Annotated in this window: 114 protein-coding genes and 1 other annotated feature (2 of these 115 cut by a window edge); of the genes, 65 read left to right on the top strand and 49 right to left on the bottom strand. The window is 61.6% G+C overall.

Features of this window, described 5'->3' with window-relative positions:
* On the top strand, positions 1-342 hold the final stretch of the coding sequence (locus tag AC1DJO_RS01125) for a hypothetical protein (RefSeq protein WP_477940235.1). Its footprint begins 516 nt before the window's first position; only the last 342 of its 858 coding nucleotides appear in the window; its start codon lies beyond the left edge, outside the window; its stop codon occupies positions 340-342.
* Positions 343-356: 14 nt separating this feature from the next.
* On the opposite strand, the gene AC1DJO_RS01120 is transcribed toward AC1DJO_RS01125, so the two are convergent.
* Positions 357-809, bottom strand: a complete 453-nt coding sequence (locus AC1DJO_RS01120; RefSeq protein WP_112537821.1) for a GatB/YqeY domain-containing protein — start codon at positions 807-809, stop codon at positions 357-359.
* Between the two features lie 273 nt (positions 810-1,082).
* On the opposite strand from AC1DJO_RS01120, the gene carA reads away from it, so the two are divergent.
* Both carA and AC1DJO_RS01110 read left to right on the top strand, forming a co-directional pair.
* Positions 1,083-2,288: a glutamine-hydrolyzing carbamoyl-phosphate synthase small subunit gene (gene carA, locus AC1DJO_RS01115; RefSeq protein ID WP_477969207.1), complete on the top strand. Its 1,206-nt coding sequence runs from the start codon at positions 1,083-1,085 to the stop codon at positions 2,286-2,288.
* An 87-nt stretch (positions 2,289-2,375) separates the two neighbouring features.
* Positions 2,376-3,407, top strand: coding sequence for an acyltransferase family protein (locus AC1DJO_RS01110; RefSeq protein ID WP_477968529.1), 1,032 nt, complete (start codon positions 2,376-2,378; stop codon positions 3,405-3,407).
* Between the two features lie 98 nt (positions 3,408-3,505).
* On the opposite strand, the gene AC1DJO_RS01105 is transcribed toward AC1DJO_RS01110, so the two are convergent.
* The 3 genes from AC1DJO_RS01105 to AC1DJO_RS01095 form a co-directional block, all read right to left on the bottom strand.
* A complete protein-coding gene (locus AC1DJO_RS01105) occupies positions 3,506-4,909 on the bottom strand; it encodes an MATE family efflux transporter (protein ID WP_477968527.1) in 1,404 nt (467 codons plus the stop codon).
* A 144-nt stretch (positions 4,910-5,053) separates the two neighbouring features.
* Positions 5,054-6,298: a TCR/Tet family MFS transporter gene (locus AC1DJO_RS01100; protein ID WP_477968525.1), complete on the bottom strand. Its 1,245-nt coding sequence runs from the start codon at positions 6,296-6,298 to the stop codon at positions 5,054-5,056.
* Between the two features lie 155 nt (positions 6,299-6,453).
* On the bottom strand, positions 6,454-7,359 hold the full coding sequence (locus AC1DJO_RS01095; RefSeq protein WP_477968523.1) for a LysR family transcriptional regulator: 906 nt from the start codon (positions 7,357-7,359) through the stop codon (positions 6,454-6,456).
* Positions 7,360-7,457: 98 nt separating this feature from the next.
* Between AC1DJO_RS01095 and AC1DJO_RS01090 the strand changes: the two genes are divergently transcribed.
* Positions 7,458-8,453: an aldo/keto reductase gene (locus tag AC1DJO_RS01090; RefSeq protein WP_477968521.1), complete on the top strand. Its 996-nt coding sequence runs from the start codon at positions 7,458-7,460 to the stop codon at positions 8,451-8,453.
* A 36-nt stretch (positions 8,454-8,489) separates the two neighbouring features.
* Here AC1DJO_RS01090 and ypfJ read toward each other — a convergent pair whose 3' ends face one another.
* Together ypfJ and AC1DJO_RS01080 are read right to left on the bottom strand one after the other, a co-directional pair.
* Positions 8,490-9,413: a KPN_02809 family neutral zinc metallopeptidase gene (gene ypfJ, locus AC1DJO_RS01085; protein WP_477968519.1), complete on the bottom strand. Its 924-nt coding sequence runs from the start codon at positions 9,411-9,413 to the stop codon at positions 8,490-8,492.
* 80 nt (positions 9,414-9,493) lie between these two features.
* A complete protein-coding gene (locus tag AC1DJO_RS01080) occupies positions 9,494-9,979 on the bottom strand; it encodes a DUF2306 domain-containing protein (protein ID WP_477940241.1) in 486 nt (161 codons plus the stop codon).
* Positions 9,980-10,136: 157 nt separating this feature from the next.
* On the opposite strand from AC1DJO_RS01080, the gene AC1DJO_RS01075 reads away from it, so the two are divergent.
* From AC1DJO_RS01075 to AC1DJO_RS01065, 3 genes are all read left to right on the top strand, one after another.
* Positions 10,137-11,162, top strand: coding sequence for a zinc-dependent alcohol dehydrogenase family protein (locus tag AC1DJO_RS01075; RefSeq protein WP_477968517.1), 1,026 nt, complete (start codon positions 10,137-10,139; stop codon positions 11,160-11,162).
* A 172-nt stretch (positions 11,163-11,334) separates the two neighbouring features.
* Positions 11,335-14,823 carry a carbamoyl-phosphate synthase large subunit gene (carB, locus tag AC1DJO_RS01070; RefSeq protein WP_477968515.1) on the top strand — a complete coding sequence of 1,163 codons (3,489 nt, stop codon included), beginning with the start codon at positions 11,335-11,337 and terminating at the stop codon, positions 14,821-14,823.
* 66 nt (positions 14,824-14,889) lie between these two features.
* Positions 14,890-15,918, top strand: a complete 1,029-nt coding sequence (locus AC1DJO_RS01065; RefSeq protein WP_477968513.1) for an alpha/beta fold hydrolase — start codon at positions 14,890-14,892, stop codon at positions 15,916-15,918.
* Positions 15,919-15,951: 33 nt separating this feature from the next.
* Here AC1DJO_RS01065 and AC1DJO_RS01060 read toward each other — a convergent pair whose 3' ends face one another.
* From AC1DJO_RS01060 to AC1DJO_RS01050, 3 genes are all read right to left on the bottom strand, one after another.
* Positions 15,952-16,389: a VOC family protein gene (locus tag AC1DJO_RS01060; RefSeq protein WP_477968511.1), complete on the bottom strand. Its 438-nt coding sequence runs from the start codon at positions 16,387-16,389 to the stop codon at positions 15,952-15,954.
* Between the two features lie 90 nt (positions 16,390-16,479).
* Positions 16,480-17,955: a UdgX family uracil-DNA binding protein gene (locus AC1DJO_RS01055; RefSeq protein ID WP_477968509.1), complete on the bottom strand. Its 1,476-nt coding sequence runs from the start codon at positions 17,953-17,955 to the stop codon at positions 16,480-16,482.
* Positions 17,955-19,187, bottom strand: a complete 1,233-nt coding sequence (locus AC1DJO_RS01050) for a putative DNA modification/repair radical SAM protein (RefSeq protein ID WP_477969205.1) — start codon at positions 19,185-19,187, stop codon at positions 17,955-17,957. Before AC1DJO_RS01050 ends, AC1DJO_RS01055 begins: the two co-directional genes overlap by 1 nt.
* Positions 19,188-19,428: 241 nt before the next feature.
* Here AC1DJO_RS01050 and greA point away from each other — a divergent pair, with 241 nt between their 5' ends.
* Both greA and AC1DJO_RS01040 read left to right on the top strand, forming a co-directional pair.
* On the top strand, positions 19,429-19,905 hold the full coding sequence (gene greA, locus AC1DJO_RS01045) for a transcription elongation factor GreA (protein WP_112515781.1): 477 nt from the start codon (positions 19,429-19,431) through the stop codon (positions 19,903-19,905).
* Positions 19,906-19,935: 30 nt separating this feature from the next.
* The gene (locus tag AC1DJO_RS01040; RefSeq protein WP_477969203.1) at positions 19,936-20,985 is read left to right on the top strand and encodes a glycosyltransferase family 4 protein; all 1,050 of its coding nucleotides are present in this window, start codon (positions 19,936-19,938) and stop codon (positions 20,983-20,985) included.
* A gap of 91 nt (positions 20,986-21,076) precedes the next feature.
* Here AC1DJO_RS01040 and AC1DJO_RS01035 read toward each other — a convergent pair whose 3' ends face one another.
* A complete protein-coding gene (locus AC1DJO_RS01035; RefSeq protein ID WP_477968507.1) occupies positions 21,077-22,051 on the bottom strand; it encodes a glycosyl transferase in 975 nt (324 codons plus the stop codon).
* A gap of 116 nt (positions 22,052-22,167) precedes the next feature.
* Here AC1DJO_RS01035 and AC1DJO_RS01030 point away from each other — a divergent pair, with 116 nt between their 5' ends.
* On the top strand, positions 22,168-23,217 hold the full coding sequence (locus AC1DJO_RS01030) for a polysaccharide pyruvyl transferase family protein (RefSeq protein WP_477968505.1): 1,050 nt from the start codon (positions 22,168-22,170) through the stop codon (positions 23,215-23,217).
* A gap of 29 nt (positions 23,218-23,246) precedes the next feature.
* On the opposite strand, the gene AC1DJO_RS01025 is transcribed toward AC1DJO_RS01030, so the two are convergent.
* The 3 genes from AC1DJO_RS01025 to AC1DJO_RS01015 are packed head-to-tail and all read right to left on the bottom strand — an operon-like array spanning position 23,247 to position 25,255.
* The gene (locus AC1DJO_RS01025; protein WP_477968503.1) at positions 23,247-23,906 is read right to left on the bottom strand and encodes a glycosyltransferase family 29 protein; all 660 of its coding nucleotides are present in this window, start codon (positions 23,904-23,906) and stop codon (positions 23,247-23,249) included.
* Between the two features lie 28 nt (positions 23,907-23,934).
* Positions 23,935-24,780, bottom strand: a complete 846-nt coding sequence (locus tag AC1DJO_RS01020) for a hypothetical protein (RefSeq protein ID WP_477968501.1) — start codon at positions 24,778-24,780, stop codon at positions 23,935-23,937.
* A gap of 10 nt (positions 24,781-24,790) precedes the next feature.
* Positions 24,791-25,255 carry an Lrp/AsnC family transcriptional regulator gene (locus tag AC1DJO_RS01015; protein ID WP_112386306.1) on the bottom strand — a complete coding sequence of 155 codons (465 nt, stop codon included), beginning with the start codon at positions 25,253-25,255 and terminating at the stop codon, positions 24,791-24,793.
* Positions 25,256-25,490: 235 nt separating this feature from the next.
* On the opposite strand from AC1DJO_RS01015, the gene trxB reads away from it, so the two are divergent.
* The 6 genes from trxB to AC1DJO_RS00985 all read left to right on the top strand — a co-directional run bounded on the left by trxB (position 25,491) and on the right by AC1DJO_RS00985 (position 31,555).
* Entirely contained in the window at positions 25,491-26,465 is a 975-nt protein-coding gene (gene trxB, locus AC1DJO_RS01010) for a thioredoxin-disulfide reductase (protein WP_477968499.1), read from the top strand.
* A gap of 23 nt (positions 26,466-26,488) precedes the next feature.
* Positions 26,489-27,385: a LysR family transcriptional regulator VtlR gene (locus AC1DJO_RS01005; RefSeq protein WP_112386304.1), complete on the top strand. Its 897-nt coding sequence runs from the start codon at positions 26,489-26,491 to the stop codon at positions 27,383-27,385.
* Between the two features lie 548 nt (positions 27,386-27,933).
* The gene (locus AC1DJO_RS01000) at positions 27,934-28,227 is read left to right on the top strand and encodes an ArsR/SmtB family transcription factor (protein ID WP_477940252.1); all 294 of its coding nucleotides are present in this window, start codon (positions 27,934-27,936) and stop codon (positions 28,225-28,227) included.
* 2 nt (positions 28,228-28,229) lie between these two features.
* Positions 28,230-29,396 carry an MFS transporter gene (locus AC1DJO_RS00995; RefSeq protein ID WP_112515775.1) on the top strand — a complete coding sequence of 389 codons (1,167 nt, stop codon included), beginning with the start codon at positions 28,230-28,232 and terminating at the stop codon, positions 29,394-29,396.
* A gap of 27 nt (positions 29,397-29,423) precedes the next feature.
* Positions 29,424-30,548: an alkene reductase gene (locus AC1DJO_RS00990; protein WP_477968497.1), complete on the top strand. Its 1,125-nt coding sequence runs from the start codon at positions 29,424-29,426 to the stop codon at positions 30,546-30,548.
* A gap of 209 nt (positions 30,549-30,757) precedes the next feature.
* Positions 30,758-31,555 carry an aminoglycoside phosphotransferase family protein gene (locus AC1DJO_RS00985; RefSeq protein WP_477968495.1) on the top strand — a complete coding sequence of 266 codons (798 nt, stop codon included), beginning with the start codon at positions 30,758-30,760 and terminating at the stop codon, positions 31,553-31,555.
* Here AC1DJO_RS00985 and AC1DJO_RS00980 read toward each other — a convergent pair.
* Positions 31,552-32,556 (bottom strand): NAD(P)H-binding protein, encoded by a 1,005-nt coding sequence (locus AC1DJO_RS00980; protein ID WP_477968493.1) that lies wholly within the window; start codon positions 32,554-32,556, stop codon positions 31,552-31,554. The two genes, AC1DJO_RS00985 and AC1DJO_RS00980, sit on opposite strands and share 4 nt — an antisense overlap.
* 87 nt (positions 32,557-32,643) lie before the next feature.
* Here AC1DJO_RS00980 and AC1DJO_RS00975 point away from each other — a divergent pair, with 87 nt between their 5' ends.
* Positions 32,644-33,552 carry a LysR family transcriptional regulator gene (locus AC1DJO_RS00975; RefSeq protein WP_477968491.1) on the top strand — a complete coding sequence of 303 codons (909 nt, stop codon included), beginning with the start codon at positions 32,644-32,646 and terminating at the stop codon, positions 33,550-33,552.
* 33 nt (positions 33,553-33,585) lie between these two features.
* Here AC1DJO_RS00975 and AC1DJO_RS00970 read toward each other — a convergent pair whose 3' ends face one another.
* On the bottom strand, positions 33,586-33,870 hold the full coding sequence (locus AC1DJO_RS00970) for a DUF2188 domain-containing protein (RefSeq protein WP_112515770.1): 285 nt from the start codon (positions 33,868-33,870) through the stop codon (positions 33,586-33,588).
* Positions 33,871-34,094: 224 nt separating this feature from the next.
* Here AC1DJO_RS00970 and AC1DJO_RS00965 point away from each other — a divergent pair, with 224 nt between their 5' ends.
* Positions 34,095-35,192 (top strand): calcium:cation antiporter, encoded by a 1,098-nt coding sequence (locus AC1DJO_RS00965; protein ID WP_112537844.1) that lies wholly within the window; start codon positions 34,095-34,097, stop codon positions 35,190-35,192.
* A 6-nt stretch (positions 35,193-35,198) separates the two neighbouring features.
* Here AC1DJO_RS00965 and AC1DJO_RS00960 read toward each other — a convergent pair whose 3' ends face one another.
* From AC1DJO_RS00960 to AC1DJO_RS00950, 3 genes are all read right to left on the bottom strand, one after another.
* On the bottom strand, positions 35,199-35,459 hold the full coding sequence (locus AC1DJO_RS00960) for a type II toxin-antitoxin system Phd/YefM family antitoxin (protein ID WP_442207815.1): 261 nt from the start codon (positions 35,457-35,459) through the stop codon (positions 35,199-35,201).
* A gap of 83 nt (positions 35,460-35,542) precedes the next feature.
* A complete protein-coding gene (locus AC1DJO_RS00955) occupies positions 35,543-35,839 on the bottom strand; it encodes a nucleotidyltransferase family protein (protein ID WP_112537846.1) in 297 nt (98 codons plus the stop codon).
* Between the two features lie 105 nt (positions 35,840-35,944).
* Positions 35,945-37,147, bottom strand: coding sequence for a pyridoxal phosphate-dependent aminotransferase (locus tag AC1DJO_RS00950; protein WP_477949190.1), 1,203 nt, complete (start codon positions 37,145-37,147; stop codon positions 35,945-35,947).
* A 364-nt stretch (positions 37,148-37,511) separates the two neighbouring features.
* Here AC1DJO_RS00950 and AC1DJO_RS00945 point away from each other — a divergent pair, with 364 nt between their 5' ends.
* The 3 genes from AC1DJO_RS00945 (at position 37,512) to AC1DJO_RS00935 (ending at position 41,829) form a co-directional block, all read left to right on the top strand.
* Positions 37,512-39,851 (top strand): marine proteobacterial sortase target protein, encoded by a 2,340-nt coding sequence (locus AC1DJO_RS00945; RefSeq protein WP_477968488.1) that lies wholly within the window; start codon positions 37,512-37,514, stop codon positions 39,849-39,851.
* Complete coding sequence (locus tag AC1DJO_RS00940) at positions 39,851-40,618, top strand: class GN sortase (RefSeq protein ID WP_477968486.1); 768 nt, start codon at positions 39,851-39,853, stop codon at positions 40,616-40,618. The genes AC1DJO_RS00945 and AC1DJO_RS00940 overlap by 1 nt, the downstream gene beginning before the upstream one ends.
* Before the next feature lie 68 nt (positions 40,619-40,686).
* Entirely contained in the window at positions 40,687-41,829 is a 1,143-nt protein-coding gene (locus tag AC1DJO_RS00935; RefSeq protein WP_477969201.1) for a PQQ-dependent sugar dehydrogenase, read from the top strand.
* Here the strand turns inward: AC1DJO_RS00935 and AC1DJO_RS00930 are convergent.
* Positions 41,826-42,245 carry a DUF3052 domain-containing protein gene (locus AC1DJO_RS00930; RefSeq protein WP_112537850.1) on the bottom strand — a complete coding sequence of 140 codons (420 nt, stop codon included), beginning with the start codon at positions 42,243-42,245 and terminating at the stop codon, positions 41,826-41,828. The genes AC1DJO_RS00935 and AC1DJO_RS00930 overlap by 4 nt on opposite strands.
* 155 nt (positions 42,246-42,400) lie before the next feature.
* Here AC1DJO_RS00930 and AC1DJO_RS00925 point away from each other — a divergent pair, with 155 nt between their 5' ends.
* The 3 genes from AC1DJO_RS00925 to AC1DJO_RS00915 all read left to right on the top strand — a co-directional run bounded on the left by AC1DJO_RS00925 (position 42,401) and on the right by AC1DJO_RS00915 (position 44,584).
* On the top strand, positions 42,401-43,291 hold the full coding sequence (locus AC1DJO_RS00925; protein ID WP_112386343.1) for a DMT family transporter: 891 nt from the start codon (positions 42,401-42,403) through the stop codon (positions 43,289-43,291).
* A 482-nt stretch (positions 43,292-43,773) separates the two neighbouring features.
* Complete coding sequence (locus tag AC1DJO_RS00920; RefSeq protein ID WP_003581120.1) at positions 43,774-43,989, top strand: cold-shock protein; 216 nt, start codon at positions 43,774-43,776, stop codon at positions 43,987-43,989.
* A gap of 178 nt (positions 43,990-44,167) precedes the next feature.
* Entirely contained in the window at positions 44,168-44,584 is a 417-nt protein-coding gene (locus tag AC1DJO_RS00915) for a BA14K family protein (protein ID WP_112386286.1), read from the top strand.
* A 57-nt stretch (positions 44,585-44,641) separates the two neighbouring features.
* Here the strand turns inward: AC1DJO_RS00915 and AC1DJO_RS00910 are convergent, their stop codons facing one another.
* A complete protein-coding gene (locus AC1DJO_RS00910) occupies positions 44,642-45,286 on the bottom strand; it encodes an MBL fold metallo-hydrolase (RefSeq protein WP_112515761.1) in 645 nt (214 codons plus the stop codon).
* 257 nt (positions 45,287-45,543) lie between these two features.
* Here AC1DJO_RS00910 and AC1DJO_RS00905 point away from each other — a divergent pair, with 257 nt between their 5' ends.
* The 5 genes from AC1DJO_RS00905 (at position 45,544) to AC1DJO_RS00885 (ending at position 49,734) form a co-directional block, all read left to right on the top strand.
* Positions 45,544-46,170 (top strand): DUF1236 domain-containing protein, encoded by a 627-nt coding sequence (locus AC1DJO_RS00905; RefSeq protein ID WP_477968483.1) that lies wholly within the window; start codon positions 45,544-45,546, stop codon positions 46,168-46,170.
* A 427-nt stretch (positions 46,171-46,597) separates the two neighbouring features.
* Positions 46,598-47,041, top strand: coding sequence for a MarR family winged helix-turn-helix transcriptional regulator (locus tag AC1DJO_RS00900; protein ID WP_112386341.1), 444 nt, complete (start codon positions 46,598-46,600; stop codon positions 47,039-47,041).
* Positions 47,042-47,740 (top strand): response regulator, encoded by a 699-nt coding sequence (locus AC1DJO_RS00895; protein WP_112386284.1) that lies wholly within the window; start codon positions 47,042-47,044, stop codon positions 47,738-47,740.
* Positions 47,741-47,768: 28 nt separating this feature from the next.
* Complete coding sequence (locus AC1DJO_RS00890) at positions 47,769-49,145, top strand: ATP-binding protein (protein WP_112386283.1); 1,377 nt, start codon at positions 47,769-47,771, stop codon at positions 49,143-49,145.
* A 10-nt stretch (positions 49,146-49,155) separates the two neighbouring features.
* Positions 49,156-49,734 carry a DUF1349 domain-containing protein gene (locus AC1DJO_RS00885; RefSeq protein WP_477968481.1) on the top strand — a complete coding sequence of 193 codons (579 nt, stop codon included), beginning with the start codon at positions 49,156-49,158 and terminating at the stop codon, positions 49,732-49,734.
* Positions 49,735-49,739: 5 nt separating this feature from the next.
* Here AC1DJO_RS00885 and AC1DJO_RS00880 read toward each other — a convergent pair whose 3' ends face one another.
* From AC1DJO_RS00880 to AC1DJO_RS00860, 5 genes are all read right to left on the bottom strand, one after another.
* Positions 49,740-50,195: a hypothetical protein gene (locus AC1DJO_RS00880; protein ID WP_477968480.1), complete on the bottom strand. Its 456-nt coding sequence runs from the start codon at positions 50,193-50,195 to the stop codon at positions 49,740-49,742.
* A 164-nt stretch (positions 50,196-50,359) separates the two neighbouring features.
* Positions 50,360-50,701: a tRNA-binding protein gene (locus tag AC1DJO_RS00875; RefSeq protein ID WP_112537855.1), complete on the bottom strand. Its 342-nt coding sequence runs from the start codon at positions 50,699-50,701 to the stop codon at positions 50,360-50,362.
* Between the two features lie 8 nt (positions 50,702-50,709).
* The gene (gene proC, locus AC1DJO_RS00870) at positions 50,710-51,528 is read right to left on the bottom strand and encodes a pyrroline-5-carboxylate reductase (protein WP_477968478.1); all 819 of its coding nucleotides are present in this window, start codon (positions 51,526-51,528) and stop codon (positions 50,710-50,712) included.
* A 6-nt stretch (positions 51,529-51,534) separates the two neighbouring features.
* Entirely contained in the window at positions 51,535-52,035 is a 501-nt protein-coding gene (locus AC1DJO_RS00865) for a type III secretion system chaperone family protein (protein WP_112515757.1), read from the bottom strand.
* 394 nt (positions 52,036-52,429) lie between these two features.
* Complete coding sequence (locus AC1DJO_RS00860) at positions 52,430-52,690, bottom strand: accessory factor UbiK family protein (RefSeq protein WP_112386278.1); 261 nt, start codon at positions 52,688-52,690, stop codon at positions 52,430-52,432.
* Positions 52,691-52,883: 193 nt separating this feature from the next.
* Between AC1DJO_RS00860 and lgt the strand changes: the two genes are divergently transcribed.
* The 7 genes from lgt to AC1DJO_RS00825 all read left to right on the top strand — a co-directional run bounded on the left by lgt (position 52,884) and on the right by AC1DJO_RS00825 (position 59,495).
* The gene (gene lgt / locus AC1DJO_RS00855) at positions 52,884-53,732 is read left to right on the top strand and encodes a prolipoprotein diacylglyceryl transferase (RefSeq protein WP_477968476.1); all 849 of its coding nucleotides are present in this window, start codon (positions 52,884-52,886) and stop codon (positions 53,730-53,732) included.
* A gap of 22 nt (positions 53,733-53,754) precedes the next feature.
* Positions 53,755-54,855, top strand: coding sequence for a class I SAM-dependent methyltransferase (locus tag AC1DJO_RS00850; protein ID WP_477969199.1), 1,101 nt, complete (start codon positions 53,755-53,757; stop codon positions 54,853-54,855).
* Between the two features lie 100 nt (positions 54,856-54,955).
* Positions 54,956-55,750, top strand: a complete 795-nt coding sequence (gene pgeF / locus AC1DJO_RS00845; RefSeq protein ID WP_477969197.1) for a peptidoglycan editing factor PgeF — start codon at positions 54,956-54,958, stop codon at positions 55,748-55,750.
* Between the two features lie 4 nt (positions 55,751-55,754).
* Positions 55,755-56,906 (top strand): M24 family metallopeptidase, encoded by a 1,152-nt coding sequence (locus tag AC1DJO_RS00840; RefSeq protein ID WP_477968474.1) that lies wholly within the window; start codon positions 55,755-55,757, stop codon positions 56,904-56,906.
* 98 nt (positions 56,907-57,004) lie between these two features.
* Entirely contained in the window at positions 57,005-57,832 is an 828-nt protein-coding gene (locus AC1DJO_RS00835; protein WP_477968472.1) for a hypothetical protein, read from the top strand.
* Between the two features lie 105 nt (positions 57,833-57,937).
* Positions 57,938-58,870 carry a ribose-phosphate pyrophosphokinase gene (locus AC1DJO_RS00830; RefSeq protein WP_112386272.1) on the top strand — a complete coding sequence of 311 codons (933 nt, stop codon included), beginning with the start codon at positions 57,938-57,940 and terminating at the stop codon, positions 58,868-58,870.
* Positions 58,871-58,988: 118 nt separating this feature from the next.
* Positions 58,989-59,495 (top strand): Kazal-type serine protease inhibitor family protein, encoded by a 507-nt coding sequence (locus AC1DJO_RS00825; RefSeq protein WP_477969195.1) that lies wholly within the window; start codon positions 58,989-58,991, stop codon positions 59,493-59,495.
* Positions 59,496-59,557: 62 nt separating this feature from the next.
* Here AC1DJO_RS00825 and AC1DJO_RS00820 read toward each other — a convergent pair whose 3' ends face one another.
* Both AC1DJO_RS00820 and AC1DJO_RS00815 read right to left on the bottom strand, forming a co-directional pair.
* Positions 59,558-61,165 (bottom strand): hypothetical protein, encoded by a 1,608-nt coding sequence (locus AC1DJO_RS00820; protein WP_477968470.1) that lies wholly within the window; start codon positions 61,163-61,165, stop codon positions 59,558-59,560.
* Positions 61,166-61,260: 95 nt separating this feature from the next.
* Entirely contained in the window at positions 61,261-63,348 is a 2,088-nt protein-coding gene (locus AC1DJO_RS00815; RefSeq protein WP_477968468.1) for a bifunctional diguanylate cyclase/phosphodiesterase, read from the bottom strand.
* Between the two features lie 320 nt (positions 63,349-63,668).
* On the opposite strand from AC1DJO_RS00815, the gene AC1DJO_RS00810 reads away from it, so the two are divergent.
* From AC1DJO_RS00810 to AC1DJO_RS00790, 5 genes are all read left to right on the top strand, one after another.
* A complete protein-coding gene (locus tag AC1DJO_RS00810; RefSeq protein WP_112386270.1) occupies positions 63,669-64,283 on the top strand; it encodes a 50S ribosomal protein L25/general stress protein Ctc in 615 nt (204 codons plus the stop codon).
* Between the two features lie 190 nt (positions 64,284-64,473).
* Positions 64,474-66,831: an EAL domain-containing protein gene (locus AC1DJO_RS00805; RefSeq protein WP_477968466.1), complete on the top strand. Its 2,358-nt coding sequence runs from the start codon at positions 64,474-64,476 to the stop codon at positions 66,829-66,831.
* A 24-nt stretch (positions 66,832-66,855) separates the two neighbouring features.
* Positions 66,856-67,569, top strand: coding sequence for a substrate-binding periplasmic protein (locus AC1DJO_RS00800; protein ID WP_112386268.1), 714 nt, complete (start codon positions 66,856-66,858; stop codon positions 67,567-67,569).
* 86 nt (positions 67,570-67,655) lie between these two features.
* On the top strand, positions 67,656-68,375 hold the full coding sequence (gene pth / locus AC1DJO_RS00795) for an aminoacyl-tRNA hydrolase (protein ID WP_477968464.1): 720 nt from the start codon (positions 67,656-67,658) through the stop codon (positions 68,373-68,375).
* A 4-nt stretch (positions 68,376-68,379) separates the two neighbouring features.
* Positions 68,380-68,838 (top strand): GNAT family N-acetyltransferase, encoded by a 459-nt coding sequence (locus AC1DJO_RS00790; protein WP_477968462.1) that lies wholly within the window; start codon positions 68,380-68,382, stop codon positions 68,836-68,838.
* A gap of 2 nt (positions 68,839-68,840) precedes the next feature.
* On the opposite strand, the gene AC1DJO_RS00785 is transcribed toward AC1DJO_RS00790, so the two are convergent.
* The 4 genes from AC1DJO_RS00785 to AC1DJO_RS00770 form a co-directional block, all read right to left on the bottom strand.
* On the bottom strand, positions 68,841-69,224 hold the full coding sequence (locus AC1DJO_RS00785) for a hypothetical protein (RefSeq protein WP_477968460.1): 384 nt from the start codon (positions 69,222-69,224) through the stop codon (positions 68,841-68,843).
* 80 nt (positions 69,225-69,304) lie between these two features.
* On the bottom strand, positions 69,305-69,616 hold the full coding sequence (gene clpS, locus AC1DJO_RS00780; RefSeq protein ID WP_112386265.1) for an ATP-dependent Clp protease adapter ClpS: 312 nt from the start codon (positions 69,614-69,616) through the stop codon (positions 69,305-69,307).
* A gap of 59 nt (positions 69,617-69,675) precedes the next feature.
* Positions 69,676-70,083 (bottom strand): type II toxin-antitoxin system VapC family toxin, encoded by a 408-nt coding sequence (locus AC1DJO_RS00775; RefSeq protein ID WP_477968458.1) that lies wholly within the window; start codon positions 70,081-70,083, stop codon positions 69,676-69,678.
* On the bottom strand, positions 70,080-70,400 hold the full coding sequence (locus tag AC1DJO_RS00770; protein ID WP_310294378.1) for an AbrB/MazE/SpoVT family DNA-binding domain-containing protein: 321 nt from the start codon (positions 70,398-70,400) through the stop codon (positions 70,080-70,082). Before AC1DJO_RS00770 ends, AC1DJO_RS00775 begins: the two co-directional genes overlap by 4 nt.
* Positions 70,401-70,473: 73 nt before the next feature.
* Between AC1DJO_RS00770 and ychF the strand changes: the two genes are divergently transcribed.
* Positions 70,474-71,577, top strand: coding sequence for a redox-regulated ATPase YchF (gene ychF / locus AC1DJO_RS00765; protein WP_477968456.1), 1,104 nt, complete (start codon positions 70,474-70,476; stop codon positions 71,575-71,577).
* Positions 71,578-71,598: 21 nt separating this feature from the next.
* Here the strand turns inward: ychF and AC1DJO_RS00760 are convergent, their stop codons facing one another.
* Positions 71,599-72,678 (bottom strand): hypothetical protein, encoded by a 1,080-nt coding sequence (locus tag AC1DJO_RS00760; RefSeq protein WP_477968454.1) that lies wholly within the window; start codon positions 72,676-72,678, stop codon positions 71,599-71,601.
* Positions 72,679-72,760: 82 nt separating this feature from the next.
* On the opposite strand from AC1DJO_RS00760, the gene AC1DJO_RS00755 reads away from it, so the two are divergent.
* The gene (locus tag AC1DJO_RS00755; RefSeq protein ID WP_477968452.1) at positions 72,761-73,231 is read left to right on the top strand and encodes a MaoC family dehydratase; all 471 of its coding nucleotides are present in this window, start codon (positions 72,761-72,763) and stop codon (positions 73,229-73,231) included.
* The gene (locus AC1DJO_RS00750; RefSeq protein WP_477968450.1) at positions 73,228-73,695 is read left to right on the top strand and encodes a MaoC family dehydratase; all 468 of its coding nucleotides are present in this window, start codon (positions 73,228-73,230) and stop codon (positions 73,693-73,695) included. The genes AC1DJO_RS00755 and AC1DJO_RS00750 overlap by 4 nt, the downstream gene beginning before the upstream one ends.
* 13 nt (positions 73,696-73,708) lie before the next feature.
* On the opposite strand, the gene AC1DJO_RS00745 is transcribed toward AC1DJO_RS00750, so the two are convergent.
* The 5 genes from AC1DJO_RS00745 to AC1DJO_RS00725 all read right to left on the bottom strand — a co-directional run bounded on the left by AC1DJO_RS00745 (position 73,709) and on the right by AC1DJO_RS00725 (position 79,276).
* Positions 73,709-74,251 (bottom strand): adenine phosphoribosyltransferase, encoded by a 543-nt coding sequence (locus AC1DJO_RS00745; protein WP_112515742.1) that lies wholly within the window; start codon positions 74,249-74,251, stop codon positions 73,709-73,711.
* A 117-nt stretch (positions 74,252-74,368) separates the two neighbouring features.
* Positions 74,369-75,250 carry a cytochrome c1 gene (locus AC1DJO_RS00740; RefSeq protein ID WP_112386257.1) on the bottom strand — a complete coding sequence of 294 codons (882 nt, stop codon included), beginning with the start codon at positions 75,248-75,250 and terminating at the stop codon, positions 74,369-74,371.
* A gap of 25 nt (positions 75,251-75,275) precedes the next feature.
* Positions 75,276-76,541, bottom strand: coding sequence for a cytochrome b (locus AC1DJO_RS00735; protein WP_112386256.1), 1,266 nt, complete (start codon positions 76,539-76,541; stop codon positions 75,276-75,278).
* A 14-nt stretch (positions 76,542-76,555) separates the two neighbouring features.
* Entirely contained in the window at positions 76,556-77,134 is a 579-nt protein-coding gene (gene petA, locus AC1DJO_RS00730; protein WP_112515740.1) for a ubiquinol-cytochrome c reductase iron-sulfur subunit, read from the bottom strand.
* Positions 77,135-77,374: 240 nt separating this feature from the next.
* Positions 77,375-79,276 (bottom strand): ABC transporter ATP-binding protein, encoded by a 1,902-nt coding sequence (locus tag AC1DJO_RS00725; RefSeq protein WP_477968448.1) that lies wholly within the window; start codon positions 79,274-79,276, stop codon positions 77,375-77,377.
* A gap of 164 nt (positions 79,277-79,440) precedes the next feature.
* Between AC1DJO_RS00725 and AC1DJO_RS00720 the strand changes: the two genes are divergently transcribed.
* On the top strand, positions 79,441-79,671 hold the full coding sequence (locus AC1DJO_RS00720) for a CopG family transcriptional regulator (protein WP_112515738.1): 231 nt from the start codon (positions 79,441-79,443) through the stop codon (positions 79,669-79,671).
* Here the strand turns inward: AC1DJO_RS00720 and AC1DJO_RS00715 are convergent.
* The 3 genes from AC1DJO_RS00715 to AC1DJO_RS00705 form a co-directional block, all read right to left on the bottom strand.
* Entirely contained in the window at positions 79,668-79,982 is a 315-nt protein-coding gene (locus AC1DJO_RS00715) for a type II toxin-antitoxin system RelE/ParE family toxin (RefSeq protein WP_477968446.1), read from the bottom strand. The genes AC1DJO_RS00720 and AC1DJO_RS00715 overlap by 4 nt on opposite strands.
* Complete coding sequence (locus AC1DJO_RS00710) at positions 79,979-80,248, bottom strand: ribbon-helix-helix domain-containing protein (RefSeq protein WP_477968444.1); 270 nt, start codon at positions 80,246-80,248, stop codon at positions 79,979-79,981. The genes AC1DJO_RS00715 and AC1DJO_RS00710 overlap by 4 nt, the downstream gene beginning before the upstream one ends.
* A 95-nt stretch (positions 80,249-80,343) precedes the next feature.
* Positions 80,344-82,200, bottom strand: a complete 1,857-nt coding sequence (locus AC1DJO_RS00705; RefSeq protein WP_477968442.1) for an ABC transporter ATP-binding protein — start codon at positions 82,198-82,200, stop codon at positions 80,344-80,346.
* A 373-nt stretch (positions 82,201-82,573) separates the two neighbouring features.
* Here AC1DJO_RS00705 and AC1DJO_RS00700 point away from each other — a divergent pair, with 373 nt between their 5' ends.
* From AC1DJO_RS00700 to AC1DJO_RS00680, 5 genes are all read left to right on the top strand, one after another.
* Complete coding sequence (locus AC1DJO_RS00700; protein ID WP_112537871.1) at positions 82,574-83,035, top strand: tRNA (cytidine(34)-2'-O)-methyltransferase; 462 nt, start codon at positions 82,574-82,576, stop codon at positions 83,033-83,035.
* Positions 83,036-83,215: 180 nt separating this feature from the next.
* On the top strand, positions 83,216-83,890 hold the full coding sequence (locus tag AC1DJO_RS00695; protein ID WP_112515734.1) for a L,D-transpeptidase: 675 nt from the start codon (positions 83,216-83,218) through the stop codon (positions 83,888-83,890).
* A gap of 12 nt (positions 83,891-83,902) precedes the next feature.
* The gene (locus tag AC1DJO_RS00690; RefSeq protein ID WP_310294355.1) at positions 83,903-84,439 is read left to right on the top strand and encodes an OmpA family protein; all 537 of its coding nucleotides are present in this window, start codon (positions 83,903-83,905) and stop codon (positions 84,437-84,439) included.
* Between the two features lie 61 nt (positions 84,440-84,500).
* Positions 84,501-86,444, top strand: a complete 1,944-nt coding sequence (locus AC1DJO_RS00685; protein ID WP_477968440.1) for an adenylate/guanylate cyclase domain-containing protein — start codon at positions 84,501-84,503, stop codon at positions 86,442-86,444.
* Positions 86,445-86,518: 74 nt separating this feature from the next.
* Positions 86,519-86,574, top strand: a sequence feature (sul1 is cis-regulatory element that is thought to sense ions involved in sulfur or methionine metabolism; They are found in Alphaproteobacteria).
* A gap of 70 nt (positions 86,575-86,644) precedes the next feature.
* Positions 86,645-88,111, top strand: coding sequence for a SulP family inorganic anion transporter (locus AC1DJO_RS00680; RefSeq protein WP_477968438.1), 1,467 nt, complete (start codon positions 86,645-86,647; stop codon positions 88,109-88,111).
* 66 nt (positions 88,112-88,177) lie between these two features.
* On the opposite strand, the gene AC1DJO_RS00675 is transcribed toward AC1DJO_RS00680, so the two are convergent.
* Positions 88,178-89,158, bottom strand: a complete 981-nt coding sequence (locus AC1DJO_RS00675; protein ID WP_477968436.1) for an SDR family oxidoreductase — start codon at positions 89,156-89,158, stop codon at positions 88,178-88,180.
* 183 nt (positions 89,159-89,341) lie between these two features.
* Between AC1DJO_RS00675 and AC1DJO_RS00670 the strand changes: the two genes are divergently transcribed.
* Complete coding sequence (locus AC1DJO_RS00670; protein WP_477968434.1) at positions 89,342-89,992, top strand: glutathione S-transferase family protein; 651 nt, start codon at positions 89,342-89,344, stop codon at positions 89,990-89,992.
* Positions 89,993-90,257: 265 nt separating this feature from the next.
* Positions 90,258-91,904 (top strand): Na/Pi cotransporter family protein, encoded by a 1,647-nt coding sequence (locus AC1DJO_RS00665; RefSeq protein ID WP_112386243.1) that lies wholly within the window; start codon positions 90,258-90,260, stop codon positions 91,902-91,904.
* A 6-nt stretch (positions 91,905-91,910) separates the two neighbouring features.
* Here AC1DJO_RS00665 and AC1DJO_RS00660 read toward each other — a convergent pair whose 3' ends face one another.
* Positions 91,911-92,174 (bottom strand): hypothetical protein, encoded by a 264-nt coding sequence (locus AC1DJO_RS00660; protein ID WP_112386242.1) that lies wholly within the window; start codon positions 92,172-92,174, stop codon positions 91,911-91,913.
* Between the two features lie 165 nt (positions 92,175-92,339).
* On the opposite strand from AC1DJO_RS00660, the gene hemF reads away from it, so the two are divergent.
* The 3 genes from hemF to AC1DJO_RS00645 all read left to right on the top strand — a co-directional run bounded on the left by hemF (position 92,340) and on the right by AC1DJO_RS00645 (position 93,937).
* Positions 92,340-93,251 (top strand): oxygen-dependent coproporphyrinogen oxidase, encoded by a 912-nt coding sequence (gene hemF / locus AC1DJO_RS00655; protein ID WP_477968432.1) that lies wholly within the window; start codon positions 92,340-92,342, stop codon positions 93,249-93,251.
* A gap of 119 nt (positions 93,252-93,370) precedes the next feature.
* A complete protein-coding gene (locus AC1DJO_RS00650; protein WP_112386240.1) occupies positions 93,371-93,637 on the top strand; it encodes a hypothetical protein in 267 nt (88 codons plus the stop codon).
* Positions 93,638-93,751: 114 nt separating this feature from the next.
* Positions 93,752-93,937 carry a DUF1059 domain-containing protein gene (locus tag AC1DJO_RS00645; protein ID WP_477949251.1) on the top strand — a complete coding sequence of 62 codons (186 nt, stop codon included), beginning with the start codon at positions 93,752-93,754 and terminating at the stop codon, positions 93,935-93,937.
* Here the strand turns inward: AC1DJO_RS00645 and AC1DJO_RS00640 are convergent, their stop codons facing one another.
* Genes AC1DJO_RS00640 through AC1DJO_RS00630 form a run of 3 tightly spaced genes read right to left on the bottom strand, consistent with a single transcriptional unit; the run spans position 93,938 to position 96,458 of the window.
* Positions 93,938-95,191, bottom strand: coding sequence for a CCA tRNA nucleotidyltransferase (locus tag AC1DJO_RS00640; protein WP_477968430.1), 1,254 nt, complete (start codon positions 95,189-95,191; stop codon positions 93,938-93,940).
* Positions 95,188-95,838 carry a CoA pyrophosphatase gene (locus AC1DJO_RS00635; RefSeq protein ID WP_310294341.1) on the bottom strand — a complete coding sequence of 217 codons (651 nt, stop codon included), beginning with the start codon at positions 95,836-95,838 and terminating at the stop codon, positions 95,188-95,190. The genes AC1DJO_RS00640 and AC1DJO_RS00635 overlap by 4 nt, the downstream gene beginning before the upstream one ends.
* Complete coding sequence (locus AC1DJO_RS00630; RefSeq protein ID WP_477968427.1) at positions 95,835-96,458, bottom strand: DUF1285 domain-containing protein; 624 nt, start codon at positions 96,456-96,458, stop codon at positions 95,835-95,837. The genes AC1DJO_RS00635 and AC1DJO_RS00630 overlap by 4 nt, the downstream gene beginning before the upstream one ends.
* A 157-nt stretch (positions 96,459-96,615) precedes the next feature.
* Here AC1DJO_RS00630 and AC1DJO_RS00625 point away from each other — a divergent pair, with 157 nt between their 5' ends.
* The 5 genes from AC1DJO_RS00625 (at position 96,616) to AC1DJO_RS00605 (ending at position 103,945) form a co-directional block, all read left to right on the top strand.
* The gene (locus tag AC1DJO_RS00625; protein ID WP_112386235.1) at positions 96,616-97,626 is read left to right on the top strand and encodes an AAA family ATPase; all 1,011 of its coding nucleotides are present in this window, start codon (positions 96,616-96,618) and stop codon (positions 97,624-97,626) included.
* 19 nt (positions 97,627-97,645) lie between these two features.
* A complete protein-coding gene (locus AC1DJO_RS00620) occupies positions 97,646-98,566 on the top strand; it encodes a DUF58 domain-containing protein (protein ID WP_112386234.1) in 921 nt (306 codons plus the stop codon).
* The gene (locus AC1DJO_RS00615; RefSeq protein ID WP_477968425.1) at positions 98,563-101,376 is read left to right on the top strand and encodes a DUF4159 domain-containing protein; all 2,814 of its coding nucleotides are present in this window, start codon (positions 98,563-98,565) and stop codon (positions 101,374-101,376) included. The genes AC1DJO_RS00620 and AC1DJO_RS00615 overlap by 4 nt, the downstream gene beginning before the upstream one ends.
* Position 101,377: 1 nt before the next feature.
* A complete protein-coding gene (locus AC1DJO_RS00610) occupies positions 101,378-103,447 on the top strand; it encodes a hypothetical protein (protein WP_477968423.1) in 2,070 nt (689 codons plus the stop codon).
* Positions 103,448-103,516: 69 nt separating this feature from the next.
* Complete coding sequence (locus tag AC1DJO_RS00605; RefSeq protein ID WP_477968421.1) at positions 103,517-103,945, top strand: GNAT family N-acetyltransferase; 429 nt, start codon at positions 103,517-103,519, stop codon at positions 103,943-103,945.
* Here AC1DJO_RS00605 and AC1DJO_RS00600 read toward each other — a convergent pair.
* Both AC1DJO_RS00600 and AC1DJO_RS00595 read right to left on the bottom strand, forming a co-directional pair.
* Positions 103,942-105,255, bottom strand: a complete 1,314-nt coding sequence (locus AC1DJO_RS00600; protein ID WP_477968419.1) for an MFS transporter — start codon at positions 105,253-105,255, stop codon at positions 103,942-103,944. The two genes, AC1DJO_RS00605 and AC1DJO_RS00600, sit on opposite strands and share 4 nt — an antisense overlap.
* Before the next feature lie 68 nt (positions 105,256-105,323).
* Positions 105,324-105,824, bottom strand: a complete 501-nt coding sequence (locus AC1DJO_RS00595) for a GNAT family N-acetyltransferase (RefSeq protein WP_477968417.1) — start codon at positions 105,822-105,824, stop codon at positions 105,324-105,326.
* Between the two features lie 281 nt (positions 105,825-106,105).
* Between AC1DJO_RS00595 and AC1DJO_RS00590 the strand changes: the two genes are divergently transcribed.
* Complete coding sequence (locus AC1DJO_RS00590) at positions 106,106-107,092, top strand: glutathione S-transferase family protein (RefSeq protein WP_477968415.1); 987 nt, start codon at positions 106,106-106,108, stop codon at positions 107,090-107,092.
* Positions 107,093-107,095: 3 nt separating this feature from the next.
* Here AC1DJO_RS00590 and AC1DJO_RS00585 read toward each other — a convergent pair whose 3' ends face one another.
* Complete coding sequence (locus AC1DJO_RS00585; protein ID WP_112537888.1) at positions 107,096-107,575, bottom strand: NUDIX domain-containing protein; 480 nt, start codon at positions 107,573-107,575, stop codon at positions 107,096-107,098.
* A gap of 71 nt (positions 107,576-107,646) precedes the next feature.
* On the opposite strand from AC1DJO_RS00585, the gene AC1DJO_RS00580 reads away from it, so the two are divergent.
* The 4 genes from AC1DJO_RS00580 to AC1DJO_RS00565 all read left to right on the top strand — a co-directional run bounded on the left by AC1DJO_RS00580 (position 107,647) and on the right by AC1DJO_RS00565 (position 110,773).
* The gene (locus AC1DJO_RS00580; RefSeq protein ID WP_112515717.1) at positions 107,647-108,555 is read left to right on the top strand and encodes a metallophosphoesterase family protein; all 909 of its coding nucleotides are present in this window, start codon (positions 107,647-107,649) and stop codon (positions 108,553-108,555) included.
* Positions 108,556-108,688: 133 nt separating this feature from the next.
* Positions 108,689-109,249 carry a tetratricopeptide repeat protein gene (locus AC1DJO_RS00575; protein WP_477968413.1) on the top strand — a complete coding sequence of 187 codons (561 nt, stop codon included), beginning with the start codon at positions 108,689-108,691 and terminating at the stop codon, positions 109,247-109,249.
* 165 nt (positions 109,250-109,414) lie between these two features.
* On the top strand, positions 109,415-109,924 hold the full coding sequence (locus AC1DJO_RS00570) for an RNA polymerase sigma factor (RefSeq protein ID WP_477968411.1): 510 nt from the start codon (positions 109,415-109,417) through the stop codon (positions 109,922-109,924).
* Between the two features lie 3 nt (positions 109,925-109,927).
* Complete coding sequence (locus AC1DJO_RS00565; protein ID WP_477949276.1) at positions 109,928-110,773, top strand: anti-sigma factor family protein; 846 nt, start codon at positions 109,928-109,930, stop codon at positions 110,771-110,773.
* A 69-nt stretch (positions 110,774-110,842) separates the two neighbouring features.
* Here the strand turns inward: AC1DJO_RS00565 and leuA are convergent, their stop codons facing one another.
* Positions 110,843-111,661: the 3' portion of a 2-isopropylmalate synthase gene (gene leuA, locus AC1DJO_RS00560; protein ID WP_477968409.1), read on the bottom strand. It continues 915 nt past the right edge of the window; 819 of the gene's 1,734 nt are visible here — the last part of the coding sequence; the start codon falls outside the window, past its right edge; its stop codon occupies positions 110,843-110,845.

Below are 111,661 nucleotides of genomic sequence, written 5' to 3'. Positions count from 1 at the left end.
CCCGGCGCCACCTACAATCTCTTCAACTGGGCAAATTCCGGCGGTCTTGTCATGGACTATCTGATGTCCCGCCTGCCGGCATTCGATGGCGCGGCCGAACGGATATCCATTGGCCCGGTATCGCTCAGCGATTTGCGAACCCAGTTCATGATTTCCAACACTCATCTGAAGCGCCTTCTCAGCCAGGCGGCGGAGATGGGAAGCGTCGGCTGGGACGAGCCGCCGCGCAAGGGCGACCTGTGGCTTTCGCGCGGCTTCATTCTTGAATACCGCGATTACCAGGCGGCCAAGTTCGCGGTCGTCGATGCGGCGGCCGAGACTGTGCTCGGCCGCGCCATCTGATTTACATCACTGATTTACTTTAAGAGTTCCTTGACGGCGCCTGAAGCCTTGGCGAAATCCATCTGCCCGGCATAGCGCTCCTTCAGAGCGGCCATCACCTTGCCCATGTCCTTCGGGCCCTCGGCGCCGGTTTCCGCAATGATCGCCGAGATATTGGCGCGCACTTCGGCATCCGAAAGCTGTTTCGGCAGGAAATCCTGAATCACGGTGATTTCGGCGCGTTCCTTTGCGGCCAGCTCCGGGCGCGAATTCTCTTCGTAGATCTTCGCTGATTCGTCGCGCTGCTTCACCATCTTGGCGAGGATCTGCAAAATCTCGTCGTCGCTGGCTTCTTCCTTGCCGGCGCCGCGATTGGCGATATCGCGATCCTTGGTGGCCGCCTGAATGAGACGGATCGTCGAAAGGCGCTCGGCATTCTTGGCTTTCATCGCCTCTTTGAGGGCGGTGGCGAGTTGATCGCGCAGCATTATTTCACTCCTGTTGAATGGCGCTACATAAACCACGCAAATGGGGAGGATCAAATAAATTGCGATATCAGCGCCAGAAACCGCAGGAAAAGCGTGTCCCGATACGTTAGAAAAGATTGACGGCAGGCGAGAGCGTGGCTATCTACCGCCACCTGCACCAAAATTCGTGATCAGGCCTGAGACGCGCGGCGGCGAGCTGCGCCCATACGCTTGCGAACACAAATGGCAGCCTGACGGCCCAAGACGTCGAGAGCAGCCGGAAACGGGATGATGATGACCGCGACAGCCCCCTGGACCATTGAAAAGCCGACCGCCCTGCTCGTTCTCGCAGATGGCACCGTCATCGAAGGAAAGGGCATTGGCGCGACCGGCAAGGTCCAGGCCGAAGTGGTCTTCAACACCGCACTGACCGGCTATGAGGAAATCCTCACCGACCCCTCCTATCTCGGCCAGATCGTCACCTTCACCTTCCCGCATATCGGCAATATCGGCACCAACGAAGAAGACATCGAAGACCTGACGCCGGCAGCACGCCACGGCGCGGTCGGCGTCATCTTCAAGGCTGACATCACCGAACCGTCCAACTACCGCGCCGCCAAACATCTCGACGCCTGGCTGAAAGCCCGCGGCATCATCGGCCTCTGCGGCATTGACACACGCGCCCTCACCGCCTGGATCCGCGAGAACGGCTCGCCGAACGCCGTCATCGCCCATGATCCGAACGGCGTCTTCGACGTCGATACGCTGAAGGCCGAAGCGAAGGCCTGGAGCGGCCTCGAAGGTCTCGACCTCGCCAAGATCGCCTCGTCGGGCCAGTCCTCGCAGTGGACGCAGACACCCTGGATCTGGAACGAAGGCTATGGCGAACTCGGCGCTGCCGATGCCAAGTACCACGTCGTCTGCCTCGACTACGGCGTGAAGCGCAACATCCTGCGCCTCTTCGCCGGTCTCGACTGCAAGGTCACCGTAATGCCGGCAACGGCGAGCGCCGAAGACGTGCTTGCCGTCAAGCCCGACGGTATCTTCCTGTCGAACGGCCCGGGTGACCCGGCTGCCACCGGCGAATACGCCGTTCCAGTTATCCAGACGCTGATCAAGACCGACATCCCGGTCTTCGGCATCTGCCTCGGCCACCAGATGCTGGGTCTCGCACTCGGCGCCAAGACCGAAAAGATGCACCAGGGCCATCACGGCGCCAACCATCCGGTCAAGGATCACACGACGGGCAAAGTCGAGATCGTCTCGATGAATCACGGCTTCGCTGTTGACACGAAGTCGCTGCCCGAAGGCGTTGAGGAGACTCACGTTTCGCTCTTCGACGGCACCAATTGCGGCCTGCGCGTCTCCGGCAAGCAGATCTTCTCGGTGCAGCACCACCCGGAAGCCTCTCCCGGCCCGCAGGACAGCCACTACCTCTTCCGCCGCTTCATCAACATGGTGCGCGCCAAGAAGGGCGAAGAGGCTCTTGCCGAACGGTAAGAACGTCGGCCATTCATTAACAGCGCCTTAAGTGCGCGGTGCTATTCATTGTCCAGTCAAGCGTCAGACGCCCCCACTGGATCAACGATGAGAGAGCGCCGCCACATTGCGAGCCTCGACGGATTGCGCGGCATCACTGCGCTGGCCGTCGTCATGGCCCATATCTACGTGATCTTTCCCGTGCTCGGGCCGCTGCCGCTGCCCGATATCGGCAGCGGCGCCGTGGCGATCTTCTTTGCCATCAGCGGCTTCCTGATGGCCTATCTCTATGGCGACAGGCCATTCTCCAGAAAGAATGCCGCCGATTTCCTCGTCAGCCGCTTTGCTCGCATCTATCCGGTCTATCTCGCCGCCGTGCTTCTGGTCGTGGTTCTCTCGGCCGTTCCCGGCCTCGGTTACATCGATCCGATAACGGGATCCTTACAGATCGTCCGTCATATCGTCATGCTCGGCTCGACCGGCGTTCTCTGGACGATCCCGCCCGAGATCCAGTTCTACCTGGTCTTCCCGTTCATCTGGATGTTCCTCGCCAATCCGGTCCGCTACCAGTGGATCGCGGTGCTGATCGGCTGCCTGCTGGCGATCGACGGTCTTCTCGGCTTTCCGGGAAGCGGCATCCTCTTGATATCGAAGCTGCCCTATTTCCTGCTCGGCGTGCTGGCCGGCTACCTGCACCCGCGCCTGCAAAGTGCGGCCCGCGGCATAACAGTCGGCGTCATGGCGATCCTCTTGCCGGCCTTTCTGCTCAGCCATCGCGCCCTGTCGATCGAGGTCTCCGACACTCTCTGGGGTATGTCGACGGCGCTTGCTGCGGCCCTTTCCGTCTTGCTCGTCGCCCGCGAGCATCCGATTTCTGCGGCGCTCTTCGCCTCCCGCCCCTTCCGTTTTCTGGGAACGATCAGCTTTTCGCTCTATCTCCTGCATGTGCCGTGCCTGTTCCTGACGGCCAAGCTGCTCGCAGGCATGCCGCTCTGGCTCGTCATCCCCATCGGATGTGCCGTCGCGCTCGCAGTCGCCACCGCGAGCTACCACGTCATCGAGGCGCCATGCCGCATCTTCCTCGTCAATCGCTGGAAGCGCCGCAATCCGAACAAGGCGGAGCTCTTGACCTCAAGTTGACTTGACGAATGACTGCCGTGCAGGCGCACGCCTCGGCATTCGCGCCGGCATTACCAGTCACGGACCGGTGGCAACCTGATGGTGACGAATGGCCGGGTTCAGGCGCCGGCCATTCTCCCCTCGCGGCGCACGAGAATATAGAAGCGGGCGCAGAGCATCGTCGCCGCTGCCGCAAGCCCGACCAGGAAGCCGAACCAGATGCCGACGCCGCCGAAGCCGAGCGGGAAGGCCAGCAGCCATGCCAGGAAGAAGCCGATCGGCCAATAGGCGATCAGGGCCAGGATCATCGGCACCCGCGCGTCCTTCAGCCCGCGCAGCAGGCCGCTGGCGATCGCCTGGATGCCATCCACCAGCTGGAACAGCCCCGCAACGACGATCAGCGGACCCGCATAGGCGAGCACCGCGGCAGCTTCCGGGTGGCTGGTATCGAGGAACCAGCGCGCGAAAAACTCCGGCATGACGGCAAACAGTATACCGCCGAGTGCCGAAACCACGCAGGCGATGATCATCACGGTGATCGAGGCACGCACGACGGCCAGATGATCGCCCTGCCCGTGGGCAACACCGATGCGAACCGTTGCCGCCTGGCTGAGGCCGAGTGGGATCATGAAGGCGATCGACGCCCATTGCAGTGCGATGCCGTGGGCGGCCAGCTCGATCGTGCCGATGCGGCCCATCAGCAGCGACGCTGCGGTAAACAGGCTGACTTCGGCCAGGATCGTGATGCTGATCGGCAGACCGAGACGCACAACGTCCCAGAGCGCATGCCAGTCCGGCCGCCAGAAGCGCACCAGGATCTCGTAGCGGCGCGTCTCCTCTTTCATCTGCACATAGGCGAGGATGAACAGGAAGCCCGCCGTCTGCACGGCAACGGAAACGATCGCCGCGCCTTCCAGACCCATCGCCGGAAAGCCGAAATGGCCGAGCACCAGAATGTAGGCAAAGATCGCGTTTAGTACCAGCATGGCTATGGTGACGTTCAGAACCACAGCCGCCTTGCCGATGGCGCTGACCAGCGCTCGCATGACATTGTAGAGCAGGCCTGGAAGCACTGCGAAATGGCCGATCAGGATATAGCCATGTGCGAGCTTGGCGACCTCCGGCTTCTGCCCGGCGGCCAGCAGGATTTCCTCGGCATAGAAGAAGGCTGGCTGCATGACCAGCCAATAGGCGGTAACGACCCAGAGACCCATGCGCATCGAGCGGCGCACCGTGACGATATCGCCACGCCCATAGGCCTGCGCCACCATCGGAATGACGGCGATCGCAAATCCCGAGCCGAAGATCAGGATGGTGAAGAGGAACTGCGCTGACAGCACCATGGCCGCCAGGTTTTCGGCGCCGAGCTGGCCGACGATCATCACATCGGTTGTGTTGATGCCGAGCTGGGCGAGCTGCGCGCCGATGAAGGGTATGCCGAGCGCCAGCGTCGCACGGAAATGCGATCCCCAATGGTTGTCGGTGTGCGGCGCGAGCTTGTTCACGTCAACAGGCGTGTCCATGGCAAAAGTCCAATTGTTTTGAATCGTTTTCGGCCGCGGAATGGCGGCAAGTTATTACCGGGCCTTAGATCAAAGCCCGGCAAAGAGCTACCCTAAAACAGGCAAATGCTGAAATATTCATCACAGCATCACTGAATCTGATGGCTATTCTGCCAGAGCTTCGATCGTCTTCGGCCGCGACGGTCGCACCTTGATGAAGAACACCACCGCCGCCACGAGAATGAAGAAAGCCGCCATCAGATAAGGGGCACCTGCAAAGGTAACCGGCGCATCCGGCTTGGTGAAATAGCCGAACAGCTGCGTGAAGATAACCGGGCCGATGATCGTGGTGATGCTGCTCAGACTGGTCAGCGCCCCCTGCAGCTCACCCTGCGCCGACGGCGGCACCTTGCCGGCCGCAATGCTGCGCAGCGGCGGATCAGCGACGTTCTCCATGACCGTCATGACGATGATCACATAGACCATCCAGCCCTCCCAGGCGAACGCATAGCCCGTCAAGCCGACGACCGAAAAGCAGAGACCGATGACCGCCGTCTTCCACTCGCCGAGAACAGGAACGACCTTCGGCAGCACCAGCCCCATGACGATCGCCGCGCCGATGCCATAGATGCCGAGCGACAGGCCGATCTGGCCCTCACTCCAGCCATAGCGGTAGGTGCCGACGAAGGACCAGACGGCTGGATAAACCGAATGCGCCAGCCAGAACAGGAACATCACGGCGGCAACCCAGCCGATGCCGGGATAGTGGCGCATCTGTTTCAAGGCGCCGAGCGGGTTGGCGCGCTTCCATTCGAAGGGGCGGCGATGCTTGGCATCCAAGGTCTCGGGCAGCAGGAAATAGGCGGCGGCGAAATTCAGGAACGACACCAGCGCCGCCCCGAAAAACGGCACGCGCGGACCAAATTCGCCGAGAAACCCGCCGATGACAGGGCCGATGGTAAAGCCGACGCCGAAGGCGATGCCGATCAGGCCGAAATTCTTCGCCCGGTTCTCTTCGGTGCTGATATCGGCGATATAGGCCGAGCAGGTGGCGAAACTGCCGCCACTGAAGCCCGCCAGCGCCCGGCCGACAAACAGCATCCAGAAGCTGGTGGCGACCGCGCAAATGAAATTGTCGATGGCGAAGGTGAGCACCGAAATCAGCAGGATCGGCCTGCGCCCGAAGCGATCACTGAGATTGCCGAGCAGCGGCGCGAACAGAAACTGCATGATCGCATAGACGACGAGCAGCCAGCCGCCATCCAGCGCCGCGTCGCTGACGCTGCCGCCCGTCAACTCTTCCAGATAGGCAGGCAGAACCGGCATGATGATCGCGATGCCGATGACATCGAGAAACAGGATCATGAAAACCAGGAGCAGGCCGCGGCGTACGAATTTGGGATCAAGCATGAGTCATCTCTCAACAGCTGCTGTTTTCTGGAAAGACGATCTCATCGCCGGGAATGTTACATAGCCGAAGCAGAAAAATGAAACAATACGTGAACATTTCAAAGTTTTTGATGGCGAAGACAATGAAATTGATCGCGCCCGCGAACAAAACGGGATTATGAGCCCCTCCGCCCCTCGGCCTTGACGAAATCGACGAATGCGCGAAGAGCGGGCGGCATGTGCTTGCGGCTGGCATAATAGAGGAACGGCCCGGAGAATTCCGTGACCCATTCCTCGAGGATTGGCACCAGTTCGCCCCGTTCAAATCCGGGAAGCAGCACTTCCTCGAATGTCCTGATGATGCCAAGGCCTGCAATCGCGGCTCCCACTTCCATCTCGATCGAGTTTGCAACCAGCGGCCCGGACACCGATAGCGTCAGCGTCTCCTCGCCGCGGTCGAACTCCCAGGCGAAATGCGCGCGGCTGCGAAAGCGATGGCGGATGCAGTCATGCTCCAGCAGGTCGCGCGGATGAGCAGGTGTACCGCGCCGTTGCAGATAGGCAGGCGATGCAGCCGTGACGTAACGCTGGCGGCGCGGGCCGATCGGCACGGCGATCATGTCGCGCTCCAGCCGCTCGTCATAACGGATACCGGCATCGAAGCCCGCCTCGACGACATCGACAAAGTCGTCCTCCGCAAGGATCTCCAGCTTGATCTCCGGGTAAAGCGCCAGGAACCGGCTGGCGATCTCAGGCAGTAAGAGCCGCGACACAATGGTCGGCACGTTCAGCCGCAAAGTGCCGGCCGGGCTGTCGCGGAAACTGTCGAGCTGCCCGAGCGCCGAGGCAACCTCCCCCAGCGCCGGCGCCAGCCGTTCCAGGAGACGTTCGCCTGCCTCGGTCGGCGTGACGCTACGGGTCGTGCGGTTGAGCAGCCGCACGCCGAGCCGCTCTTCCAGCCGCCGCAGGGAATCGCTGAGCGACGACGGCGAGACGCCGCGCTTGCGGGCCGCGGCACGAAAGCTTCGCTCCCTTGCAATCGCCGTGAAGGCATCCAGATCACTGAGCGGCAGATCATCCATTGTGCATTTTCCCGTACGGCTCATTCGCCACTATCCGGATTATCGCACATATTCGCAGACGATAGAAAGAGTGCCGAACGCATCACAAGGAGAAGACAATGCAAACCTATCGCCTGGGAAAGACCGGCCCCGAAGTCTCCGCCATCGGCCTCGGCTGCATGGGCATGTCAGGCATGTATGGACCCGCCGACCGGGCCGAAAGCATTGCAACGGTCCACGCCGCATTGGATGCCGGGACCAACCTGCTCGATACCGGCGATTTCTATGGCATGGGCCACAACGAAATGCTGATCGGCGAGGCGCTGAAGAACCGCAAGCGCGAGGACCTCATCATCAGCGTCAAGACTGGCGCTTTGCGCGATCCGCTCGGCGCCTGGAATGGCTATGATTCCCGCCCGGCAGCGCTGAAGAATTTCATCGCCTATTCGCTGCAGCGGCTCGGCACCGATTATATCGACATCTACCGCCCTGCCCGTCTCGATCCGAACGTGCCGATCGAGGAAACCGTCGGTGCCATCGCCGACATGATCAAGGCCGGCTACGTCCGCCATATCGGCCTGTCCGAAGTCGGCGCCGATACCATCCGCCGCGCTGCAGCCGTTCACCCGATCGCCGACCTGCAGATCGAATACTCGCTGATCTCCCGCGGCATCGAGGATCAGATCCTCCCCACCTGCCGCGAACTCGGCATCTCGATCACCGCCTATGGCGTGCTGTCGCGCGGCCTGATCAGCGGCCATTGGCAGAAGGGCCAGGATGGCGGCAGAGGCGATTTCCGCGCCGTCAGCCCGCGCTTCCAGGCCGCCAATATCGACCAGAACCTCGCCCTTGTCGAAGAACTGCGCAAGATCGCTGCGGAAAGGCAGGTCAGCGTCGCCCAGATCGCCATCGCCTGGGTCGCGGCACAAGGTAAGGATATCGTTCCGCTGATCGGCGCCCGCCGCCGCGACCGGCTCACCGAAGCGCTCGGTTCAAGCGCTGTTGAGCTCAGCGCTGACGACATCGCGGCAATCGAGCGCGCCGTGCCAAAGGACGCCGCTGCGGGCGCCCGTTATCCGGACGTGCAGCTGAAGCATATGGATAGTGAACGCTAATCGGATGGCTCCGCCGGAGAGGCGGAGCCTCCCGGCTCAGACCGGACCGCTAAAGGTGTCGCAAGCCGAAACCTTGCCGCTGTCGAATCCCTGCTTGAACCATTTGACGCGCTGCGCTGAGGTTCCGTGGTTGAAGCTGTCGGGGACGACATAGCCCTGGCTGCGCTTCTGCAGCGTATCGTCGCCGATCTGCTGGGCGGCGTTCAGCGCGTCCTGGATATCATCTGGATTGATATAGCCCTTGCGCTGCTCAAACTTGGCGAAGACGCCGGCGAAGCAATCGGCCTGCAGCTCGACGCGCACCGACATCTTGTTGGCGTCCACTTCGCTCATCCGCTGGCGGGCCTCGTTGAATTTCGGCAGCACGCCGAGAATGTTCTGAACATGATGGCCGACTTCGTGGGCGATCACGTAGGCCTCGGCAAATTCGCCCTTGGCGCCGAACTGCTGGCTGAGTTGGTGGAAGAAATCGGTGTCGAGATAGACCTTGCGGTCGACGGGGCAGTAGAACGGGCCAGATGCGGCTGATGCAGCGCCGCAACCGGAGCGCGTCGAGCCCGAGAACAGCACCAGAGCCGGCTTTTCGTAAGTCTGGCCGGATGCCTGAAAGATACCAGTCCAGGTATCTTCGGTATCGGCAAGCACGGTGCGCACGAAGGCCGTCATGTCGTCATTGGCAGGCGTTCCATTGCCCTGCGACTGGCTCTGTTCGTAGCCCGAACCGCCATTCATTGTGCCGTCCATGACCTGCATCAGGTCGATGCCCATCGCCTTGAAGATGAAATAGATGACGACGAGGAAGATGATCGTGCCGATCGACAACCCGCCCCCTCCGCGGCGCATGCCGCCCGAGGGAAAGCTGAACCCGCCGCCACGGCCGAAGGGACTCTGCCCGCCGCTGGAAGGGTCTCCGCGGCGATCCTCGATATTGTCCGATTGACGGCGGCCCTTCCATTCCATCTCAACTCTCCCCGGCAGTGCCAAATGCACCTCTGCAGCCAACAGTTATATATCCGCCGCGACTGTGAATTCCAGCGGCTTCATGCCGTCGGCCGCATTCGCGAAGAGAGCATGATGGCTGCGGCGGCAGAGGTCACCACAAGCCCCGCGGCAAGCGCGACCATGTCGTGCCCGGAAAACACCACTGAGTTCATGATCCGCCCCGGCAGCAAGGTAAACAGCCCGGCAATGACGATGCCGCCGAAATAGATCGAGCGGACGATATGGCGATGCCTGACGACATCGTGGCGCCGGGCTGCAGCAATCGCCTGCCAGGCACCGAACAGTGTTGCGATCGACAGCAGGTGAATGGGGCTAAAACCGTAAAACATGTTGAGCTCGTGAATGAAGAAGGTGGAGAGCGCGGTGATCACCATCAGCCCCATCCAGATCTTGCCGAGCAACCGGTGCCGCGGCGTGCCCTTGGGCCGCGACAGCAGATAGGCGCCGAGCAAGGCGGCCGGCACGACCGTCGCAACATGAATCTGGATTGCAGGCTGCGCATCGAGCAAGGGTTCTAGGGTCATCTACTATCTCCTCGGGAACGCCGTGATCTTTCCGCCGGATGCGGCGCCGCGCAAGAGGCGAGTGCCAACTCTTTCGGCTCTTCCCGGGGCCTTGCCGTCAAGCCTTGACGCATCAGCCCATTTTTGCGCCTGATGGCGTCGGAGCGAGGAGAAAATCATGAAGGCCCTGCGTCTGGAAGCAACCGGCAGACTTGCCGTGGTGGAAGCCGAAAAGCCGGTTCCCGGCCCGAACGATATCCTGGTCAAGGTGGATGCCTGCGGCATCTGCGGCACCGACCGCCATCTTTTCCACGGCGAATTTCCCTCGACGCCGCCCGTCATCCTCGGACACGAATTCACCGGCATCGTCGAGGCGGTCGGTTCCGGCGTGAAGAATTTCCGGGCCGGCATGCGTGTCACCGGCGATCCGAACATTTCCTGCGGCCTTTGCCCGGAATGCCAGCGCGGCCGGGTCAACCTCTGCCGCAACCTGCGCGCCATCGGCATCCATCGCGATGGCGGCTTCGCCGATTATGTCTGCATGCCGGAAACGCAGGCCTACGCCCTGCCCGCCGGTCTCGATCCTCTGCACGGCGCTTTCTGCGAGCCGCTGGCCTGCTGCATCCACGGCGTCGACATGGCCGGCATCACCACCGGCCAATCGGTCGTCGTGCTGGGCGGCGGCGTCATCGGGCTGCTGGTCGTCCAGCTCGCCCGCCTCGCCGGCGCAACACGCGTGGTGCTGGTGACCCGCAATGCCGAAAAACGCCGCCTCGCCGAAGACCTTGGCGCAACCGCGACAGTCGATCCGTCAGCCGGCGATGTCATTGAGTTGATATCGGGCAAGAACGGCATTCTCCCTGATGGTGCAGATGTAGTCATCGAATGCGCGGGGGTTCCGGAGACCATCGAGCAGGCGCCCCGCCTCGCCCGAAAAGGCGGCACCGCCGTCATCCTCGGCGTCATGCCGCAAGGCGCAACGGTTTCGATCGAACCCTTCGACCTGCTGTTCCGGGAAATCCGCCTGCTCGGATCCTTCGTCAACCCCTTCACCCACGCCCGCGCCGCCGATCTGATCGCCTCAGGTGCCATCAAGGTCGAGCCGCTGATTTCTCGCAGGATCGGCTTCGAGGGGGCCCTTAAGACCATCGCCAATCCGGCTCCATCAGGCGAGATCCGGGCTCTTGTCATACCCGGCCTTTGATACCCCTACCGACAACCTGCGGATTCCTGTCGATTCCTTGAATTATGGGGTTCCGTTTCGGTTTCGCTTTGCCTATAAGCCGCTTCTAGCCTGAAAAGACCCTCAATGCGCGACCCGACCCGGTGCCTCCCACCCTGGCCGGTTTTCTGCGCAGCTAGAAACGGATATTGCCATGCCGAAGCGCCAAGACATCAAATCGATCCTCATCATCGGCGCAGGACCGATCGTCATCGGCCAGGCTTGCGAATTCGACTACTCGGGAACCCAGGCCTGCAAGGCGCTGAAGGAGGAAGGCTACCGCGTCATCCTCGTCAACTCCAACCCGGCAACGATCATGACCGATCCGGGCCTGGCCGACGCCACTTACGTCGAGCCGATCACCCCCGAAGTCGTCGCCAAGATCATCGCCAAGGAACGCCCGGACGCCCTGCTGCCGACCATGGGCGGCCAGACGGCACTCAACACTGCGCTTTCCCTCAAGAGAATGGGCGTTCTCGACCGCTACAATGTCGAGATGATTGGCGCCAAGCCCGCTGCCATCGACATGGCCGAAGACCGCGCTCTCTTCCGCGAAGCCATGGACCGTATCGGCCTGGAAACCCCGCGTTCGATGCTGGCCAACGCCACCGACATCAAGGATCTCGACCGCAAGACGCATGAGGCCGAGCGCAACAAGCTCAAGGAAAGCCTGTCGGGCGCCGATCTCGACAAGGCGCTCGACGCGCTCGAAAACCAGTGGAACCTCGGCGAGACCGACCGCAAGCAGCGCTATATCAGCCATGCCATGGCAATCGCCGCACAGGCCATCGACGTCGTCGGCCTGCCCGCCATCATCCGCCCGTCCTTCACCATGGGCGGCACCGGCGGCGGTATTGCCTATAACCGCTCGGAATTCTTCGAAATCATCGGCGGCGGCCTCGATGCCTCGCCCACCACCGAAGTGCTGATCGAGGAATCGGTTCTCGGCTGGAAGGAATATGAAATGGAAGTGGTCCGCGACAAGGCGGACAACTGCATCATCATCTGCTCGATCGAGAACATCGACCCGATGGGCGTCCATACCGGCGATTCGATCACCGTTGCCCCTGCCCTGACGCTGACCGACAAAGAATACCAGATGATGCGCAACGCCTCGATCGCGGTTCTGCGCGAGATCGGCGTCGAGACCGGCGGCTCGAACGTCCAGTTCGCCGTCAACCCGAAGGACGGCCGCCTCGTCGTCATCGAAATGAACCCGCGCGTCTCGCGCTCTTCGGCGCTGGCTTCGAAGGCCACCGGCTTCCCGATCGCCAAGGTCGCCGCCAAGCTCGCCGTCGGCTACACGCTCGACGAACTAGACAACGACATCACCGGTGGCGCAACGCCCGCCTCCTTCGAGCCGTCGATCGACTATGTCGTCACCAAGATCCCGCGCTTTGCCTTCGAGAAGTTCCCGGGCGCCTCGCCGGTTCTGACCACCGCCATGAAATCGGTCGGCGAAGTCATGGCAATCGGCCGTACCTTTGCTGAATCGCTGCAGAAGGCGCTGCGTGGCCTCGAAACCGGCCTCACCGGCCTCGACGAGATCGAGATCCCGGGCGTCGAAGAGGGTGAATCCAGCCAGAACGCCATCCGCGCCGCCATCGGCACGCCGACGCCGGATCGTCTGCGCATGGTCGCCCAGGCGCTGCGCCAGGGCATGAGCCCGGAAGAAGTCCACGAAGGCTGCAAGATCGATCCGTGGTTCATCGCCCAGTTCAAGGCGATCGTCGACACCGAAGCCCGCATCCGCGAGCACGGCCTGCCTGAGGATGCCGCCAATCTCCGCAGCCTCAAGGCCATGGGCTTCTCCGACGCCCGCCTGGCGACGCTCTCCGGCAAGCGCCCGAAGGAAGTGGCGGAACTCCGCAACAGCCTGAACGTCCGCCCGGTCTTCAAGCGCATCGACACCTGCGCCGCCGAATTCGCCTCGCCGACCGCCTACATGTATTCGAGCTACGAAACGCCCTTCGTCGGCGCAGCACGCTCGGAAGCCGAAGTCTCCGACCGCAAAAAGGTCGTCATCCTCGGTGGTGGTCCGAACCGTATCGGCCAGGGCATCGAGTTCGATTATTGCTGCTGCCATGCCGCCTTCGCACTCCGCGATGCCGGCTACGAAGCGATCATGATCAACTGCAACCCGGAAACAGTCTCGACCGACTACGACACCTCCGACCGCCTCTATTTCGAGCCGCTGACGGCCGAAGACGTGATCGAGATCCTGCGCGCCGAGCAGGAAAAGGGCGAAGTCGTCGGCGTCATCGTCCAGTTTGGCGGCCAGACCCCGCTGAAGCTTGCCGAGGCGCTCGAGAAGAACGGCATCCCGATCCTCGGCACCGCGCCTGACATGATCGACCTTGCCGAAGACCGCGACCGCTTCCAGAAGCTGCTGGTCAAGCTCGACCTGACGCAGCCGAACAACGGCATCGCCTACTCGGTCGAGCAGGCACGCCTCGTCGCCACCGAAATCGGCTTCCCGCTGGTCGTGCGCCCGTCCTACGTTCTCGGCGGCCGCGCCATGCAGATCATTCATTCGGAATCGATGCTGCAGACCTACCTGCTGGATACCGTTCCGGAACTGGTACCTGAGGACATCAAGCAGCGCTACCCGAACGACAAGACCGGCCAGATCAACACCCTGCTCGGCAAGAACCCGCTGCTCTTCGACAGCTACCTCTCCAACGCCATCGAAGTCGACGTCGACTGCCTCTCGGATGGTACCGACGCCTATGTCGCCGGCATCATGGAGCATATCGAGGAAGCCGGCATTCACTCCGGCGACTCGGCCTGCTCGCTGCCGCCGCGCACGCTCTCGACGGAAATGCTCGACGAGCTGGAGCGTCAGGCAAAGGCCATGGCCAAGGCGCTCAACGTCGTCGGCCTGATGAACGTCCAGTTCGCGATCAAGGACGGCACGGTCTACGTGCTCGAAGTCAACCCGCGCGCCTCGCGCACGGTGCCCTTCGTCGCCAAGACCATCGGCGCGCCGATCGCCAAGATCGCCGCGCGCGCCATGGCCGGTGAGAAGCTCGATGCGACCTTTGCCGCTTACGGCGAAAAGCCCGATCCGCGCAACCTGAAACACATCGCCGTCAAGGAAGCCGTCTTCCCCTTCGCCCGCTTCCCGGGCGTCGACACGCTGCTCGGCCCGGAAATGCGCTCGACCGGCGAAGTCATCGGCCTCGACACCGATTTCGCGCTGGCCTTCGCCAAGTCGCAGCTCGGTGCCAGCGTCGAGCTGCCGCGTGACGGAACGGTGTTCGTCTCGGTGCGCGACGAAGACAAGCCGCGCGTTCTGCCGGCGATCCGCCTGCTGGTCGCCGAAGGCTTCAAGGTTCTGGCAACCGGCGGCACCGCCCGCTATCTCGCCGAACAGGGCATCACCGCCACCAAGATCAACAAGGTTCTGGAGGGACGCCCGCATATCGAGGACGCCATCCGCAACCGTCAGGTCCAGCTCGTCATCAACACGACCGACGGCAACAAGGCGATTTCAGACTCCAAGTCGCTGCGCCGCGCCACGCTGATGCAGAAGGTGCCCTACTACACGACGATGGCGGGCGCCGAGGCTGCAGCGCAGGCGATCAAGGCGCTGCGCGCCGGCAATCTCGAAGTCCGCCCGCTGCAGAGCTATTTCGCCTAATCGCGAAATTCTTAACCGGCTTTCTGCTATTCCTCGCCACAGGCAACGCTGCGGCGGGGAAGCAAGATGAGAAGCATAGCCATCCGGATCGCCAGGATTCTCGCCGGCATTGCCGGAGCTCTCATCGTCATCGCGCTTCTCGTATTCGCCGGCTTCTACGCCGCCTCAATCTGGCGTGAGAGCCTGCCGCCGGGCCGCAACGGCGAGCCCGGCCAATATCTCCAGGCCGACGGCCTCGACCTCCACTACCGTGAATGGGGACCGAAGACCGGCCAGGCGATCCTGCTGATCCCCGGCGCCATGGCCTGGTCGGAAACCTGGGAGCCGATCGCCGAACGGCTGGGAAACGACGGCTTCCGCGTCATCGCCCCCGACCTGCCGCCCTTCGGCTATTCCGAACGGCCCTCTTCCGGCGATTATTCACGCAACGCACAGGCCCGCCGCATCCTCGCCTTTGCCGACGCCGTGGGGCTCAGGCAATTCGTGTTGCTCGGCCATTCCTTCGGCGGCGGCGGCACCGTCGAGGCCGCGCTGACCCAGCCGGACCGCATCTCCGGCCTCGTCTTGCTCGACGTCGCACTCGGCCTCGGACGCCCGCCAGCCAAACCGCCGCTGGCACCGCTTTTCTCGGCACCCGGCCTGCGCGAAGCCATCATGGCCGCCACCTTCACCAACCCTCTCATGATCGGCAAAGGGCTGCGCGATTTCGTCGCCGACGACGATGCCGTCGCCACACCGGAACGGATCGAAGTCTACCGCCGCCCGCTTGACGTCAAGGGCACCAGCCACGCGATCGCCGACTGGTTCGTCACCGGCCTGTTCGGCAACGAGGAAAGCTCGCGCGCCTTCAAAGCGGAAAATTACCGCGGCTTCGAAAAGCCGGCGCTCCTCATCTGGGGCAAGGAAGACAGCGTCACGCCGCTGGTACAGGGCGAAGAGATCGCCAGCCTGCTGCCGAAGGCGCAGCTTTCCGTGCTCGACGGCGTCAATCACATCCCGCAGATCGAGGCGCCCGAGAAGACCGCCAGCCTGATCGCCGCGTTCATGACGTCGCTGCCGGTGACGGATACGAATGGCGCCGCTTCGAACCCATAACGGCGGCGCTCAGATTTCATCGTTAATCTCGCCTTAGCCGAGTTCCTCGGCGAGCCCGATCAGCAACCCTTCGGGCCCACGGATGTAGCAAAGCAGATAGGCATCCTCGTACCCGACGACGTCTCCCACCAGCTGCGCGCCACATGCACGAAGCCGCTCGAGCGTTTCGTTCAGATCATCGACCGTGAACATGGCGCGGAGATAGCCGAAGGCGTTGACAGGCGCATTCCTGTGATCCGCCATGACCTCAGGCCGGATGAAACGTGAGAGTTCCAACCGGCTGTGGCCATCCGGCGTACGCATCATGGCAATCTCGACATGCTGATCTCCCAGCCCCGTGACGCGCCCCGCCCACGCGCCTTCGATCGTGGCGCGCCCTTCGAGTTCCAGACCAAGTTCGCCAAAAAACGTGATCGCTCCCGTGAGATCGTCGACGACGATGCCGATATTGTCCATCCGCTTCAGTGCCATGACTGCAGTCTCCCTTATCGTTAGCTCAGGCAAAGGACGCTTGAAGCGGCCCGCAACCGACACCCCACAGGAACGTTTTGAATCAGATTATCAGGCAGCGGAATCAGTTTTCGAAAGCGCCGCCATAAGCCTCTGTATTTCCACCATATCCCGTTGGAACAGTGCCGTCTGCTCCGCCCTGTCGCGCTCATCGGGGAGCCGCAGCAGATAGGAAGGATGCACGGTGGTGAACAGCAGCCGCCCGTTCGCCATCCGCATGGCCTGCCCCCTGATATCGGTCAGCTTGTGCTTCGTTTCCGTCAGCGAAGCGAGCGCCGTCGCGCCCATTGCCACGACGATTTTCGGCTTGATCAGATCGAGCTCCAGCTTCAGCCACCAACGGCAATGCTGTACCTCGCCCATACTGGGGCGCTGGTGGATGCGCCGCTTGCCGCGCGGCTCGTATTTGAAATGCTTGACGGCATTGGTGACATAGAGCGCCGATCGATCGATTCCCGCCGCCTCGATCGCCTGATCGAACACCTTGCCGGCCGGCCCGATGAAGGGCCGCCCTGCCAGATCCTCCTGATCGCCCGGCTGCTCGCCGACGAAGACGACATCGGCATTCCCGGGGCCCTCGCCGAACACCGTCTGAGTCGCCTTGGCATGCAGCGGACAGCGTGTGCAGACGGCGGCCTGTTCCCGCAGCGCCTCGAGCGTCCCGGCAGGCGCCGGTTCCGGCTGCGGCTGGTTGCGAGCCGCTTCCTGCAGGCGATCGTGAAAGGGCTGCGGCGTGCTCGCCTGGCGTTTGGCCATCTCGATCACCCGGCTCTCCGCATTGGCAATCAGCCCGGGGATGAGATCGGCCTCCGGCAGGTTCTTCCAGTATTTCTTCGGCATTTCCGCCTGCATCGCCTTCACCTTCAGCCGCGCCGGGTTGAAGATATTGGCGTAGTAGGTGCGCCAGAGTTCGTCGGCATCGTCGGTGAGATCAGGCTTCTCGCAGGGCTCGTGGCTGGTCGTCAGCTTCACGCCGTCCCACCCGGCCGAACCCTTCGGCGTCAGGATGATCCAGTCCATATCGTTGAACCGCCGCTGGAAGAACGACGCCTTGCGCACCACGATATGATGATCCGGCTCGAACCAGGCGAGAAACTTCCGCCGCCCGTTCATCGAGATACCGCTGCCGACCTCCTTGAAGCGCACGAAGGCGGTCATCTTGTGCGCGTCGCGGCGCACGCTCTTTTCCAAAAGGCGGGCTCGCGACACATCCTCGTCGGAAACGATATCAAGCAACTTCCTGTCGGATTGAAGCCGCCAGAGCAGCCGGTAGAGCAGCGAGAAGCGCACCGGATCGCAATGGCAGATGACCGCGGATGCCAGATCGATGAAGGCCTGCGGCACCGTCATCGGATTGCCGCCCGCCGGCTGCGGCGGCAGAACGTCTTCCTCCCAAAACAGCTGCTTATCGCCACCCCTCTCCCGCCACTCGATATCCTCGGGCGGAATGCCGGCCAGCGCCAGCGACCGGGCGGCATCGCGCCACTCGAAAAAGTCACCCTTGCCCTGCAGCGCCACCTTCAGCATCAGAGCAACTGCAGTTGTTCGGGTTTCGGTTCGAACATGGCGCGTAGATCCGGCCGCTCGATCAGCCGCCTCGGCGTCCATCCCTCGGCCGTCACGAAGGCCTGTACCTTCTTGATCGACACGCCGAGCCGCGCCAGATCCTCGATGCGAAGCCTGCGGAAACGGCGCCCGGAGAGAATGCCCTTCACCGCCTTGGTGCCGAGCCCCGGCACGCGCAAAAGCATCTCCTTGGCGGCCCGGTTGATATCGACAGGAAACTGCTCGCGGTGGCCAAGCGCCCAGGCAAGCTTCGGATCGAGATCGAGATCCAGCATGCCGCCCTCCTGTGTCGCGGTGATCTCGTCGATGCCGAAACCGTAGAAGCGATAGAGCCAATCGGCCTGGTAGAGCCGGTGCTCGCGCATCAGCGGCGGCTTGATCAGCGGCAGGTTCTTCGATGAATCCGGGATCGGGCTGAAGGCGGAATAATAGACGCGGCGAAGTCCGTAACTGCCGTAGAGCCGGGCACTGGTGCCGAGAATGGTGGCATCGCTGGCGCCATCTGCTCCCACGATCATCTGCGTGCTCTGGCCGGCCGGCACGAAGCGCTTGCGCCGCTTCGTCTGCAGCGTCGGCTCGCCGGCTTCCTCGATCTTCAGCCGGAGATCACCCATCGAGCGGCGGATGCCTGACGGCTTCTTCTCCGGGGCCAGACGGGTGATACCGCTGTCGGTTGGAAGCTCGATATTGAGTGACAGGCGGTCGGCGTAAAGCCCCGCCTCCTCGATCAACTTTGCAGACGCCTCCGGAATGGATTTCAGATGGATGTAGCCTCGGAAATTATGGGTGACGCGCAGCTCCCGCACTACCCGCACCATTTCCTCCATCGTGTGATCGGATGAGCGGATGATCCCCGACGACAGAAACAGGCCCTCGATATAATTGCGCCGGTAGAATTCCAGCGTCAGCCAGACCACTTCCTCAGGCGTGAAGCGCGCCCGCTCGACATTGCTGGACGAGCGGTTGATGCAGAAAGCGCAGTCATAGATGCAGAAATTGGTGAGCAGGATCTTTAAGAGCGAGATGCAGCGTCCGTCAGGCGCATAGGCATGGCAGATACCGGACCCCTCCGTCGAACCCAGGCCACCGTTCGCCCCCGAATCGCGCTTCGTGGTGCCACTGGAAGCGCAGGAGGCATCGTATTTCGCGGCGTCCGAAAGGATCGCCAGTCTTTCTTTCAGCGTCTTCTTCATTGTTTTGTTCACTATATGTTCCATCGCTAAAAGTCAAGCGAACCACGGGCATTTGCCGGAAACGACTGCGAATACAGCGCTGGGTTGGAGATCCCGATACGAATTTTATGGCAATCGGCATTTGCGATCTGCTATAAGCAAAGCAACTAGGATGGTTTGCACGGTTCCGAAGTTCTCTTCGGGACCTGTTTTCTTTTGTGTCTGTGCCTACCGGAAGACACGAAGATCAAAGGACGGGAAAATGGTAGATAAGGTACCGATGACGCAGGGTGGTTTCGTCAAGCTGCAGGAAGAACTGCGCTGGCGCCAGCAGGAAGAGCGTCCCCGCATCATCGAAGCGATCGCCGAAGCACGTGCTCATGGCGACCTGTCGGAAAATGCCGAATATCACGCCGCCAAGGAAGCCCAGAGCCATAACGAAGGCCGTATCGGCGAGCTCGAAGACCTGACGGCGCGCGCCGAAGTCATCGACCTCTCCAAGATGTCCGGCGACAAGATCAAATTCGGCGCCAAGGTAAAGCTCGTCGACGAGGACACCGAGGAAGAAAAGACCTACCAGATCGTCGGCGATCAGGAAGCCGACGTGAAGGCCGGCCGCATCTCCATCTCCTCGCCGATCGCCCGCGCGCTGATTGGCAAGGAAGTCGGCGATTCCATTGAGGTCAACGCGCCAGGCGGCTCGAAGGCTTACGAAATCCTCCAGGTCTCCTGGGGCTGATCTTCCGTGGCCGCAGATCGCGATCCCGCCATCATCGATATCCGTGACGTCGAGATCATCGCGCCGAACTTCAAGCGGCGCCTCTCCGGCGTCACGTCGACGATCATCCAGTTGATTCCCGTGCAGCGGGCGCTCGGCCAGAAGATCGTCGCCCTCGGCCCCGGCCTGCCCGCAAGCCTGCCGCATGTCCGCTTCCGCGACCTCATTCACCTCTGGACGCCGCCGGCAGGCAGGAAACATCGCGTCTGGCACGCGCGGCGCAATGTCGAGATGCTGCCAGCGATCATTATGCGCGATCTCTTGCGCATGAAGCTGAAGATCGTCTTCACCTCCGCCTCTCAGCGCAAGCATACCGGCTGGACCAAATGGCTGATCTCGAAGATGGACGCGGTGATCGCCACCAGCGGCAAGACCTCGGCCTATCTTGAAGTCGCGAACACCGTCATCCTTCACGGCATCGACACTGCCCGCTTCTCTCCGCCTGCTGACAAGGCGGCGGCAAAGGCAGCCGTCGGCCTCGACCCCACGAAGAAGATTGCTGGCTGCTTCGGCCGCGTTCGCCATCAGAAGGGCACCGACCTCTTCATCGACACGATGATCCGCCTCCTCCCGGATCGCCCGGACTGGATCGCCATCATCGCCGGCCGCGCCACCGCCAAGCATATCGATTTCGAAAACAGCCTGAAAACCCGCGTCACCGCAGCAGGCCTTGCGGACCGCATCCATTTCGTCGGCGAGCACACCGATATCAACAACTGGTACCGCGCCCTCGACCTCTTCATCGCCCCCCAGCGCTGGGAAGGCTTTGGTCTGACGCCGCTGGAAGCAATGGCATCGGGCGTGCCTGTCATCGCCACGGATGTAGGGGCGTTTCCGGAGCTGCTGGTGAATAGCGGCGATGGCCCGGAGGCCATGATTGCACGCGACAGCCTCGAGGCGATGGCAAGCGCGGCAGCGCTCTACATGGACGATGTGCCGCTGCGCGAAATGCTGGCCCAAAAAGGGCTTTCCCACGTTCTTGAAGATTTCCAGATCGACATGGAAGCCAAGCGCATCGCCGCCGTCTACCGCTCCGTTTGACGCAAATTACTGGCCGCGCTTGAAAAACTTGAATCGGCGCGGCAGACCGCCTGAAGCACAGCTTAGCGTCTGAATTCGCGAACGATATGCATCATTCACTATGTTCCACGGCCAAATCATCCTTCTGCGCGGAAGCCCAAGCATAGCGTGAATCATACGGCAATCCGCATTCAGACAGTGCGGAAATTGGCGAGAAATTCAGTACTTCGGTCCCTTGAGCGATACAGACGCCGACCCCAAGCACGACGTGGGCGAGAATACGCCGTTTCGCATGCGCTATTCCTGACTTCGCGATGCTACCAATTCTCTCGTAGAAGCGCGGCCCGTTCGCATTGGAAATATCGACGCCAAAGAAACCGATGGCCGCCGGCTTGCAGTAAGCGGCAAACTGAAATGCGCTAATCGCCACCGAACCACCTTGAAAGACCCCTTTGGATGGATCGGATGAAAATCCGGCCTCGTCGGCATGGACCCGAACGAAGTCCAGGTCAGCCAACTGAGAATATTCCCGCCGCTTGCCGCGGTAAGGTTTGCGAATGTTGTCGATCAGGATCACGGTCTTGTCAGCAAGCCAATCGTCATTGATTTCGCATATGGCGCGGATAACCGCCGTCGAAAACAGGCAGGTACTCCCCCCCCCAATCTTTTCGGCCATAAGCTGGAAATGCCTCCAGACAAAGCGCTCATCCTCTATAGCGATAGCGAGGGGCGCATCGATCCCTTCCGTCAATAGGCTGATCGCCCCGTTCAGCAGGATAGCCGTGCGCGGACCAATAAGGGACAAATCGTTCGACCGCAGAGAAGGGCCCGAGCCGATGATGAAAATTTCCTGACTTGCAGAGTTCTTCAAGACAGCGGGGTGCAACAAGGGCGAAATGCTATTCCCGCGATAGACGATCGTTCCTGTCTCAAATGGCTGCTGTGGAATGGTCAAAGAGAGACCGGGCAGCCAGTCCTGAGTATGCGCTCCGCTTCGACCCCACAGAACGTACATAAGAATTCTAAAGATGGACCGGCGCCACGGCCGTTCGGATCCCAGCACAATAAGGCCTTCCTTGCCCACCATTTACTTCTGCCACTTGAACAGGAAATCGCAAACGTACCGGCGGACGTCAAGCATGCAAAAGTTGATAGGTATTCTGCGAGAGGGTAAACGCTTTAAAAGCATCGATAGTTCAATGGATGGCGACCTGGGAAGGCACCGAATTGTCAATAAATGCAGTCATTTTGAACGATACGCGCGGCGACAATCATTTTGGCTGTTTCCGTGTGATGCGAACCATCGAAGACAATCTCGTCAGTCGCAGAATCAACATTGCCGCGCGGAGCATTGTCCGCAACGACTGGGAACACGACAAGCCGCTTTTGCGTGCCATAGCTGAATGCGATCTCATCATCATCAACGGCGAGGGCACGCTGCATCATGGAGCTCGTGCCGGTGAACGCTTGCTGCGGATAGCCACCCATCCGGCGCGCGGCCAAAAGCCGGTCGCCCTGATCAATGCGCTCTACCAGGAAAACCCACCGGAATGGGCCCAATATCTTGAGCGCATAGATTTGATATCGACCCGTGATTCCTGGAGCGCCGAGGCCGCATCCGCTGCCGCTGGCCGAAAAATCGACTTCCTGCCGGACCTCTCGCTTTGCAGCGGCCCCATCAGCCCCAATGCCACAGTTGCGCGCGATATGCTTCTTGTTGGAGACTCAGTGTCTCGAGAGGTATCGAAAGCCCTGCTTGATCTGGCTGCATCCCGCCCTGACGCGCGTTTGCTGCCAATCCTCAAGACCATCAAGGCCAGCAAACCACATTTCCCAGCACCGCTGAAAATGTTACGCGAGGCCTACATTCGCCTCCATGCGGAAGCTTTCAGACTGCGGAGGCGCAATGTCTGGTTCAACAAGGACGAAGCCGGTTTCATCAATGCGCTTCAGCATGGCTACCTGCATGTGACAGGTCGCTTTCATGCCGTCTGCCTCTGCATTCTGTCAGGCACGCCCTTCCTGGCTCTGGAATCCAACTCCTGGAAGACAAAAGCCCTGCTCAAAGACCTTGGCCTAGATGACAGCCGCCTGACCGAAATCGGCCAGCTTCAGGAGCGTCTGAAAAAGCCGGAGGAGTTTGCCTACACATCGGAAGAAGAAAAAACGATCGCCGGTGCGCTCCACCGGGCCAGCATCGATGCTTCCAGACTTTTCGACCGCATTCGGGCTCTGGCTAACGATCCCCGCTGACGAAATTGCGCCGCCTGCGCCCTCAATCTTCAAGCATTGATATTCAGCGAGAATCGGTGATCGGAAGCCAAAAGCTTCCTGACGTAGCTTTCCTCTGTGCCGTAGTCGTGCGGTGTCTCGCGGCTGTTATGCTCGTTGGACAATGAAAGGCTCCGGTAGAAATCAAAGCCATAGAGCGACACCGCCAGGCATGGCGAACGTTCGAGCAGATCGATCAGCATCAGTCCTGTCGTCGGCCTATTGCCAACTTTAGCGCAGAGTGCCTTGTGGCTCGCAGGCGGGTAAAGGAAAAAATTCGGCCATTTCAATATCCAGCCCGGTAGCGCGTTGCGTGGCGGCGACATCCACAACAGGTGGCTGGCTCCCTTTTGCGCCATGATCTGGCGATCGAGTTCTATGCTCGTCGCAATCCAGTCTGTTCTTGCCCCGTGAGAACGCTTGTCAGGCATAGGCGCCTGATTGCAGCGAATGACGAGGTCGTGGCTATCGATCGACGCGCCGAAATCACTCTCAGACAGGCTACGCGCATTCCCCACCAAGGCGACGGACTTGAACCGGAGGGCTTCGAACATATCGGCCTCGCTCAACGGCGACACATAGGTCAGGCCAAACAGCCGGCGAAACTTTCCGACCACGCGGCCTCGCCTCTTCTCCAGTTTAGCGCTGAAGCGATTGGTCAGCCGCTGCAAGGTTCCTCTGCTCACAGACGCGCCCCGATCATCTAAGCGCTGATGCATCGGTCACCAGCGCATAGACGAGCCGGGCCAGATACATGTTCTTCGGTCGCAGAAACTTTCTAAAATAAGGGATGTCAGACAGATCCCGCTCATCCATCGCACGCTTTTGACGCTGCGAAAGCTCATGAAACTCGTAGGTCCCCCGGCAAAACGGCAGAAGCGAACGCTTCTTCTTGCCGCCGCGATATGAGACCGGAAACGGTACATGCATCATGATCGGGGTGAAGGGAAACAACCGGACGCATCCCAAACGGCTCAACATTTTCTTGTTGTCGGCTTCGCTGTCGCGAAATTCCCACTTGAGCGAATTCAGCACAGATAGCCGGATGATGCCTACGTCAGCATAGGAACGGCGCGGGTCGCCTGCAGGAAACGCGTAAGCGCGCTGCGGCTCCAATATTTCATATTCGTATCCCTTCCGCAGGAACCGGGGATCGACCTGCAGAACCATTTTATCGCTGTTGAACAGATCGTAATATTGCTGGCAAATAGCCTCATCCATCGGCCGCACGAACTGCATGTCGTCCTGGATCAGGAAGATATACTCGTAGCCCTGCGCGCCTGCCAGCTCGCACATTCTTTGAATGTTGTTGTATAAGTGACCGTGGCGGCGCCCTTCTTTGGCACCTTCCGATGTCAGGCAATACCGGAACGAACCGCGATGCCTGTCGATGACCGCCCTCGTCTCTTCGTCCTCGCTCTGATCATCGATGATCGCCAGATCGAAGCCCGGGCACATCTTGATCGTGGACAAGATACACCGCTCCAAGGTCTGCCCCATATTGTAGGAGAAGATGCAAAGCAGCGTATTTTCGGCAGTGAGCATAGCCTGCCCCTCAAACCTCAACCAGCCCCAACCGCTTCACCTGCCGGATCGTCAGCATCGTCCTGACCGTATCGACATGTTCATTCGCCGTCAGCACCTCGATGACGAAGTCCTGAAACCGCGTCAAATTCTCCGCGACGCAATGCAGCAGGAAGTCGCTGTCACCGGAGACCATCCAGGCCTGGCGGACCAGCGGCCAGTTGGAGGTGGCGGCGGCGAAGGCTTTCAGGTTGGCTTCGGACTGGTGCTTCAGGCCGACCATGCAGAAGGCGACGAGATCGAAGCCGAGTTTCGGGCTGTTCAGCATCGCGTGGTAGCCCTCGATGATGCCGGCTTCCTCGAGCTTGCGTACGCGGCGAAGGCAGGGCGGCGCCGAGATGCCGACCCGGTCGGCGAGCTCGACATTGGTCATGCGGCCGTCCGCCTGCAGCTCTCTCAGAATCTTTATGTCGATGACATCGAGTTCGGCACGCACAGAGCCTCAGCCTTTCTTTAATTCGGTCGCGCCAGCTTCTATATAAAGTGCCGTAATAGGCAAGAATGTTTCGCCGCCGCGGTGGATTCTTGCACAGCAGATCGCAATGCCTTGTTGGTAATGCAAGGCTGCCCTTGAATAAAAGCACTGGACGTTCATAAATGAGCGAGGAACGCGAAACGGCCTCATTCGCTCTCTAGCCGCAGCGTCCCCGCCAGTCGAAAGGAATTCAGACATGTCCGCCCGCCACACGAAGGTGCTCATCATCGGCTCCGGCCCTGCCGGCTATACGGCTGCCGTCTATGCGGCGCGCGCGATGCTGAAGCCGGTGCTGATCGCAGGCATGGAGCAAGGCGGCCAGCTGATGATCACGACCGACGTCGAGAATTATCCGGGCTTTGCCGATCCGATCCAGGGCCCGTGGCTGATGGAGCAGATGCTGCAGCAGGCCAAGCATGTCGGCGCCGAAATCGTCAACGACCTCGTGACCGAAGTCGAGATGAACCAGCGCCCCTTCGTCGCCCGCACCGACAGCGGCCAGGTCTGGACCGCCGATACGCTGATCATCGCCACCGGCGCCAAGGCCAAGTGGCTCGGCATCGAGAGCGAGCAGCATTTCCAGGGCTTTGGCGTGTCGGCCTGCGCCACCTGCGATGGTTTCTTCTACCGCAACAAGGACGTCATCGTCGTTGGCGGCGGCAACAGCGCCGTCGAGGAAGCGCTTTATCTCTCGAACATCGCCAAGTCGGTCACGGTCGTGCACCGCCGCGACAGCTTCCGCTCGGAAAAAATCCTGCAGGAGCGCCTGTTCGCCAAGGAAAACGTCAAGATTCTCTGGAATACCGAGATCGCCGAAATCACCGGCACCCCGGCCAAGCCGCCGATGCCGCCGTCGGTTTCGGGCGTCAGGCTGCGCGATACGCGCACCGGCGTAATCTCCGATACCGTCATCGACGGCGTCTTCGTGGCGATCGGCCACGCGCCGGCCACCGAACTCTTCAAGGGCAAGCTGAAGCTCAAGGACAACGGCTATCTCTGGACCGCTCCTGATTCCACCGCAACCAGCGTAGAAGGTGTCTATGCTGCCGGCGACGTGACGGATGATACCTTCCGGCAGGCGATCACCGCCGCCGGTCTCGGCTGCATGGCCGCGCTCGAGGCCGAGCGATATCTGACGGGCCACATGCCCGTCGCCGTGGCCGCGGAGTAAGCATGGCTATGAGGGGTGGGGGAATGCCATTGGATTGGGACAAGCTGCGGATTTTTCACGCAGCTGCCGAAGCGGGTTCGTTCACGCATGCGGCCGATAAACTGCATCTGTCTCAATCCGCCATCAGCCGCCAGGTCAGCGCGCTGGAGCAGGATGTCGGCACCAAGCTGTTTCACCGCCACGCGCGCGGCCTGATCCTGACGGAACAGGGCGAGCTTCTGTATCGCACCGCGCATGACGTGCTGCTGAAGCTCGAAACCGTGAAGATGCAGCTTACCGAAACGACGGAAACGCCGTCCGGCAAGCTGCGCGTCACGACGACTGTCGGGCTCGGCCAGGGCTGGCTGACGGACAAGATCCAGGAGTTCATGCAGCTCTATCCGGATGTTCAGATCCAGCTGATCCTCGACAATGAGGAAGTCGACGTGAACATGCGTCACGCCGATTGCGCCATTCGCCTGCGCCAGCCACAGCAGTCGGACCTCATCCAGCGCAAGCTGTTTACTGTGCATATGCACGTCTATGCGGCCCCCTCCTACATCAACCGCTACGGCGAGCCGCAGACGGTGGAGGATCTCGACAACCACCGCATCATCACCTTCGGCGAACCGGCACCGAATTATCTGCTCGACGTCAACTGGCTGGAGATCGCCGGCCGCTCGTCGGACAACAAGCGCATTCCGCATTTGCAGATCAACAGCCAGACTTCGATCAAGCGCGCCTGCCTGCTCGGCATGGGCGTTGCCTGCATGCCGGATTATATTGTCGGCCGCGACCCCGGCCTGATCCAGCTGGCGATCAATGCGGACGTACCGTCCTTCGACACCTATTTCTGCTATCCTGATGAAATCAAGAACGCCGCGAAGCTCAAGGCTTTTCGCGATTTCATCGTCACCAAGGCCAGAAACTGGAACTTCTAGGCGGCGTTTCCTGGAATAAATTGCCGACTATGCAACTCACGCATGACTGACATGCACAAAAGGGGGTTGCCGTTTGCCCATTTAAACACCATATCGCACATAGCTGATGCACATGGCGGCTTTTCCTCCCAGTTCCGCCGCATTAGCTGTTCCCCTCTGGAGGTTTTTGACCTTCACACCTTAAAAGGGCCCCGAGCTTTCGGTGGCCCTCTTTTTTTGCCCAAAATTCGCTGCATCGCAGCATATTTTGTGCAGCGCATAGCAGGCATGCACAAAAGTGCATTGCAACCTGCCCAATAAACCACCATATCGCAGATAGCTGATGCATTTCGTGGTTCTCTCCCAGTGCCACCGCATTAGCTGTTCCCCTCTGGAGGTTTATTGACCTTCACACCTTTAAAGGGCCCCGGCTTTCCGGTGGCCCTCTTTTTTTGCTTAAAATTTAATCAGAAAAATATCTCGCAATAGCTCACACCGTCGTGACTTGCATATCGTAGACCGTCGATCCATATATCGAGAAATTTCGATTTACGGATCGGCACGGAACGATGGACAAGGACGAAATCCTCAAGGCGCTTTCTCATCCGACACGGATGGAAATCCTCAACTGGCTGAAAAATCCCGAGGCGCATTTCACCTCTCAGGAGCATCCGCTGGAAATGGGCGTATGCGCCAGCCAGTTCGAACGCTGCGGCCTGTCGCAATCCACCGTCTCCTCGCATCTCGGCACCCTGCATCGTGCCGGCCTGGTGACCACCCGCAGGGTCGGCCAGTGGATCTTCTACAAGCGAAACGAAGAAACGATCGCCGACTTCCTTAAGCAACTCTCGCGGGATCTCTGATCATGCCCCTCGCCCTCCTCGTCCTTGCCCTGAGCTCTTTTGCGATCGGCACCACGGAATTCGTTATCATGGGCCTGTTGCCGGAGGTCGCAGCCGATCTCTCCGTCAACATTCCCCAGGCAGGCTGGCTCGTCACCGGCTATGCGCTGGCTGTTGCCGTCGGCGCGCCGCTGATGGCCGTCTCAACCGCCAAATTGAAGCGGCGCACGGCGCTGATCGCGCTGATGGCAATCTTCATCGCCGGCAATCTGCTCTGCGCCATCGCCCCGAACTATTGGGTTCTGATGTTCGCACGCGTCGTCACCGCGCTCTGCCACGGCGCCTTCTTCGGTATCGGCTCTGTCGTCGCCGCCGGCCTCGTCAGCGAAGACCGCAAGGCACGCGCCGTGGCGCTGATGTTCACCGGCCTGACGCTGGCAAACGTGCTTGGCGTGCCGATCGGTACCGCCATCGGCCAGGCCTATGGCTGGCGCTCCACCTTTGCCGTGGTCACCGTCGTCGGCATCGTCACCATCCTCGGCCTGATCGCCATCCTGCCGAAGGACAAGAACGAAACGCAGGGCAGCCTGCTTGCCGAAATCTCGGCGCTGCGCAACGGCCGCCTGTGGCTGGCGCTGTCGACCACCGTGTTCTTCTCGGCCTCGATGTTCGCGCTCTTCACCTATATCGCCCCGCTGCTGCGCGACGTCACCGGCCTGTCGCCGAAGGGCGTCACCTGGACGCTGTTCCTGATCGGTCTCGGTCTCACCGTCGGCAATCTGCTGGGCGGCAAGCTCGCCGACTGGAAGCTCGGCGTAACGCTTGCCGGTGTCTTCGCCGCAATCGCCGTCACCTCAATCGTCTTCAGCTATACCAGCCGCTTCTTCATCCCGGCCGAAATCACCCTGCTCGTCTGGGCGATCGCCACCTTTGCCGCCGTCCCTGCCCTGCAGGTCGGTGTCGTCAGCTTCGGCAAGGATGCCCCGAACCTCGTCTCGACCATCAATATCGGCGCCTTCAACACCGGCAATGCGCTCGGTGCCTGGGCCGGCGGCATGGTGATCGAGAGTGGCTTCGAGCTGACCCGCGTTCCCCTGGCCGCAGCGCTGATGGCCTTTATCGGCCTCGGCGCCACGGCACTCACCTATCTCTCCGCCAAGGGCAAGACAGCCCCCGCCCCGGCCGAGTGATCTCCCGCCAGAAAAGGAAATACCTTTATGACCAAGCTTTTTGAACCGACGCAGGTTGGCGATATCGCCGTCAAGAACCGCATCGTCATGGCGCCGCTGACGCGCAACCGCTCGCCGGGTGCCGTTCCGAACGACCTGAATGTCGAATATTACCGCCAGCGCGCCACCGCCGGCCTAATCATCACCGAAGCAACCCCGATCACCCATCAGGGCCAGGGATATGCCGACGTGCCCGGCCTCTACACCAAGGAAGCGCTCGACGGCTGGAAGCGTGTCACCGATGCCGTTCATGCTGAAGGCGGCAAGATCGTCGTGCAGATGTGGCATGTCGGCCGTATCTCGCACACCACGCTGCAGCCAAACGGCGGCAAGCCGGTTTCCTCCACAAACCGCGCCGCCAAGGGCAAGACCTATCTCGTCAATGCCGACGGCACTGGTTCCTTTGCCGAGACGTCCGAGCCGCGCGCGCTGGAAACCTCTGAAATCCCCGGCATCATCGAGGATTACCGCAAGGCCGCACGCGCAGCGATCGATGCCGGCTTCGACGGCGTCGAAATCCATGGCGCCAACGGCTACCTGCTCGACCAGTTCATGCGCGACGGCATCAACGACCGCACCGACCAGTATGGCGGCTCGATCGAGAACCGCACCAAACTGACCTTCGAAGTGGTCGACGCCGTGACCAGGGAAATCGGTGCAGGCCGCACCGCGATCCGCCTGTCGCCGGTCACGCCGTCCAACGACAGCTACGATTCCGACCCGCAGGCGCTGTTCACCCACGTGGTCGAAGGCCTGGCGAAATATGACCTTGCCTATATCCACATCGTCGAGGGCCAGACCGGCGGCGAGCGCGACTACAAGCAGGGCGACAACCCGTCCTTCGACTACAAGGCGCTGTGCCAGGCCTATGAAAAGGCCGGCGGCAAGGCCGACTGGATGGTCAACAACGGCTACGACCGCGCAACGGCGATCGACGCAGTCGACAGCGGCCGCGCCGACCTCGTCGCCTTCGGCAAGCCTTTCATCGCCAACCCCGATCTGGTGAAGCGCCTGGAAAAGAACCTGCCGCTGAACGCCCCGGATCAGGCCACCTTCTATGGCGGCGGCCAGAAGGGCTATATCGACTATCCGCTGGCCGACAAGGTCGCCTAAGCCTGCAGAAGACGGTTGGAGATCCCGCCCTCGTGGCGGGATTTCTTTTTGTAGCATCGGGGGGATGACGTCATCCTCGGCCTTGTGCCGAGGATCTAATGACTCCCTGCATCAGCCGTTGCAGATGCTCGGGACAAGCCCGAGCATGACGCCGTTGAAATACGCCGGAACTCTTCAAACGCAGGTCCCGGCCCACTACCTTCACCCTCATGTTCGAACCCTACCTTTCCCGCTGGGCGCTCACCCCGGACGGCCCGCCGATCACCACCCATTGCAGCAATCTCCTGCCGGTGCTCTGGCGCGGTAAACCGGCGATGCTGAAAATGTCCGACGACGAGGCCGAGCGTGCCGGCGGGGCGGTGCTCGATTGGTGGGATGGCGACGGCGCGGCCAAAGTCTATGCGCATGACGCACATGCCGTCCTCATGGAGCGCTCACTCAGCACCCGCTCGCTGCTGACCATGGCGCGACAGGGCAGCGACGACGAGGCGACCCGCATCATGTGCCGCACCGCCAACAGGCTGCATGCGCCGCGGGCAAAGCCCCTGCCCGCATTGATACCGCTCGAGCGATGGTTTCGCGAGCTTGCACCCGCCGCCACCCGCCATGGCGGAACGCTCGCCGATTGCGACCAGATCGCCCGCGAATTGCTGGCAGCGCCGCAGGGCGAAGCAGTCCTCCACGGCGATATCCATCACAGCAATATCCTCGATTTCGGCGATGACGGCTGGCTCGCCATCGACCCGAAAGGTCTTTACGGCGAACGCGGCTTCGATTTCGCCAACACCTTCGCCAACGAGGATCTGGAGATCATTGCCACACCCGGCCGGCTGCAGCGCCAGTTGCCCATCGTCGCCGAAGAGACCGGCATCGATCCACGCCGCCTGCTGCAATGGATCGCCGCCTATTCCGGTCTTTCCGCTGCCTGGTTCCTGGGCGACGGCTCGACGGAGAGTGCCGAGCTACAGCTCACCATTGCCCGCATTGCCATCGCCGAACTCGGCTAGCGCAGCACCGCCGCACGGCTATCGCTCAGCAATCCCACCGGCCTCGGCAGGCAGCCGAGCGCCATCAATGAGGCCCGCACGGCGTCGTCAACAGGCGTCTGCGGCTCACGCCCAAGCTCTGCGACAAGCTTCTCGTTCGACATCCGGATCGGCTCCTTCCAGAGATAGCGCATCTCCTTGACCTCCCGCATGACGGTGACGAAGGGTGCGGCAAGCGGCACGATCCACCACGGAAAGGCGCCGATCTTCGCCCGCCCGCCGGAGACGCGGCGGATCGCCTCGGCCATCTGCCTGCCGTCGCGGTCCCAGAAACCCTCCATGTGATAGACGGCGAAATCAGGCAGCGAGGATGCCCGTTCGATAAGCTCGGCCATCGTTTCGGCGACATCCGGAAGATAGGCCCATTGGTGGCCGATGCCTTTGGGCGACGGGTTCTTCAGGGTCTTCACCGGCTTTCCGGGCGCGACGATCTGCGAAAACCAGCTGTTGCCGGTCGCACCCGGACCGAAGAAATCGCCGGCGCGGACAATGATGACGCCGGTCCCCTCGCTTGCCGCACGCTTCAGCCGCCGCTCCATCTCGGCACGGATCGCGCCCTTGCGGGTGACGGGGTTTTGCGGGCTATCTTCCCGCAGGATGGGAAAGGCGTCCGGGCCGAAATTATAGACCGTTCCCGGCAGCACGATCCGCGCGCCAACGGCCCGCGCTGCGGCAATCGTATTGCCGAGCATCGGCAGCACCAGCCTTTCCCAATCGCGATAGCCGGGCGGATTGACGCCGTGGACGATGACGCTGGCGCCATCGGCTGCCGCGGCAACATCAGCCGCATTCATCGCATCGCCCTGTACCCACTCGAATACCGGCTGGCTTCTGGAAGCCTTCGCGACATCGCGATTAAGCGCACGAATATGCCATCCGCGTCCAGCGAGGTTCCGCGCCACCGAGCCACCGATGCCGCCTGTCGCACCAAGCACGAGCGCAATCTTCCGATCTTCAGTCATATCGATCTCCTTTGATGGAGATGATTGTCCCGCAGATCACAAATAAACGAAATTGACGAAATAAATGCATCATCTATACATAAATTTATGATTGAAGAGCCAAGCTGGGATTTCTACCGCACCTTTCTAACCGTGCTCCGCCACGGATCGCTCTCGGCTGCCGCCCGCGAACTCGGCCTGACACAGCCGACCGTCGGCCGCCATATCGACGCGCTGGAGCAGGCTGTCGGCACACAGCTGTTTACCCGGTCCCAGAGCGGATTGCTGCCGACCGAGGCCGCCCGCGCCTTGGCGCCCTTCGCCGAAACCATGGCGTCAAGCTCGTCGGCGCTATTGCGGGCTGCATCCGGTCATCGTGACCGGATCGAGGGAACGGTGCGCATCAGCGCCAGCGAGGTGATTGCCGTCGAGGTGCTCCCGCCGATCCTTGCATCCCTGCAGGACCGCCACCCGGCGCTCGAGATCGAGCTGTCCGCATCTGATGACGTCGAGGACCTGCTGAACCGCGAGGCCGACATCGCCGTGAGGATGATGGAGCCGCAGCAGGATGCCCTTGTCGTCAGGCGCATCGGCGACATCCCAATTGCCTGCTACGCGCACCGCGCCTATCTGGCGCGTCACGGAACACCCGAAACGCTTGACGATATCGGCAATCATCGGCTGATCGGCTTCGACCGGCAAACGGCCTATGTGCGGACGATGGTGCAGCGCTTTCCCGTGGCAGGCGGTATTGCTTTTGCGTTCCGCACCGATAGCTACCTCGCGCAACTCGCCGCTATCAGAAGTGGCTGCGGCATCGGCATGTGCCAGACCGGTCTCGGTGACGCCGACCCGAACCTCGTGCGCGTCCTTCCTGGCATCATGGACATGCATATCGGCACCTGGGTGGCGATGCACGAGAACCTGAAGACGTCGCCGCGCTGCCGCGCCGCATTTGATGCCCTTGTCGAAGGGTTGAAGATCTATCTGGACAATTGCGTAAGCACGCGCGCCTGACGGCGCACGATCGAACGACGGCTTTCCGGTGTCTCAGACGCCGGGAGAGGCTTCCGCCCCGCGGCGGCCGGCAAGCAGGCCATCCACCACTTCGGTTTCAGGACGGTCTCCGCCCTCGGCATATTCCTCGTGCCACTTGCCCTTGTCGTCCTGCCAGCTGATCTCGGCGGAATCGCCGCCGACCTGCTGTTCTGCAGCAACGATACGGGCCGCTTCGAGCGCCTCGGCATGCGACGGAAAGGCCTCGGAATAGACGCCACCGAGCCTGTAGGCCCAGCCTCCGTCATGCGGGACAACCTCATAAACCACCTTGACCATGCACCTCTCCTTTTTCTCGTGGGCGCGACGAAAAACTTCCGGGAGTGATCCGGCCGGTCGCGGTGGCAAAAGAAGACGAGGGCACGCCGCGATTGTGTCCGGCAAACCGATGAGGCAGTATTCCATTAAATTCGCATTAGCGCAAACTGCACCCTCGAAGCGCCATCTTGATTAAAGAAATCATCGGCTTAGATTGATCGCATGAATCAAATCCGGAGCCAGGCGTGACACTGATTTCACGATTGCGGGACGAGAAATTTCTGATTGTCGCGTTCCTTGCCGCCATCGCCGGCTACGGGCTCGAACATAGCGTCATGGCGATGGGCCGCGGTGCCGCGCTGATCGCCGCAGCAGCCCTTGTCGGCACCATAGTTCTCGCCTCGATCCGGGTGGCACACCATGCCGAAATCCTCGCCGTCAAGGTCGGCGACCCCTATGGCACGATGATCCTGACGCTGTCGGCGGTGATGGTCGAAGTCATCATCCTCGCCATCATGATGTCCGGCGAAAGCTCGCCGACGCTGGTGCGCGACACGATCTATTCGGCGCTGATGCTCGACATCAACGGCATCCTCGGCCTCGCTGCCCTGCTCGGCGGTCTGAAGCATGGCGAGCAGCCCTATAACGACAACTCCGGCAAGACCTATGGCGTGATGATCCTGACGGCCATCGGCATCTCGATGATCGTCCCGGAATTCGTGCCGGAAGCCAAATGGCACTATTACTCGGCCTTCACCATCGTCGCGATGATCGCCCTCTACGGCCTCTTCCTGCGCATGCAGGTCGGCCAGCACAGCTATTTCTTCAGCTACAGCTACCCTCGCGTCGAGCGGAAGGCAGGATCCGCAGACAAGGAACATGCTGACGAACCGGCATCCGCCTCGATCATCACCATTTTGGTCGGCGTCGTCATCATTGGCGGTCTTGCCGAATTCATGTCGGCCTTCATGACCGAAGGCCTGCGCGACACCGGCGCTCCGATCGCCCTGACCGCCATCGTCGTCGCCGCCATCTCCGCCGCCCCCGAAATCCTCACTGCCCTTCGTGCGGCGCTGAAAAACCGCATGCAGGCAACCGTCAACATCGCCATGGGCGCCTCGCTCTCGACGGTGATCCTGACCGTCCCGGTGATGGAAGCCATCGCGCTCTACACCGGCCAGCCCTTCGTCATGGCGATGACGCCCGTCCAGACCGTGATGGTCGCCATCACCCTGATCGCCGCCGCCATCAACCTCAACGACGGCGAAACCAACGCCATCGAGGGCATGACGCATTTCATCCTGTTCGCAACGTTCCTGATGCTGACGGCTCTGGGGCTTTAGATCAAGTCACGGCAGGGGCCGGAGCAGAAAGTCTTCAGGCAAGGGATTGTCGAAGTCATCGGCGATAAAGCCGACAGCGTTCTTTATGCCGCGCGATTCCAGATACGCTTGTCCTGCGGCAAGGTTGATACCGCCGCGAGACTTATGCGGCACAAGATCAAAAACCGGACGTCCGTAGCGAGTAACAACGACCGTTTCGCCCTGCTCCACCTCGCGGGCAAGTTCGGTTAGCCGTTTCTTGGCGTCGCTTATCGATACAGTTTTCATGAGCCTACTTTAGCTACAGCGGCTGCATCGTCAAATCAGATCGTTCAGCCTTGCAGTCGGGTCAATGCGAGCCCTCCGCGCCATCAAAAGACCCGGATGGCGTTCTGCTCGATATCAGCCTTCAGCATCGGATGCAGGCTGTCGCGGGTTGTGACATCGACTTCCACGTCGAGCTTGTCCTCAAGAAACTGCTTGATGGCGACCAGATCGAGAAGCGAGAAATGCAAGCCGGCTTCATGGTCGATGAAAATATCGAGATCGCTATCGGGAGTCGGCTCATCGCGGGCCACCGATCCGAAAAGATAAAGGCCCGTCGCGCCCATGCCGCGAACGGCATCGGAATGCTCCTTCAAGCTTTCGAGCGCTTTTCTTCTATCCATGAGCGAAAAACTAACACATGCGCCGGCCGATCTCCACAGCCGCCTGCCCAAACAAAAAGCCCGCCGTCTCCGGCGGGCTTCTGTCGTTCCGATTATTGACGTCGCTTACTTGCAAGCGCCGCAGAAGCGCTGGATGCGCCGGCAAGCTTCTTCCAGCAGGTCTTCCGAGGTCGCATAGGAGATACGGAAGTTCGGGCCGAGGCCGAAGGCCGAGCCGTGGACGACGGCTACGCCTTCGGATTCCAGCAGTTCGGTGACGAAGTCTTCGTCGTTCTGGATGACCTTGCCCGAGGGTGCGGTCTTGCCGATCAGTCCCTTGCAGGACGGATAGACATAGAACGCGCCTTCCGGAACCGGGCAGGAAATGCCCTTGGCCTGGTTCAGCATCGAGACGACCAGATCGCGGCGTCCTTCGAAAATCTTCTTGTTGGCCGGGATGAAGTCCTGCGGGCCGTTCAGTGCTTCGACGGCAGCCCACTGGGCGATCGAGGTCGTGCCGGAGGTCTGCTGGCCCTGGATCATGTCCATCGCCTTGATCAGCTGCAGCGGGCCGGCTGCGTAGCCGATGCGCCAGCCAGTCATGGCATAGGCCTTGGAGACGCCGTTCATCGTCAGCGTCCGGTCGTAGAGCTTCGGCTCGACTTCGACAGGCGTCGCGAACTTGAAGTCGCCATAGGTCAGGTGCTCGTACATGTCGTCGGTCAGAACCCAGACATGCGGATGCTTGACGAGAACGTCGGTCAGCGCCTTCAGTTCGTCATGGGTATAGGCGGCGCCCGACGGGTTGGACGGCGAGTTGAACATGAACCACTTGGTCTTCGGCGTGATCGCCTTTTCGAGATCGGCGGCCTGGAGCTTGAAGTTGTTCTCCTGGGTCGTCGCGACGAAGACAGGCGTGCCGCCGCAAAGTGCCACGATCTCAGGATAGGAAACCCAGTAAGGCGTCGGGATGACGACCTCGTCGCCGGCATTCAGCGTCGCCATGAAGGCGTTGAAGAGAATGTGCTTGCCGCCGGTGCCGACGATCGTCTGCTCCCAAGTGTAGTCGAGATTGTTCTCGCGCTTGAACTTCGCGGCAATCGCCTTGCGCAGCTCCGGGATACCGGAGATCGGCGTGTACTTCGTCTCGCCGCGCTTGATGGCGTCGATCGCCGCGTCCTTGATATTATCAGGCGTATCGAAATCCGGTTCACCGGCGCCAAGCCCGATCACGTCGCGTCCTTTGGCTTTCAGCTCGCGCGCTTTCTGAGCGACGGCGATGGTGGCTGAAGGCTTCACACGGGAAAGAGCATCGGCAAGAAAGGCCATGATATCGGTCCTATACGGTTGAAACGAGCAGAAGACCGGGACCGGAGTTCTGCGCTAAGGTCTATGTCCAATGTGCGCAGCCATTTCAAGCGCAAAGGCGCGATGACGCCGATGATTCTTATTGATCGATTGCCGCACCCTGAGCGATCGTTTGTGACGCCCGGTTGAATCTGTTCGCGAAGCTATTGAATCAATCTCTGAGGCCATCGGGATTTACCCCTTAAAAACAGAAACTTCCCCGTTTCGGGCCTTTGCCGCAAATAAGCCGCAACAAATGCCGCGGCATGCCGCAATTCCGTCGTGAGCCCGCCGGGATCGGAGCCTCAATCTTGCACATCCGAAGTTGGTTATTGAGGGTATGCCAATGTTTCTGGAAGACGAGTTTGCGACAGAGCGGCTCCGCGTCCGCCGTGTGGCCATTTCATTCCTGATTGCGTTCACCGCATTTTTTGCATCGATCATGATGACGGCAGGGCTTGTGTCCGTTGCCCGCGCCGAAGAAGCCGCTGCACCGAAGGCGGCGCAATTGGCCGGCCTCGTTCGCCCGAACGACGTCAACAGCGGCTCGCTGCTCTTTCCATCGAAGGATCCGGGCTTCTTCATCGAGGCGCCGCGGCTGAAGACCGATGTCGAGATGGACGTCTCCGGCCCGGTCGCCCGCGTCAAGGTCACCCAGCGCTTCCAGAATCCCAGCAAGGGATGGGTCGAGGGCACCTATGTCTTCCCGCTGCCGGAAAATTCCGCCGTCGATGAGTTGAAGATGCAGATCGGCGACCGCTTCATCGAGGGCCAGATCAAGCCGCGCCAGGAAGCCCGCGAGATCTACGAGCAGGCGAAAGCCGAGGGCAAGAAGGCAGCGCTTCTGGAGCAGCAGCGCCCGAACATCTTCACCAACCAGGTCGCCAATATCGGCCCCGGCGAAACCATCGTCGTTCAGATCGAGTATCAGCAGGCCGTCCACCAGTCCGGCGGCGAATTCTCGCTGCGCTTCCCGATGGTCGTCGCGCCCCGCTACAACCCGGCTCCCATCGTCCAGACCGTCGAGTTCAACAATGGCGCTGGCTTCGCCGTGCCGAATGACCCGGTTCCGAACCGCGACAAGATCGAGGCACCGGTGCTCGATCCGCGCGAGAATGCCAAGATCAACCCCGTCGCGCTGACCGTGAACCTGAAAGCCGGCTTCCCGCTCGGCGACGTCAAATCCGCCTTCCACGATGTCGATATCAAGCAGGACGGCGACCAGAACCGCGTCATCAGCCTGAAGGGCGAGTCCGTACCCGCCGACAAGGATTTCGAGCTCACCTGGAAGGCAGCACCGGGCAAGACGCCGAGCGCCGGCCTGTTCCGCGAAGTGCTGGATGGCAAGACCTATCTGCTTGCCTTCGTCACCCCGCCCGCAACGCCGGATGCATCGGCTGCACCTTTGAAGCGCGAAGTCATCTTCGTCATCGACAATTCCGGCTCGATGTCCGGCGAGTCGATCGCTCAAGCGAAGGAAAGCTTGGCGCTGGCGATCTCCAAGCTTGGCGCCGACGACCGTTTCAACGTCATCCGCTTCGACGACACGATGACCGATTATTTCGGCGGCCTCGTCGGCGCCACGCCCGACAACCGCGAAAAGGCGATCGCCTATGTCCGCGGCCTGACCGCCGACGGCGGCACCGAGATGCTGCCCGCGCTCGAAGACGCGTTGCGCAATCAAGGCTCGGTCACCAATGGCGCGCTCCGCCAAGTTGTCTTCCTGACGGATGGCGCGATCGGCAACGAGCAGCAGCTATTCATGGAGATCACCAACAACCGCAGCGATGCCCGCGTCTTCACCGTCGGCATCGGCTCGGCCCCGAACTCCTATTTCATGACCAAGGCCGCCGAGCTTGGCCGCGGCACTTTCACCCATATCGGCTCCACCGATCAGGTGGCGACGCGGATGGGCGAGCTCTTCGCCAAGCTGCAGAACCCTGCGATGACCGATATCGCCGCCACCTTCGAAGGCACGCAGGCAAGCGACATCACCCCGAACCCGATGCCCGATCTCTATGCCGGCGAGCCGGTCGTCCTCACTGCTGAACTCCCGAACGGCAAGCCTGCAGGCAAACTGCAGATCACCGGCAAGACCGGCGCCCAGCCCTGGCGCGTCGAGATGGACATCGCCAATGCGGCCGATGGCAAGGGCCTCTCCAAGCTCTGGGCCCGCCGCAAGATCGATGATCTCGAAGCCCGCGCCTATGAGCGCCAGGATCCGGCCGCGCTCGACAAGGATGTCGAGACGATCGCCATGGCGCATCATCTCGTCTCCCGCGTCACCAGCCTCGTTGCCATCGACGTCACGCCGTCACGCCCAGATGGCCAGCCGGCTACCTCGACCAAGCTGCCGCTGAACCTGCCTGATGGCTGGGATTTCGACAAGGTGATGGGCGAACCCGCGGCCCCTGCCCCATCAGGCAGCGGACCGGATCACGCCATGGCCAAGCCGCAGATGGAGTTCGCCGCCCTCGCCAACCAGATGGCCGCCGCTCCGACCCCGGCAGCCGCCAATCTGATCGCTCAGCGTTCCGCCTCGGTAAAGCTGCCGCAGACGGCAACGCTCGCCGACCAGCAGATCATGCAGGGCCTGACCATGCTGTTGGCGGCACTCGCCGCTGCCGGTGGCTTTGCCATCTGGCGCCGCCGCTTGCGCGGCCTCGTCATCTCGGGGGGCCACTGATGGCGAATATGCAGAGAGGCAGCTGGAACGAGGAAACGGGCGAATTCGCGCCCCTTCCGAGCTATCTGGAAATGATGATGGCGAATGCGGCCGCTACCGCATTTGACGTGGAGCAGCCGCGCAGGAGCTTTTTCTCCCGACTCTCGCCGATGGAAAAGATCGTCGCCGTCGGCATTCTCGGTCTTGGTCTCTATGGTGTCGCACTGGTGAGTAGCGGCTTTTATCTGAAGGGCAAGGCGGAGCTTTCGCAGGTTCTCCTGAAGCGCGCCTTCGCCGCGGAGCTGCGGGGCGAAGATGCCAAGCCGTGGCCCTGGGCCGATTTCACCACCGAAGCCGAAGTCAGCGCCCCGCGTCTCGGCAAGACGGCGATCGTGCTGTCGGGCGCATCCGGCGAAGCGCTGGCCTTCGGCCCGGCCTGGCTCAGCAACACGCCGCAGCCGGGCGACGAAGGCACATCGGTGATCGCCGCCCACAGGGACACCCACTTCCGCTGGCTGAAAGACGTCAAACCCGGCGACGACATCGAAATCAAGCGCCGTGACGGCACCGTGCTGACCTTCAAGACCACCGACGCCCGCGTCGCGCGGTGGGACGAAAGCGGCATCGATGCGGCGGCAAACGGCCGCCATCTGGTGCTGACCACCTGCTGGCCCTTCGGCGCCACCGAGCGCGGCCCGATGCGCTACATCGTCGAGGCCGAGCTGGTCGATACGATCCAGACCGGCACCGTTCAAACCGGCAACACAAAGCCGTTATCCGGCACCTAGCGAGGTTGAAGCGATCGCCCCCGCGCGCCACCTAACCGGCTGGATGGTAAAACGGGGAGATCATGAACATGCTCAAGGGATTGCGCATCGCTTTGACGGCAGGTGCCGCATTTGCAATGGCTGGCGCTGCATATGCAGCCGACAGGGTGCAGACCAAGGACGTCGCGGTCAGCGTCGATACGCTGGCAACCGGGCTTGATCATCCCTGGGCTGTCGAGGTCATGCCCGATGGCGCTTATCTCGTGACCGAACGTCCCGGCAATATCCGGATCATTCGCGATGGCAAGGTCTCCGAACCGCTTGCCGGCGTGCCCGAGGTCAGCGCCCGCGGCCAGGGCGGCCTGATGGATGTGGCGCTCTCCCCCGATTTCGCCCAAAGCCGCATTTTCTATTTCACTGCCGCGACTGCCAATGCCGGGGGATCCGGCACCGAAGCCTTTTCCGCAAAGCTCTCGGCCGACGAAAGCAGGCTCGAGGACGTGAAGCCGATCTTCACCATGGCGAAATTCACCGGCGGCAACATCCAGTATGGCTCGCGCATCGCCATCGCTGGTGATGGCAGTCTGTTCATCAGCGTCGGCGACCGCGGCAGCCGCGACCGTTCGCAGGACTTCAAGGATGACGCCGGCTCGATCGTCCATGTGAACGCCGATGGCACCATTCCTGCGGATAATCCGTTCCGCGACGGCGCCAAGGCACGGCCCGAAATCTGGTCGAAGGGTCACCGTAACCCGCAGGGCATCACCTTCGATGCCGCCGACGGCAAGCTCTACACCGTCGAGCACGGCGCCCGCGGCGGCGACGAGATTAATCTCATCGCGCCGGCCAAGAATTACGGTTGGCCCGTCATCACTTATGGCGTCGATTATTCGGGCGCCAAGATCGGTGAAGGAACGGAGAAGGCCGGACTGGAACAGCCCCTCCACTATTGGGATCCATCCATTGCCCCCGGCGCCATCGCCGTCTATCGCGGCAAGATGTTCCCGGAATGGAATGGCGACATGCTGGTCGCCGCGCTGAAATTCCAGCTGCTGTCGCGCATGCAGCGCGATGGCAGCGGCAAGTTCGTTGGCGAGGAGCGCATGTTCGAAGGCCAATACGGCCGCATCCGCGATATCACCGTCGCACCCGGTGGAGCATTGCTGATGGTGACGGACGAGAGCGACGGCGCCTTGCTGCGCGTCTCACGCGCCACAAACCAGGATGGCTAACTGCCCCTGAGCTCTCTGCGGACGACGAATTTCAGGCCCGACCATATCTCGTCGATCGCACAGACTTTCACATCGACGAGACCGGTCGGCAGCAGCACCTCACGCAGCACATCTTCAGCAATATCGGTCGGCAGCTTCGATGCCTTCTTCGGCCAGGATATCCAGATCATGCCGTCAGGCTGCACCAGCTGCCGCAACCGCGGCGCCAATGCTTCCAGCGCTGCACGCCGGGTCTCGAAGATATGGATGTAGTCGAAGCGTGCCTCCTCTTCAGGCGCCACTACTTCGACCCGGCTGAAATCCGTGAAACCGTTAAGCGCTGGGACGCTTTGGGGCACGCCGATCAGCAGCGCTGCCTGCCCTGCCTTCAGCCCCAGCTTCTTTTCGAGCGGCGTTCCCGAATAGCCGGCGCTCATCGGCTTAGCCGTGCCGGCTGATGGCAAAACGTCCTGCCGTTATGCTGCGTCATCCGATCACCCTTGAGACCATCCTCTCCGTTTATTCCGGCTTGCTGAAACAAAAGGCAACTGCTAACCACGATTTCATCACCCTCCCCGCATCGAGGAATGCCATGACTCGCGTCCAAGCGAACCTGTTGCTGTTGCTTGCGGCCGCCATCTGGGGCGGCGGGTTTGTCGCGCAATCGACGGCGATGGAAGCCATCGGCCCGTTCTGGTTCATCGGCCTGCGTTTCGCAGTTGCCACCGCCGCCGTCCTGCCCTTCGTCTTTCTGGAAAGCCGCAAGGCGAAAGTAAAAACCAGCAAGCGGCAGCTCGGCATCTATCTTGCAATCGGACTGGCGCTCTTCGGCGGCGCCTCGACCCAGCAGATCGGCTTGCAGACCACATCGGTCACCAATTCGAGCTTCATCACCGGCCTCTACGTCGTCTTCGTCCCGGTCATCGCGGTTCTCTTCCTGCGCCGCCCGCCGCACTGGATCATCTGGCCGGCAGCGGCCATGGCGATCGCCGGCATCTTTCTTCTATCGGGCGGCCATCTTTCGGCACTCACGGTCGGAGACGGATTGACGGTGATCTGCGCCGGCTTCTGGGCCATCCAGATCACCCTTGCCGGCATCACCGTCAAGGAGACCGGGCGGCCGCTGGCGCTCTCGGCATCGCAGTTCGCCGTCACCGCGGTCTGCGCCCTCATCGTCGCTGCCATCATCGAGCCGATCAGCCTCGACGCCATCCGCGGCGCAGCACCCGAGATCCTCTATGTTGGTATCTTCTCGTCGGGCGTCGCCTTCGTGCTGCAGGTCATCGGCCAGCGCTACACGACGCCGTCGCAGGCGGCGATCTTCCTGTCTTCGGAAGCTTTGTTCGGTTCGTCGCTGGCCGCCCTCATCCTCGGCGAAACCATTCCGCCTGTCGGCTATATCGGATGCGCGCTGATGTTTACCGCTATGCTTGTGGTCGAGATCGTCCCGGAATTGACCCGCCGCCGCACCCAGCCTGCCTGAAACCGCATCCACTACGCGCACCCTGCCCGATTCGAAATTTTTTTTCGAATGCTCCGATAACCCGCTAGCGTTGTGTTTTTGGGAAAATCTCCTCACAAAATATATTGCAGACGATACAAAACGTTAATCATGCGCGCGCGGGGAGCGATTTTTTGCGTTTTGGCGCAAATAGGATACCCGGCGGGACTGCGCCCCGGACAACACGTTAAAAAACTTTTGCTTGCCAATTCTCAATAATCGCAGCAATCTCGGGGCCTTCGGGCATTTTGCGAGCATGGGAAGTCCTTAAGAAAGTGCGCGCCGGAAACGCTAATATTCCGGTCAGCCAGTCTCAATAAGATGGGGAATAATCCCACCACGAGACAGGCCGAGGTAGAGGGGACCTTTTTCTCGAAATTCAAGAACTGCCTGCCAACGCTCCGGAAGGGGCTTAATTGATGCTGCCCGTGTGGATGGCGGGCAGAGAGAAAAGGACCTGACGCATGGCCGAGACTGGGACTGTGAAATTCTTCAATACTGACAAGGGCTTCGGCTTTATCAAGCCGGACAGGGGTGGCGCGGACATCTTCGTTCACATCTCTGCCGTTCAGGCTTCCGGCTTGGCCGGCCTGACGGAAAATCAGAAGGTAAGCTTCGACACGGAGCCGGACCGCCGCGGCAAGGGACCGAAGGCCGTCAATCTTCAGATTTCCGGCTAAATCCCGAAACAACGCGATCTATTCGAGTGGAAGCCCGGCAGAGATGCCGGGTTTTGTTATTCAGCATCCGTTCAGATAACCGCCACTATCGTCTCATCCTAACGGCGCAGGAACCCGCTGCCGCTTTGAAGAGTTTATAGACAGCACTTCTCGCTGTCTTGGAAAGTAGGACAAGGTCATGAACAAGATCGCAAAGACACTTATTCTGACGGCTGCAGCCGCCGCTCTCAGCCTTTCCGCTGTCAGCGAAGCCTCCGCCGACAGCTGGCGCCGTCACCACAACAACGACGCCCTCGTCGGCGGTGCTGTGGGCCTCGCAACCGGCCTGATTGTTGGCTCGGCAATCGCCAACTCAAACCAGCCGCGCTATTATTACGACGAGCCGCGCTATGCCGAACCGGTCTACGAGCCGGAATATGACGCGCCGGTCTATCGTGCGCCGCCGCCGCGCTATTACCAGCCGGTCCGCGCTGGCCTTGAGCCCTGGACGCCGCAGTGGCAGCGTTATTGCTCGTACCGTTACCGCAGCTTCGACCCGGGCACCGGCACGTTCATCGGCAACGATGGCCGCGAGCATTTCTGCACCGCCGGCTGAGTTCGCAAGCTGTAGCGAATAACGAAGCGCCGCTCATCGAGCGGCGCTTTTGTTTTGTCAGATGCCCTGCAGAAATGGATTGCTGCGCCGCTCGTCGCCGATCCGGCTCCCTGGCCCGTGACCGCAGATGAAGCCGACGTCATCACCCAGTGGCAGCACCTTCTCGCGAATGGACTGAAGCAGTTGCTCGTGATCGCCGCCCGGAAGATCGGTGCGGCCAATCGAGCCGTTGAACAGCACGTCGCCGAGATGGGCGAAGTTTTGCGCACGGTTGAAATAGATGACATGCCCGGGCGCATGGCCCGGCGTGTGATAGACCTCGAATTCGTGGCTGCCGAAGGACACCTTGCCGCCATCTTCGAGCCAGCGATCGGGCTCGACATTCTTCAGCCCCGTTATGCCGTATTTCTGCTGCTGCGTTTCGATCCGCTGCAGCAGCGGCAGGTCATCCTTGTGCGGACCAACGATATCGATACCGAGCGCCGCCTTCAGATCCTTCGCTCCGCCGGCATGGTCGAGATGGCCATGCGTTAGCCAGATTTCCTTGATCTTGAAGCCGTTCTCCTTGATCACCTCCAGGATCGCCGGAACGTCGCCGCCCGGATCGACGATCACACCCTCCTTGGTATCGGGGTCGAAAAGAACCGTACAGTTCTGCTGGAAGGGTGTCACCGGAATGATGCCGGCCTGGAGCATGCCCATGTGTGCCTCTCTTGTTTCAGGCCCTAGCTATAGCCGGAAAGCCGCCTGTTGAAAGCAGCTTTTGCCCAAGCCTCACGCGGCCGCGACAGGTCGTAACAACAATTTACAGCGCAAAAGCAGGCTAAAAATTCCGAGATAATTACATAACATCAATAACTTACGGAAACATCACCCGAAGGTGGAATTAATAGACTGGCCGGTTTTGGAACCGGAAAGTGAACAGTGCGTTTCCAGCCCAGCAAAAAGGAGAAATGGAAATGACCATGACGAGAAACCTTTTCCTGGCAGGCGCCGTGCTTGCCGCAAGCGCTCGCTTTGCCAATGCGGAAATGGCCGCCACGGCCATCAACGATCTCAACGTCCGCGCCGGCCCCGGCCCTCAATACCCATCTGTCGGCATCGCAACCCGCGGTTCTTCCGCCTATCTCGATGGCTGTATCGAGGGTAGCCGCTGGTGCCGCGTCGATGTGAACGGTGTTCGCGGCTGGGTCTATGCCGATTATCTGCAGGTCGAGCGCGAAGGCACGCCTGTCGTCGTACAGCAGAACCAGACAACGCTTGGCGTGCCCGTCGTTACCTACGAAAGCACATCGAGCGTGGTTGCCACAGATCCGCAGCCTGTCGATCCGCAGCCCGGTGACGAACTGATTGGTCCGGTCGGATCGGTTGAGGAAGTCACGCCGCCGGAGATGGTCCGCACCTATATCGACACCAATCCCGGTCAGACTGTCGAGCTTGGCGGTCAGGTGGTCGTCGGTGCCGAAGTGCCCGGTGACGTGACCTTTCAGGAGATTCCGGACTATCAGTACCGCTATACGCGGATCAACGACCGGCCCGTCCTGGTTGATCCCGGCACGCGCCGCATCGTCTACGTCTACCAGTAAGACCGGCCAGACGTTCCGCAATGAAACAGAAAAGGCGGCCGCCTGGCCGCCTTTTTGCATTTCTGTGGACAAGTTACTCCGTAAAGGTTGCCGCAGGTGTGAACAGGAGAGTGCAGCTGCAGTCTATCCTCCGGCGGCGCATGCCATCCCTTGTTGATTGTTGTCCCATTTGCGTTTTATCGACTGACGCCGCCGGGAAAATATGCCTTGTATTGGGAAGCGGAGATCGGCCGGCTTCGAAAGAGGCGGGTCGAGGCCGATACTCTGCAAAGTCCGGGGGAACTGTCGGCAGCATAGATTTGCATCGGATAATGCTGAGCCGTTGTCTGTGCGCATTTCCCGGAACGCATTGGATGAGAAAGGAAATGACGTGCCGGCAAGACAGACAGGCCAGAAAACAGGCAAGCCTGAACCGTTGGCCACGCCGATGGAAAATACCGGCATCATCGACTTCGAGATTATCGAGCTGTTCTTCTTCGCCTACCGCGATTTCGTCTCCGATCCGGACGCGATCCTCGAAACCAGCGGCTTCGGCCGGGCGCATCACCGGGTGGTACACTTTGTTAACCGTGAACCCGGCATGACCGTTGCCGATCTTCTGGATACATTGAAGATTACCAAGCAGAGCCTCGCTCGAGTGCTCAAACAGCTGATCGATTCTGGATACATCAGGCAAGTCGCAGGCCCGGAAGACCGGCGCCAGCGCAAACTCTATCCGACAAAGACCGGGCGCGAACTGGCGCTTGCTCTGGCGGAGCCGCAATCGCGCCGCATTGAGAGGGCATTCGACAATGCTTCTCTTGAGACGCGCGAGAGCGTGAAGGCATTTCTGAGGGGCATGCGGGACAGGCAAACATCGAAAGCGGACTGAATGACGGGAAAGACAATCATTTCAGATGATGCAGCGCATTTGCTTGTCGTCGACGACGACACACGCATCCGGGCGCTGTTGAACCGTTACCTGACCGAGAACGGCTTCAGGGTAACCGTGGCGGCAGATGGCGCCGAGGCGCAGCGCAAGCTTGCCGGCCTCGACTTCGACCTGATCATCATGGACGTGATGATGCCGGGAGAGTCGGGCATCGACGTCACTCGCGGATTGCGGGCGATCAAGAACGTTCCGATCATCATGCTGACAGCGCTGGCAGAGTCGGACAATCGCATCGCCGGGCTTGAGGCCGGCGCCGACGATTATCTGTCGAAGCCTTTCGATCCGCGCGAGCTGGTGCTGCGCGTCAACAACATCCTTCGCCGCAACGCCTCCGATGCGCCGAAGATCGAGCAGATCATGTTCGGGCCCTACACCTTCTCGCTGACTCGCAAGGAGCTGAAGAAGGCGGCGGAAGTCATCCGCCTGACCGATCGCGAGCAGGAAATCATGCTGCTCTTCGCCAAGCGCGCCGGCGACACCATTCCGCGCCACGAACTGATCGGCGACGATGTCGAGGTTGGAGAACGTACCATCGACGTCCAGATCAACCGTCTGCGCCGCAAGATCGAGGACGATCCGGCGAACCCTGTCTGGCTGCAGACGGTTCGTGGTATAGGATACAGGCTGAGTATCGATTGAAGCTCCGGACGTCAGGATCGCAACTGAGATGGTGACTTTCGAAAGCCTGCGGCGCGAAGAGCGCTTGCCCGCCACCGGCTGGAAGTGGTTCGCGCGCTTTCTGCGCCGCCGCCTCCCCACGGGCATCTACGTCCGCTCGTTGCTGATCATCATCATGCCGATGCTGCTGTTGCAGTCGGTGGTCGCCGCGGTGTTCATGGAACGCCACTGGCAGATGGTGACGCAGCGCCTTTCGATGGCCGTCACCCAGGATATTGCCGCGATCATCCAGATCATCGACACCTATCCGCAGGACGCCGACTATACCGCGATCACGCGGATCGCCCGCGAGCAGATGAAGCTGCAGATTTCGGTCGAGCCTGATGGCGACCTGCCCCCGCCGCGCGAAAAACCGTTCTTCTCGATCCTTGACGGCATCCTGTCCGATGAGCTCACCGACCAGATCAAGCGGCCCTTCTGGCTCGATACGCTCGGCGATTCCAATCTCGTCGAAATCCGCATCAAGCTGGACGGCAAAATCCTGCGGGTTCTGACCAAGCGCAATCAGACATACGCCTCGAACACTCACATCTTCATCGTCTGGATGGTCGGCGCCTCCCTGGTGCTGATCGGCGTCTCCATCCTCTTCCTGCGCGGCCAGATTCGGCCGATCCAGGCGTTGGCCGCCGCCGCGGAAAGCTTCGGCAAGGGCCAGAAGGCCGAGAACTTCTATCCGCGCGGCGCGGACGAGGTCCGCCGCGCCGGCCTTGCCTTCATCCTGATGCGCGAGCGCATAGAGCGGCAGATGGAGCAGCGCACCGCCATGCTGACGGGCGTCAGCCACGACCTGCGCACCATCCTCACCCGCTTCAAGCTGCAGCTGGCGCTCGCTGGCAACAATCCCGACCTGCAGGGCATGGCCGACGACGTCAACGACATGCAGTCGATGCTCGAGGCCTATATGGCTTTCGCCCGCACCGAGGTGGAGGAAGATGTCGGCGAGCTGAAGCTCAGCGAGATCATGGAACGGATCGAGGCCGACTTCTCGCTCCACGAAAAGGCCCTCACCTATTCCATCGAAGGCGACGACGAGATTTCCGTCCGCCCGAACGCCTTCACCCGGTTGGTCATGAACCTCGCCTCGAATGCACGCCGCTACGCCAGCTCCTTGAATATCGAGGCCAAGCACAGCGCCAAGTGGCTGACACTGACGTTCGACGACGACGGCCCCGGCATACCCGAGAAGAACCGCGAAGACGTCTTCAAGCCGTTCTTCCGCCTCGACGAAGCCCGCAACCTCGACGATTCGGGCACCGGCCTCGGCCTCGCCATCGCCCGCGACATCGCCCGCAGCCACGGCGGCAACGTGACGCTCGGCGACAGCCCGTTGGGTGGCCTGCGCGCCATCATCCGCGTTCCCGCGTGAGTGCCCCGCAATGACCGCTTTCAACCAGATGACCTGGCTCAACCCGCCTGTTTCAGCAGATGTCCGCGACGGCGCGCTGCAGGTGCGTTCCGGCGAGAAGACAGATTTCTGGCAAGGCACCTATTACGGGTTCCACCGCGACGACGGGCATTTCCTGCATCAGCAGCGTAAGGGCGATTTCACCGCCGAGGTGAGCTTCTCCGGCCGCTACGAGGCGCTTTATGACCAGGCGGGGCTGATGATCCGCGCCGACGAGAAGCGCTGGATGAAATGCGGGATCGAATATACCGACGGCGCGATGCATTTCAGCACCGTCGTCACCAACACTCATTCCGACTGGTCCGCCTTCCGCATCGACCACGTCTTCGACGTCATGTCCGTCCGCGTCACCCGCAACGGCGACGCGCTGTTCATTCAGTACCGCACGGATGTGATGACCGAATGGCGCATGGCGCGCCTCGCCTGGTTCGACCCATCGATAGAGGACTTGCAGGTCGGTCCCGCGTTCTGCTCACCGCAACGCGCCGGCTTCGAGGCGACGTTCCATTCCTTCGCGCTGACCGACCCGGTCTCGCGCGATATCCATTGAGCCGCTTAACTGCTCACATATTTATGGATCAGCGAATTGATCAGCGTCTGATACGGAATGCCTTCCTGCATCGCGCGGGATTTTAGCCGCACGAGATCCGCCCGCGAAACACGAAGCGAGATTTTCTCCCGCTCGTCGTTCATCGTCGCCCGCGCCATCGTCTCGATTTCCTTACGCCGCTCATCGGTCAGGCCGCTGACCAGCGCGGTATCCGATGCCTCAAAGAGTTCGATGAACTCTTCTTCCTCGTCGTCGAGAAAGGCTCCGACCTTAGGTTTTTTTGCCATCGTCATCACCACCCGTGTACCGCTTCTTGAGAAGACGGCTTGGAAATGCCGTCTTGAGAAACAGCGTGCCATCAGCCTGCTGAACGTATGGAACGCCATAGACATAACCGTTGCAGAAAACGACGAGGACACGTTGCCCAGGATAACGATCAGCTTTTGGGTGAGCCACGTCATCAAGTAGCCCACCCTGGTCGATGGCTGCCACGATATCTTCGAAGCAGATACCACGATCAGGATGCGCTTTGAGCTGATTGTTCTTCTCGACGCTCCACGCCAGCTTCATAGAGCAAGCATTGTATAGACAGAGTATGCCGTGTCAAATCGCCCGAAACCCGGCGCTACATCAGCTTCTTGCCGTTTGGCACCGGCTTGTCCGTTGCCGCGAGCACGATCGCGCCTGCTTCGTCTTCAAAGCCAAGCGTCAGCACTTCCGAGCGGAACGGGCCGATCTGGCGTGGCGGGAAGTTGACGACGCCGAGGACCTGGCGGCCGACGAGGTTGTCGAGATCGTAGTGGACGGTGATCTGCGCCGAGGATTTCTTGACGCCGATCTCGGGGCCGAAATCGATCAGCAGCTTGATCGCCGGCTTGCGCGCCTCCGGAAATGGCGAGGCTTCAATGACGGTGCCGACGCGGATATCGACGCGTTCGAAATCGGCATAGGTTATCTCGTCAGCCATGATCTGCCTCAGCCTGCCAGTTCCTGCGCACGCGTGCGCGCTGCCTCGAGAGCTTCGTCGAACAGCGGCTGCATCCCCTTCTCCGCCATCAGCACGGCAAGAGCCGCGGCAGTGGTGCCGCCTGGAGACGTAACATTCTGGCGAAGCTTGGAAGCGTCGTCGGGGGACTGGTGGAGAAGTTCACCAGCCCCCGCGACCGTTTCCCGTGCAAGACGCATGGCCAGGTCCGCCTGCAGGCCAAGTTTACGGCCTGCCTCAGCCATGCACTCGACGAGATAAAACACGTAAGCAGGGCCGCTGCCCGACAAGGCCGTAACGGAATCGATGTCGGACTCGGCCGGAACCCACTCAACTGGACCGGATACGCGAAGAAGAGAATGAACGCGGTCGCGCTGTTCGGCGCTGACCTTTGAATTGGCGAAGGCGCCGGTCACGCCGCGGCCGACCATGGCGGGCGTATTCGGCATGGCGCGAACCATGGCCGCTTCGCCGAGATGCTTTTCGAGGAAGCCGAGCGTCTTGCCAGCCGCGACCGAAACCACGACCGTGTTCGGCCCGACCGTCTTCTTCACTGGCGGCAGAACCGCTTGCATCACCTGCGGCTTGACCGCGATGAACAGGACGCCGGCCTTCAGACCATCCGGAGCCGCCGTCACATGCGTGGCACCGGCATCGGAGATCGTCTTCATCATCGCCGGCGACGGACCGGGATCGACGACGACCACGGAGGAACCGGGTACGCCGTTCTTCAGCCAGCCGGAGAGCATCGCGCCCCCCATATTGCCGGCGCCAATGAGAACGATGGGATCAGAAGACAGGGTGGACATGAGGAATTACGCTTCGCCGACAGTTTCGAACAGAACGGCTTCCATCGCCTTGGCGGCATCGAGGCCGGACCAGATGACGAACTGGAATGCCTGATAATAGACTTCGCAGGTATCGAGCGCGCTGGAAAGCAGCACTTCGACCTGACGGTTGGTGGGCTCGGCGCCACCTGCCAGCAGCAGCGACTGACGGAAGATCACTACGTCTTCCTGGCGCCACAGGTCGAAATGGCCCATCAGCACCTGGCCGTTGATCGCCGCCAGCAGCTTGGTGACCTCGTTGACCCGATTTTCCGGCACCTTGATGTCGAAGGCGCAGCCGAGATGCAGGGCTTCGAACTCCTCCATCCAGGAAAAGGAGATGTGGTAATCGGCCCACTTCCCCTCGACCGTCATCGCGATCTCGTCCTCGCCTGACCGTTCAAATGCCCAGTCATTATTGGCGGCGACGTACTCGATCATATCGACCGGGTTCGACTGACGCTCGAATTCAATTTCCATCAGGCTCATGCAGCACCTTCTTGACCGGGAATGAATGCGACTGACTTGGGTCTACAAAACACAAGCAAAGCACACGCAAATACCGGAACACCATTTCGATGACCCTTGAACCGCAACCCAGACTTAACGCAGGAAACCTGCCTGGAGCTTACCGCCGTCCGGTTCGAATCATCATTTAAAATCAGTGTATAATCAGACCGGCGACAAGCCAGCCCCCGACCGGGCTATTTCCCGAAAGGTACTGTGGACAGCTTCTCGAAATCAGATTCAGGAGGGGGAGATAAGCGACTCTGCCCATTGGCTTTTTTGGCAGTGTCCACAGGTGGATAAACCCACCCGATTTTCTGTCTGAGATGCGGCGTGTCGCAAAAGCGCCACACCACATCTTGTAGCAAAACGGGAATTATTTCTTCTTTGCGGCGAGTTGCGCCTCAAGCGCTGCGACTCGTGCCAGCAGCGCATCGTTTTCGTCGCGCGCCTTGATGGCCATCTCGCGCACGGCTTCGAATTCCTCGCGCTTGACGACGTCCATGCTGTTCAGCCAGCGCTCGGCCTGAGCGCTGAAGGCCGTCTCGACCTCCTTGCGCACGCCCTGGGCGGCGCCGGCTGCGTCGGTCATCAACTTTGCGAATTCGTCCATGATGCGGTTTGTTCCAGTCGTCATGGCAGTCTTCTCCTTCGCGCGACAAGTTTCTTCAGGCCCGTGGCCTCTGAAAATGGAGGTAGGGCTTCGCCGTTAAGGATGCAAGCGCTTTGCTCTGGATAAGAGCCCGCCTCGCCCTGCCCTGCCTCACAATCGACTTGACCGCCTCGTATCGCAACGCCATGTTCCGCGCACATCAACGGGTGGGAAAGCTTTGCCGACTGCAGCCAATCTTATGGCAATCATGCCGTTTCCGGATATAGATCCGATCGCCTTCTCGATCGGCCCGCTCGCCATCCACTGGTATGGCCTGGCCTATGTCGTCGGCATCATGCTCGGCTGGTCCTACGCGCGGCGCATCGCCGGCAATGACAGCCTGTGGCCGGGCAATGCTTCGCCGATCACCAAGGCGCAGCTCGACGATTTCGTTGTCTGGGCCGCCCTCGGCATCGTTCTCGGCGGCCGCATCGGCTACATCCTCTTCTACGATATGCCGGCGGTAATCGAGAGCCCGATCCGCGCCATCCAGATCTGGAACGGCGGCATGTCCTTCCATGGCGGTATCATCGGCACGACGATCGCCATGATCCTGTTTGCCCGCAAGAACAGCATTCCGATCTGGAGCCTGTTCGATATCGTCGCCGGTGTCGTTCCGATCGGCCTGTTCTTCGGCCGCATCGCCAATTTCATCAACGGCGAGCTCTGGGGCCGTCTCGCCGATGTGCCCTGGGCCGTCGTCTTCCCGAGCGGTGGTCCCTTTGCCCGCCATCCGAGCCAGCTCTATGAAGCGGGCCTTGAGGGCATCGTGCTTCTCTCCGTTCTGGCGCTTCTGATCTACGGCTTCCGCGCCCTGAAATCGCCGGGCCTCATTTCCGGCGTCTTCGTCTGCGGCTATGCACTGTCGCGTATCTTGGTGGAATTCTTCCGCGAGCCGGATGCGCAGCTTGGCTACCTGCTCGGCACCGGCTGGCTGACCATGGGGATGGTGCTGTCCTTACCGATGATCCTGCTTGGCCTCTGGGCGATCATGCGCGCCCGCCGCCAGGTCGCGCTGCAGAACTGAACGCAGACCGGACGTGACCACCATGACCACCGCACTCGGTGAAAAGATCAAGGCGATCATCCAGGCGAACGGCCCGATCAGCGTGACCGATTACTTCTCGCTGTGCCTCGCTGACCCCGAACACGGCTATTACCGTGTCCGCGAACCCTTCGGCCGTTCCGGCGATTTTGTCACCGCCCCCGAAGTCAGCCAGCTCTTCGGCGAGATGATCGGCGTCTTCATCGTTCACGCCTGGCAGCAGCATGGCACGCCGGCAGGTGTCCGCCTCGTCGAGATCGGCCCCGGCCGCGGCACCATGATGTCGGACATGCTGCGCGTCATCGCCCGCCTCGCCCCGCCGCTCTTCGAAAACATGAGCGTGCATCTGGTCGAGACCAGCGAGCGGCTGCGCGACGTCCAGAGCCAGACGCTCGAGGCTCATGATGGCAAGATCACCTGGCACAATGATTTCGACGAAGTCCCTGATGGATTCACGCTGATTGCTGCCAACGAACTCTTCGACGCCATCCCGATCCGCCAGTTCGTCAAGACACCGACCGGTTTCCGTGAACGCATGGTCGGCCTCGACGCAGAGGGTGAGCTGACATTTTCCGCCGGTGTTGCGGGCATCGATCCGGCGCTGCTGCCGGATGGCGCGCAGACCATGCCTGCAGGCACGCTGTTCGAGTTCTCGCCGGCCCGCCAGTCGGTGATGATCGCCATCTGCGAGCGCCTCAAGGCCTTCGGCGGCACAGCGCTCGCCATCGACTACGGCCACCTCGTCAGCGGATTCGGCGATACGCTGCAGGCTGTGCGCATGCACGAATTCGACGCGCCGCTCGCCAATCCCGGCGAAGCGGATCTCACCAGCCATGTGGATTTCGAACATCTGGCCAGAACCGCCGTTGCGGCGGGATTGCATCTGAACGGTGCGCTGCATCAGGGCGACCTCCTCGTCGGCCTCGGCATTCTCGATCGTGCCAGCGCTCTTGGGCGCGACCGCGAGCCGCGGACCCAGCAGATCATCCAGAGCGCCGTCGACCGACTGGCAGGTTCGGGTGAAGGCCGCATGGGCGAACTTTTCAAGGCGATGGCAGTCTCCTATCCGGCCGTCGATCTCATGCCTTTCCGCCCGGTGGATTGACAGAGCGCGCCGCCCTGCGCCAACATCCGGCGCAATCGACAATGCTTCACCGGACGATCCGGTGAACAATGACCCCGTTCTAAACATCCCGGAATCGCTGATGCAAAACGCGGCTTCACCCGCACCGATCGAAAGCGCGCTGCTGAAACAGGCTGCGAACGACGCGATCATTCATGGCTACTTCACCCGGCAGGGCGGCGTCTCCGAAGGTCTCTACCGCGGCCTCAATGTCGGCCTCGGATCGAACGACAACCGCGACCATGTCAACGAGAACCGCCGCCGCGTCGCCGCCTGGTTCGGCCAGCCGCTGGAGAAGCTGGCGACCGTCCATCAGGTCCATTCGCCCGACGCCGTGACCGTCGATGGAAATTACGATGGCGATCGCCCGCAGGCCGACGCGCTGGTGACGGCCACGCCCGGCATCGTCCTCGGCGTGCTGGCTGCCGATTGCGGCCCCATCCTGTTTGCCGATCCCGAAAACCGCGTTATCGGCGCAGCCCATGCAGGCTGGAAGGGTGCGCTGACCGGCGTGCTCGAAAACACGATCATTGCCATGGAGAAACTCGGCGCCCGGCGCGAGGCGATCGTCGCCTGCCTCGGACCCTCGATCAGCCAGGCGAGCTATGAAGTCGGTCCGGAATTCGTCGATCGCTTCGTCACGCAGGATCCTGCTTACGCGCAATATTTCATTCCGTCGGCAAAGCCCGGTCATTCGATGTTCGACCTGCCTGCCTTGACGGTCGGCCGGTTGAAGAAGGCCGGTGTGCGCGCCGAAAGCGTCGGCCTCTGCACCTATCCGGACAGCGAGCGCTTCTTCTCGTACCGCCGCACCACCCATAACAACGAGCCGGATTACGGCCGCCAGATTTCAGCGATCAGCATCAGGGAGATTTGAGACAATGGCACTGCACTTCGAACGGAGCGAATTCGCCAGCCGCCTTGCCCGCGTCACCGAGCAGATGCGCGAGGAAAAGCTGGACGCCCTGCTGATCTTCGCCCAGGAAAGCATGTACTGGCTGACCGGCTATGACACCTTCGGCTACTGCTTCTTCCAGACGCTGGTGGTCAAGGCGGATGGCACGATGGCGCTGATCACCCGCTCGGCAGACCTTCGCCAAGCCAAGCACACCTCGATCCTGGAAGACGTCCATGTCTGGGTCGATCGCGTCAACGCCGATCCGACCGTCGATCTCAAGAACCTGCTTGTCGAAATGGATCTGCTCGGCGCCCGCATCGGCATCGAATACGACACCCATGGGATGACCGGCCGCGTCGCCCGCCTGCTCGATGCCCAGCTTTCGAGCTTCGGCCAGATCATCGATGCCTCCTATCTCGTCAGCCGCCTGCGCCTGATCAAGAGCCCGGCAGAAGTCGCCTATGTCGAGCGCGCCGCAGCCCTCGCCGACGATGCCTTGGATCAGGCAATCCGGCTCACCAAGGCCGGCGCCGACGAAGCCGACATTCTCGCGGCCATGCAGGGTGCCGTCTTCAGCGGCGGCGGCGACTATCCGGCCAACGAATATATCATCGGCTCCGGCGCCGACGCCCTGCTCTGCCGCTACAAGGCCGGCCGCCGCAAGCTCGATGCCAATGACCAGCTGACCATCGAATGGGCAGGCACCTACGCGCACTACCACGTGGCGATGATGCGCACGATCGTCGTCGGCGAACCGACGCACCGTCACCGCGAGCTGTTCAGCGCCTGCCTCGAAAACCTGCAGGCGATCGAAACGGTGCTGACGCCCGGCCACACCTTCGGCGACGTGTTCGACATGCATGCGAAGATCATGGACGAGCGCGGCCTTGCCCGCCACCGCCTGAACGCCTGCGGCTATTCGCTCGGCGCCCGCTTCTCGCCGTCCTGGATGGAGCACCAGATGTTCCATGTCGGCAATCCGCAGCCGATCGAGCCCAACATGTCGCTCTTCGTGCACATGATCATCGCCGATTCCGACAGCGGAACCGCGATGACGCTCGGCCAGACCTATCTGACGACATCGGGTGCACCACGGGCGCTTTCGCGCCACGGACTGGATTTCCTCGGCGCCTGAGAGACTTCACCGGCAAGAATCCGGAATTGACACAAGACCATCCCCGCCCGCATAAACTGGGCGGGGCTGATGCGAATGACGGAAGGAAAGCTGGAAGGATGACGCGATCGCTGACTGCGCCAGCACTTCTTGCATGCCTCGCCAGCCTGCTTGCCGCCTGCAATACGACCGATGCGATGACGCCGCTCGTCGATATCGGCGATTCCTCCGTGGCGCCGCGCTCCTCGCCGGTGAGCCAGCGCGAAGTCGAGCGCATGGCCGGGTCGCAATCCCGCCAGGCCTTCGCCGCGGAGCCACCGGAAGGCTATCACCCCGCCTATAATCAAGCCTACCGCCCCGGCCCCGGCGCGCCACCGACATCCATGCAGGCGCAGGCTGACGCCCTTTCTGCACAGGCGCCACAAAGCTATCGCGCGCCCGAGGCCATCGAGAGCGAGCCGCTTTCCAACGCCGAAGCCGAAGAGCAGGACATGGGCGACCAGGCGCCGCCGCCGCGCCGGCAGCGTCAGGAGACGCAACAGGTGGCCGCCATCGATCCGGTGGAGTCGGGCTCGACCCGGGGCAACACCGTGCGCTTCCTGCCGATCATCGGCGCGCCCGTTCAGGCCGTCACGCCCCTCTCGCGCCAGCTCGGCTCGGAAGCCCGCTCGCACGGCCTAGCGATCAAGAGTTCCACCGATAACAGCAGCGACTACATCCTGAAGGGCTATCTCTCGGCCTTCACCGATGAAGGCAATGTCACCGTCACCTATGTCTGGGATGTTCTCGACAGCAGCGGCGGCCGCCTGCACCGCATTCAAGGCGAAGAGAAGGTCCCCTCCGCCGCTCAGGACCCTTGGGCCGGCGTCCCCGCCTCGGTCATGCAGCAGATCGGCACCAAAACCATCGCCGAATTCAACGTCTGGCGCCAATCTCAGGGCGGTTAGCAACAGGGTTTTGATAAATATCAAGCCCTGTGTCGCCTTTGCGCTTGCATTCAGAAGCAAGCTGGCTAAAAAGCGCGGCTATCAGCAGACAATAGGCGGGCCAAAATGAAGGTTTTCGCAGGCAATTCGAACCGGCATCTCGCCGAAGCGATCTGCACCTATCTCAATGTGTCCTTGGGCAAGGCCAGCGTCAGAAGATTTGCCGACCAGGAAATCTTCGTCGAAGTTCAGGAAAATGTGCGCGGCGAGGACGTGTTCCTCGTTCAGTCGACATCGTTCCCGACCAACGACCATCTGATGGAATTGCTGATCATGATCGATGCGATGCGCCGCTCGTCGGCCCGCCGCATCACGGCAGTTCTTCCCTATTTCGGCTATGCCCGCCAGGATCGCCGTGCCTCGGGGCGCACGCCGATCTCGGCCAAGCTGGTCGCCAACCTGATCACCGAAGCCGGTGCCGATCGCGTTCTGACGCTCGACCTGCATGCCGGCCAGATCCAGGGCTTCTTCGATATCCCGACCGACAACCTTTATGCCGTGCCGGTCCTGACGCGCGATATCAAGGCTCACTACGACACCAGCAACATCACCGTTGTTTCGCCTGACGTCGGCGGCGTGGTGCGCGCCCGCGCGCTTGCCAAACGCCTCGACTGTCTGCTGGCGATCGTGGACAAGCGCCGCGACCGCCCGGGTGAATCCGAAGTTATGAACATCATCGGCGAAGTCGAAGGCAAGGACTGCATCCTGATCGACGACATCGTCGATTCCGGCGGCACGCTCTGCAACGCCGCCGATGCCCTGCTCGCGCAGGGCGCTGCCAGTGTCACGGCCTATATCACCCACGGCGTTCTCTCGGGCGGCGCGGTCACCCGCATCACCTCGTCGAAGCTGCGCGAACTTGTGATCACCGATACCATCCAGCCGACCACGGCTGTGCAGTCGGCCCACAATATCCGCGTCATCACGACCGCCAACCTGATCGGCGAAGCCATCAACCGCACCAGCCAGGAAGAATCCGTCTCCAGTCTCTTCGACTGACGGTTCCATCCCTGCCCTGTTCGGAGCAGCGAAGTTGCATTTGCTGCTTCATCGCGCTGACTGTTTCGACTAGGCTTCCCCTGTGATTTGTTTGCACGGGGGAGCAATTGTGACGAACATCCGAAACCATCTGAAAAACGGCAGGCGGCTGGCGCTGATAGCGCTTGTTCCGCTGCTATCGGCCTGCACCGTCGATGTCGATCCCGGCTACTCGCGGCCACCGCCGCGTCCCCGGCCGCCGCAGCCGCAGATGTGCACGATGGAATATGCCCCGGTCTGCGGCGAGCGCGGCGGGCGCACGCAAACATTCAGCAATGCCTGCCAGGCGCGCAGCAGCGGCTTCATGATCGTTGGACGTGGTGAATGCCGCGGCGGACCGCCACCCTTCCCGCGTCCGGAACCAGACCGTCCCGGCCGCCCGGAGTGGCCGGATGGTCCAGGCAGGCCCGACCGGCCCGAAAGACCGGATAGACCCGACCGCCCGGGCCGCCCTCATGGCATCTGCACCCGCGAATACCGCCCGGTCTGCGGCGAACGCGGCCGCCAGACACAAACCTTCCCAAATGCCTGCGAAGCCGGAAATGCGGGCTTCCGCATCATCAGCGGTGGAGAGTGCCGCCAGTAGGCCGCGCCTCTCCACTATCCAGCCGAACGAAAAAGGCCCGCTTCGAAGCGGGCCTTTTTAAATCAGGGCTTGGTCTCTTCGGACGGCGTAGCATCATCCGAGGGCGCCGCGTCGTCAGACGGAGCGGTCTCATCCGGAGTAGCCTCGTCTGAAGGAGCGGCCTCATCCGAAGGATCCGCCTCGTCGGAGGGAACAGCTTCTTCAGTCGCCGGTGCATCCGGACCCTTGATCTGCTGGCCATTGACGCTGACCGAGCCGTCGCTGGCAACAGCCACATCCCAGCGCTGCGCGCCATCAGGATCAGCCTTGGCAAAGCCCTTGATCATCATCAGGCCGAAGGATGCCTGGGTCAGGTCCGGGTTGGTCTTTGCGAGTTCCTGGATGGCCGCGATCGTCTTGTCGTAGTCGCGCGCCACGATCGAAGCGTTCAGCTTGTAGTCCTTCGGTGTATCGACGCGGCCTTCCAGCTCGCCGGAAACCTCGACGTCATAGACGCTGGACTTGGCGCTGACCTTCGGAAAATCGACCTTCAGGATACCGCCTGGGAAAAGCTTCTCGGCAGCCTGCTGCCCGGCCTTCTCGCTGTCGTCGGTGGACTTGGTGAAATCCATCTTCATGAACTCGTCCGCGAAGGCCGCGAAATCCATGCCGGGAACGCCGAACTGGATATCGAGCGCCTGCGGCAGGAACGCGGTGTAACCGGCAGGAACGAGCGCGCTGTCGAGTGTCACGTCGGCAGCATCCATCGCGACGCCGATACGCGTCGCATTGCTCGGACCATCGACAGTGAAGTGATAGCCGAAGGACTTGGCGCCGCCGCTGCCAACCGCACTGGTGACCGCGAGGTTGTTGAGCTTGATGGTTTCCTCAAGCGAGCTCAGCAGCGGGAAAGCATTGCCGAGCATGCCCTTCAGCTTCGCCTCGCTCTCCTTGGTCAGCTGCTTCTCATCGGCATGATCGAGCACGAAAAGGACCATCTCCTTGATGTCCTTGGCGGCGATGCCATTGACCTTGGCATCGAAATCCAGGCTGTCGGCAGAGATCTGGATCGGCGGCATTTCCTTGCCGCTGACCTGCTCGGCAAAGGCGCTGAACTTACCGTTGGCGGCAAAATCCAGACGCCCGGCCGTGGCGCTGTCTGCCGAGCTCAGCTTGTAAACCATGTCCCCGAAGCTGGCATTGACGGATTCCGTATCGGTCGTGGAGCTGATCTTCAGGTCCTTGGCGCTGAAATCACCAGAGCGCAGATAGCTGATCGCCGGGTCGAAGACCGAGGTGAAATCCATCTGAGCGATCGAGTAGGTGAAGTCCGTGCGCGCCTTGTCCGGTCCGCCAAAATGACCGGTCACATTGAGGTTGTTGTTGCCTTCGAGATTCCACAGCCCGCTATCCTGCGGTGTCGCGAACATCTTGAACGGCACGAGACCCTTGATCTCGAAATCCTGCTTCTTGACCTTCTCCAGGAGCTTGGCGAAATCATAGGTGATCTCGTAGCGCGAGCCCGCCGGCTTGACGGTGACCGGCTGGCTCTTGGCGATGTCCTTCGGCAGCAGGTGATTGAGATTGTCACGGATGGCGTTCGCACCGTCCTGACTGATGTCAGCGGCGGACGCTCCCGTAGCCAAAGCCAGAACAATGGCGCTCGTCGCCGTGATAAGCCTGTGACGCATCTCGATAATTCTCCCTTGGGGCATGAAGGCGCGCATGTGAGATTGCCAGAGGCCGGATGTCAAGCCAGCCTCATCCGCGGGTTGATATTTTCTTCTCAGGCGGCTGCCGCGGCCTTGATCTCATCCACAGCCATCACTTCAGGTTGAGGCTTGGCGGGCGCGTCGGTGCCGACGATCGCCTCGATGCCCGAACGCGGCACCGGCTTGCCGAACAGGAAGCCCTGCACCTGCAGGCACCCTTCCCGGCGCAGGAAGTCGATGTGATCTTCATTCTCGACGCCTTCGGCCAGAACCGGGATGTCGAGACTTGCGGCCAGGATCAGCGTCGAGCGGACGATTGCCGCCGACTGCTTGTTGGTGACGACGCCATCGACGAAAGCGCGATCGATCTTGATCTTGTCGAAGGGGAAGCTCTGCAGTGTCGAAAGCGACGAGTAGCCGGTCCCATAGTCGTCCATGGCCACTTTGATCCCCAGCGCCTTCAGCCGGCGGATCGCATGCAGCGCGTGCTGGTGGTCGGCGATGATGCCGGATTCGGTGATTTCGATTTCCAGGCGCGAAGCCGGAAGCCCGGTCTGCAGCAGGATTTCGTGGACGATCTGCGGCAGGCGGGGATCGCTCAGCTGCTGTGGCGCGACGTTGACGGCGATGCGCAGCGGGTTCTTCCAGGTCGCAGCCTCCGCGCAGGCGGCTCGCATCACCCATTCGCCGAGTTCCAGAATGAAGCCGTTGCGCTCGGCGATCGGAATGAATTCCATCGGCGCGATATAGCCACGCACCGGATGCTTCCAGCGCAGCAACACCTCGAAGCCAACGACCTCGCGCGTCACCGTATCGTTCTGCTGTTGGTAGAACAGTTCGAACTCCCGGCGCCGCAGTCCTTCACGCATCTCGATTGCGAGCGCGTTCCGCTCGCGGGAGATCTGGTCCATCGAGGCATCGTAGAAGCAGATGCTGTTGCTAGCGGTCGATTTCGCCCGGTACATGGCGATGTCGGCCTGCGACAGCAGATCGTCGATCGTGGTTGCCTGTCCCGGGAAGGTCGAGATGCCGACGCTGGTACCGACGCAGAGCGTCTGCTCTTCCCAGGAAACCGGCTTGGCGATCTCGTCGATGATCCGTTGCGCCAGAGCGGTGGCATCCGCGCGGATGAAATACTTATGCATCACGGCCACGAACTCGTCGCCGCCGACGCGGGCCATGAACTGGCTGTCGTTGCTGAGCAGCATTAGCCGCTCGGCAACCGTCCGCAGCACGGCGTCGCCGGCCGCATGGCCGTGAACGTCATTGATTTCCTTGAAGCGGTCGAGATCGAAGGAGAGCACGGCGATATTCGCGGTCATGTCCTTCGGCCGTTTCGTCAGTGCCGCGAGATGCTCGTTGAAGGCGGCGCGGTTGGGCAGATTGGTCAGCGGATCATGCAGCGACAGATGGCGATAGCGCTCGACGGCCGCCTGGCTGGACTGAATGTCGATGACATAGGTCGAGGCACCAAGCGCGAGGATAACCACCATGACTGCGACGACAAGGCCAGTCATGATGTTGACGGAGATCAGCTCTCCCGCAACCGGAATGGCGCTGTCGGGAACGATCGTCAGGCCAGCCATGCCGGTAAAATGCGTCAGCACGATCGCCAGGATCAGCGCCAGGCCGGAGCCGTGCTTGCAGAACCGGGTGACCGGACGCGCAACACGATTGGTGGCTACAGCGCCGAAGGCCGCGGCCAGCACCAGCGAGGTCAGGACATAGGGCTGGCTCCAGACCATGTGGCCTGCAACCTTGTATCCGGCGATCCCGACATAATGCATACAGGCAATACCGAGGCCGACGATCGCCCCGCCCGCTTCGACCAGCATGGTCTTCGGCGTGCTGGCGGCAACGGTGAAACCGATGATGCTGGCAGCGATGCCGATGAACAGCGAGATCAGGGTGAGTTCGGGCTCATAGCCGTTCATCGCCGGCGACTGGTAGCCGAGCATGGCGATGAAATGCGTCGTCCAGATCGTCGATCCGCCGACGAAGCCGGAGAGAAACAGCCAGTTGAACTTCTGCAGGCCCTCGGTGCGCCGTACCCGCGTGAAAAGCCGCATCGTCAGCAGTGAGCCCAGAACGCAGATCACGGTCGCGAAAAGGAGATGCGACAGGCTGTGTTCGACTGCGATGCAGGAGATGATACGCAACATGATTGAGACCGCGATTGAAACCGTGATCACCTATATGTATTCGCATAGTAGGATTCATTAATTGGCGTTTTAATTGCGATTCATTGGTTAAATAACCGTCAGATTTTACAACCGCGCAAAAGAAAGCTACAACCACAGGAGCAAAGGGCGCGCCCGGCCCTGCCGAGCTTGCGTTTCAGCCGGACTTATACTATAGCGCACGCGTCCGCACAGACACCCTTGGAGGCAATGCGGATGAAGCTTCCCAAAAAAGGTGCTTCCAGTCAAAGGACGGCATATGCCGGACTTCGACTCTCCATATAACCTCGAAAGGAATAGCCATGAGCCACGAAACTTACGAGCTCAAGGCCGAGGCGCGCGAACGGGTTGGTAAGGGGTCCGCCCGTGAACTTCGCCGCAACGGTTTGATTCCCGCTGTCATCTATGGTGACAAGCAGGCCCCGATTTCCATTACGCTCAACACCAACGAGGTGACGAAGCGTATCCATGCCGGCGGTTTCATGACCACCGTTGCCACGATCGACCTCGGCGGCAAGAAGTACCAGGTTCTCCCGAAGGACTACCAGCTCGACCCGGTTCGTGACTTCACGATGCACGTGGATTTCCTCCGCGTTTCCGGCAACACGCAGGTTACCGTTGAGATCCCGGTTCACTTCATCAACGAAGAGAAGTCGCAGGGTCTCAAGATCGGTGGCGTTCTCAACATCGTTCGTCACGAAGTTGAAGTTCACTGCCCGGCCAATGCCATCCCGGAATTCTTTAACGTCGACCTGAGCGGCAAGAAGATCGGCGACAGCATCCACATCTCGGAAGTGACCCTTCCGAAGGGTGTCACCACGGTTATCGACCGTGACTTCACGATCGCCACCATCGTTGCTCCGGCAGCTGGCGTCGAAGAAGACACGTCTGAAGCCGAAGGCGGCGCTGAAGCCTGATAAGCTTCCTATCAATTTGTAAAGCATAAGGCCCGCTTCCTTCCCGGAAAGCGGGCCTTTTCATTTGCTGGCTACAACCGTTTCAGCAAGCTTTAACACATTCATGGAAGCATTCTCCCCAAAGTTATTGCCATATCGCCGTATATTAGAAGGCGGCCGAAGAAGAAGCGGCCGGGGAGAAAACGGAACAATGAATAATTCCGTTGAAAATAGATTTTTTGCGATTGTCTGCGGTGCGCTACTTGTTTTTGTCGCGCCGCTTTTTGTGCTTTTTCTCTTCCTCTCTTCAGAACGCGCTGACAAGGAAATCCGCGACCACATCTCCGTGCTTCTGGTTGCCAATTCCCAGGCGCTCGCCAAACCGCTCTGGGATCTCGACGAAGACAGCGTCACGCAGATTTCTGCGACGATCGTTTCCCAGGGTGCCATCGTCAAGGTTGAGGTCCGCGACCAGTCCGGCCAGCTTGATATCACCCAGAGCACCATTCCGAAGTCGTTCAGCGGCGACCTGGAGCAGGTCTCGCGTGCCATCATCTACAACAATGTCGATGGTCCGAAGAACCTCGGCAGCATCTCCGTCTACTATCCGAAGCTCGGCCTCTTCTCCGGCCTGAAGCATGAGGAAGTGGTCTTCATCTCGATCTTCATCTTCGCGGTTCTCGCCGTCTTCGGTAGCGCGCTGATCGGCAACCGCATCTTCGTCATCCACCCGCTGATGCGCCTCATTGCGGCGATCGAGGCCACCAGCCAGCTCGGCTCGCGCCATCACGTCGACTGGCAGTCCGGTGACGAGATGGGCCGCCTTGCCAGCAGCTTCAACGACATGCAGACCAAGCTGGAGCGCGAGGAAAAGGAGCTGAAGCTCGCCCATCGCCGCGCCACCGACATTTACGACCTGACGCCCGCCATGCTCTTCTCGCTCGACGAGGACGACCGCATCACAGCCGTCAGCGATTACTGGCTGGTCGCCACCGGCTACAGCCGCACCGACGCCGTCGGCCGCAAGTTCGCCGATCTCGTCATGCCGGATACCCGCGACATCTTCCTGTCGCGCAGGAACACTGCCGAGGAAGGCGCGCTCGACGTCACGGTCAAGTTCAGATGCGCCGATGGCCGCGTCATCGACGTGCTGATCCTGGAATCCAACGCCGCGACCGGCGGCACCGACAAGCTGTCGCTGTCGGTCATGACCGACGTGACCGAGCTCAAGGCCTCCGAAGACCGCAACCACCGCCAGGCAATCACCGATCACCTGACCGGCCTCTTGAACCGCCAGGGCTTCGAAGCCGTGCTCGACCGCAAAATCGCCGAAGCGGACGCAGCGGGCCAGGAGCTTGCGTGCCTGTTCGTCGATCTCGACCGCTTCAAGTGGATCAACGACAATATGGGCCATGCCGAAGGCGACCGGGCGCTGCGTGAGCTCGTTGCCCGCTTCAAGACCCATCTCGCCCCATCCGACGAAGCCGCCCGCCTTGGCGGCGACGAATTCGCCATCCTGCTGCCGGCCGCTGATGCCGAGAAGCGGGCGCGGGCGATGTGCGATCAGATCGCCACAATCTTCGACACGCCTTTCGGCCCCGACCTGCATCTGAGCGCCTCCGTCGGCGTCGCCATCTACCCGCGCCATGCGGCCAATGCGGCGGAACTGCTGCAGAAATCCGACATGGCGATGTATGCCAAGAAGCGCGACGGTAAGAACGGCGCCCGCCTGTTCGACAACGCCATGCTCGACACCGCACGCAGCCGCGCCGAGATCGAAAGCTGCATCGAGGCCGGCCTCGCCGAGGACTGGTTCGAAGCCTACCTGCAGCCGATCGTCGGCCTGACCCACGGCAACATCGCAGGCTTTGAAGCGCTGATGCGCCTCAACCATCCGCAAAAGGGCCTGATGCCTCCGGCCGAGATCATCAACGTCGCCGAAGAGACGGCCAAGATCGTCCGCATCGGCAACGTCATCATGGAGAAGGCGATTTCCAATCTCTCCCGCATCTCCCGGATTACCGGCATGCAGGACACCTACCTGGCGATCAATTTCTCGCCACTGCAGTTCGAGCCCGCCCTGCCCTCGCGTCTGGCCGGTCTGCTCGGCCGTCATAGCATCCGTCCCGAACGCATCGTCGTCGAGATCACCGAGGCCGTGCTGATGCACGACAACCCGCAGATCCGTATGATCGTCACCGAACTGCGACGCTTCGGCTGCCGCATCGCGCTGGATGATTTCGGCACCGGCTACTCGTCTCTGAGCTATCTCAACCGCTTCCCGGTTGATATCATCAAGATCGATCAGTCCTTTACCCGCGCCATCAACGAAGGCAACGACGATGTCGGCATGAAGAGCCGGATGCTGATCGAGGCGATCACCACGCTGTCGCACAAGATGAACTGCACCGTGATTGCCGAGGGCATCGAGACCGAAGAGGAATGCCGGACGCTGCAGCAGATGGGGCTGGATTATGGACAGGGCTATCTCTTCCACCGGCCGCAGACCGCAGCGCAGCTGATCGAGAAGCTGAGCGGCGTCATCCCCTTCGTGGCGCGTGCGTCATAGACCAACAAACTCAGGAGTTATGCGATGAAAAAGCTGCTGCTTCTCGCCTTCCTCATCCTGCCTGCCGCAGCCTCCGCGCAAACGGTGTCCTTCACGACTGAAGACTACGCACCCTTCAACTACCGCGACGGCAAGGTCATCAAGGGCGCCACCGTCGAGCAGGTCGAGAAGGTGATGGCCGATATCGGCGTCGACTATACGATCGAGATGATGCCCTGGGCCCGCGCCTACACGCTGGCGCAAAGCACGCCGATGACCTGCGTCTTCGCCACAGCTCATAACGGTCTTCGCGATCCCCTGTTCAAATGGGTGGAGCCGCTGCTCATCGACCGCAACATCCTGATCAAGGCCAAGGACTCCGCTGTCACCGCCGACAATCTGGAAGAAGCCAAGAAGTACCTGGTCGGCACCTGGCGCGAGGACTACACCGAGACGACGCTGAAGGAAAAAGGCTTCCCCAAGCTCGATGTCGCCAGCGATTTCAACGCCACGATGCGCAAGCTCCTGGGCGGCCGCATCGACATGATGCCGATCTCGGAACTCTATTTCGACAAGCTGAAGCAGGACCAGCCGCTGGAGATGGTGACGGTGCTCTCCAGCCAGCCGATGGGCATTGCCTGCCAGAAGGACTTTCCGGACGATCTCCTGCGCAAGATGCAGGCCTCGCTCGACAAGCTGATTGCCGATGGCACGCAAAAGCAGATCTTCCTGAAATACGGCCTCAACCTGCTGCAATGACAGGCTGCTCCAGCCTTAGCGCTTGACTTCACGCCCGTTTCGCGGTGGTGAAACGGGCATCGGATTTTCAAGGAATGGATTGGCCCATGCTGATCATCGCGGGTCTCGGCAATCCCGGCAGCAAATATGCCGGCAACCGCCACAATATCGGTTTCATGGCGGTTGACGCCATCCACCGCCGCCACAGCTTTTCGCCCTGGTCGAAGAAGTTCAAGGCCGAGATCGCCGAGGGCGAACTCGACGGCGAAAAGGTGCTGCTGATCAAGCCGCAGACCTACATGAACCTGTCGGGCGAATCCGTCGGCGAAGCCATGCGTTTCTACAAGCTGCAGCCGTCCGATCTCGTCGCCATCTATGACGAGCTGGATCTGGCGCCCGGCAAGGCGCGGCTGAAGACCGGCGGCGGCCATGGCGGCCACAACGGCATCAAGTCGCTCGACGCCCATTGCGGCCGCGAATACCGCCGCCTGCGCCTCGGCATCGGCCATCCCGGCGTCAAGGAAATGGTGCAGCATCACGTCCTCGGCGATTTCGCCAAGGCCGACCAGAGCTGGCTGGAACCGCTGCTGGATGCGCTCGCCGACAATGCCGGCATGCTGGTTCGCAACGAGGATTCGCAGCTGATGAACAAACTGGCGCTCGCCGTCGGCGGCAAGGCGGAAGAGGAGAAGCCGAAGGCCGAAAAGAAGCCGGCGGCGAGATCCCATATCCATCAGGCCCGCAACCACAACCAGCCTAAGATCCTGCCGGCCAGCGGCCCGATGGCCGAGATGCTGAAGAAGCTGCTCGGCAACAAGGGCGACTGACCGGATGAGCACGCCGCTCGCGATCCGCGCAGCCGAGGCCGGCGATCTCCCTGCCCTGCTTGGCCTTTATGCTGAGCTGAACCCGTCAGATCCCCCGATCGATACAGCCGTTGCCGGAGAGCGCATGACCGCGATCCTGGCACAGCCGGGCATGCGCATCTTCATCGGCTTTGCCGGAAAAGTAGCCGCCGCCACCGTAACGCTCGTCGTCATCCCCAATCTCACCCGCAACGGCGCGTCCTACGCGCTGATCGAGAATGTCGTCACCGGTGCTGACCATCGCAAACAGGGCTTTGGCGCAGCACTGATCGCCCATGCGATCGACGCAGCCTGGGACGCCGGATGCTACAAGGTGATGCTTTTGACCGGCTCGAAGGATCCGGCAACGCTGCGCTTCTACGAGCGCTGCGGCTTCGCGCAGGACAAGACCGGCTACCAGGTGCGGCGGCCGGCAGGGCGCTGACCTCAGAACAGCCCGGTCTCGTGCAGCCGGTAGAGAAAGAGGTTCCACAAGGCTGAAAGCCCGCTGTCGATCATCCAGGCAACAGCGCCTGAGGCACCCGGCGAAAACAGCATGACCAGCAACCCGCCGATGGTGCTGAGCATCACCGAGATGCGAAAATTCTTGAGGCTGTCCAGCCGGTAATAGCCGTTGTCGTCATACTCGGTGCCGAACAGCAGGTCTGGGAGATTGTAGCCGCTGGACAGCGGCAGATCCATCAGCGGCCGGTCGGTGATGCGATCGGGCAGCACGTTGAATACCGCCCGGCAGACATGACCAATGGCGCCAAGCAGCGCAAAGATCGCCGCCGCCACGAAATAATGCCAGGTCGCCGCTTCCGCAGGCATCTCGAGCCTCCGCCGTTTCCGCCACTTTGGCGAAAAACCTCGGACATTCGATTAAGGAGGCTGGTTAAGAGATCGCCAAGCTATTCTTCGGGTTCGGCGGTCAGCATCAGCGGGAATCCCGCTTCCTTGGCATAGTCCATCGCTTCCTTGACCTTGGTCTCGGCAATGTCCTTGGTACAGACAACGACGACGCTCGACCCGAGCTTGTGCGCCGTCAGCATGACGCGATAGCCGGCCTCCTCGCTCATCCGGAACACGGCCTTCAGCACCATGGTCACGAATTCGCGCGGCGTATAATCGTCGTTGAACAGAATGACCTTGTAAAGCTTCGGCTTGTCGAGCTTCAGCTTCGTCTTAGTTTTCGGTGTCAGGACAACATCATTGTCACTCATCGGGAGTCTGCCGTTATCATATGGGAAAGATGCGCCTGATCGCGATCAGCTATGCGCAATCATTTATGTGGCCGTAGAAGTCTGCAGTTCAAGCCCGAAGCAGTGAGAAGTGCTACAGCCTTCTTGTCGAAGCTGACAAAGGTCTCGCCACCGAGACGCCTGCCGTCGAGGGCGATGAGACCATCGGCAAAATCGCCGCCCCGCTCCATCATGTTTATTCCCGCCTCGACGGCAACCCGGTCCATAAGAAGCTTATCCGTTTCGAGAAGACGCCTCACAAACGCCTGCAACGGCTCTCCTCCGACCTTATAGCGGCGTCGCAGAACCCATATTGCTTCGCAGATTGCGACAACAGGCACTACAACCCGGCTGGCGCTGGCCAAGGCATCCTGCGCTTGCTCCGTCTCTCCGGTGTCATCTTCGATCACCAAGCGCAACAGCACGTTCGTGTCGATGACAATCGTCATCGCCTGTTGGCCCACCCGTCCGAAATCGCTTCGTTGATTTCGTCAATGGTAAGATGCACGCCTGCCTCGTTCTTGATCATCCCAAATAGGGATTCGATCGGCAGCTTGCCCGAAATCGCATGGAGTGTTGCCTGGCGCTGCGGTTGAAGATTGACGTCGATCTCATCGCCCGGGCTAATGCCCAGGTGATCGAGCACCTCCTTCTTCAGCGTGATCTGTCCCTTGGCGGTCACTTTCAAGCGAACCATCGACTTCTCCTTCTCTTTTAAAGTAAGGCAAATCTGCCTTACCGGCAAGGTTGATGCCTCGCGGATCATCGCAAGTCTTGACCGCGGGGCGCCATTCCCCCATAGGCAAGGCAACGATTTCAGCGAATACGGACATTCAGCCATGGGCTTCAAATGCGGTATCGTCGGTCTGCCGAATGTCGGCAAGTCGACCCTTTTCAACGCGCTCACCAAGACGGCAGCGGCGCAGGCGGCAAACTATCCGTTCTGCACCATCGAGCCGAACACCGGCGAAGTCGCCGTTCCCGACGCGCGCATGCAGAAGCTGGCAGCGATTGCCGGCTCCAAGGAAATCATTCCGACGCGCATTTCCTTCGTCGATATCGCCGGCCTGGTGCGCGGTGCGTCGAAGGGTGAAGGCCTCGGAAACAAGTTCTTGGCCAACATCCGCGAAGTCGATGCCGTGGTCCACGTGCTGCGCTGCTTCGAAGACGACGACATCACCCATGTCGAGGGCCGCATCAATCCGGTCGGCGATGCCGACACGATCGAGACCGAGCTGATGCTCGCCGACCTCGAGAGCCTGGAGCGCCGCGTCGAGCAGACCCGCAAGCGCGCCGCCAGCAAGGACAAGGATTCGCTGGCTCAGCTGCCGGTCATGGAAGCCGTCATCAAGCTGCTGAACGAGGGCAAGCCGGCCCGCCTTCTCCTGAAGACGCTGGCACCTGAGGAAATCGAGATCCTCAAGGGCCTCAATCTGCTGACCTCGCATCCGGTTCTTTACGTCTGCAACGTCGCCGAAGCGGACGCCTCCACCGGCAACGAGCACACCAAGGCCGTTGCCGAGATGGCAAAGCAGCAGGGTGCCGAATGCGTCGTCATTTCTGCGGCGATCGAATCCGAAGTCGCACAGCTGCCGGAAGAGGAATCGAAGGAGTTCCTCTCCGCGCTTGGCCTCGAAGAAGCCGGTCTCGACCGCCTCATCCGCGCCGGCTACCACCTGCTCGACCTGATCACTTATTTCACCGTCGGCCCGAAGGAAACGCGCGCCTGGACGATCGTCCGCGGCACCAAGGCGCCCGCCGCCGCCGGTGTCATCCACACCGATTTCGAACGCGGCTTCATCCGCGCCTTCACCATCGGCTATGACGACTACATCAACTTCAAGGGTGAAGTCGGCGCCAAGGAAGCTGGCAAGGGCCGCGACGAAGGCAAGGAATACATCGTCGCCGACGGCGACGTCATCCACTTCCGCTTCAACACCTGATCAAAAAGCGCACTGCCGCCCTCATGCGGGCGGCAGTCGCCTTGCCAGCGCGGCCGGCAACGCATTGACCACCCGCCGCCTGAGCGGCATCCAGCCAGTGCCGATGACAAGCACGATCACGCCAATGACCAGAAGCGTAGCAAAGACGTAGGTGTCCATCGCCCAGTGTCCCTGCTGGAAAATCCCGTAGATCGCAAAACCGAGCGACAAGAGCCCCGAAGTCACGAAGGCACGCCGGTCGATGATCAGGCCGATCAGCATCAGAACCGCCACCGTGCAGACGACCAGCGGCGTCTTGATCGACACGGTCTGCGCCAGTTCCGTCAAGCCGCCGTTGAAGAGCGACAGCGACACGATGCTGTAAAGCAGCGCCGGTGCCGCTCCCATATGCAGCCAGAAGGCAATGTCCGATCGCGTGGTGACGCGCTTGATGTCGCTGAGATCGAAACGCAGCGCCGTCGCGAAAAGCGCCACGGCGCTGGCGATGCTGATCCACGAGACGATCGCCGGATGATTGACGAGAAGCAGCTCATCGCCGCTCGCCCACACCAGGCCACGAAGGACAATCGACAGCACCATCGCAAATGCCGACGCGATGCAGAGTGCCAGCGACAACGGAACCCGGTAGCGCAGGTAGTAGAGGCCGAAGGCGGCGCAAGAGATTGCCGTCAGCCCGGTCGTCCCGATGCCGCTCGAAAACACGGTGATGCCGCCCGGCCACCAGACGCGGGCCAGACTGAAGGTCGCGCAGGAAAGCGCGATCGTCAGCGCCACGGCAGGAAGCGCCAGCCGCTGGCGGCGCACCAGAATTTCAGACAGGACGATGATCGCCGGGATGACCGCAAAGATTGTCACCAGCCCCCAGAGCCCGGCAAGCGCGATGACAATACCGATGGTGATCAGAACGTCGTGAAACCCGCGAATGAAGCGCGGTGTCTCCGTGTCCGACCGTGCGGCAACGCGGATGACGTCATCCGCCGGCGCTGGTGCAGCCACGGTCACGCCGCGCGCCACCAGAAACGGCAGCAGCCGGGCGCTGGCATCGCTGGAAATCAAGCCCTCGCGCTCCGCATCCGATAGCACCGACCGCAATTCGCTCATCCAGGTTTATCCTCTTGGAAACGTTGAGTTGGACGTTATGCTATTTTAAGTAGCTGTCACTTCCTAGAGCGCAGGCATCCGCATGTCAGAAGACAAACTGGTATTTGAAGATTTCGCGCCGGGCCGCAGCTTCCCGCTCGGCCCGATCCCTGTAACATCAGAAGAGATCATCGAATTCGCCACCGAATTCGATCCGCAGCCGATGCATACCTCCGAAGCTGGCGGCAAGGCGAGCATCCTCGGCGGCCTCGCCGCTTCCGGCTGGCACACCTCGGCTTTGTTCATGCGGATGATGGCCGAGAGCTATCTCTTGAACTCCTATTCGCAGGGCGCGCCCGGCATCGACATCATGGAATGGAAGAAGCCGGTTCTATCCGGTGATACGCTCTCCGGACGCTCGATCGTGCTCGAATCCCGCCTGATGCGCTCGCGGCCCGGCATCGGTATTGCGCGTTTCAAGCACGAGATCGAAAACCAACGCGGTGAGCTCGTCTGCTATTCGGAAAACTGGATCATGTTCAGCACCCGCGAAGCGGCCGAGGCACGCCCATGAGGATGACCGAGCTCTATGACGTCGGCCAGAAGGTCGAGATCGGCAGCTACACCTTCACCGAGGAGCGCATCGTCCACTTCGCCACCCGCTTCGATCCCCAGCGCTTCCATGTTGACCGCGAGGCCGCCAAGGACACGCTGTTCGGCGATCTCTGCGCTTCCGGCTGGCACAATTGCGCCGCCTGGATGCGAACCTTCCTGGATTACTGGATGGCGCAAAGCGTCCGCCTGGCGCAGGAGGGGCTCGCCGCCCCGAAGCTCGGCCCCTCGCCCGGTTTCGAAAATCTGCAATGGCTGAAGCCGGTCTTCGTTGACGAGACGGTCGCCTATTCGGTGACCTTCCTGTCCAGCCGCCCGCTGGCATCGCGCCCGGGCTGGCACCTGAACAAGATCCTCAACGAAGGCATCAATCAGGACGGCATCCCGGTGATCCGCTTCGAAAGCAGCGTCCTCGAATTCGAGTAGGACAAGCCGGGCGTCAGTGCCCGGCAAACTCGACCAGCGTGTGAACGTCGACGCCGAGCTCTTCGAGCTTCTTGCGGCCGCCGAGATCCGGCAGGTCGATGACGAAGCAGGCGCCGACGACTTCAGCGCCGATCTGGCGCAGCAGCTTCGTCGCGCCGACAGCCGTGCCCCCGGTCGCGATCAGATCGTCGACGAGGATCACCTTCTCGCCCGGCTGCACCGCATCCCGGTGCATCTCCATTTCATCGACGCCATATTCCAGGCTGTAGGCGATCCGCACGGTCTCATGCGGCAGCTTGCCCTTCTTGCGGATCGGCACGAAGCCTGCGGACAGCTGGTGGGCCACGGCGCCGCCGAGAATGAAGCCGCGAGCCTCCATGCCGGCGATCTTGTCGACCTTCAGACCGGCATAGGGCTGCACCAGCTCGTCGACGGCGCGGCGGAAGGCGCGCGGATTGCCGAGCAGCGTGGTGATGTCGCGAAAGATGATGCCGGGCTTCGGATAATCGGCGATGGAGCGAATGCTGGCGGCAAGCTCCGAGGCAATGTTGTTCATGGAAAGTCCGTCTGTCTGCGAGGGCACAAAGAGGCTGCACCCTATCAATTGCCATTCCCGGAACCAACAAAAAAGGCGGCCCGGAGGCCGCCTTTTGCTTATTCGAACGAGAACCGCTCAGTGGTCCTTGCTGGCATAGACCGAGCGCTTCGTCAGATAGATAAGGCCCGAGAAGATCAGCAGGAAGATCATCACCATGAAACCGGTGCGCTTGCGCTCTTCGAGATGCGGCTCGGCAGCCCACATCAGGAAGGCCGAAACGTCGCGCGAATACTGATCCACGGTCTGCGGCGAACCATCGTCATAGGTGACCTGGTCGTCAGAGAGCGGCTTCGGCATGGCGAAGGCGGCGGCGGCGTGGAAGTACGGGTTGTAGTGGGCACCAGCCGGAACCTGGAAGCCAGCCGGCGGATCCTGGTAGCCCGTCAGCAGCGAGTGGATGTAATCCGGGCCGCTTTCCTGGTACTGCGTGAAGATATCGAAGACGAACTGCGGGAAGCCGCGCTCGACTTCGCGTGCCTTGGCGAGCAGCGACATATCCGGCGGGGCAGCACCGTTGTTGGAGGCCGCAGCCGCTTCAGGGTTCGGATATGGCGACGGGAAATGGTCGGACGGAACAGCCTTGCGGGTGAACATCTCACCGCTGGCATCAGGGCCGTCCTGCACTTCGTAGTTGGCCGCAAATGCCTTCACCTGCGCATCGGAGTAACCGAGGTTGCTCAGCATGCGGAACGGGACGAGGTTCATCGAGTGGCAGGCGGAACAGACTTCGGTATACACCTTCAGACCGCGCTGCAGCTGACCCTTGTCATAGTGACCGAAGGGACCAGCGAAGCTCCACTTTTCCTCGGTCGGCTCCTTCAGGGGATAATGAGGCGTCGCTTCCTCGTGATGAGCAGGCGCTGCGCCAGCCGCAGGCGCCGCGTCTTCGGCAAGAGCAGCACCGGCGAAGGTGGCTGCAATTGCGAGCGACAGAATGCTTGTAACAAGCTTTTTCATGTTTTTAATTCCTTCCGCCGCTCGGTTATGCCTTGGCCGCAGACTTGTTCTTCTTCTCGAGCACCGCTTCGGTGATCGAGTTCGGAACGCGCAGCGGTGTCTCGACAAGACCCAGCACCGGCATCGCCACCAGGAAGAAGGCGAAGTAGAGGAGCGTGCAAATCTGCGAGATGGTGGTGAAGAGACCTTCAGCCGGCTGGGAACCAAGCCAGCCGAGGATGATCGCGTTGATCACGAACAGCCAGTAGAACAGCTTGTACCAGGGACGATAGACGGCCGAACGGACCTTCGACGTATCGAGCCAGGGCAGGAAGAACAGCACGATGATCGCGCCGAACATCACCAGAACGCCGCCGAGCTTCGAGTCGATCGGGCCGACATTGAAGGTGATCGAGCGCAGCATCGCGTAGAACGGCAGGAAGTACCATTCCGGAACGATGTGGGCAGGCGTCTTCAACGGGTCAGCCGGGATGTAGTTGTCGGCGTGGCCGAGGAAGTTCGGCAGGTAGAAGACGAAATAGGCGTAAACCAGCAGGAAGATCGAAACACCGAGCGCATCCTTGAGGGTCGCGTAAGGTGTGAAACGGACGGTATCCGTCTTCGTCTTGACTTCGACGCCTGTCGGGTTCGTCTGGCCGGTCACGTGCAGTGCCCAGATGTGCAGGATAACAACGCCTGCGATCATGAAAGGCAGCAGATAGTGCAGCGAGAAGAAGCGATTCAGCGTCGGCTGATCAACGGCAAAGCCGCCGAGCAGGAACTGCTGGATCCATTCGCCGACCAGCGGGAAGGCCGAGAAGAAACCGGTGATAACGGTCGCGCCCCAGAAGGACATCTGACCCCATGGCAGAACGTAGCCCATGAAGCCGGTTGCCATCATCAACAGGTAGATGACGACGCCGAGGATCCAGAGGATTTCGCGCGGCGCCTTGTACGAACCGTAATAGAGGCCACGGGCGATGTGCAGGTAAACCGCAACGAAGAAGAACGATGCGCCGTTGGCGTGCATGTAGCGCAGCAGCCAGCCGTGATTGACGTCACGCATGATCTTTTCAACCGAGTTGAAGGCGATCGACGTGTCGGCGGCGTAGTGCATGGCAAGCACGATGCCGGTCAGGATCTGAACGATCAGCATGACCGACAGCATGGCACCGAAGGTATAGGCATAGTTCAGGTTACGCGGAACCGGGTATGCAACGAAGCTGTCATAGATCATACGCGGCAGCGGAAGGCGCGCATCGATCCATTTTTCCAAGCCGGTTGATGGCTCGTAGCTGGAATGGCCACTCATGTATCAGTCTCCCCTCAACCGATCTTGATCTTAGTGTCGGACACGAACGAAAAGGTCGGAATAGCCAGATTCTGCGGCGCAGGGCCTTTACGGATACGGCCGGCCGTATCGTAGACAGAACCATGGCAGGGACAGAACCAACCGTTGTATTCGCCGGCCTGGCCGAGCGGTACGCAACCGAGGTGGGTACAGGTACCAACCATGACGATCCAGTTTTCCTTGTCCTTGCCGGCGGAGCGATCGAGGTCGGTCGCCTGGGCATCGGGAGCAAGGTTGGCGTTGCGCGCAACCGGGTCCTTGAGGTCGGCCAGCGGCGTATCCGCAGCAGCCTTGATCTCTTCCGGCGTACGATTGCGGATGAAGATCGGCTTGCCGCGCCACTTGACGGTCAGCGACATGCCGGGCGTCAGGCTCGTGACATCGACTTCGATCGAAGCCAGTGCCAGTGTCGATGCATCCGGACGCATCTGATCGACGAACGGCCATGCAACCGCAACGGCGCCGACAGCACCCGCCATACCAGTGGTGAGATATAGGAAATCACGGCGAGTGGGCTCTGATGAAGCCCCGCTTGTCGTATCGTGTTCGCTCACGGCTAAACCATCCTCTGCGCAATTTTCGCGGAATTCCGCCCTGCCCCTCTCAGCGACGAATCTGTTGAAGACACAATTCGGCCACAGACTCCCCACCAATCCGGCGCGTTCTATGCTTGATCGCAAATTATGTCTACCCTTGACAAGGGGCTGACGGCACAATGTCGCGGGAAATTTCAGATGAAATTTTCAAGTCAATCCGTAGGCTTCGCGGGATTGGAGGGCGCTGGAGCCTCTGCTCTAGACCACCTTGGCCTCGCGTCCGCCCGTACCCTCGCCAGCGCCGTCATCGGAGGCGAGGAACCCGCCGGACTGCCGGGCCCAGAGTTCGGCGTAAAGCCCGCCCTTGGCAATCAGCGCCTCATGCGTGCCTTCCTCGATGATTCGCCCCTGATCGACGACGATCAGCCGGTCGAGCGCGGCGATGGTCGAGAGCCGATGAGCGATCGCCAGCACCGTTTTGCCGTCCATGATGCGGTTGAGGTTCGACTGGATCGCCTCCTCGACTTCGGAATCGAGCGCCGAAGTGGCTTCGTCGAGCACGAGGATCGGCGCGTCCTTCAGCATCACGCGGGCAATCGCGATACGCTGACGCTGGCCGCCGGAGAGCTTGACGCCGCGCTCGCCGACATGGGCGTCGAAGCCCTTGCGGCCGTTCTGGTCCTGCAGCCTGTCGATGAAACCCATGGCTTCGGCGCGCTTCGCCGCCTCGATCAGCTTGCCCTCGCCTGCATCCGGGCGGCCGAACAGAATGTTGTCGCGCACCGAGCGGTGCAGCAGCGACGTATCCTGGCTGACGACGCCGATCTGCATGCGTAGCGTCTCCTGGCGCACGGCGGCAATGTCCTGGCCATCGACGAGAATGCGGCCGCCCTCGACGTCGTACATCCTGAGCAGCAGGTTCACGAGCGTCGATTTTCCGGCACCTGAACGCCCGACGATACCGACCTTTTCGCCGGGTGCGACTGTCAGCGAGAAGTTGTCGATCACACCCTTGCTCTTGCCGTAGTGAAACGAAACGTTCTCGAAGCGGATGCTCGGTTCGCGGATGACGAGTTCGCGCGCGTCGGGCCGGTCGACAAGCCCGAGGGGCTGAGAAATCAGCTCCGCGGAATTCTGGATCGTGCCGAGATTGCGCATAATGCCGTTGAACTGCGTCATCAGCCGGCCCAGCAGGAAGTTCAGGCGCAGCACCAGCGCCAGCGAAAAGGCGACAGCACCGGAGCTGACCAGCCCACGTAGCCACAGATCGACGCTGAGGCCCGCCATGGTGACGATCATCAGGCCCGACAGCAGCGCCATGGAGGCACGCACGCCGGTGATGAAGCGTGTGAAGCGCAGCACCGTTTCCTGATAGATATCGAAGCCCTGCCGCATGTAGCGGTCGCTTTCCTCGTCGCGGGCAAACAGCTTCAGCGTCTGGATATTGCTGTAGGAATCGACCATGCGGCCATTCAGCATCGACGCCGCCTCGGCCGTTTCGCGGGAGTGGAAGCGGATGCGCGGCACGAAATAGCGCGCCAGCACGCCAAAGGCGACGATCCAGAAAAACACCACGGCCGCGAGCGAGAAATCGAGCCTCGCAACCAGCACCAGCGTCGCAGCCGCATAGATGCCGACGAACCAGACGCTCTCCATCAGCGACGTCACGAGATCGCCGACCGCCTGCCCCGCCGACCAGACCTTTGAAACGATACGGCCGGAAAAATCGCTCTGGAAGAACTGCAGCGACTGGCGTGATACATGCAGATAGGACTGCCAGCGGGCCAGATTGTAAAATCCCGGCGTGATCACCTGCTGATCGACCAGCGCGATCAGGAAGGCGACGACGAAGCGCACGATGCCGATCAGCGCCAGCATCCCGAACAGCTCTGCGCCGTGATCGCCAAGCAGTTTGCTCCAGCCGTCTCCGGGCTTGATGGTGCTCAGGATATCGACGAGACGTCCGACGAACCAGAAGAGCGCGGCCTCGATCGCCGCCGACATGCCGCCGAGCACGAGCATCGCAATGAAGGGCCATCGTGCCTGGCCGATGTAGAACCAGATGAAGCCCAGCGTCGAACGCGGCGGCTGGATATTATCCCGCTGACGGAAGGGGTCGATCCAGGTTTCGAACAGGTTGAGAATGGGGCGCAGCAACATGATTGCCGATATAGGCAAAAACCCCGGACCGGCAAAGAGTAACGGCGGCTGACACAACCTTATATTTTGGTAATATTCGATAATATCGGCGTGAGGCGTGTTGAATGCCGCTGACCTCGCCACAATCTCGGAGTACAATCGACGCTCAACGGAGACATCCAGGCATGGAAACGAAAATGCTGAGAGTGCATATTCCGCTTCCAATTGCGGAAAGGCTGATGGCCGCCGCCGAACATCTCGGGATCGACCACGACACGATCGTCAGCGAGGCCGTCGCCGTATGGCTGGAGCGAGAAGAAGAACGCCGCCTGCTCGACCTGCGCACGCTTGCCAGCGCCAACACCATGTTCATCGTCGAGACCCACCGCATCCGCGACTGGGCGGATAGCCTTTAGCCGTCGCCCAGAATGTGCGGCAGGTCGCGCTTCCCATGCAGGACGCGCAACACCGAAAGCTCGGTGCTGGTCGCCAGATAGTACGCTCTCACATCTTCGAAATTCGCGACCGGCCAGGACCGCAACCCTGCCAGCGCCGGGTTGTCGAAAAACTTGGGAGCGCCGGCCCGAGGATGATCCAGCAAATGCGTGAGCGAGTTCTCGGCGGAGTGCAAAAACCGATTGGCAAGCGCCTCGCCGCCCTGCTCCGCGAAATACACGGCTTGCGCAAGAATATCGCGGCGCGCGGCAGGCTTGACGACGAGTTTCACCGCAGCTTCTTCTCCTGCTGCGCTGCGAGCAACTGCGCGGCCTCCTTTTTCAGATCGGCCCAGAACTCGGGCGTGACTTCCGACCCCTCACCTGATGCGAGACCTTCCAGAAGAAGCGCTTCCAGGCGAGCGTCGTTTTCGCGCGTCTGCGCGTCTCGAATAAGGCTGCGGAAATATTCGCTGACATTGCCATAGCCTTTGCTTGCCATCTGGCTTTCGACAAAGGTCTTCAGACTGTCAGGCAGTGAAATCGTCACGGTCGCCATCACGTTCTCCTTGGAAGAAAAGATAGCACATCTTCTTAATTGTTCTCAACAGTTAAGAAGCCCTCCCGGCTTCCGCCGGAAGGGCTTTCTGATTTTCACTCCGCCGCGGCGTCGGCTTCTTCCTCGTGATCGGCCAGGAAGCCGCCGGACTGGCGGGTCCAGAGGTCGGCATAAATGCCGCCCTCGCCGACCAGTTCGCTGTGCGAGCCGGATTCGATGATCTTGCCCTTGTCGAGCACGATCAGCCGGTCCATCTCGGTCAGCGTCGACAGGCGGTGGGCGATGGCGATCACCGTCTTGCCCTGCATCAGCGCGAAGAGGTTTTCCTGGATCGCCGCCTCCACTTCGGAATCGAGAGCCGAGGTTGCCTCGTCGAGCACCAGGATCGGCGCGTCCTTGAGGAAGACGCGGGCGATCGCGATACGCTGGCGCTGGCCGCCCGACAGTTTCACGCCGCGCTCGCCGACCTGCGCATCCAGCCCCTTGCGGCCGTGCATGTCGGAAAGCCCTTCGATGAACTCCCAGGCATTCGCCCGCTTCGCCGCCTCGATCACCTCCGCGTCCGTCGCATCCGGACGGCCGTAGGCGATATTGTCGCGGATCGAGCGGTGCAGCAGCGACGTATCCTGCGTCACGACACCGATCAGCGCCCGCAGGCTTTCCTGCGACACGGCAGTGATATCCTGACCGTCGATGGTGATACGCCCTGCTTCCAGGTCGTAGAACCGGAGCAGCAGGTTCATCAGCGTCGTCTTGCCGGCGCCCGAGCGGCCCACCAGACCGACCTTCTCGCCGGCCTTGATGTCGAGCGACAGGTTCTCGATGACGCCCTTGCCCTTGCCGTAGTGGAAGCCGATCCGCTCGTAGTGGATCGCCCCGCGCTTGGCCTGCAGCACCGGCGCGTCCGGCCTGTCGGTGATGTCGTGGCTCTTCGTCATCATGTCCATGCCGTCATAGACGGTACCGATATTCTCGAAGAGCGCCGACACTTCCCACATGATCCACTGCGACATGCCGTTGACACGCATCGCCAGGCCAATGGCGATGGCAATGGCGCCGACCGAGATCTCGCCGTTCAGCCAGAACCAGATCGACAGGCCCGAAATCACGAACAGCGCGATGCAGTTGTTCATGTAGACCGACATATGGAACAGCGTCACACGGCGCATCTGCGCATGCACCGTCTGCAGGAATTCGTCCATGCCTTCCTTGGCATAGCTCTCCTCCCGCCCGGCATGCGAAAACAGCTTAACGGTCGCGATGTTCGTATAGCTGTCAACCACACGCCCCGTCATCATCGAGCGCGCATCGGCCTGCTGCTTGGCGATCCGACGCAGCCGCGGCACGAAATAGGAGACGATGCCGACATAGACGCCGAGCCAGACGAGGATCGGGATCATCAGCCGCCAGTCTGCCGCAGCGATCACCACGATCATCGAGATGAAATAGGTGACGACATAGACGAAGACGTCGAGGATCTTCATCACCGTTTCGCGCACGGCCAGCGACGTCTGCATCACCTTGGTGGCAACGCGTCCGGCGAACTCGTTGGCGAAGAAGGTCATGCTGTGACGCAGCAGGAAGCGGTGCATCTGCCAGCGGGCGATCATTGGATAGTTGCCGAGCAGCACCTGATGCATGATCAACGAGTCGATGCCCGCCGCCAGCGGCAGGCCGATCAGGATCAGCGCGCCCATCCAGGCGAGCCTTTGCCACTCGTTTTGCATGAACGTCGCCTTATCGGCGTTGCCGAGCCAGTCGACGATATCGCCGAGGAACTGGAAAAGCGCCACTTCGCCGACGGCGATCAGCGCGGTGAGCACCGCCATGATCGCCAGCCAGGGTGCTGCCGGCTTCGTATAGTGCCAGCAAAAGGCGAAAAGCCCCGTGGGAGGCGCCACAGGCTCCTCGCTGGGGAAGGGATTCAACCGCTGTTCGAACCAGCCAAACATGAAAATGCTCCGGAACCGTACCGTTCCGTCTCCCAGCCCGCGCAAATCCGCGCTTGAGCACATATGGGAACCGGACGTTCAAGGGGCGAGGCCACAACAGCCGCGCAATGGATCAATGGGGGATTTTGAGAAGCTTTTGCGCGTCAGGAACGCGCCATCACCAGCGGTCGGATGACGGCCGGAAGGCGCGTGAGCAGCAAAATATTCATGTCGGCCTCCCTGCTGGCGTTTGAAGATGTGCACCGATAACGCGAAAATCGCCAAATTTCCAGCTGAAAATCGGCGGAAATTGAACATTTCAGGGTCAAAATGCGTCCTGTTGCGTTCAAAACACACATGTTCTAGGGCTGACACACCCTTCCCGGAGATAGCGATGACCGACCTCAGACTGGCGCTCTACCAGCCGGACATTCCCGGCAACACCGGCACGATCCTGAGACTGGCCGCCTGTCTCGGCTTTGCCGTCGATATCATAGAGCCAGCCGGCTTCGACATATCGGACCGCAATCTGAAGCGCTCCGGCATGGACTACATCTCATCGGCCGCCCTCACCCGCCATGTCAATTTCGACCGCTTCGAGGAATGGCGCGCAACCACAAGGCGCCGCCTTATCCTCGCATCGACCAAGGCCTCCAGCCCCTACACCAGCTTCGCCTTCCGGCCTGATGACATCCTGCTTTTCGGCCGCGAAAGCGCCGGCGTGCCCGACCACGTCCATGACAAGGCCGATGGGCGGCTCCTCATCCCGATGGTCGAGGGACAGCGCTCGATCAACGTCGCCGTCTCCGCCGCGATGATAACAGGAGAAGCGATGCGGCAGACGGTTTGGAGCTGAAGCTCCGGGCCGCTTCAGCGAAATATTGGGGCGATATTGCCATCGCCGAGTAATGGCCAAGGAACCAGTTTCCCGAAAGCCGTAACGTGAGCCACCCCTGCTGGAGAATTTTCTGTTGTAGCAAATAGAAAACCTGATTTACTGCGGTTTCGCTGCTTGGCTTTGAGGGGGATCTTGCCGATGGAGTGGACCCGCAGGACTATTTTGCATGGGGGCATGGCATTACTTGCAGCGGGCGCGGTTCAGCGCCCGGCATTTGCCGCCGCCGCCTCGTATTTTGCCGGAACCGCCGTCGATAACGGCATAACCTATCAAAGCACCAACTTCGCCAAGATCGACAGGCGCTGGCAGCGCCAGGTCGTCAAGTATTTCAGCACTGAGCCGATCGGCACCGTTGTTGTCGATACCCGGCACCACTTCCTCTACCTGATCATGGAAAACAAGACGGCGATCCGCTACGGCGTCGGCGTCGGCCGCGAGGGTTTCAAGTGGTTCGGACGCGCCACGATCGACCGCAAGGCGCTCTGGCCACGCTGGACGCCGCCGCCGGAGATGCGCAAGCGCCATCCGGAACTGCCGGAATTCGTGGCCGGCGGCTCGCCGAAGAACCCGCTCGGGCCACGTGCCATGTATCTGCTGCGTGATGGCGTCGATACCGGTTACCGTTTCCATGGCACGCTGGAGCCCTGGAGCATCGGCAAGGACGCCTCGAGCGGCTGCATCCGCATGTTCAACGAGGATGCGATCGACCTCTATCAGCGCTGCCCGATCGGCACCGCGGTGCAGGTCCTGCCGCATATTGCCGATCAGGCAGAGCCTGCAGCCCAGGTCAGCCAGACAACCCCGGTCGAATGAGGAAATCACCAGATGCCTTTCAAGACCGGATTTGCCGGCCGCCTCGCCGCCACAGCCATGCTGATGGCCCTCGCCTCCTGCACCACGAGCAATATCGCCTCGGTGGAGGAACCTGCACCAACGCCGATGACCGGCAAGACCAACGACCCCGCACCCGGCTTCGAGACGGTCGCGGCGGGCAGCGAGGAGGATTTCATCCTCAATGTCGGCCGCCGTATCTATTTCACCCAGGATTCCGCCACGCTCGATTCCGTTGCCATGGCAACGCTGGACAGCCAGGCCGCCTGGCTGAGCCGCAACCCGGCATGGCTGATCAAGCTGCAGGGCTTCGCCGATGATTCCGGCTCCGAATCCAAGATGCAGACGCTGTCGCAGAAGCGCGCCGATGCCGCCATGGCCTACCTCGTTTCGAAGGGTGTCGATGCCAAGCGGATGTGGGCCAAGGGCTACGGCAAGGACCGCGAGGTTCGCGACTGCACGGATCGCTCTTGCAAGGTGCAGAACCGCCGCGTCGTGACCAATCTGCGCAAGGAACCGGACGCCGTCTGATCGGATTGGCGGCGCGCTTTCTCCAAGCGCCGCCGCCTCTCCTGATGTCGAGGAAAATCCCGTGCGCTGGTCCAAACCCCTAAGGCTGCATCTCGGCGTCCTCGTCGTCGCATCGTTGCTCTGTACTTCGACGCCAATCATCTGGCTGGCTTTCAGCCATGGCCGCGAGGCGGCCGTCAGCGCCGGCGTGCAGCAGATGCGCGAAATGAGCCTGCGGCTGATCGAGGGCTACCGCAACACGCTGCAGGGCGGCACCGAGGCGGTCGCCCTCGCCTCGACCTTGCCGCAGCTCGCCTCCCCACCGCCGCAGGATCTGCAGGCAAAGCAGGAATTCCTGCTCGAAGCCCTGCGCAACATTCCGAATGCCACCAGCATCTACACCGGCTACCCCGACGGTTCCTATGTGCAGATCATCAACACCAACAGGCGCGATGTGCGCCAAACACTTGCGGCGCCCGATGGTACCGCCTTCGCGATCAGAACCATCGCCGAGCGGCAGAGCGCTGATGTCATCTCGATGCTCCGTTTTCTCGACAGTCAGGCAAGACCGCTCGGCGAGAAGAACATCGACTACGCTTCCTTCGATCCGCGCCAGCGCCCATGGTATCAATCCGCCGTTCGCGACGGACAGGCGATCTCGATCGGTCCCTATGTCGCCGGAACGCTTCAGGTCCCGACACTGACCGTCGCCGCGCCGATGCGCGACAACGTCAAAGTCGTCGTCGGCATCAATATCCACCTGCAAACCGTCGGCCGCCTGCTCGATGCACAGGGTATCGCGCCGCGTGCACGCGCCTATATCATCGACGATGCGGACGATCTGGTCGCCCATTCCGATCCTGCCATCATGCAGAGGCTGCTCGACATCTGGTCGAAGAGCACGGGCCCGGCCGATACGACCACCAACAGCTTCGACAGCAGCCTCGAAACCGTGGCCCGGCTGCGCCACGATCCAGCCTTTGCCAATGGCGGGCTGGCGCGCATCGAGCTCGACGGCGAAAGACACCTGCTGCAGATCGCCCCGGTCAGCGTCTCCGGCCTGTTCAAGGGAGATGTCGTCGCCATCGTCGTGCCGCTGGAGGATCTGGTGGCACAGGCCAACCGGCTGCTGATCCACAATCTCCTGATCGCCGCGGGGTTCCTGATCGGCGGTGTCGCGGCATCGGTGATCCTGTCGCGCATCGTCAGCCGCTCGCTGAACAGGCTTGCCGACGAGGCGCGGCGGATCGGCGATCTCGATGTCGGCGAGAAGGCGGCCTCGCATTCCTGGATCTCGGAGATCAACACGCTGGCGACGGCGCTGGCCGCAAGCCGCCACGCCATCCGCCAGTTTGCGCTCTATGTGCCGCGCGAAGTGGTCCGGCGGATCGTCGGTTCCGAAGACCGCACGATGGTCAAGGCGAGACGGCAGGAAGTCACCGTCCTCTTCACCGATATCCGTGACTTCACCACCATATCCGAGCAGCACTCGCCCGAGGACGTCGTCGATATACTCTCAGCCTATTTCGAGCTCTTGAACACCATCGCCGAGCGCCATGGCGGCACTGTCGTCCAGTATCTCGGCGACTCCATCTTCGTCATGTGGAATGCCCCCGTCGAAGATCTGAGGCATGCCGAAAACGGCTGCCGCTGCGCGCTCGCCATGAAGGCGGCGATCGATGCGATGAACGAAACCAATGCCGGAAACGGCCTGCCGGAACTCTTCACCCGCTTCGGCCTGCATACCGGCCCCGCCGTCGTCGGCAGCTTCGGCGCCATCTCGCGGCAGCAATACACGGCCATGGGCGACACGATCAACGTCGCCTCGCGGCTGGAGGGGCTTAACAAGCAGTTCAACACCTCGATCCTGCTGAGCGCGGCAACACGCGATGCCGTTGCCGGGCAGTTCGAAATGCACCCGCTCGGTCTGGTGCAGGTCAAGGGGCGCGCAGAGAAGGTGGATATATGGGAGCTTGCGGGGGTAGGCAGCGAGGAGAACATCGACGAACGGAAAGTCGCCGGATGATGCAGCAGCCGTTTCGCGCCAGAGCGGCGCCATATTGCATTGCGGAAGAATTGCGATAATACGAATTCACTCACCACGGACCCGGTGAAACTCCGGGTGGCTCTTCTGGCCGCCGATCCGCCAGACCACGCAAAACCTGCATGCCAATCAATCAGCCGCTCGAAAGAGCGCGCTCGTCATGCTTTGCGAGAACTCATCACATGCAATTTTCTTCCGTCCGCAGGGATTGGTCCGCCCATCCCAGGCGCGAAATGCTCGCTGGAGCAGTCGCGACATTCGCTTTGATCCCTGAGGTCATCGCTTTCTCCTTCGTCGCCGGTGTCGATCCTCAGGTCGGCCTGTTCGCGTCCTTTGTCATCGGCATCGTCATTGCCTTCACGGGCGGCCGTCCGGCGATGATATCGGCTGCGGCAGGGTCGGTCGCCCTCGTCGCGGCACCGCTGGTTCATGCGCACGGACTTCATTACCTCTTCGCCGCCGGATTGCTCGCGGGGCTGTTTCAAATCGCCTTCGGCATTCTGCGCCTCGGCGTCCTGATGCGCTATGTCTCGAAATCCGTGCGAACGGGCTTCGTCAATGCGCTGGCAATCCTGATCTTCGCCGCTCAGCTGCCGCACATCATCCACGGAGACTGGCTGGCTTACTGCATGTTGGCCGCGGGTCTGGCGGTTATCTACATCGCGCCCAGGGTGACCACCGCCATCCCCTCTCCGCTGATTTGCATTCTGGTGCTGACGGTCGCTGCGATCTCGTTCAACCTTCCGGTGATGAGGATTGCCGATCTCGGCAAACTTCCTGATTCCCTCCCGGTCTTCGGCTGGCCCGCCGTCCCGATCACGCTCGAAACACTGACGATCATCGCCGGACCGGCGCTGGCCATTGCCATGGTCGGGCTGCTGGAATCGATGATGACGGCGAGCGTCGTTGACGATCTGACCGGAACGCCGAGCTCGAAGAACAGGGAATGCACCGGCCTCGGCATCGCCAATATGGCGTCCAGCCTGTTCGGTGGAATCGCCGGATGCGGCATGATCGGCCAGACGGTGAGCAACGTGAAATACGGCGGCCGCGGCCGGCTCTCCACTCTCTTCGCCGGCGCGTTGCTGCTCGTGCTGATGGTGCTGCTGAAGCCTTGGGTCTCTCAGGTGCCGGTCGCCGCACTCGTTGCCATCATGGTCATGGTGTCTATCGATACCTTCGACTGGTCGTCGCTGAAGACAATGGTGGTTCACCCGAAAATGTCGAGCGCCGTCATGCTCGTGACCGTCCTCGTCACAGTGTTCAGTGCCAACCTTGCCTTGGGCGTCACCGTCGGCGTCCTGCTGAGCGGCGTGTTCTTCATGTTCAAGGTGGCCCGTCTCCTGCAGGTGAAAACGGAGATCGACGCCGATGCGGGTCAGGTCAGATATCTGGTATCGGGTCAGGTATTCTTTGCCTCGGCCGACGTCTTCATCGACGCCTTCGACATCGAGCAGTCCAAGGGCATGAACGTGACGATCGACGTTTCACAGGCGCATTTCTGGGATATCACGGCGGTCGCCGCACTCGATCGGGTTGTAGACCGTTTCAATACCCATGGCATCGCATCCCGTGTCTTGGGATTAAACGATGCCAGTGCCACTCTGATCAAAAGCCTGGATGGTTCAACGAAGCTTGAAGAAATCTGACCGCACCTCGGCAACGGGATCGATGACGGCAGATCGTCGTCATCGATCGTTCGCTCAAGGGAAGCCCTACCCCAACGCGCTCTGCGCCGCGCAGATCCGGTCGATCAGCGCATCGAACCCGCCCTTCGGCGGGCGGTTCTTCGCGAGACGCTGTTTCAGATGCAGGATCGGTTCCGCCAGGATGTCGTCGAGGTTCTCAGCACAGCTGAAATCACCTGCGACGCGCTTGACCTTCGAATTGTCGAAGATGGCGGTCCAGGCCTTGTCGCCGACCAGCGGACCGACCCAGTCAGGATTATACTTGATCAGCGTATCGGTCGGAACATGGACGATCTTGGCCTCGACGCCGAGCAGCCGCGCGATCGCTTTCTGAATGTCGTTCCAGATATGGGCGCGGTCGGAAGTGATGTGGAAGATCTCGCCGAGCGCCGCCTGCTTGCCGAACAGTCCGGCAAAGGGAACGGCGAAATCGACGGAACGCGTCAGCGTCCAGGGCGTGTGGCCATCGCCGGCGACGATCGTCGGCTCGCCATCCAGCATGCGCCTCGCCATGATATCGCTCTCGCCCATCATGATCGGGAGGCCGGTGCGCACGGTGTGGCTGGGGCGGACGATCGTCCAGGCGAGATTGCCGGATTTCTTCAGCAGCTCCTCGCAGGCGATTTTCGCCTGGCTGTAAGGCCAATATGGATTGATCGCAGGCGTGTCCTCGGTGATCACATAATGACGCGCCGGCTTTTCATAGACCGAGGCCGACGAGATGAAGATGTACTGGCCGCAATGGCCGGAAAATATCTCGATATCGCGGGCGATGTGATCCGGCGTGAAGGCGATGAACTGGCAGACGACGTCGTAGTTGGCCTTGGCGAGATCGGCATAGGCTGCCGATCCGAGTTCGCCGGTGATCGAGGTCACGCCGGCAGGCAGCGGATCGCCTCTGAGCCCGCGGTTGAAGACGCTGACATGGTGCCCCTGCGCAACCGCGCGCTCGACGCAGGGATAAGAGATCTGGCCGGTACCGCCGATGAAAAGCACGTTCAAAGCCATTGAAGAGACCTCGGTATGTGATGGGCAGGATCTGTGGTTGTTTTTCATAGCGCGAATGGGCCTGATCGTCTCCCGCAAATCCTAGGGGCGCGCCGCGGCCGGAAAGCGGTGCCAAGATACAAGCCGATGTCGGAACCCTGGCTGTCCGGACGTCTTCAAGACAGACATGTTCTGGAGGAAACGATGACGATCACCATCACAGCCTTTGAATGCTCGCCCGATCGCGGCCGCGGAATGGCCCGCGACATGCGCGTCCGCTGGGCACTCGAAGAGGTCGAGCAACCCTATGAGGTCCGTCTCGTGTCCTTCGAGGCGATGAGGCAGCCCGCCCATCTGGCGCTCCAGCCTTTCGGGCAGATCCCGACCTACGAAGACGGCGACCTGGCGATCTTCGAGTCCGGCGCCATCGTGCTCCATATCGCGCAACAATTCCCCGGCCTGCTGCCCGCGGATCAGAACGGCCGCGCTCGCGCCATCGCCTGGCTCTTTGCCGCCGTCAGCACCATCGAACCGCCGATTGTCGAACGGGAGGCGACCGGCTTTCTGGAGCGCAACGAGAGCTGGTACGAACAACGCCTCCCCCTCCTCACCGGCCGTATCCACAAGCGGCTGGCCGAGCTGTCACAACGCCTCGGCACCGCCGATTGGCTGGACGGCGATTTCAGCGCCGGCGACCTGCAGATGATCTCGGTGCTGCAGCGGCTGAAAAGCTCCGGCCTGCTCGACGAGTTCCCGAACCTTGCGGCCTATGTGGCACGCGGCGAGGCACGGCCAGCCTACAAGCGCGCGTTCGACGCCCAGCTGGCGGTTTTTCTGGCCTCCTCGCAGAGCTGACCAAGGCTCTCCGAAGCCGAAATCATCTGCGGCATCCGGTAGCATCCGCTGCCGGATGCCATTGATTTCCAGCGGCTCCGCCGTAGATGACGGCACATCCCTGCAATATGTCGCAAACGGCGTTGTGTTGCTGCCAAATCGGCCTATTATTGTTAGCCGGGCAAACAAAAATCCGTCACTGCGCAGCAATTTCAACGAATTGGCAATGACGTGATTCTAATATGCACAGCATTGCAAACGCCAATCAACAAGAAGACTGCTGATAATGGAATCCACGATCGTCATGATAAACCTGTTCGGTGCCGTAGCCTTGCTGCTATTCGGCCTGGCGCAGGTCAAAGATGGCGTGTCGCGGGCCTTCGGCGCCAAGCTCCGCACCGGGCTTGCGACCGGCACGCGCAGCGGTCTGCGCTCCTTTTTCTCCGGTTTCGTCGCCACCGTCGCGTTGCAGAGTTCCACGGCCACGGCGCTGATGGTCGCATCCTTCGTCGAGCGTGAACTGGTCAAGCCGCGCATGGCGCAGATCGTGCTGCTCGGCGCCAATGTCGGCACCGCCGTCACCGCCTGGATCGTCGCGACCGGCATCGAATGGCTGTCGCCGCTCGTCATCCTCGCCGGCATCGTGCTTTATCGCAGCGGTTCCACCTCCCGCCAGGGCGGCGGCACGGCGCTGATCGGCATCGGCCTGATGCTCCTGTCACTGCATCTGCTCAGCAGCGCCACAGAACCGATGCGCCAGTCGCCGGCACTCGCGGCCTTCGTCGGCCTGCTCGACAATGCCTGGCCGGTAGCGCTCGCCTTCTCTGCAGGCATTGCATTCATCTCCTCGTCCAGTCTGGCCGCCGTCGTGCTGATCCTGTCGCTGGCATCAACAGGCATCCTTTCTGCGGATCTGGTGATCATCCTGGTGCTCGGCGCCAATCTCGGCGGGGCCATTCCGCCGGTTGTGGCCTCGCTCTCCGGCCCGGCTTCGGCCAAGCGTGTCACGCTCGGCAATCTGATCGTGCGCGCCATCGGCTGTCTCATCGCCCTGCCGCTGGCAGGATACGGCGCCGAACTGCTGGAGCTTCTGCCGCTTGCGCCTGCAAAACTGCCCGTCGATGCCCATCTCGGCTTTAACCTGATGCTTGCCGCCGTCGCCTGGCCGTTCTCGCGCCTGCTGTCGAAGCTGATGCTGCGTCTGGTGCCGGAAGAGGCGCAGCCTGACAACGCCCCGAAATATCTGGATCAGGGCGAACTCTCGACTCCGGTCGTGGCGCTCGCCAGCGCCACCCGCGAAACGCTGGGCGTCGGCGATCTCATCGAGCGCATGCTGATGCGCGCCTCCGATGCCTTCGAGAAGGACGACCTCGCCAAGCTCAAGGAAATTCCCTCGCTCGAAAAGCGGGTCGATAGCCTGCAGCAGGAGGTGAAGATCTATCTCTCCAAGCTCGGCCGCGAAGGGCTCAGCGAAGAGAACGGCCGCCGCTCGATCGTCATCATCGACTATGCGATCAATCTCGAACATATCGGCGATATCATCGAGAAGGGTCTGCTGCCGCAGGTCACCAAGAAGGCTTCGCTCGGCCTGAAATTCTCTGAGGACGGCTATGAGGAGCTGAAGAAGCTCTTCCACCTGACGATCGACAATCTTCGCATCGCCCAGACGATCTTCGTCACCCGCGATTTCAAGCTCGCCAAGCAGATGATGGAAGTGAAGGTCGAGGTCCGCAGGATGGAGAAGCAGTCCTCCGAGCGCCACCTGGAGCGTCTGCGCGACGGCCGCGCCGACAGTCTGCAGACCAGCTCGCTGCATCTCGACATGCTGCGCGACCTGAAGCGCATCAACGCCCATATCGTCTCGGTCGCCCATCCGATCATGGACGAACACGGCCTCCTCATCGAAAGCCGCCTCAAGGACGCTGCGGAATAGAAATGATCAGTCGGCCGATGGCAGGCGGCGCATCGTGAACTCGATCTGATCGTTGTCCAGCTGCCGCCAGCTCTCGACCTCGGTCCAGTAGGCTGCCTTCGGATATTCGGCAAACCATTCGCGGGCCTTGGCCCGCGCATCGAGCAGCGCAAGCCGGTATGTTTCGCGCACGAAGCGGTCCGCGCCCGTTCGGGGCGTCCCCTCGGCACGATGCCGCTCGATCCTTCGTTTCAAGCCGTCGAATGACGGAGGTCCCGGAATTTTATTCATGAAACCTACCTCTGCCGGAAAAAGGTAGTATCGAAGCCGCTAATTTGCGAGTCGAATCTTGACTGCGGCCTTCCGCCCGCTGGCGACTGGCGTTCCTAGCTGATAGGAGGCGTCGCAATCAGGAATGACGGGTCGCGGCTCCGGCTGCGGCCTATGGGGGTTAGTATGGAAAGACCAGTATTGCCGGCAGGCCTTCCCGCCGACATCGAAGACAAGAAGCTTGCGGCCCAGACGTGGTTCCGCCAGCTGCGCGACACGATCTGTTCCACCTTCGAAGCACTGGAAGACGAACTCGCCGGACCAATGTCCGACCGCGAGCCCGGCCGGTTTATCGGCAAGGACTGGTCGCGTGACAATGGCGCGGGCGGCGGCGGACGCATGTCGATGATGCATGGCCGCGTCTTCGAAAAGGTCGGCGTTCACACCTCGACCGTCTATGGCGAATTCGCCCCCGATTTCCGTGCCCAGATCCCCGGCGCCAATGAGGACCCGCGCTTCTGGGCCTCCGGCATCTCGCTGATCGCCCACCCCGTCAATCCGAACGTGCCCGCCATCCACATGAACACCCGCATGGTCGTGACCTCGACCCGCTGGTTCGGCGGCGGTGCGGACCTGACGCCGGTTCTCGACCGGCGCCGCAGCCAGGAAGACGAAGATACCCAGCTCTTCCACAAGGCGCTGGAGTTCGCCTGTCGCCAGCACGCGGTTGCCGATTACGATGCCTACAAGAAGTGGTGCGACGAATATTTCTTCCTGAAGCACCGCAACGAACCGCGCGGCACCGGCGGCATTTTCTACGACTGGCTGCATTCGAGCCCCGAGGCCGGCGGCTGGGACGCCGATTTCGCCTTCACGCAGGACGTTGGCCGGGCCTTTGCCGCAGTTTATCCACAGATTGTTCGCGCCAATTTCAACAAACAGTGGACGGAACAGGATCGTGAGGAACAATTGATTCGTCGCGGCCGCTATGTGGAGTTTAATCTCCTCTACGATCGCGGTACCATCTTCGGGTTGAAGACGGGTGGCAATATCGAGTCGATTCTCTCGTCCATGCCGCCAACGGTGAAATGGCCGTAGGCGCTGCAGATCAGACTGTACGATAACGTACGGGTAAAAACATGTTGAATGCCCTTCAAGAAGGGTGAACGCGTTCTAAATCAATTTGTATGTGCATAACAATCGGAGGAGGATTGTCCATGACGATACAAAGCGGTTCATCCGCGGATGCGCAGCAATCATCCCGCGTAATCGATGCCCCGGAATTTCTGAGCCGTCTCGCAGAAGACATGCGGGCGAAAAGCGGCTCGGATTTGCCCCTTTCCTGCTTCATCGAGCAGGTCAAGCTTCAGCTCGCCGGCGGAAAATCGCCCGAAGAGCTGCAGGGACAGGGCCGCGAAAGCGCCAATTCCAACACGCCCTACCAGTCTTCGGACTGCTACCGTTTCTGGGCGATGCCGGAATAAGCCTATCAATCCGGCCGATCGCCGCGATCGGCCGGAACCTTCTCCCCTCTTTGCACATTCAAGCTACGCGTGAATGTGCGCGATCCTGTCACGTTCCGGATCAAGGAGGATACAATGCGACTTTTCGAATGTGGTACGCTCGTTCCAGGCTGCGACTGGCATACCCGTGCCAATGACGACGCCGAAGTCGTCCGCCGCGTGGTCGAGCATATGAAGACCGCCCACGGCGAAACCACCATCCGCGAAAACATGGTCGACAATATCAAGGCCCGCATCCGCAACGAAGCGAACGCGGCCTGATCATTTCGCGAGATCGTTGAGCCGGGCGAGCAGCGCCGCCCGGTCGGCAACGAAATTCTCATCGACCCATTGCTCTTCGAGCGTCTGTAACAGCTGGCCGACGCGCGGACCCGACGGTATGCCGGACGCCATCACGTCGCCGCCGCTCAGCGGAAATTTCGGCTTCTGCCACCGCTCCGCCTGCTTGAGTAGCTTGCCGAGACGCGCCGCGCGGCTCATCTCCTTCATGTCACCTTCCGCCTTGCTCCGCGCCACCGCAAGCGCCAGCTTCAGCCGTGCGATGATGCCTTCGGGCGCGTTGCGGTAAAGCAGCCGGTCAAAGGCAGCAGACGAAATCTCGTCGTTCACGGGGACGGCAAGCGCCCAGGTTTTCAGCCAGGCGGCTTCGGCATTGGCAAGTTTCAGCCGCGCCGACATCGCCACCAGGCGGGGAACATCGGGAGGCACGATCGAAGCCAGTCTCAGCAGCGGATCCGGCGCCCAGCCGAGCGCCTGCTCGGTCGCCACCAGCCCCGGAATGGCGTCGATGCCCCACTTTTCCGTCTCAGGCAGTATCTCGTTCAGCGTCGCGACCGTCCGCATCCAGAGCAGCGCGCGGCCGGGATCCTTGGCCGACAGCAGCTTGCGAAGCTCGGACCAGACACGCTCGGCCGAAAGCGTTGCGAGCTTCGAGCGCGCCGCGGCGGAAGCCTTCAGCCCGGCTGCATCCGGCCTGCCGGAGCCGTAGTAGGCAAAGAAGCGGAAGAAACGCAGGACCCGCAGGTAATCCTCGGAGATCCGCGTCGCCGCATCGCCGATGAAGCGGATGTTGCGCGTTTCGATATCCGCAAGCCCGCCAACGAGATCGATCACCTCGCCTGCCGCATTGGCATAGAGCGCATTGATCGTCAGGTCGCGCCGCTCCGCGTCAACCTGCCAATCGGTGCTGAAGGCGACCTTGGCGTGCCGTCCATCGGTTTCGACGTCAGTGCGCAGCGTCGTCACCTCGAAGGGTTTGCCGTCGAGAACCAGCGTCACCGTGCCATGCGCGATGCCTGTCGGCACCGCCTTTATACCCGCGGCCTGCGCCCGCTCGATCACCGCCTCCGGCGTCAGCGTCGTGGCCATATCGATATCGCTGACATCGAGCCCCATCAGGCTGTTGCGCACGGCGCCGCCGACGACCCGGCCCTCGCCGCCATCGGCATTCAGCAGCGAAAAGACGCGCGTCAGGCGCGGATCCTGAAACCAGGCTTCGTGAGCCACACTGGTCATGCATACATTCTTTCGTAAATCGTGCGGATGATGCCGGCCGTAATGCCCCAGATCATCCATTCCTCATAGGGCATGCGGTAAAACTGGCGCTGCACTCCGTTCCAGGGGCGGCTGTCAAGCGCGTGATTATCAGGGTTCATAAGGAATGACAGCGGCACCTCGAACACGCTTTCCACCTCATCCGGGCTCGGCGTCAGCGTGAAGCCGGGCTTGATGACGGCAAGAACCGGGGTGATGCGGAAGCCGGTCGCCGCCAGATAATCCGGCAGGCGGCTGACCGGCTCGATGAACATGTCGGCAAGGCCGATCTCCTCGCCAGCCTCGCGGATCGCCGCCATCTCCAGCGACTCATCGGTCGGATCCATCGAACCGCCCGGAAAGGCGATCTGGCCGGAATGCTTGCGCAGCGTCTCGGTGCGCTTGGTCAGGATCACCCGCGCGTCGTCGCCGTCATCGATGACAGGCACCAGCACCGCCGCATCGCGCAGCTTGATGGTCTCGACATAGGGCAGAAGATCCTGGTTGATCAGGTGATCGCCATGATCGCGCCAGGCGAGATCGATCGGCCCGCCCTTCTGGTTGAGCGCCCGGCGGCGGAATTCATCGGCCGAATACAGCGGATAGCGGGATGCAATCGGTTCGCTCATCGGGACAGCGCATCCAGTTCATCCGCAGGCATGACGGGGAAGATGCGCCCGCCGGATCGCAGGCAGAACATCTGACGCCCCTCGACCGCGATCACTTCACCAAGCTCGACCAGCTCGTACATCACAGGACGCGCAACCAGCGCCTCCAGCCTGCCGCGCACATGCAGATAGGGCTTCAGCTCGCTGTTGTCGCCATGGATGACGAAACGCAGCGCATGCTCGTCTCCGGCCTCGACGACATCGCCGGTATTGGTGCGAAACGTCAGCACCTGCGTGTCTCCGCGTCCCGTCACACTCATCTCGACGGCGAGAAACGGCGCATCGGCGACGCGGATGCCGACCTTTTCCACAGGAGTCACAAGATAGGTCTTGCCGTCCTCATCCTTGCGCAGGACCGTCGAAAAAAGCCGGACGAGCGGCGCCCGGCCGATCGGCGTGCCCATGTAGAACCATGTGCCGTCGGCACGGATTTCCATGTCGATATCGCCGCAAAAGGGCGGATTCCACTTGTCCACGGGCGGAAGACCGCGCGTTTTGCCACCGGTTTCGCCGGCGGCACGCGAAATCAGCGCGGCCAGCCCCGCTGCATCTTCGCTCGCCCTGATCTCTTCGCCTGCCATTCTTCTGTCCCGGTTTGCACTTAACGAGGGGAAGTCACGAGATAGTCATTCGAAACGAACTTGTCAGCCCGCAACATCTTCATAACTCTATCGGGTATGAGGCAGAGGTGTAAGTCCGCCGATTCGCGACGAATGATTTAGCCGTTGGAGATGCCTGATGGGTATGATGAAGACCGAAGACAGCCTCGATGAAAAGGCGATCATTGCCGCCGCCGAAAAGGCGCTTGCCGATATCGCCCTTGTCCGTGAAGAAGTTTCGAAGGTGATCTTCGGTCAGGAAAGCGTCGTCGAGAACACGCTTCTCGCCGTGCTTTCGGGCGGCCATGCGCTGCTGGTCGGTGTTCCCGGCCTTGCCAAGACCAAGCTCGTCACCACGCTGGGCGAAGTGCTCGGCCTCGGCGCCAACCGCATCCAGTTCACCCCGGACCTGATGCCCTCGGATATTCTCGGCTCCGAAGTCATGGACCAGGACGAGAGCGGGCGCCGCTCTTTCCGCTTCGTCAAGGGGCCGGTCTTTGCCCAATTGCTGATGGCCGACGAAATCAACCGCGCCTCGCCGCGTACTCAGTCGGCACTGCTGCAGGCCATGCAGGAATATCACATCACCGTCGCCGGCCAGCGCTACGACCTGCCGGCGCCGTTCCACGTTCTCGCCACCCAGAACCCGCTGGAGCAGGAAGGCACCTATCCGCTCCCCGAAGCCCAGCTCGACCGCTTCCTGATGCAGGTCGACGTCAACTATCCGGAGCTTGCTGCCGAGCGGCAGATCCTGCTCGAAACCACCGGCCTCAGCGAAACCAAGCCGCAGGCGGTGCTCGATGCCGGCAGGCTGACGCAGATTCAGAGCCTGATCCGCCAGATGCCCGTCAGCGACAAGGTGGTCGATGCCATCCTCGGCCTCGTGCGCTCGGCCCGTCCCGGCCAGGGCAATGCCGCGACCGACAAGCATGTCGCCTGGGGCCCCGGCCCGCGCGCCGGCCAGGCGATGATGCTCTGCGCCCGCGCACGCGCACTCTACGAAGGCCGCCTCGCGCCTTCGCTCGATGACGTCTATGCTCTGGCCGAACCCGTGCTCGAACATCGCATGGCGCTGACCTTCGCCGCCCGCGCCGAAGGCATGTCGGTCCGCGATGTGATTGCCGGCCTCGTCAAGCAGGCCCGGGGATAAGAACAAGGATAGAGAACGCGTGGCGTCTATCGGACAGATCGTCAATCCGACACCGGGCAGCGATGCGCTTGCACGAGCAAGGCAGCGCGCCTCGCTGGTGCCCGATTGTCTGGTCGAAGCCAAACGCATCGCCAACACGGTAATCGCCGGCTGGCACGGCCGCCGCAAGCGCGGCATCGGCGAGAATTTCTGGCAGTTCCGCCCCTATACCGAAGGCGAGAGCCTGTCGCGCATCGACTGGCGCCGCTCGGCCCGCGACGACCACACCTATATCCGCGAACGCGAATGGGAAGCCGCCCACACGATCTGGCTCTTTGCCGACATGTCGCCGTCGATGATGTACAAGTCGACGCTCGGCAGCGTGTCCAAGGAGAGCCGCGCGCTTGTCATCATGCTGGCGCTTGCCGAAATTCTGGCGCGCTCAGGCGAACGCATCGGCTGCCCCGGCGTCATGGAGCCGGTTTCGGCACGCAATGCCGCCGAGCGTCTGGCAACCGCACTGATGCATTCGCAGCTCACCGGCGGGCTGCCCGAAGTGGCGATGATCCGCGGCTGGAGCGATCTGGTGCTGATCGGCGATTTTCTCGACGATGCCGATGCCGTCATGGCGCGGCTGACGCCGCTTGCCCGCCGTGGCCTGCGCGGCCATGTCGTCGAAGTGGCCGATCCGGCCGAAGAAATCTTCCCCTATAGCGGCCGCACCGAATTCACCGATCCGGAAACCGGCTCCAAGCTCGTCTCCGGCCGCGCCGAAAATATCCGCGATGCCTATACGCGCGCCTATCTCGCCCGGCGTGACAGTCTCGGCCAGTCGCTGCGTCATCTCGGCTGGACCTTCGTGACCCACCGGACCGACCATCTGGCATCCGAAGCGCTGGTGGCGATCCACATGTATCTCTCCGGCATGCCGGCCAAGGCAACGCATGGAGGGCAGCTGTGAACGCCCTTCCCTTCGCTTTCGCCTATCCCGCCATCCTCGGCGCCCTCGTCGCCCTCCCGGTCATCTGGTGGCTGCTGCGTCTGACGCCGCCGCGCCCGAAGACCGAAGTCTTTCCGCCGCTGAAAATCCTCGCGACCGTTCTAAAGCGCGAGGAAACACCGGCGCAGAGCCCCTGGTGGCTGACGCTGCTGCGTATGCTACTTGCCGCCGCCGTGATCCTGGCGATCGCCGATCCGGTCTTCAATCCGCGCACCAATTCGCTGGCCGCAGGCGGCCCGCTCGTGCTCTTTGTCGACAATAGCTGGGCAACCGCACCCGATTGGGAGCGCCGCGTGCAGACCGCCGAAGCGCTGATCGACGACGCGGAATCCGCAGGCAGCCCCGTCGCCATAGCCTTCACCGCCGACCCGACCAACGATGCGGTTCCCGGCACCGCGGCTGTCGCCCGCGACAAGCTGCGCGCCGCCGAACCCAAGCCACTCGTTCCCGACCGCCAGCGCGCCTTCGAAGCGCTGCGCGCCGCCTTGAACGGCACCAAGCCCGGCACGCTCGCCTTCCTGTCCGATGGCGCCGCCTCCAGGGACAACGAAACGGTTGTCCGCGACCTCGCGAACCTGCAGCCGGCAGAGCTACGCCTCGTCGAAGGCGACAGGGCGCAGACCATCGCCATCACCGGTGCTGCCAATGCCGCCGATGCGATGACCGTCACCGCCACCCGCCTCGACACGGCAGCCGCCTCGCAATTGCCGCTGACGGCGCAGGACGCCCAGGGCCGCGCGATCGCCGCCGGTTCCGTCACCTTCCAGCCCGGCCAGTCGGTGGCGACAGGGTCGATCGCCGCGCCCTTCGAGATGCGCAACGATTTCGCCCGCGTCAGCATCGACGCCCACGCGACGGCTGGTTCCGTCCACCTGCTCGACGACGGCTTCAAGCGCCGCCGCGTCGTGCTGCTCTCGGGCGAAGCGGGCGACGAATTCCAGCCGCTGCTCTCGCCGCTCTATTACATCCAGCGAGCCCTGCAGCCCTATGCCGATCTGATCGAACCCAATTCGCCCGATCTCGCCACCTCGATCCCGGATCTTCTGTCGCAGAACCCGTCTGTGATCATCATGGCCGATATCGGTCGCCTGCCGCAGGAAACCTACGAGCCGCTGCAGCGCTGGATCGCCAATGGCGGCACGCTGATCCGCTTCGCCGGTCCGCGCCTTGCCGCAGCCCCGGCTGACGATCCGCTGGTGCCGGTGACGCTGCGCCAGGGCGAGCGTGCGCTCGGCGGCGCGCTCTCCTGGGCCGAACCGCAGCCGCTGGCCGACTTCCCGAATTTCGGACCCTTCGCCGGCATGGCGAGGCCAACCGACGTGACGATCAAGCGCCAGGTTCTCGCCGAACCGACGCCTGACCTTGCCGAACGCACCTGGGCCAGCCTTGCCGACGGCACGCCGCTCGTCACCACCAAGCCGATCAGTGCCGGGCGCATCGTGCTCTTCCATGTCAGCGCCGAGGCCACATGGTCGAACCTGCCGATCTCCGGCAACTTCGTGGAAATGCTCCGCCGTATCGTCCAGCTCTCCCGCTCCGGCGGCGTGACCTCTGAGGCCGGTGCGGCATCCACCGCCGAAGCACTGCCGCCCTTCCGGCTGCTCGACGCCAAGGGCGTGCTGACCACCGAAACGGGAACCGCCCGGCCACTGATCCCGAACGCCAAGGCCGCACCGGTCTCGAACTTCGACAATCCGCCCGGACTCTATGGTTCAGAAGATGGCTTTACCGCGTTGAATGTATTGCCTGATAATGCCGAATTGAAGCCGCTGGACACCGCAGGCGTCACCGTCATCCGCGCCGGATTGATCGGCGGCGAGACATGGTCGGCCAAGCCTGCGCTCTTCCTGATCGCCTTCCTGCTGCTGCTCGCCGACAGCCTGATCGTGATGTTCATGAGCGGCGCCTTCTCGCGCCTTCGCCCCGCCGCCCGCAGCGCCGCGCTGATTGCCGTGGCGATCGCCGCCGGCCTCTTCCTGCAGCCGCATGATCTGCGCGCCGACGATTCCAAACCCGGCGACGACCTGATCCTGCAACGGCTCGACAACACCCATCTCGCCTACGTCGTGACCGGCGAACAGGACGTCGACAACATCTCCGAGCGCGGCCTCGAAGGGTTGACGGAATTCCTCACCTACCGCACGACCTTGGAGCCGGCACCGCCTGTCGGCCTCGACCTGACCAAGGACGAGCTCTCCTTCTACCCGATCATCTACTGGCCGGTTTCCGCCTCAGCCCCGATGCCCTCGACGGCAGCGATCAACCGCATCGACGCCTACATGCGCGCCGGCGGCACGGTGCTCTTCGATACCCGTGACCAGTTCAGCGCCCTCGACAATTCCGGTGGCGCGCAGAGCGCCAATGGCGAACGCCTGCAGCAGATCCTTGCCAATCTCGATATTCCGCCGCTCGAACCGGTGCCCTCGGACCACGTGCTGACGAAGTCCTTCTATCTGCTGTCGAGCTTCCCCGGCCGCTATGCCGGCAGCCCGCTCTGGATCGAGGCCCGTCAGGACAATCGCGCCAGCGATCCGAAGTCCGCAGCCTCCGCCGATGGCGTCTCGCCGATCCTGATCACCGGCAACGACTTTGCCGGCGCTTGGGCGGTCGATGAAAACGGAACGCCGCTGCTGCCGACCGTGCCGCCGGACGAGGCGCAGCGCGAGTACGCCTACCGCGCCGGCGTCAACATCATGATGTATATGCTGACCGGCAACTACAAGACCGACCAGGTTCACGTCCCCGCCCTCCTCGAACGCTTGGGGCAGTGACATGACGCTCAATTTCGCCCCCTTCATTCCCTGGCCGATCCTTGCCGTCCTGGCCGTGATCGTCGCCGCCGTTGCCACCCTTGCCATCCTGCGCGGCGTCCGCGGCGCGTGGATCCGCACGGTCGCAGCCATCGCCCTGCTTGCCGCCCTCGCCAACCCCCTGCTGATGCAGGAAGACCGCGAACCGCTTTCGACGGTGGTCCCTGTCATCGTCGACCGCAGCCAGAGCCAGCAGACGCCTGAGCGGATCAAGATGACCGACGATGCGCTGGCGCAGCTGAAGGACCGCCTGTCGCGCTTCCCCGATATCGAGCCCCGCTATGTCGAGGCGACCGAACCCGAGGATTCCGACGCGCCCTCGACACGGCTGTTCAACGCCCTGTCAGCCGCCGTCGCCGACGTTCCGCCCGCCCGCATTGGCGGCGCGATCATGCTGACGGACGGCGAGGTTCACGATGTTCCCGGTGTCAACCAGGCACTCGGTTTCGACGCCCCGATCCACGGGCTGATCACCGGCAAGCCCGACGAATTCGACCGCCGCATCGAGGTCATCAAGGCGCCGCGCTTCGGCATCGTCAACGAGGAGCAGCAGCTTGTCCTGCGCGTCTTCGACGATGGCCCGAGCCCTGGCGGCATCGCGACCGTCACCGTCAAGCTGAACGGCGACGAGATTGCCACGCTGCAGGCAACGCCCGGTCAGGATACCCCGTTCTCCTTCCGCGTTCCACGCGGCGGCAGCAACGTTCTGGAATTTTCCGTCGCCGCCCTGCCCGGCGAAGTGACGGAAGCCAACAACCGCGCCGTCCATGTCATCGACGGCATCCGCGAGAACCTGCGCGTGCTGCTGGTCTCAGGCGAGCCGCATGCCGGCGAGCGCGCCTGGCGCAATCTGCTGAAGTCGGATGCCTCGGTCGATCTGGTGCATTTCACCATCCTGCGTCCGCCGGAAAAGCAGGACGGCACGCCGATCAACGAACTGTCGCTGATCGCCTTCCCGACCCGTGAGCTGTTCGTCGACAAGATCAAGGATTTCGATCTCATCATCTTCGACCGCTACCAGCATCGCGGCGTGCTGCCGATCCTCTATTACGATTACATCGCCCAATATGTCGAAAATGGCGGTGCGCTGCTGATCGCCGCCGGCCCCGAACATGCCGGCCAGGACTCGATCGCGCTGACGCCGCTGCAATCGGTTCTGCCTGCGGCACCGACGGGCCAGATGATCGAGAAGGCCTTCTATCCACGCCTCTCGGACGAGGGGCGCAAGCACCCGGTCACCCGCGGCCTCGACGGTTCCGCCGACGAGCCGCCGCATTGGGGCCGCTGGTTCCGTTCCGTCGGCGTCGAGCAGCCGCAGGGCCAGACCGTCATGGTCGGCGCCGACAACAATCCGCTCCTGGTCTTGAACCGCGCGGGCCAGGGCCGCGTCGCCATGCTGCTCTCCGATCAGGGCTGGCTCTGGGCCCGCGGCTTCGAGGGCGGCGGTCCGCACGTCTCGCTTTATCGCCGAATCGCCCACTGGCTGATGAAGGAGCCGGCGCTCGAGGAAGAGGCGCTGACTGCCCGCGCCCAGGGCCGTACGCTTGAAATCACCCGCCAGACGATCGGCGGCGATCCCGGCGAGGCAACCGTCCGCTACCCATCCGGCAAGACCGAGAACTTGCCGCTCGCCCAGTCCGAACCCGGCCTCTACAAGGCCGAGAAGAAGATGGACGAGATCGGCCTCTTCGAGATCCGCAACGGCGATCTGACGACCCTCGTCCATGTCGGCGCCGTCGATGCGCCCGAGTTCAAGGCGATGGTATCGACGACCGAGGCGCTGAAGCCGATCACCGACAAGAGCCGCGGCCTCGTTGCCCGTGTCTCGGACGCAACTGGCGCCATCGAAGTGCCGCCGGTTCTGCCGGTGCGCGGCCAGATCCGTGTCGCCGACAGCGAGCGCATGCAGATCAAGCTCACCAACGAAACGGTGCTGAAGGGCATCAACACGCTGCCGCTATTTGCCGGTTTTGCCGGCGTCGGCGTCCTGCTGCTGGCCTTCGGCGCCATGTGGTGGCGTGAGGGCCGTTGAGCGGCTTTGTGTGAAGGCGAGACTCTGATATCGGCAGGCGAATAGCAATCGCCGCCGAAGAGTTTTCACATGACCCCGCAGAAGCTGAAGGTCACCAAGGTTCTTTCCAAGAAGGACCGCAAGAAGATCGCCGACCCGCTGATCGCCTACAATCTCGCCCGCTTCGGCGAGAGCGGCCGCGAAAAGCTGGCGATCCGCCTGCGCGGCGATGACGGCGAGATATCCGGCGGGCTCGTCGGCTACACGGCCCGCGACTGGCTCTATATCGAAATGCTCTTCGTTCCCGAGGAACTGCGCGGCAAAGGCATGGCCGGAACGCTGCTTGAGATGGCGGAAGACGAAGCGAAGCGCCGCGGCTGCATCGGCGCCTTTATCGACACGATGAGCCCGGATGCCCTCAAGGTCTACCAGCGCTATGGCTATGAGACGATCGGCGCGCTCGGCGAATTCGCCGGCGGCCACACCTTCACCTGGCTGAAGAAGCGCTTCGAACCCTAACTAAGCGAAGCCTGGCGCGTTTCCGCATCGATCGCCAGCGCCGCCAGAGCGGCAATCACCAGCAATCCGGCAAACAGCCCGATCGCCACGCCAAGCCCGAGCGTCACCACGAAGGTCATCACCGAGGGCGCGACGAGACCGCCGAGGCGGGCCATGGCGCCCGCAGCACCCATGCCGGTGGCGCGCGATGCGGTCGGATAGAGTTCGGGCGTATAGGCGTAAAGCGCACCCCAGGTGCCGAGCAGCGCGAAGCTCATGATCAGCAGCGATGCGCCGATGAGGAGATCATCGGGCGACAGGACGAACAGCAGGCACCCGGCAGCTGAGAGCAGGCAGAAACCGATCAGCGTTGGCCGCCGTCCCCACGCTTCCACGCCATAGGCCGCAAGCGCATAGCCCGGGATCTGCGCCAGCGCGACGAAGACCAGGAAGCCGTAGCCGCGCACGAAACCGAAGCCCTCGCCCGCCAGCTTCGCGGGCATCCAGGTGAAGACGCCGTAATAAGAAACGGAAACCAGGAACCAGATCGCCAGGATCATCAGGCTGCGGCGGCGAAGATCGGGCGAAAACAGCCCTTCCGAGGCGGCATGCGGCGCGGCGACAATCTCGTCGCCGGCGGCAAGCGGTGGCTTCCCATGGGCCTCGAGCATCCGGTTGACGATCGCTTTGGCATCGGCAGCCCGGCCCGACCGCAGCAGGTAATGCGGCGATTCCGGCACGAAGAAGCGAAGTGCCACGCCGAGGATCGCCGGTACCGCCGTGACGGCAAAGATATAGCGCCAGGCGTCTGCCACGCCCGCCACACTTGCCGCCCAGGCCGCGAGTGCCACGATCAGCGTCCCGATCGCCCAGAAGCCCTCGAGCATCACCAGCCAGCGGCCACGGTTCTTCGACGGCAGGAATTCAGCCATCATCGCGTAGTCGACCGGCAGCGTGCCGCCGACCGCCATGCCGGTCAGCAGGCGCAGGATCAGCAGGCTGGTAAAATCGGGCGCAAAGATCGACAGCAGGCCGAAGATCGCATCGCAGGCGACGGTGAGGATCAGCGCGTAGCGCCGCCCCAAACGATCGGCCAGCCGCCCGAAGACGACGGCGCCGATCAGCATGCCCAGGAAGAATACCGTTCCGGTCTGCAGCGCCTGCGCCACGGTGATCTCGAAGGTCGCGGCGATCGAGGCGGCGGTAAAGCCGACGGCCAGCACCTGCATCGCATCCGCTGTCCAGACGAGCCCGAAGATCCCCATCAGCCGCCGCTGGAAAGCACCGGTTCCGGCACGCTCCAGCGCTTCGTCCATCGATAGTCCGCTCATGCCGCCTCCCAGCTGAAACTCGCCTGGTGAGTCCCAAGCAAAATCAGGGGCTTGATAAAGCATAAGCTCTATTTACGCCAGCTAATTGAGCCCCTGAGCCGCTGATGCGCGTCATCGCTGACCGGCACGACGAGAACGCGCGCCGGATCGACCGGGCCCGGGAAGCTCAGCGCATTAAGGGCGACCCTTTCGAAACCAAGCTGGCAGTAATAGGGCGGATCGCCAACAAGGATGATCGCCTCCGAACCCTTGCGTTTTGCGGCCTCCACCGCGATCCGCACCAGTTCGCGCCCGATGCCCCGACTCTTGTGCGATGGGCGCACCGCGAGCGGCCCCAGCAGATGCCCCTTCACGCCACCAGCCATCACCGGCGTCATCCGCACGGAAGCGATGGTTTCGCCGTCGTCGGCGCAGATGAAGGAAAGCGACAGATCATGCGGCCCCTGCTCGCGGATACGCGCTGCCGCACGGGTGTGCCGGCCGGGACCAAATGCTTCTTCGTTGATGAGTTCGATTGCGGCGTCGTGAGACGCATCCTCAGTGAGGTAGACCAGATCGTGCTTGTGCATGATGAGACAGAAACCGGATAGACAGAAAGCTGGGGTTCTCGAGCACGCCCTCAGGCGTTCGGGAGCTTCAGCGTCGTCGCAGGCTTCTGATTGCGTGCATCAAATCGGGTTCCGCAGGAAAATCGTGAAAAGGCCGATAGCAGGAAAAAAATCCGCCGTCCAACGCAAAATGCAGGCTGCGCAAAATGGCCTGTGACGCACTGTTCATTCTTTGCCCACTGCAAAGACCGGCCGTCTGCGATATCTTTGCGTCAACGAGACCAATTCGAAGGAAACACACAATGGGCATGCTGGTGGAAGGCGTCTGGCATGACGTCTGGTACGATACGAAGGAAACCAAGGGGCATTTCAAACGGGCCGCCTCACAGTTCCGCAACTGGGTGACCGCCGATGGCGCAGCCGGCCCTTCCGGCACCGGCGGCTTCAAGGCCGAGCGCGACCGCTACCATCTCTACGTCTCGCTCGCCTGTCCCTGGGCACACCGCACGCTGATCTTCCGCAAGCTGAAGAAGCTCGAGGATATCATCTCCGTCTCCGTCGTCGATCCGCTGATGGTCGAAAACGGCTGGGAATTCCAGATCAGCGAAGGTGCCACCGGCGACCATCTGTTCGGCGCCAAGGCGCTCTGGGAAATCTATGTGAAGGCCGATCCGCACTATTCGGGCCGTGTCACGGTTCCGGTGCTCTGGGACAAGAAGACAGGCACCATCGTCAACAACGAGTCGGCCGAAATCATCCGCATGTTCAACAGCGCCTTCGACGGCCTCACCGGCTCGACGCTCGACCTCTATCCGGCCAATCTCGCCGCCGGAATCGATGAGCTGAACGCCCTCATCTATGACACCGTCAACAACGGCGTCTACAAGGCCGGTTTCGCGACCACGCAGGAAGCCTACGGCCAGAGCGTCGTCAAGCTGTTCGAAACGCTGGATGTGCTGGAAGCCCGGCTTGGAAAGGGCCGCTACCTGTTCGGCGATACCCTGACGGAGGCAGACTGGCGGCTGTTTACCACACTGGTGCGCTTCGACCCCGTCTATGTCGGCCATTTCAAGTGCAATATCCGCCGCATCGACGACTACCCGAACCTGTCGGGCTACCTGCGTGATCTCTACCAGACGCCTGGCGTCAAGGAGACGGTGAACATGCGCCACATCAAGGAGCATTATTACCGCAGCCACAAGACGATCAACCCGACCGGCATCGTTCCTGTCGGCCCTGATCTCGATCTCGACCGGCCGCATGGCCGCGCCAAGCTTGCGGCCGCCTGACCCCTACCAGTATTGAGCGGCCGGCTCTGCGCCGCTCAATTCCCTGAGGCGGCGCTTGGTCGCCTCGGTGGTTCCCTCCGGCAGCGCATCGAGCGCGAAGAAACCGCTCTCGACTATTTCCATATCGGGCTGGCGTGGCGCAGTCTGCTCGACATCGGCACGGTAGAAGACGACATGGTCGCGCCGGCTGGCCGACATGTTGAGATAGACCTGAAAGAGCTTCGGCTCGCCGATGATCCGAAGGTTCCCCTCTTCCCGCAATTCCTTGACCAGCGCCTCATGCGACGTCTCGCGCCGCTCGATGCCGCCGCCCGGCATATGCCAGCCCGGCACATAGCTGTGGCGGACCAGGAAGACGCGGCCTGACGGATCGAAACACGCGGCCCTGACACCCATCGTCATTCCCCGCGTCGCGGCGAAATAGACGTGGACGACCCGCATCAGGATTTTCGACTGCCAGGACCTGATCTCGTTGCTCGCCATCGTTCCGTTTTCACTATTTCGTTCAAGCAGATGTGTTTGAATTGTAAATATCCTGGTCTATGTGTCGTAGCATGTTCAAGCTCGCGCATATCTCAGACATTCACCTCGGCCCACTTCCCCGTCTTTCATTCCGCGAGCTCTTCTCGAAGCGCATCACCGGCTTTGTGAACTGGCACCGTAACCGGCGCAAGCATCTTTTCGGCGGAACGCTGGATCTGCTTCTGGAGGACATCCGCGCTCACAATGCCGATCACCTGGCGGTTACCGGCGATCTCGTCAATCTGGCGAGCGGGCTGGAAATCCGCTCCGCCGCCGGCTGGCTGCGCGATCTCGGCGATCCCGAGGAGACGTCGATCGTCCCCGGCAATCACGACGCCTATGTGCCGGGCGCCTACGAGAAGTCGATGCGTGCCTGGTACGATTATGTGCGCGGTGACCTGGCGCCTGCCGAATGGCAGGAAGACAAGCACATCTTTCCCTATCTCAGGGTCCGCGGCAAAGTCGCGATCATCGGCTGCTCGACCGCCGTCGCCACGCCACCCTTTGCCGCCAGCGGCTTCTTTGGCCAGCGCCAGGCCCGCGAAGCGGTCAACATGCTGCGCGCGGCAGGCGAAGCCGGGCTCTTCCGCGTGGTGATGATCCACCATCCGCCGATCCGCGGCGCCACCTCGTTCCACAAGCGGATGATCGGCATCCGCCGCTTCGCCGCCGTCGTCACATCAGGCGGCGCCGAGCTCGTGCTGCACGGCCACACCCATCTCAATACGCTATACTGGCTGAAGGGACAGACAGGCCCGGTCCCCGTCGTCGGCATCGCATCCGCCTCTCAGGGCCCCGGCGGCATGAAGCCGCGCGCCGCCTATAATCTCTTCTCGATCGATGGCTCGCCCGGCGCCTGGGAACTGAAGGGCGAACGCTTCAGCCTCAACGATCAGGGCGATGGCGTTTCGCCCGAAAGCGTCGATATTTTCAAGCTTTAGCAGCAAAAGCGGAATCAGTTTCGCCGCAGCTTGAATCGCTTTGCGAGGATTTTTCCCGCGCGGTAATCCTGCCCTTGGTATTTCCAGATCGAGGCGTACAATCGCGCCATCGACGCCGATCAGGGAGCCTCTCATGCGCATCGCCGCCAACCGTATCTGCCGCCTCACCCTCGCCTTCGGCCTTGCCGCCGGGCTTGCCGCACCGGCCTTCGCAGTCGGCGACGAGAACGACGAAACCAGCCCGCCGCCGAAGACCGAGACGACCACCAAATGCGCCGAGGGCAAGGTCTGGGACAAGGAGAAGAAGGAATGCGTCGACGCCAAGAAGCAGAGCTTCAACGACGACGATCTCTACAAGTTCGCCCGCGAATTCGCCTATGCCGGCCAGTATGAGAACGCCATCAACATTCTGACGCTGGCAAAGAACCAGAACGACCCGCGCATCCTCAATTATCTCGGCTACGCCAACCGCAAGGCCGGCCGCTTCGAACTCGGCATGTCCTACTATCGCAAGGCGCTGCAGGCCGACGAGAATTATATTCTCGCCCGGTCATATATGGGCCAGGCTTTGGTGGAACAAGGAGACGTTCAGGGCGCCAAGGTCCAGCTCGTCGAAATCCGCGATCGCGGTGGCGAAAGCACCTGGGCCTACCGCGCGCTGCTGCAAAGCCTGAACGGTTACAGGACCTATTGAAACACGAGCGTGTGATGAGCGGCGGAAAACCTTTGGGAAATCCCCGCTTAGCCTCTCTTCTTGTTGCGAAGCACGTCAAACTTGTTTCATAAAGGTCACATTCGCGATATAAAATCGTTTACCCGCACCGGCGCTTCGCGCCGGACATGTTCATGAAATGAGACTATGCGTCAGCCCGTAACGACCATCGACATCCGACGCGACCTAGTCGGCTTGCTGCCGCGGTTGCGCCGTTTTGCGATGACCCTGACGGGTGATGTCGCGGCAGCCGATGAACTGGTGCAGAGCGTCTGTCAGCGCGCCGTCGCCAAGAGCCAGCAATGGAACGGCGAAGGACGGCTGGAAAGCTGGGTCTATACGCTGGCGCGGCATCTCTGGAATGACGAAGGCCGCAAGCGCCGTCCCCGCCCTGCCACGCCGAAAGGCAACGTCACCGACATCCGCGAGGCCGCCCGCGAGCGCACCACCGTTCCCGATACCGATCTCGTCCACCGGATGCTTGCGGAAATGCCCGAGAACCTCGCCAGCATCTTCCTGCTGACCGTGGTCGAAGGTCACAGTTACGAGCAGACGGCCGAGATCATGGGCATTCCGGCAATCGGCGTTTCGGCGCAGCTTGCCGCCGCGAGACTGCATTTCGCCAGCCTCGCCGACGACTTTCACCACAGGTACTGACCTTTGCCGGATTTCAAGAAACTGCCGCTCGATGCACAGCTGACCGCCCTTCTCGACGGCGAAACGACGCCGGAGCAGAAGCATGAGCTAGAAGAGCGCATCGCCAGCGACGAAGGCGCGCGCAGGCTCTATGACAAGCTGAGGCACGGCGCCGATTTTGGCCGCCGCAGGCTTGAGGATGTGCTGAAGGAGCCCGTTCCTCTGGCGCTGGTGCGTTCGATCAAGAGCGTGCAGCCGCCAAAGGCGCCTGTCGCGCCGCGCACCACGCGCCCGTCGCTGAAGCTGTCGCCTTCCGGGCCGAAGGCGCTCGCCGCCGCACTCATTCTCTTCGCTGCCGGATGCGGCATCGGCTATCTCGTCGGCATAGGTCCGGGCGATCCGACGCCGGGTGACGACCAGCACGTCACCGACGACAGCCCGCGCACCAAGGATTGGCTGAACGATGTGGCCGGCTATCAGCGGATGATCATCCGTCAGCCCCGCCATCTGGTGGAAGTGCCTGCCTCGCAGGCAGAAGAGATCTCAAGCTGGCTGACCTCGACCGTCGGCGTCGCCTTCCGTGTGCCTGACCTGACCGGCGAGGGCTGGACGTTCCAGGGTGCCCGTGTCGTGCTTGGCGATGGCCGCCCGGCCGGGCAGCTGGTCTATTCAAGCGCCGACGGCGACCTGATCTCGATCTATTTCCGCAAGGATAGCCAGCCTGCCGATACCGAGGACTTCAAGGAAACCATCAAGGACGAAGTCGGTCTGGTGACCTGGCACAATGCCGGTACGTCCTACGCCCTCGTCGGCCCCTCCGCCGAAGCCTCGCTCAGCCAGATCGCCATGGAAGTCGCGGCAGAAATTTAAGCGCGACAGCAAAACGGAATCAAAAAGGTGCAGCGGATCGCTCCGCTGCACCTTTTCATTGTCGATGTCTCAGTTCTTGCCAGCCTTGACGTCGAGCACGCGGTTGGCGGCCGAGACGATCGCTTCCAGCGAGGCGCCGACGATATTGGTGCTGATGCCGGCGCCGAACAGCTTTCCACCCGGATAGGCGGTCTCGACATAGGAGATCGCCGAGGCGTTCGAGCCGTGCTGCAGCGAGTGCTCGGAGTAATCCTGCACCGACATTTCGACGCCGAGATAGTCCGAGAGCGCGTTGATGAAGCCGTCGATCGGGCCGTTGCCGCGGCCTTCGATCTTCTTGGTCACACCGTTGTCGGTGATCTCGGCGGCAACCACACGCACGCCCTTGCGCTCGGGATCGGCGAATGTGTGGTGATCGACGAACTTGATGCGGCCCTTCGGCTGCGTCACGTAGCGGTCGATGAAGTGCTCGTAGATCCGCTTCGATGGCACTTCCTTGCCTTCTTCATCGGTGATCCGCTGGATTTCCTCGCGATATTCGACCTGCAGGTTGCGCGGCAGATTGAGCCCATAATCCTGCTGCAGGATATAGGCGATGCCGCCCTTGCCCGACTGCGAGTTGATGCGGATGATCGCCTCGTAGGAGCGGCCGACATCCTGCGGGTCGATCGGCAGATACGGCACTTCCCAGACCGGATGGTTGGCGACCTTGATCGCCTTCATGCCCTTGTTGATCGCATCCTGATGCGAGCCGGAGAAGGCGGTATAGACCAGTTCGCCGACATAGGGGTGGCGCTCCGGAATGACCATCTCGTTGGAATATTCGTAGACGGCCTTGATCCGCTCGATATCGGAGCAATCCAGTTCCGGATCGATCCCCTGCGTGTA

Source organism: Rhizobium sp. 05N430 (assembly GCF_056396985.1).
The sequence above is the reverse complement of the archived record's forward strand: the minus strand, read 5'-3'. Positions and strand labels throughout refer to the sequence as shown.

Coding starts and splice junctions, on each gene's coding strand:
- AC1DJO_RS01120 (WP_112537821.1), bottom strand. CDS start 809: ATGCTGCGCGATCAACTCGCCACCGCCCTCAAAGAGGCGATGAAAGCC.
- carA (WP_477969207.1), top strand. CDS start 1,083: ATGACCGCGACAGCCCCCTGGACCATTGAAAAGCCGACCGCCCTGCTC.
- AC1DJO_RS01110 (WP_477968529.1), top strand. CDS start 2,376: ATGAGAGAGCGCCGCCACATTGCGAGCCTCGACGGATTGCGCGGCATC.
- AC1DJO_RS01105 (WP_477968527.1), bottom strand. CDS start 4,909: ATGGACACGCCTGTTGACGTGAACAAGCTCGCGCCGCACACCGACAAC.
- AC1DJO_RS01100 (WP_477968525.1), bottom strand. CDS start 6,298: ATGCTTGATCCCAAATTCGTACGCCGCGGCCTGCTCCTGGTTTTCATG.
- AC1DJO_RS01095 (WP_477968523.1), bottom strand. CDS start 7,359: ATGGATGATCTGCCGCTCAGTGATCTGGATGCCTTCACGGCGATTGCA.
- AC1DJO_RS01090 (WP_477968521.1), top strand. CDS start 7,458: ATGCAAACCTATCGCCTGGGAAAGACCGGCCCCGAAGTCTCCGCCATC.
- ypfJ (WP_477968519.1), bottom strand. CDS start 9,413: ATGGAATGGAAGGGCCGCCGTCAATCGGACAATATCGAGGATCGCCGC.
- AC1DJO_RS01080 (WP_477940241.1), bottom strand. CDS start 9,979: ATGACCCTAGAACCCTTGCTCGATGCGCAGCCTGCAATCCAGATTCAT.
- AC1DJO_RS01075 (WP_477968517.1), top strand. CDS start 10,137: ATGAAGGCCCTGCGTCTGGAAGCAACCGGCAGACTTGCCGTGGTGGAA.
- carB (WP_477968515.1), top strand. CDS start 11,335: ATGCCGAAGCGCCAAGACATCAAATCGATCCTCATCATCGGCGCAGGA.
- AC1DJO_RS01065 (WP_477968513.1), top strand. CDS start 14,890: ATGAGAAGCATAGCCATCCGGATCGCCAGGATTCTCGCCGGCATTGCC.
- AC1DJO_RS01060 (WP_477968511.1), bottom strand. CDS start 16,389: ATGGCACTGAAGCGGATGGACAATATCGGCATCGTCGTCGACGATCTC.
- AC1DJO_RS01055 (WP_477968509.1), bottom strand. CDS start 17,955: ATGCTGAAGGTGGCGCTGCAGGGCAAGGGTGACTTTTTCGAGTGGCGC.
- AC1DJO_RS01050 (WP_477969205.1), bottom strand. CDS start 19,187: ATGAAGAAGACGCTGAAAGAAAGACTGGCGATCCTTTCGGACGCCGCG.
- greA (WP_112515781.1), top strand. CDS start 19,429: ATGGTAGATAAGGTACCGATGACGCAGGGTGGTTTCGTCAAGCTGCAG.
- AC1DJO_RS01035 (WP_477968507.1), bottom strand. CDS start 22,051: ATGGTGGGCAAGGAAGGCCTTATTGTGCTGGGATCCGAACGGCCGTGG.
- AC1DJO_RS01030 (WP_477968505.1), top strand. CDS start 22,168: ATGGCGACCTGGGAAGGCACCGAATTGTCAATAAATGCAGTCATTTTG.
- AC1DJO_RS01020 (WP_477968501.1), bottom strand. CDS start 24,780: ATGCTCACTGCCGAAAATACGCTGCTTTGCATCTTCTCCTACAATATG.
- trxB (WP_477968499.1), top strand. CDS start 25,491: ATGTCCGCCCGCCACACGAAGGTGCTCATCATCGGCTCCGGCCCTGCC.
- AC1DJO_RS01005 (WP_112386304.1), top strand. CDS start 26,489: ATGCCATTGGATTGGGACAAGCTGCGGATTTTTCACGCAGCTGCCGAA.
- AC1DJO_RS01000 (WP_477940252.1), top strand. CDS start 27,934: ATGGACAAGGACGAAATCCTCAAGGCGCTTTCTCATCCGACACGGATG.
- AC1DJO_RS00995 (WP_112515775.1), top strand. CDS start 28,230: ATGCCCCTCGCCCTCCTCGTCCTTGCCCTGAGCTCTTTTGCGATCGGC.
- AC1DJO_RS00990 (WP_477968497.1), top strand. CDS start 29,424: ATGACCAAGCTTTTTGAACCGACGCAGGTTGGCGATATCGCCGTCAAG.
- AC1DJO_RS00985 (WP_477968495.1), top strand. CDS start 30,758: ATGTTCGAACCCTACCTTTCCCGCTGGGCGCTCACCCCGGACGGCCCG.
- AC1DJO_RS00980 (WP_477968493.1), bottom strand. CDS start 32,556: ATGACTGAAGATCGGAAGATTGCGCTCGTGCTTGGTGCGACAGGCGGC.
- AC1DJO_RS00975 (WP_477968491.1), top strand. CDS start 32,644: ATGATTGAAGAGCCAAGCTGGGATTTCTACCGCACCTTTCTAACCGTG.
- AC1DJO_RS00970 (WP_112515770.1), bottom strand. CDS start 33,870: ATGGTCAAGGTGGTTTATGAGGTTGTCCCGCATGACGGAGGCTGGGCC.
- AC1DJO_RS00960 (WP_442207815.1), bottom strand. CDS start 35,459: ATGAAAACTGTATCGATAAGCGACGCCAAGAAACGGCTAACCGAACTT.
- AC1DJO_RS00955 (WP_112537846.1), bottom strand. CDS start 35,839: ATGGATAGAAGAAAAGCGCTCGAAAGCTTGAAGGAGCATTCCGATGCC.
- AC1DJO_RS00950 (WP_477949190.1), bottom strand. CDS start 37,147: ATGGCCTTTCTTGCCGATGCTCTTTCCCGTGTGAAGCCTTCAGCCACC.
- AC1DJO_RS00945 (WP_477968488.1), top strand. CDS start 37,512: ATGTTTCTGGAAGACGAGTTTGCGACAGAGCGGCTCCGCGTCCGCCGT.
- AC1DJO_RS00940 (WP_477968486.1), top strand. CDS start 39,851: ATGGCGAATATGCAGAGAGGCAGCTGGAACGAGGAAACGGGCGAATTC.
- AC1DJO_RS00935 (WP_477969201.1), top strand. CDS start 40,687: ATGCTCAAGGGATTGCGCATCGCTTTGACGGCAGGTGCCGCATTTGCA.
- AC1DJO_RS00930 (WP_112537850.1), bottom strand. CDS start 42,245: ATGAGCGCCGGCTATTCGGGAACGCCGCTCGAAAAGAAGCTGGGGCTG.
- AC1DJO_RS00925 (WP_112386343.1), top strand. CDS start 42,401: ATGACTCGCGTCCAAGCGAACCTGTTGCTGTTGCTTGCGGCCGCCATC.
- AC1DJO_RS00920 (WP_003581120.1), top strand. CDS start 43,774: ATGGCCGAGACTGGGACTGTGAAATTCTTCAATACTGACAAGGGCTTC.
- AC1DJO_RS00915 (WP_112386286.1), top strand. CDS start 44,168: ATGAACAAGATCGCAAAGACACTTATTCTGACGGCTGCAGCCGCCGCT.
- AC1DJO_RS00910 (WP_112515761.1), bottom strand. CDS start 45,286: ATGGGCATGCTCCAGGCCGGCATCATTCCGGTGACACCCTTCCAGCAG.
- AC1DJO_RS00905 (WP_477968483.1), top strand. CDS start 45,544: ATGACCATGACGAGAAACCTTTTCCTGGCAGGCGCCGTGCTTGCCGCA.
- AC1DJO_RS00900 (WP_112386341.1), top strand. CDS start 46,598: ATGGAAAATACCGGCATCATCGACTTCGAGATTATCGAGCTGTTCTTC.
- AC1DJO_RS00895 (WP_112386284.1), top strand. CDS start 47,042: ATGACGGGAAAGACAATCATTTCAGATGATGCAGCGCATTTGCTTGTC.
- AC1DJO_RS00890 (WP_112386283.1), top strand. CDS start 47,769: ATGGTGACTTTCGAAAGCCTGCGGCGCGAAGAGCGCTTGCCCGCCACC.
- AC1DJO_RS00885 (WP_477968481.1), top strand. CDS start 49,156: ATGACCGCTTTCAACCAGATGACCTGGCTCAACCCGCCTGTTTCAGCA.
- AC1DJO_RS00880 (WP_477968480.1), bottom strand. CDS start 50,195: ATGACGTGGCTCACCCAAAAGCTGATCGTTATCCTGGGCAACGTGTCC.
- AC1DJO_RS00875 (WP_112537855.1), bottom strand. CDS start 50,701: ATGGCTGACGAGATAACCTATGCCGATTTCGAACGCGTCGATATCCGC.
- proC (WP_477968478.1), bottom strand. CDS start 51,528: ATGTCCACCCTGTCTTCTGATCCCATCGTTCTCATTGGCGCCGGCAAT.
- AC1DJO_RS00865 (WP_112515757.1), bottom strand. CDS start 52,035: ATGAGCCTGATGGAAATTGAATTCGAGCGTCAGTCGAACCCGGTCGAT.
- AC1DJO_RS00860 (WP_112386278.1), bottom strand. CDS start 52,690: ATGACGACTGGAACAAACCGCATCATGGACGAATTCGCAAAGTTGATG.
- AC1DJO_RS00850 (WP_477969199.1), top strand. CDS start 53,755: ATGACCACCGCACTCGGTGAAAAGATCAAGGCGATCATCCAGGCGAAC.
- pgeF (WP_477969197.1), top strand. CDS start 54,956: ATGCAAAACGCGGCTTCACCCGCACCGATCGAAAGCGCGCTGCTGAAA.
- AC1DJO_RS00840 (WP_477968474.1), top strand. CDS start 55,755: ATGGCACTGCACTTCGAACGGAGCGAATTCGCCAGCCGCCTTGCCCGC.
- AC1DJO_RS00835 (WP_477968472.1), top strand. CDS start 57,005: ATGACGCGATCGCTGACTGCGCCAGCACTTCTTGCATGCCTCGCCAGC.
- AC1DJO_RS00830 (WP_112386272.1), top strand. CDS start 57,938: ATGAAGGTTTTCGCAGGCAATTCGAACCGGCATCTCGCCGAAGCGATC.
- AC1DJO_RS00820 (WP_477968470.1), bottom strand. CDS start 61,165: ATGCGTCACAGGCTTATCACGGCGACGAGCGCCATTGTTCTGGCTTTG.
- AC1DJO_RS00815 (WP_477968468.1), bottom strand. CDS start 63,348: ATGTTGCGTATCATCTCCTGCATCGCAGTCGAACACAGCCTGTCGCAT.
- AC1DJO_RS00810 (WP_112386270.1), top strand. CDS start 63,669: ATGAGCCACGAAACTTACGAGCTCAAGGCCGAGGCGCGCGAACGGGTT.
- AC1DJO_RS00805 (WP_477968466.1), top strand. CDS start 64,474: ATGAATAATTCCGTTGAAAATAGATTTTTTGCGATTGTCTGCGGTGCG.
- AC1DJO_RS00800 (WP_112386268.1), top strand. CDS start 66,856: ATGAAAAAGCTGCTGCTTCTCGCCTTCCTCATCCTGCCTGCCGCAGCC.
- pth (WP_477968464.1), top strand. CDS start 67,656: ATGCTGATCATCGCGGGTCTCGGCAATCCCGGCAGCAAATATGCCGGC.
- AC1DJO_RS00790 (WP_477968462.1), top strand. CDS start 68,380: ATGAGCACGCCGCTCGCGATCCGCGCAGCCGAGGCCGGCGATCTCCCT.
- AC1DJO_RS00785 (WP_477968460.1), bottom strand. CDS start 69,224: ATGCCTGCGGAAGCGGCGACCTGGCATTATTTCGTGGCGGCGGCGATC.
- clpS (WP_112386265.1), bottom strand. CDS start 69,616: ATGAGTGACAATGATGTTGTCCTGACACCGAAAACTAAGACGAAGCTG.
- AC1DJO_RS00775 (WP_477968458.1), bottom strand. CDS start 70,083: ATGACGATTGTCATCGACACGAACGTGCTGTTGCGCTTGGTGATCGAA.
- AC1DJO_RS00770 (WP_310294378.1), bottom strand. CDS start 70,400: ATGATCCGCGAGGCATCAACCTTGCCGGTAAGGCAGATTTGCCTTACT.
- ychF (WP_477968456.1), top strand. CDS start 70,474: ATGGGCTTCAAATGCGGTATCGTCGGTCTGCCGAATGTCGGCAAGTCG.
- AC1DJO_RS00760 (WP_477968454.1), bottom strand. CDS start 72,678: ATGAGCGAATTGCGGTCGGTGCTATCGGATGCGGAGCGCGAGGGCTTG.
- AC1DJO_RS00755 (WP_477968452.1), top strand. CDS start 72,761: ATGTCAGAAGACAAACTGGTATTTGAAGATTTCGCGCCGGGCCGCAGC.
- AC1DJO_RS00750 (WP_477968450.1), top strand. CDS start 73,228: ATGAGGATGACCGAGCTCTATGACGTCGGCCAGAAGGTCGAGATCGGC.
- AC1DJO_RS00745 (WP_112515742.1), bottom strand. CDS start 74,251: ATGAACAACATTGCCTCGGAGCTTGCCGCCAGCATTCGCTCCATCGCC.
- AC1DJO_RS00740 (WP_112386257.1), bottom strand. CDS start 75,250: ATGAAAAAGCTTGTTACAAGCATTCTGTCGCTCGCAATTGCAGCCACC.
- AC1DJO_RS00735 (WP_112386256.1), bottom strand. CDS start 76,541: ATGAGTGGCCATTCCAGCTACGAGCCATCAACCGGCTTGGAAAAATGG.
- AC1DJO_RS00725 (WP_477968448.1), bottom strand. CDS start 79,276: ATGTTGCTGCGCCCCATTCTCAACCTGTTCGAAACCTGGATCGACCCC.
- AC1DJO_RS00720 (WP_112515738.1), top strand. CDS start 79,441: ATGGAAACGAAAATGCTGAGAGTGCATATTCCGCTTCCAATTGCGGAA.
- AC1DJO_RS00710 (WP_477968444.1), bottom strand. CDS start 80,248: ATGGCGACCGTGACGATTTCACTGCCTGACAGTCTGAAGACCTTTGTC.
- AC1DJO_RS00705 (WP_477968442.1), bottom strand. CDS start 82,200: ATGTTTGGCTGGTTCGAACAGCGGTTGAATCCCTTCCCCAGCGAGGAG.
- AC1DJO_RS00700 (WP_112537871.1), top strand. CDS start 82,574: ATGACCGACCTCAGACTGGCGCTCTACCAGCCGGACATTCCCGGCAAC.
- AC1DJO_RS00695 (WP_112515734.1), top strand. CDS start 83,216: ATGGAGTGGACCCGCAGGACTATTTTGCATGGGGGCATGGCATTACTT.
- AC1DJO_RS00690 (WP_310294355.1), top strand. CDS start 83,903: ATGCCTTTCAAGACCGGATTTGCCGGCCGCCTCGCCGCCACAGCCATG.
- AC1DJO_RS00680 (WP_477968438.1), top strand. CDS start 86,645: ATGCAATTTTCTTCCGTCCGCAGGGATTGGTCCGCCCATCCCAGGCGC.
- AC1DJO_RS00675 (WP_477968436.1), bottom strand. CDS start 89,158: ATGGCTTTGAACGTGCTTTTCATCGGCGGTACCGGCCAGATCTCTTAT.
- AC1DJO_RS00670 (WP_477968434.1), top strand. CDS start 89,342: ATGACGATCACCATCACAGCCTTTGAATGCTCGCCCGATCGCGGCCGC.
- AC1DJO_RS00665 (WP_112386243.1), top strand. CDS start 90,258: ATGGAATCCACGATCGTCATGATAAACCTGTTCGGTGCCGTAGCCTTG.
- AC1DJO_RS00660 (WP_112386242.1), bottom strand. CDS start 92,174: ATGAATAAAATTCCGGGACCTCCGTCATTCGACGGCTTGAAACGAAGG.
- hemF (WP_477968432.1), top strand. CDS start 92,340: ATGGAAAGACCAGTATTGCCGGCAGGCCTTCCCGCCGACATCGAAGAC.
- AC1DJO_RS00650 (WP_112386240.1), top strand. CDS start 93,371: ATGACGATACAAAGCGGTTCATCCGCGGATGCGCAGCAATCATCCCGC.
- AC1DJO_RS00645 (WP_477949251.1), top strand. CDS start 93,752: ATGCGACTTTTCGAATGTGGTACGCTCGTTCCAGGCTGCGACTGGCAT.
- AC1DJO_RS00640 (WP_477968430.1), bottom strand. CDS start 95,191: ATGACCAGTGTGGCTCACGAAGCCTGGTTTCAGGATCCGCGCCTGACG.
- AC1DJO_RS00635 (WP_310294341.1), bottom strand. CDS start 95,838: ATGAGCGAACCGATTGCATCCCGCTATCCGCTGTATTCGGCCGATGAA.
- AC1DJO_RS00630 (WP_477968427.1), bottom strand. CDS start 96,458: ATGGCAGGCGAAGAGATCAGGGCGAGCGAAGATGCAGCGGGGCTGGCC.
- AC1DJO_RS00625 (WP_112386235.1), top strand. CDS start 96,616: ATGGGTATGATGAAGACCGAAGACAGCCTCGATGAAAAGGCGATCATT.
- AC1DJO_RS00610 (WP_477968423.1), top strand. CDS start 101,378: ATGACGCTCAATTTCGCCCCCTTCATTCCCTGGCCGATCCTTGCCGTC.
- AC1DJO_RS00605 (WP_477968421.1), top strand. CDS start 103,517: ATGACCCCGCAGAAGCTGAAGGTCACCAAGGTTCTTTCCAAGAAGGAC.
- AC1DJO_RS00600 (WP_477968419.1), bottom strand. CDS start 105,255: ATGAGCGGACTATCGATGGACGAAGCGCTGGAGCGTGCCGGAACCGGT.
- AC1DJO_RS00595 (WP_477968417.1), bottom strand. CDS start 105,824: ATGCACAAGCACGATCTGGTCTACCTCACTGAGGATGCGTCTCACGAC.
- AC1DJO_RS00590 (WP_477968415.1), top strand. CDS start 106,106: ATGGGCATGCTGGTGGAAGGCGTCTGGCATGACGTCTGGTACGATACG.
- AC1DJO_RS00585 (WP_112537888.1), bottom strand. CDS start 107,575: ATGGCGAGCAACGAGATCAGGTCCTGGCAGTCGAAAATCCTGATGCGG.
- AC1DJO_RS00580 (WP_112515717.1), top strand. CDS start 107,647: ATGTTCAAGCTCGCGCATATCTCAGACATTCACCTCGGCCCACTTCCC.
- AC1DJO_RS00575 (WP_477968413.1), top strand. CDS start 108,689: ATGCGCATCGCCGCCAACCGTATCTGCCGCCTCACCCTCGCCTTCGGC.
- AC1DJO_RS00570 (WP_477968411.1), top strand. CDS start 109,415: ATGCGTCAGCCCGTAACGACCATCGACATCCGACGCGACCTAGTCGGC.